103 protein-coding genes, 7 tRNA genes, 1 other RNA gene and 1 pseudogene (1 of these 112 cut by a window edge) are annotated in these 101,687 nt (G+C 56.8%); 43 read left to right on the forward strand and 69 right to left on the reverse strand.

Annotation, left to right across the window (positions count from 1 at the left end; genetic code table 11):
• A protein-coding gene (pta, locus tag KHQ26_RS18710; RefSeq protein WP_002913196.1) for a phosphate acetyltransferase crosses the window boundary here: on the forward strand, positions 1-188 show its 3' end. 1,960 nt of this gene lie to the left of the window's left edge; the window shows 188 of its 2,148 coding nt (coding positions 1,961-2,148); its start codon lies off the left edge, out of view; the stop codon is at positions 186-188.
• A 92-nt stretch (positions 189-280) separates the two neighbouring features.
• On the opposite strand, the gene yfcD is transcribed toward pta, so the two are convergent.
• The 3 genes from yfcD to yfcF form a co-directional block, all read right to left on the reverse strand.
• A complete protein-coding gene (gene yfcD, locus KHQ26_RS18715) occupies positions 281-832 on the reverse strand; it encodes an NUDIX hydrolase YfcD (RefSeq protein WP_002913197.1) in 552 nt (183 codons plus the stop codon).
• Positions 833-889: 57 nt separating this feature from the next.
• Positions 890-1,441 carry a phosphodiesterase gene (gene yfcE / locus KHQ26_RS18720; protein ID WP_004174991.1) on the reverse strand — a complete coding sequence of 184 codons (552 nt, stop codon included), beginning with the start codon at positions 1,439-1,441 and terminating at the stop codon, positions 890-892.
• A gap of 62 nt (positions 1,442-1,503) precedes the next feature.
• Positions 1,504-2,142 carry a glutathione transferase gene (yfcF, locus tag KHQ26_RS18725; protein ID WP_004174989.1) on the reverse strand — a complete coding sequence of 213 codons (639 nt, stop codon included), beginning with the start codon at positions 2,140-2,142 and terminating at the stop codon, positions 1,504-1,506.
• A 180-nt stretch (positions 2,143-2,322) separates the two neighbouring features.
• Between yfcF and yfcG the strand changes: the two genes are divergently transcribed.
• The 3 genes from yfcG to KHQ26_RS18740 all read left to right on the forward strand — a co-directional run bounded on the left by yfcG (position 2,323) and on the right by KHQ26_RS18740 (position 4,292).
• Positions 2,323-2,952, forward strand: a complete 630-nt coding sequence (gene yfcG, locus KHQ26_RS18730) for a GSH-dependent disulfide bond oxidoreductase (protein WP_004174988.1) — start codon at positions 2,323-2,325, stop codon at positions 2,950-2,952.
• A 65-nt stretch (positions 2,953-3,017) separates the two neighbouring features.
• Positions 3,018-3,380, forward strand: a complete 363-nt coding sequence (gene folX, locus KHQ26_RS18735) for a dihydroneopterin triphosphate 2'-epimerase (protein WP_002913200.1) — start codon at positions 3,018-3,020, stop codon at positions 3,378-3,380.
• 18 nt (positions 3,381-3,398) lie between these two features.
• Entirely contained in the window at positions 3,399-4,292 is an 894-nt protein-coding gene (locus tag KHQ26_RS18740) for a TIGR01777 family oxidoreductase (protein ID WP_002913203.1), read from the forward strand.
• On the opposite strand, the gene KHQ26_RS18745 is transcribed toward KHQ26_RS18740, so the two are convergent.
• Positions 4,272-4,388, reverse strand: a complete 117-nt coding sequence (locus KHQ26_RS18745) for a hypothetical protein (RefSeq protein ID WP_014343361.1) — start codon at positions 4,386-4,388, stop codon at positions 4,272-4,274. The two genes, KHQ26_RS18740 and KHQ26_RS18745, sit on opposite strands and share 21 nt — an antisense overlap.
• A 119-nt stretch (positions 4,389-4,507) precedes the next feature.
• Between KHQ26_RS18745 and KHQ26_RS18750 the strand changes: the two genes are divergently transcribed.
• On the forward strand, positions 4,508-5,035 hold the full coding sequence (locus KHQ26_RS18750; protein WP_004140943.1) for a GNAT family N-acetyltransferase: 528 nt from the start codon (positions 4,508-4,510) through the stop codon (positions 5,033-5,035).
• Between the two features lie 5 nt (positions 5,036-5,040).
• On the opposite strand, the gene hisP is transcribed toward KHQ26_RS18750, so the two are convergent.
• From hisP to argT, 5 genes are all read right to left on the reverse strand, one after another.
• The gene (gene hisP / locus KHQ26_RS18755; protein WP_002913206.1) at positions 5,041-5,814 is read right to left on the reverse strand and encodes a histidine ABC transporter ATP-binding protein HisP; all 774 of its coding nucleotides are present in this window, start codon (positions 5,812-5,814) and stop codon (positions 5,041-5,043) included.
• A 7-nt stretch (positions 5,815-5,821) separates the two neighbouring features.
• The gene (gene hisM / locus KHQ26_RS18760; RefSeq protein WP_002913207.1) at positions 5,822-6,538 is read right to left on the reverse strand and encodes a histidine ABC transporter permease HisM; all 717 of its coding nucleotides are present in this window, start codon (positions 6,536-6,538) and stop codon (positions 5,822-5,824) included.
• Positions 6,535-7,221 carry a histidine ABC transporter permease HisQ gene (locus KHQ26_RS18765; RefSeq protein WP_002913208.1) on the reverse strand — a complete coding sequence of 229 codons (687 nt, stop codon included), beginning with the start codon at positions 7,219-7,221 and terminating at the stop codon, positions 6,535-6,537. The genes hisM and KHQ26_RS18765 overlap by 4 nt, the downstream gene beginning before the upstream one ends.
• Before the next feature lie 64 nt (positions 7,222-7,285).
• A complete protein-coding gene (hisJ, locus tag KHQ26_RS18770; RefSeq protein WP_002913209.1) occupies positions 7,286-8,068 on the reverse strand; it encodes a histidine ABC transporter substrate-binding protein HisJ in 783 nt (260 codons plus the stop codon).
• Positions 8,069-8,335: 267 nt separating this feature from the next.
• Positions 8,336-9,118, reverse strand: coding sequence for a lysine/arginine/ornithine ABC transporter substrate-binding protein ArgT (argT, locus tag KHQ26_RS18775; RefSeq protein WP_002913210.1), 783 nt, complete (start codon positions 9,116-9,118; stop codon positions 8,336-8,338).
• A gap of 40 nt (positions 9,119-9,158) precedes the next feature.
• On the opposite strand from argT, the gene KHQ26_RS18780 reads away from it, so the two are divergent.
• Complete coding sequence (locus tag KHQ26_RS18780) at positions 9,159-9,320, forward strand: hypothetical protein (protein WP_004140952.1); 162 nt, start codon at positions 9,159-9,161, stop codon at positions 9,318-9,320.
• A gap of 80 nt (positions 9,321-9,400) precedes the next feature.
• Here the strand turns inward: KHQ26_RS18780 and KHQ26_RS18785 are convergent, their stop codons facing one another.
• The 5 genes from KHQ26_RS18785 to KHQ26_RS18805 all read right to left on the reverse strand — a co-directional run bounded on the left by KHQ26_RS18785 (position 9,401) and on the right by KHQ26_RS18805 (position 15,544).
• Positions 9,401-9,970 (reverse strand): UbiX family flavin prenyltransferase, encoded by a 570-nt coding sequence (locus KHQ26_RS18785; RefSeq protein WP_016831538.1) that lies wholly within the window; start codon positions 9,968-9,970, stop codon positions 9,401-9,403.
• A gap of 105 nt (positions 9,971-10,075) precedes the next feature.
• Positions 10,076-11,461 carry an amino acid permease gene (locus KHQ26_RS18790; RefSeq protein ID WP_016831539.1) on the reverse strand — a complete coding sequence of 462 codons (1,386 nt, stop codon included), beginning with the start codon at positions 11,459-11,461 and terminating at the stop codon, positions 10,076-10,078.
• 64 nt (positions 11,462-11,525) lie between these two features.
• A complete protein-coding gene (locus KHQ26_RS18795; RefSeq protein ID WP_004174980.1) occupies positions 11,526-12,629 on the reverse strand; it encodes an alanine/ornithine racemase family PLP-dependent enzyme in 1,104 nt (367 codons plus the stop codon).
• 1 nt (position 12,630) lies between these two features.
• Positions 12,631-14,052: an APC family permease gene (locus KHQ26_RS18800; RefSeq protein WP_004174978.1), complete on the reverse strand. Its 1,422-nt coding sequence runs from the start codon at positions 14,050-14,052 to the stop codon at positions 12,631-12,633.
• Positions 14,053-14,146: 94 nt separating this feature from the next.
• Positions 14,147-15,544 carry a diaminopimelate decarboxylase family protein gene (locus tag KHQ26_RS18805; RefSeq protein WP_004174976.1) on the reverse strand — a complete coding sequence of 466 codons (1,398 nt, stop codon included), beginning with the start codon at positions 15,542-15,544 and terminating at the stop codon, positions 14,147-14,149.
• A gap of 210 nt (positions 15,545-15,754) precedes the next feature.
• On the opposite strand from KHQ26_RS18805, the gene KHQ26_RS18810 reads away from it, so the two are divergent.
• Positions 15,755-17,182, forward strand: a complete 1,428-nt coding sequence (locus tag KHQ26_RS18810; protein WP_004174974.1) for a sigma-54 interaction domain-containing protein — start codon at positions 15,755-15,757, stop codon at positions 17,180-17,182.
• Between the two features lie 41 nt (positions 17,183-17,223).
• Here KHQ26_RS18810 and purF read toward each other — a convergent pair whose 3' ends face one another.
• The 9 genes from purF to pdxB all read right to left on the reverse strand — a co-directional run bounded on the left by purF (position 17,224) and on the right by pdxB (position 26,320).
• Complete coding sequence (gene purF, locus KHQ26_RS18815; protein ID WP_002913213.1) at positions 17,224-18,741, reverse strand: amidophosphoribosyltransferase; 1,518 nt, start codon at positions 18,739-18,741, stop codon at positions 17,224-17,226.
• Between the two features lie 33 nt (positions 18,742-18,774).
• The gene (gene cvpA, locus KHQ26_RS18820) at positions 18,775-19,263 is read right to left on the reverse strand and encodes a colicin V production protein (protein ID WP_002913214.1); all 489 of its coding nucleotides are present in this window, start codon (positions 19,261-19,263) and stop codon (positions 18,775-18,777) included.
• A 216-nt stretch (positions 19,264-19,479) separates the two neighbouring features.
• Positions 19,480-20,169, reverse strand: coding sequence for a cell division protein DedD (dedD, locus tag KHQ26_RS18825; RefSeq protein ID WP_004151102.1), 690 nt, complete (start codon positions 20,167-20,169; stop codon positions 19,480-19,482).
• Positions 20,159-21,427: a bifunctional tetrahydrofolate synthase/dihydrofolate synthase gene (gene folC, locus KHQ26_RS18830; protein ID WP_002913219.1), complete on the reverse strand. Its 1,269-nt coding sequence runs from the start codon at positions 21,425-21,427 to the stop codon at positions 20,159-20,161. Before folC ends, dedD begins: the two co-directional genes overlap by 11 nt.
• Before the next feature lie 75 nt (positions 21,428-21,502).
• Entirely contained in the window at positions 21,503-22,423 is a 921-nt protein-coding gene (gene accD / locus KHQ26_RS18835; protein ID WP_002913220.1) for an acetyl-CoA carboxylase, carboxyltransferase subunit beta, read from the reverse strand.
• A 185-nt stretch (positions 22,424-22,608) separates the two neighbouring features.
• Positions 22,609-23,268 carry a DedA family protein gene (locus tag KHQ26_RS18840; RefSeq protein ID WP_002913221.1) on the reverse strand — a complete coding sequence of 220 codons (660 nt, stop codon included), beginning with the start codon at positions 23,266-23,268 and terminating at the stop codon, positions 22,609-22,611.
• A 26-nt stretch (positions 23,269-23,294) separates the two neighbouring features.
• Positions 23,295-24,107 (reverse strand): tRNA pseudouridine(38-40) synthase TruA, encoded by an 813-nt coding sequence (gene truA, locus KHQ26_RS18845; protein WP_002913226.1) that lies wholly within the window; start codon positions 24,105-24,107, stop codon positions 23,295-23,297.
• The gene (locus tag KHQ26_RS18850; RefSeq protein ID WP_002913227.1) at positions 24,107-25,120 is read right to left on the reverse strand and encodes an aspartate-semialdehyde dehydrogenase; all 1,014 of its coding nucleotides are present in this window, start codon (positions 25,118-25,120) and stop codon (positions 24,107-24,109) included. The genes truA and KHQ26_RS18850 overlap by 1 nt, the downstream gene beginning before the upstream one ends.
• A 63-nt stretch (positions 25,121-25,183) precedes the next feature.
• The gene (gene pdxB / locus KHQ26_RS18855) at positions 25,184-26,320 is read right to left on the reverse strand and encodes a 4-phosphoerythronate dehydrogenase PdxB (protein WP_004174968.1); all 1,137 of its coding nucleotides are present in this window, start codon (positions 26,318-26,320) and stop codon (positions 25,184-25,186) included.
• Between the two features lie 110 nt (positions 26,321-26,430).
• Here pdxB and flk point away from each other — a divergent pair, with 110 nt between their 5' ends.
• Complete coding sequence (gene flk, locus KHQ26_RS18860) at positions 26,431-27,408, forward strand: flagella biosynthesis regulator Flk (RefSeq protein WP_004174966.1); 978 nt, start codon at positions 26,431-26,433, stop codon at positions 27,406-27,408.
• 86 nt (positions 27,409-27,494) lie between these two features.
• Here flk and KHQ26_RS18865 read toward each other — a convergent pair whose 3' ends face one another.
• Both KHQ26_RS18865 and fabB read right to left on the reverse strand, forming a co-directional pair.
• On the reverse strand, positions 27,495-28,670 hold the full coding sequence (locus KHQ26_RS18865; protein ID WP_004149211.1) for an MFS transporter: 1,176 nt from the start codon (positions 28,668-28,670) through the stop codon (positions 27,495-27,497).
• Positions 28,671-28,879: 209 nt separating this feature from the next.
• Positions 28,880-30,100 carry a beta-ketoacyl-ACP synthase I gene (fabB, locus tag KHQ26_RS18870; RefSeq protein WP_002913291.1) on the reverse strand — a complete coding sequence of 407 codons (1,221 nt, stop codon included), beginning with the start codon at positions 30,098-30,100 and terminating at the stop codon, positions 28,880-28,882.
• A gap of 158 nt (positions 30,101-30,258) precedes the next feature.
• Here fabB and mnmC point away from each other — a divergent pair, with 158 nt between their 5' ends.
• Entirely contained in the window at positions 30,259-32,247 is a 1,989-nt protein-coding gene (gene mnmC / locus KHQ26_RS18875; RefSeq protein ID WP_004174965.1) for a bifunctional tRNA (5-methylaminomethyl-2-thiouridine)(34)-methyltransferase MnmD/FAD-dependent 5-carboxymethylaminomethyl-2-thiouridine(34) oxidoreductase MnmC, read from the forward strand.
• A gap of 61 nt (positions 32,248-32,308) precedes the next feature.
• On the opposite strand, the gene KHQ26_RS18880 is transcribed toward mnmC, so the two are convergent.
• Genes KHQ26_RS18880 through prmB form a run of 6 tightly spaced genes read right to left on the reverse strand, consistent with a single transcriptional unit; the run spans position 32,309 to position 36,865 of the window.
• The gene (locus tag KHQ26_RS18880) at positions 32,309-32,590 is read right to left on the reverse strand and encodes a YfcL family protein (protein ID WP_002913338.1); all 282 of its coding nucleotides are present in this window, start codon (positions 32,588-32,590) and stop codon (positions 32,309-32,311) included.
• Positions 32,591-32,621: 31 nt separating this feature from the next.
• A complete protein-coding gene (locus KHQ26_RS18885; RefSeq protein WP_004174962.1) occupies positions 32,622-33,170 on the reverse strand; it encodes an elongation factor P hydroxylase in 549 nt (182 codons plus the stop codon).
• Positions 33,170-33,979 carry a sulfite exporter TauE/SafE family protein gene (locus tag KHQ26_RS18890; RefSeq protein ID WP_002913340.1) on the reverse strand — a complete coding sequence of 270 codons (810 nt, stop codon included), beginning with the start codon at positions 33,977-33,979 and terminating at the stop codon, positions 33,170-33,172. Before KHQ26_RS18890 ends, KHQ26_RS18885 begins: the two co-directional genes overlap by 1 nt.
• Positions 33,979-34,803, reverse strand: a complete 825-nt coding sequence (gene mepA, locus KHQ26_RS18895) for a penicillin-insensitive murein endopeptidase (protein WP_004174960.1) — start codon at positions 34,801-34,803, stop codon at positions 33,979-33,981. Before mepA ends, KHQ26_RS18890 begins: the two co-directional genes overlap by 1 nt.
• 2 nt (positions 34,804-34,805) lie before the next feature.
• Positions 34,806-35,891: a chorismate synthase gene (aroC, locus tag KHQ26_RS18900; protein ID WP_002913342.1), complete on the reverse strand. Its 1,086-nt coding sequence runs from the start codon at positions 35,889-35,891 to the stop codon at positions 34,806-34,808.
• A 41-nt stretch (positions 35,892-35,932) separates the two neighbouring features.
• Positions 35,933-36,865, reverse strand: coding sequence for a 50S ribosomal protein L3 N(5)-glutamine methyltransferase (gene prmB, locus KHQ26_RS18905; protein WP_002913346.1), 933 nt, complete (start codon positions 36,863-36,865; stop codon positions 35,933-35,935).
• 167 nt (positions 36,866-37,032) lie between these two features.
• Between prmB and smrB the strand changes: the two genes are divergently transcribed.
• Positions 37,033-37,584, forward strand: a complete 552-nt coding sequence (smrB, locus tag KHQ26_RS18910) for an endonuclease SmrB (RefSeq protein WP_002913348.1) — start codon at positions 37,033-37,035, stop codon at positions 37,582-37,584.
• Positions 37,585-37,604: 20 nt separating this feature from the next.
• Here the strand turns inward: smrB and sixA are convergent, their stop codons facing one another.
• The 4 genes from sixA to KHQ26_RS18930 form a co-directional block, all read right to left on the reverse strand.
• Positions 37,605-38,090, reverse strand: a complete 486-nt coding sequence (gene sixA / locus KHQ26_RS18915; protein ID WP_002913355.1) for a phosphohistidine phosphatase SixA — start codon at positions 38,088-38,090, stop codon at positions 37,605-37,607.
• A gap of 209 nt (positions 38,091-38,299) precedes the next feature.
• Entirely contained in the window at positions 38,300-40,444 is a 2,145-nt protein-coding gene (gene fadJ / locus KHQ26_RS18920; RefSeq protein WP_004174952.1) for a fatty acid oxidation complex subunit alpha FadJ, read from the reverse strand.
• Positions 40,444-41,754, reverse strand: a complete 1,311-nt coding sequence (gene fadI / locus KHQ26_RS18925; protein WP_004174951.1) for an acetyl-CoA C-acyltransferase FadI — start codon at positions 41,752-41,754, stop codon at positions 40,444-40,446. Before fadI ends, fadJ begins: the two co-directional genes overlap by 1 nt.
• A gap of 159 nt (positions 41,755-41,913) precedes the next feature.
• Positions 41,914-42,198: a YfcZ/YiiS family protein gene (locus tag KHQ26_RS18930; RefSeq protein ID WP_004174950.1), complete on the reverse strand. Its 285-nt coding sequence runs from the start codon at positions 42,196-42,198 to the stop codon at positions 41,914-41,916.
• Between the two features lie 373 nt (positions 42,199-42,571).
• Between KHQ26_RS18930 and fadL the strand changes: the two genes are divergently transcribed.
• Positions 42,572-43,894, forward strand: coding sequence for a long-chain fatty acid transporter FadL (fadL, locus tag KHQ26_RS18935; RefSeq protein ID WP_002913360.1), 1,323 nt, complete (start codon positions 42,572-42,574; stop codon positions 43,892-43,894).
• Between the two features lie 61 nt (positions 43,895-43,955).
• Here fadL and mlaA read toward each other — a convergent pair whose 3' ends face one another.
• Positions 43,956-44,717 carry a phospholipid-binding lipoprotein MlaA gene (gene mlaA / locus KHQ26_RS18940; RefSeq protein ID WP_004174948.1) on the reverse strand — a complete coding sequence of 254 codons (762 nt, stop codon included), beginning with the start codon at positions 44,715-44,717 and terminating at the stop codon, positions 43,956-43,958.
• A 289-nt stretch (positions 44,718-45,006) separates the two neighbouring features.
• On the opposite strand from mlaA, the gene KHQ26_RS18945 reads away from it, so the two are divergent.
• From KHQ26_RS18945 to KHQ26_RS18960, 4 genes are all read left to right on the forward strand, one after another.
• Entirely contained in the window at positions 45,007-45,936 is a 930-nt protein-coding gene (locus KHQ26_RS18945; protein WP_004149224.1) for a formate/nitrite transporter family protein, read from the forward strand.
• 89 nt (positions 45,937-46,025) lie between these two features.
• Positions 46,026-46,100: transfer RNA gene (locus KHQ26_RS18950), tRNA-Arg, on the forward strand.
• Positions 46,101-46,348: 248 nt separating this feature from the next.
• Positions 46,349-46,831: a WbuC family cupin fold metalloprotein gene (locus KHQ26_RS18955; RefSeq protein ID WP_004174945.1), complete on the forward strand. Its 483-nt coding sequence runs from the start codon at positions 46,349-46,351 to the stop codon at positions 46,829-46,831.
• A 367-nt stretch (positions 46,832-47,198) separates the two neighbouring features.
• Complete coding sequence (locus KHQ26_RS18960) at positions 47,199-48,080, forward strand: hypothetical protein (protein ID WP_009309554.1); 882 nt, start codon at positions 47,199-47,201, stop codon at positions 48,078-48,080.
• A gap of 9 nt (positions 48,081-48,089) precedes the next feature.
• Here the strand turns inward: KHQ26_RS18960 and cynR are convergent, their stop codons facing one another.
• On the reverse strand, positions 48,090-48,998 hold the full coding sequence (gene cynR / locus KHQ26_RS18965) for a transcriptional regulator CynR (RefSeq protein WP_002913369.1): 909 nt from the start codon (positions 48,996-48,998) through the stop codon (positions 48,090-48,092).
• Between the two features lie 132 nt (positions 48,999-49,130).
• Here cynR and KHQ26_RS18970 point away from each other — a divergent pair, with 132 nt between their 5' ends.
• The 3 genes from KHQ26_RS18970 to ypdK all read left to right on the forward strand — a co-directional run bounded on the left by KHQ26_RS18970 (position 49,131) and on the right by ypdK (position 51,192).
• The gene (locus KHQ26_RS18970) at positions 49,131-49,589 is read left to right on the forward strand and encodes a nucleoside deaminase (RefSeq protein ID WP_009486224.1); all 459 of its coding nucleotides are present in this window, start codon (positions 49,131-49,133) and stop codon (positions 49,587-49,589) included.
• Positions 49,586-50,782, forward strand: a complete 1,197-nt coding sequence (locus tag KHQ26_RS18975) for a cyanate transporter (RefSeq protein WP_004174937.1) — start codon at positions 49,586-49,588, stop codon at positions 50,780-50,782. The genes KHQ26_RS18970 and KHQ26_RS18975 overlap by 4 nt, the downstream gene beginning before the upstream one ends.
• A 338-nt stretch (positions 50,783-51,120) precedes the next feature.
• The gene (gene ypdK / locus KHQ26_RS18980; protein ID WP_099119320.1) at positions 51,121-51,192 is read left to right on the forward strand and encodes a membrane protein YpdK; all 72 of its coding nucleotides are present in this window, start codon (positions 51,121-51,123) and stop codon (positions 51,190-51,192) included.
• Between the two features lie 70 nt (positions 51,193-51,262).
• On the opposite strand, the gene alaC is transcribed toward ypdK, so the two are convergent.
• A complete protein-coding gene (gene alaC, locus KHQ26_RS18985; RefSeq protein ID WP_002913372.1) occupies positions 51,263-52,477 on the reverse strand; it encodes an alanine transaminase in 1,215 nt (404 codons plus the stop codon).
• A gap of 88 nt (positions 52,478-52,565) precedes the next feature.
• Here alaC and KHQ26_RS18990 point away from each other — a divergent pair, with 88 nt between their 5' ends.
• Positions 52,566-52,751, forward strand: coding sequence for a phytanoyl-CoA dioxygenase (locus KHQ26_RS18990; protein ID WP_004188912.1), 186 nt, complete (start codon positions 52,566-52,568; stop codon positions 52,749-52,751).
• Here the strand turns inward: KHQ26_RS18990 and KHQ26_RS18995 are convergent.
• Positions 52,748-52,861: a hypothetical protein gene (locus KHQ26_RS18995; RefSeq protein ID WP_004153200.1), complete on the reverse strand. Its 114-nt coding sequence runs from the start codon at positions 52,859-52,861 to the stop codon at positions 52,748-52,750. The two genes, KHQ26_RS18990 and KHQ26_RS18995, sit on opposite strands and share 4 nt — an antisense overlap.
• Between KHQ26_RS18995 and KHQ26_RS19000 the strand changes: the two genes are divergently transcribed.
• Both KHQ26_RS19000 and KHQ26_RS19005 read left to right on the forward strand, forming a co-directional pair.
• Positions 52,860-54,557, forward strand: a complete 1,698-nt coding sequence (locus KHQ26_RS19000) for a sensor histidine kinase (RefSeq protein WP_004149230.1) — start codon at positions 52,860-52,862, stop codon at positions 54,555-54,557. The genes KHQ26_RS18995 and KHQ26_RS19000 overlap by 2 nt on opposite strands.
• An 11-nt stretch (positions 54,558-54,568) precedes the next feature.
• Positions 54,569-55,306, forward strand: coding sequence for a LytR/AlgR family response regulator transcription factor (locus KHQ26_RS19005; RefSeq protein ID WP_002913374.1), 738 nt, complete (start codon positions 54,569-54,571; stop codon positions 55,304-55,306).
• 53 nt (positions 55,307-55,359) lie between these two features.
• Here KHQ26_RS19005 and glk read toward each other — a convergent pair whose 3' ends face one another.
• On the reverse strand, positions 55,360-56,325 hold the full coding sequence (glk, locus tag KHQ26_RS19010; RefSeq protein ID WP_002913377.1) for a glucokinase: 966 nt from the start codon (positions 56,323-56,325) through the stop codon (positions 55,360-55,362).
• 263 nt (positions 56,326-56,588) lie between these two features.
• Here glk and KHQ26_RS19015 point away from each other — a divergent pair, with 263 nt between their 5' ends.
• Positions 56,589-57,824, forward strand: a complete 1,236-nt coding sequence (locus KHQ26_RS19015; RefSeq protein WP_004154521.1) for an ion channel protein — start codon at positions 56,589-56,591, stop codon at positions 57,822-57,824.
• Here the strand turns inward: KHQ26_RS19015 and KHQ26_RS19020 are convergent.
• Positions 57,821-59,482, reverse strand: a complete 1,662-nt coding sequence (locus KHQ26_RS19020; RefSeq protein WP_004174935.1) for an alpha-keto acid decarboxylase family protein — start codon at positions 59,480-59,482, stop codon at positions 57,821-57,823. The two genes, KHQ26_RS19015 and KHQ26_RS19020, sit on opposite strands and share 4 nt — an antisense overlap.
• 180 nt (positions 59,483-59,662) lie before the next feature.
• Between KHQ26_RS19020 and KHQ26_RS19025 the strand changes: the two genes are divergently transcribed.
• Entirely contained in the window at positions 59,663-60,655 is a 993-nt protein-coding gene (locus KHQ26_RS19025; RefSeq protein ID WP_020804766.1) for an aldo/keto reductase, read from the forward strand.
• Between the two features lie 130 nt (positions 60,656-60,785).
• Positions 60,786-61,145 carry a DUF2502 domain-containing protein gene (locus tag KHQ26_RS19030; protein WP_002913419.1) on the forward strand — a complete coding sequence of 120 codons (360 nt, stop codon included), beginning with the start codon at positions 60,786-60,788 and terminating at the stop codon, positions 61,143-61,145.
• A 57-nt stretch (positions 61,146-61,202) separates the two neighbouring features.
• Here KHQ26_RS19030 and KHQ26_RS19035 read toward each other — a convergent pair whose 3' ends face one another.
• Complete coding sequence (locus KHQ26_RS19035) at positions 61,203-62,444, reverse strand: Nramp family divalent metal transporter (protein ID WP_002913421.1); 1,242 nt, start codon at positions 62,442-62,444, stop codon at positions 61,203-61,205.
• Between the two features lie 346 nt (positions 62,445-62,790).
• Between KHQ26_RS19035 and nupC the strand changes: the two genes are divergently transcribed.
• On the forward strand, positions 62,791-63,993 hold the full coding sequence (gene nupC, locus KHQ26_RS19040) for a nucleoside permease NupC (protein ID WP_002913423.1): 1,203 nt from the start codon (positions 62,791-62,793) through the stop codon (positions 63,991-63,993).
• A 48-nt stretch (positions 63,994-64,041) separates the two neighbouring features.
• Here nupC and KHQ26_RS19045 read toward each other — a convergent pair whose 3' ends face one another.
• From KHQ26_RS19045 to KHQ26_RS19055, 3 genes are all read right to left on the reverse strand, one after another.
• Positions 64,042-66,213, reverse strand: coding sequence for an EAL domain-containing protein (locus KHQ26_RS19045; RefSeq protein ID WP_004151096.1), 2,172 nt, complete (start codon positions 66,211-66,213; stop codon positions 64,042-64,044).
• 209 nt (positions 66,214-66,422) lie between these two features.
• Positions 66,423-66,498: transfer RNA gene (locus KHQ26_RS19050), tRNA-Ala, on the reverse strand.
• Positions 66,499-66,539: 41 nt separating this feature from the next.
• Positions 66,540-66,615: transfer RNA gene (locus tag KHQ26_RS19055), tRNA-Ala, on the reverse strand.
• A 219-nt stretch (positions 66,616-66,834) separates the two neighbouring features.
• Between KHQ26_RS19055 and KHQ26_RS19060 the strand changes: the two genes are divergently transcribed.
• Together KHQ26_RS19060 and KHQ26_RS19065 are read left to right on the forward strand one after the other, a co-directional pair.
• Positions 66,835-67,188, forward strand: coding sequence for a MerR family transcriptional regulator (locus KHQ26_RS19060; protein WP_002913434.1), 354 nt, complete (start codon positions 66,835-66,837; stop codon positions 67,186-67,188).
• A 3-nt stretch (positions 67,189-67,191) separates the two neighbouring features.
• Complete coding sequence (locus KHQ26_RS19065; RefSeq protein WP_002913435.1) at positions 67,192-67,584, forward strand: MerR family transcriptional regulator; 393 nt, start codon at positions 67,192-67,194, stop codon at positions 67,582-67,584.
• A gap of 51 nt (positions 67,585-67,635) precedes the next feature.
• Here KHQ26_RS19065 and gltX read toward each other — a convergent pair whose 3' ends face one another.
• On the reverse strand, positions 67,636-69,054 hold the full coding sequence (gene gltX / locus KHQ26_RS19070) for a glutamate--tRNA ligase (RefSeq protein WP_004145598.1): 1,419 nt from the start codon (positions 69,052-69,054) through the stop codon (positions 67,636-67,638).
• A gap of 259 nt (positions 69,055-69,313) precedes the next feature.
• Here gltX and KHQ26_RS19075 point away from each other — a divergent pair.
• From KHQ26_RS19075 to KHQ26_RS19095, 5 genes are all read left to right on the forward strand, one after another.
• Positions 69,314-69,389, forward strand: a tRNA-Val gene (locus tag KHQ26_RS19075).
• A gap of 45 nt (positions 69,390-69,434) precedes the next feature.
• Positions 69,435-69,510: transfer RNA gene (locus tag KHQ26_RS19080), tRNA-Val, on the forward strand.
• Positions 69,511-69,556: 46 nt separating this feature from the next.
• Positions 69,557-69,632: transfer RNA gene (locus KHQ26_RS19085), tRNA-Val, on the forward strand.
• 4 nt (positions 69,633-69,636) lie between these two features.
• A tRNA-Lys gene (locus KHQ26_RS19090) sits at positions 69,637-69,712 on the forward strand.
• Between the two features lie 95 nt (positions 69,713-69,807).
• Positions 69,808-69,945, forward strand: a non-coding RNA gene (locus KHQ26_RS19095) — RtT sRNA.
• An 84-nt stretch (positions 69,946-70,029) separates the two neighbouring features.
• On the opposite strand, the gene KHQ26_RS19100 is transcribed toward KHQ26_RS19095, so the two are convergent.
• On the reverse strand, positions 70,030-70,956 hold the full coding sequence (locus tag KHQ26_RS19100) for a LysR family transcriptional regulator (protein ID WP_002913438.1): 927 nt from the start codon (positions 70,954-70,956) through the stop codon (positions 70,030-70,032).
• A gap of 88 nt (positions 70,957-71,044) precedes the next feature.
• Here KHQ26_RS19100 and KHQ26_RS19105 point away from each other — a divergent pair, with 88 nt between their 5' ends.
• Positions 71,045-72,043, forward strand: a complete 999-nt coding sequence (locus tag KHQ26_RS19105) for a bile acid:sodium symporter family protein (protein WP_002913439.1) — start codon at positions 71,045-71,047, stop codon at positions 72,041-72,043.
• On the opposite strand, the gene KHQ26_RS19110 is transcribed toward KHQ26_RS19105, so the two are convergent.
• The 3 genes from KHQ26_RS19110 to zipA all read right to left on the reverse strand — a co-directional run bounded on the left by KHQ26_RS19110 (position 72,040) and on the right by zipA (position 75,406).
• Entirely contained in the window at positions 72,040-72,258 is a 219-nt protein-coding gene (locus KHQ26_RS19110; protein WP_002913440.1) for a DUF3820 family protein, read from the reverse strand. The genes KHQ26_RS19105 and KHQ26_RS19110 overlap by 4 nt on opposite strands.
• A gap of 1 nt (position 72,259) precedes the next feature.
• Complete coding sequence (gene ligA, locus KHQ26_RS19115) at positions 72,260-74,275, reverse strand: NAD-dependent DNA ligase LigA (RefSeq protein WP_004180820.1); 2,016 nt, start codon at positions 74,273-74,275, stop codon at positions 72,260-72,262.
• Between the two features lie 69 nt (positions 74,276-74,344).
• Positions 74,345-75,406, reverse strand: a complete 1,062-nt coding sequence (gene zipA / locus KHQ26_RS19120) for a cell division protein ZipA (RefSeq protein ID WP_004151995.1) — start codon at positions 75,404-75,406, stop codon at positions 74,345-74,347.
• A gap of 230 nt (positions 75,407-75,636) precedes the next feature.
• On the opposite strand from zipA, the gene cysZ reads away from it, so the two are divergent.
• From cysZ to crr, 5 genes are all read left to right on the forward strand, one after another.
• Complete coding sequence (gene cysZ, locus KHQ26_RS19125) at positions 75,637-76,398, forward strand: sulfate transporter CysZ (protein ID WP_004174922.1); 762 nt, start codon at positions 75,637-75,639, stop codon at positions 76,396-76,398.
• A gap of 176 nt (positions 76,399-76,574) precedes the next feature.
• Positions 76,575-77,546, forward strand: coding sequence for a cysteine synthase A (gene cysK / locus KHQ26_RS19130; protein ID WP_002913498.1), 972 nt, complete (start codon positions 76,575-76,577; stop codon positions 77,544-77,546).
• A gap of 380 nt (positions 77,547-77,926) precedes the next feature.
• Positions 77,927-78,184, forward strand: coding sequence for a phosphocarrier protein Hpr (gene ptsH / locus KHQ26_RS19135; protein ID WP_002913505.1), 258 nt, complete (start codon positions 77,927-77,929; stop codon positions 78,182-78,184).
• 44 nt (positions 78,185-78,228) lie between these two features.
• Complete coding sequence (gene ptsI / locus KHQ26_RS19140) at positions 78,229-79,956, forward strand: phosphoenolpyruvate-protein phosphotransferase PtsI (protein WP_002913506.1); 1,728 nt, start codon at positions 78,229-78,231, stop codon at positions 79,954-79,956.
• A gap of 42 nt (positions 79,957-79,998) precedes the next feature.
• Entirely contained in the window at positions 79,999-80,508 is a 510-nt protein-coding gene (gene crr / locus KHQ26_RS19145; protein WP_000522253.1) for a PTS glucose transporter subunit IIA, read from the forward strand.
• A gap of 40 nt (positions 80,509-80,548) precedes the next feature.
• Here crr and KHQ26_RS19150 read toward each other — a convergent pair whose 3' ends face one another.
• Both KHQ26_RS19150 and pdxK read right to left on the reverse strand, forming a co-directional pair.
• Positions 80,549-80,788: a hypothetical protein gene (locus tag KHQ26_RS19150; protein WP_002913605.1), complete on the reverse strand. Its 240-nt coding sequence runs from the start codon at positions 80,786-80,788 to the stop codon at positions 80,549-80,551.
• Positions 80,785-81,651, reverse strand: coding sequence for a pyridoxine/pyridoxal/pyridoxamine kinase (gene pdxK / locus KHQ26_RS19155; RefSeq protein WP_004174917.1), 867 nt, complete (start codon positions 81,649-81,651; stop codon positions 80,785-80,787). The genes KHQ26_RS19150 and pdxK overlap by 4 nt, the downstream gene beginning before the upstream one ends.
• 82 nt (positions 81,652-81,733) lie before the next feature.
• Here pdxK and ptsJ point away from each other — a divergent pair, with 82 nt between their 5' ends.
• Both ptsJ and KHQ26_RS19165 read left to right on the forward strand, forming a co-directional pair.
• The gene (gene ptsJ, locus KHQ26_RS19160; protein WP_020803928.1) at positions 81,734-83,032 is read left to right on the forward strand and encodes a transcriptional regulator PtsJ; all 1,299 of its coding nucleotides are present in this window, start codon (positions 81,734-81,736) and stop codon (positions 83,030-83,032) included.
• Positions 83,033-83,172: 140 nt separating this feature from the next.
• Positions 83,173-83,568: a YybH family protein gene (locus KHQ26_RS19165; RefSeq protein WP_004174913.1), complete on the forward strand. Its 396-nt coding sequence runs from the start codon at positions 83,173-83,175 to the stop codon at positions 83,566-83,568.
• Here KHQ26_RS19165 and cysM read toward each other — a convergent pair.
• From cysM to cysP, 5 genes are all read right to left on the reverse strand, one after another.
• Entirely contained in the window at positions 83,565-84,476 is a 912-nt protein-coding gene (gene cysM, locus KHQ26_RS19170) for a cysteine synthase CysM (protein ID WP_004145610.1), read from the reverse strand. The genes KHQ26_RS19165 and cysM overlap by 4 nt on opposite strands.
• Positions 84,477-84,594: 118 nt before the next feature.
• Positions 84,595-85,689, reverse strand: coding sequence for a sulfate/thiosulfate ABC transporter ATP-binding protein CysA (gene cysA / locus KHQ26_RS19175; RefSeq protein ID WP_002913623.1), 1,095 nt, complete (start codon positions 85,687-85,689; stop codon positions 84,595-84,597).
• The gene (gene cysW / locus KHQ26_RS19180) at positions 85,679-86,554 is read right to left on the reverse strand and encodes a sulfate/thiosulfate ABC transporter permease CysW (protein ID WP_002913625.1); all 876 of its coding nucleotides are present in this window, start codon (positions 86,552-86,554) and stop codon (positions 85,679-85,681) included. The genes cysA and cysW overlap by 11 nt, the downstream gene beginning before the upstream one ends.
• Positions 86,554-87,387, reverse strand: coding sequence for a sulfate/thiosulfate ABC transporter permease CysT (gene cysT, locus KHQ26_RS19185; RefSeq protein ID WP_020803944.1), 834 nt, complete (start codon positions 87,385-87,387; stop codon positions 86,554-86,556). Before cysT ends, cysW begins: the two co-directional genes overlap by 1 nt.
• The gene (cysP, locus tag KHQ26_RS19190; protein ID WP_004185040.1) at positions 87,387-88,403 is read right to left on the reverse strand and encodes a thiosulfate/sulfate ABC transporter substrate-binding protein CysP; all 1,017 of its coding nucleotides are present in this window, start codon (positions 88,401-88,403) and stop codon (positions 87,387-87,389) included. Before cysP ends, cysT begins: the two co-directional genes overlap by 1 nt.
• 200 nt (positions 88,404-88,603) lie before the next feature.
• Here cysP and KHQ26_RS19195 point away from each other — a divergent pair.
• A pseudogene (locus KHQ26_RS19195) lies at positions 88,604-88,947 on the forward strand (endonuclease domain-containing protein).
• A 95-nt stretch (positions 88,948-89,042) separates the two neighbouring features.
• On the opposite strand, the gene KHQ26_RS19200 reads toward KHQ26_RS19195, so the two are convergent.
• The 4 genes from KHQ26_RS19200 to KHQ26_RS19215 form a co-directional block, all read right to left on the reverse strand.
• Positions 89,043-89,942, reverse strand: a complete 900-nt coding sequence (locus KHQ26_RS19200) for a Dyp-type peroxidase (protein WP_020803947.1) — start codon at positions 89,940-89,942, stop codon at positions 89,043-89,045.
• 94 nt (positions 89,943-90,036) lie between these two features.
• A complete protein-coding gene (locus tag KHQ26_RS19205) occupies positions 90,037-90,624 on the reverse strand; it encodes an RpoE-regulated lipoprotein (RefSeq protein WP_004174910.1) in 588 nt (195 codons plus the stop codon).
• A gap of 61 nt (positions 90,625-90,685) precedes the next feature.
• Entirely contained in the window at positions 90,686-91,135 is a 450-nt protein-coding gene (locus tag KHQ26_RS19210; RefSeq protein WP_002913635.1) for a DUF2919 domain-containing protein, read from the reverse strand.
• The gene (locus tag KHQ26_RS19215; protein ID WP_002913637.1) at positions 91,122-91,547 is read right to left on the reverse strand and encodes a GNAT family acetyltransferase; all 426 of its coding nucleotides are present in this window, start codon (positions 91,545-91,547) and stop codon (positions 91,122-91,124) included. The genes KHQ26_RS19210 and KHQ26_RS19215 overlap by 14 nt, the downstream gene beginning before the upstream one ends.
• 211 nt (positions 91,548-91,758) lie before the next feature.
• Here KHQ26_RS19215 and amiA point away from each other — a divergent pair, with 211 nt between their 5' ends.
• Positions 91,759-92,631, forward strand: coding sequence for an N-acetylmuramoyl-L-alanine amidase AmiA (gene amiA / locus KHQ26_RS19220; RefSeq protein WP_002913639.1), 873 nt, complete (start codon positions 91,759-91,761; stop codon positions 92,629-92,631).
• Positions 92,631-93,530 (forward strand): oxygen-dependent coproporphyrinogen oxidase, encoded by a 900-nt coding sequence (hemF, locus tag KHQ26_RS19225; RefSeq protein ID WP_002913641.1) that lies wholly within the window; start codon positions 92,631-92,633, stop codon positions 93,528-93,530. Before amiA ends, hemF begins: the two co-directional genes overlap by 1 nt.
• A gap of 43 nt (positions 93,531-93,573) precedes the next feature.
• On the opposite strand, the gene eutR is transcribed toward hemF, so the two are convergent.
• From eutR to KHQ26_RS19265, 8 genes are all read right to left on the reverse strand, one after another.
• Complete coding sequence (gene eutR / locus KHQ26_RS19230; RefSeq protein WP_002913642.1) at positions 93,574-94,626, reverse strand: HTH-type transcriptional regulator EutR; 1,053 nt, start codon at positions 94,624-94,626, stop codon at positions 93,574-93,576.
• A gap of 45 nt (positions 94,627-94,671) precedes the next feature.
• Positions 94,672-95,157, reverse strand: a complete 486-nt coding sequence (gene eutK / locus KHQ26_RS19235; protein WP_004174907.1) for an ethanolamine utilization microcompartment protein EutK — start codon at positions 95,155-95,157, stop codon at positions 94,672-94,674.
• Positions 95,158-95,168: 11 nt separating this feature from the next.
• The gene (gene eutL, locus KHQ26_RS19240; RefSeq protein WP_004174905.1) at positions 95,169-95,828 is read right to left on the reverse strand and encodes an ethanolamine utilization microcompartment protein EutL; all 660 of its coding nucleotides are present in this window, start codon (positions 95,826-95,828) and stop codon (positions 95,169-95,171) included.
• Positions 95,829-95,837: 9 nt separating this feature from the next.
• On the reverse strand, positions 95,838-96,737 hold the full coding sequence (gene eutC, locus KHQ26_RS19245) for an ethanolamine ammonia-lyase subunit EutC (protein ID WP_004174901.1): 900 nt from the start codon (positions 96,735-96,737) through the stop codon (positions 95,838-95,840).
• A gap of 20 nt (positions 96,738-96,757) precedes the next feature.
• Positions 96,758-98,119, reverse strand: coding sequence for an ethanolamine ammonia-lyase subunit alpha (eutB, locus tag KHQ26_RS19250; RefSeq protein ID WP_004174900.1), 1,362 nt, complete (start codon positions 98,117-98,119; stop codon positions 96,758-96,760).
• 11 nt (positions 98,120-98,130) lie between these two features.
• Complete coding sequence (eutA, locus tag KHQ26_RS19255; protein WP_004174899.1) at positions 98,131-99,534, reverse strand: ethanolamine ammonia-lyase reactivating factor EutA; 1,404 nt, start codon at positions 99,532-99,534, stop codon at positions 98,131-98,133.
• A complete protein-coding gene (gene eutH / locus KHQ26_RS19260; RefSeq protein WP_004149260.1) occupies positions 99,531-100,763 on the reverse strand; it encodes an ethanolamine utilization protein EutH in 1,233 nt (410 codons plus the stop codon). Before eutH ends, eutA begins: the two co-directional genes overlap by 4 nt.
• Positions 100,764-100,962: 199 nt before the next feature.
• A partial coding sequence (locus tag KHQ26_RS19265) for an iron-containing alcohol dehydrogenase (RefSeq protein WP_211777935.1) occupies positions 100,963-101,687 on the reverse strand: 725 nt, incomplete at its 5' end.

A 101,687-nucleotide genomic window follows, 5' to 3' on the forward strand; every position in this document is an offset into this window, starting at 1 on the left:
TCCCGGATCTGAACACCGGTAACACCACGTACAAAGCGGTACAGCGCTCTGCCGACCTGATCTCCATCGGGCCGATGCTGCAGGGTATGCGCAAGCCGGTCAACGACCTGTCCCGTGGCGCGCTGGTAGACGATATCGTCTATACCATCGCACTGACCGCGATCCAATCGGCTCAGCAGCAGAAGTAATCTGCCGCTGTGGTCAAAGCAAAAGGCAGCCGAATGGCTGCCTTTTTGTCGTCAGGAGGCGAGCGACGATTGCTGTCGCGCGTTTGCGATCTTTATTCGCGCTCGCTCTCTTCCGCATCATCATACTCATTACCGGCGTTGCGGGTCATCCACAGCGCCAGCGCTTTCAGGGAGTCCGGCGTGAACTCATCGCAGCGGGCGGTGATCTCTTCCGGCGTTAACCAGCACACCTCGCTGACCTCTTCTTCCTGCAGGGCGAACGGCCCGTGGGAGACGCAGCTAAACAGACTTCCCCAGACGCGGCAGAATTTGTCTTCGTAATAAAACTGGCCGTGATCGGCAAACGGCACCCCGGCGATGCCTAACTCCTCTTCCGCCTCGCGACGGGCCGATTCCAGCAGCTGCTCATCAGCCTGCACGACGCCGCCAGCGGTGGCATCCAGCATGCCCGGATGAAAGTCTTTTGTCTCGGTGCGTCGCTGCACCAGAATTTTCCCCATTCCGTCATGAACGACGATATAGGTCGCCCGGTGGCGCAGGCACTGCGCGCGCATTTGCTCGCGGCTGGACTGTGCTATCACCTCATTGTTTTCATTAACAATATCGACCCATTCTGTGCTTGCCAAATGATTCTGTTCCGCCATCAGGAAACCTTACTTTAAATGCGCTCTCGCGGCGCGTCTTTATGATTGAGGGCTAAATTACGGGTAAATTGCAACCTCTGCAATAACCTGATTATCATTGAGTGCTAAAACCTGCAGCCGCCCCTGATCCAGCAGCCCATAGCTGGCGGAATATCCCCCTTTCGGGATACTCACTGAGCCGGGATTAAAGAGGTAAATTGCGCCGCGTTTTTCCGCGACCGGTATATGAGTATGGCCATATGCCAGGACATCGCCAGCGGCCAGCGGCGGCAGATTATCCGGACTATAGAGATGCCCGTGGGTCAGAAACAGGCGATAGCGTTCGCTAAGCACCTGCTGCCAGGGCGCGGTCATTGGAAAACGAAGCAGCATCTGATCCACTTCGCTGTCGCAGTTGCCGCGAACGGCAACAATGCGTTCCGCCACGCTGTTCAACCGCTCCGCCACCTCACCCGGCGCATACCCCTCAGGCAGCGCGTTACGCGGACCGTGATTGAGCACATCGCCGAGTATGATCAGCCACCTGGCGCCGCTTTGCGCGAACCGTTCAAGCACGCGTTCCGTGGCGGGCAGCGAACCATGAATATCGGAGGCAAACATCAGCTTCATAGGTTCCATCTCCACTGGTTACGATGCCTCTATGATAGCGGAAGCGCGGCGGGTTATCAGCCTCAGCGTTTGGCGGAAAGCGCCACGTAACGCTGGATTGAGGCCCGCTGCCACTGGAAAGACGCATAATCAGCCAGCGCCTCCGGTACCTTATCGCCATTGAGAACCAGGCGATTGAGCATCAGCGCCAGGTCTGCGTCGGCAATAGACCATTCGCCAAATAAATTTTTCCCGCCGTGGGCCAGTAGCGTGGTGGCGGTGGCAAACAGCTTTTCCGCAGATTGCCTGCCGGCCTCGCTGAGGTCCGGCATTTTCGCCCCGTCAAACACCACGGCGGTGGATCGCTCTTCACGAATTGGCATCAGATCGCTGCGCAGCCAGGCCTGGATCTGCCGGGCGCGGGCTCGTTTTTGCAGATCATGCGGGTAGATGCGCTCCCACTCCGGCGGCGCGAAACGCTCATCCAGATACTCAGTAATCGCCGAAGACTCACTTAGCGCGAAATCATCAACCTCCAGCAGCGGTACGCGACGGGTGGCGGCATAGCCTGTCCAGCCCGCCTGCAGATGTTCGCCGCGGTTCAGGTCGACGGTTTTAAGGGTAAAAGGCAGGCTTTTTTCCTGCAGAGCGACATAGACAGACATCACGTACGGTGAGAAAAAATCGGCATCGGACCACAGGGTAATGACAGGCTGGCTCATAGCTTCCTCAAGGGTGGTAGACAGGACAATAAGCCAACATAGCCTGTCTTACAGGCGATGTCACTGCTCGAGCGCGGACGACTCGTCGCCTGGCTGCCGGGTCGCTTGCGGAATTTCTCCCGGGTGGCGCAGCTTCACCTATACTCGAACAGTTTGCGACCCACGACGGCGGGAAATATTATGATCGATCTTTACTATGCACCCACCCCAAACGGCCACAAAATCACCCTGTTCCTCGAAGAGGCGGAGCTAGCCTATCGGCTAATTCGGGTCGATATCGGCAAAGGGGAACAATTTCATCCGCAGTTTCTGGCGATTTCGCCGAATAATAAAGTTCCGGCTATCGTCGACCACATGCCTGCTGACGGCGGGGCGCCATTGAGCGTTTTCGAGTCCGGCGCCATCCTGCTCTATCTGGCGGAAAAAAGCGGTAAGCTGCTGAGCGGCGAGCTGCGGGAACGCTACGTCACGCTGCAGTGGCTGTTCTGGCAGGTCGGCGGGCTGGGGCCGATGCTGGGGCAAAATCAACATTTTTCCCACTCCGCGCCGCAAACCGTGCCCTACGCTATTGAACGTTTTCAGGTGGAAACCCAACGACTGTATGGGGTGCTAAATCAGCGTCTGGGATGCAGCCCGTGGCTTGGCGGCGACCACTACAGTATAGCCGACATCGCCGCCTGGCCCTGGGTGAACTGCCATGTCCGACAGCGTATCGATCTGGCGAACTATCCGGCGGTGCACAACTGGTATGAGCGCATTAAGCAGCGGCCGGCAACGGCGGAAGCGATGTTAAAAATTCAGCTTTATTAACCCCCTGCTCGCCCGTCGCGCTTTGTTGTATGATTGCAGGACTTACACCACGGAGGAAGCCTGCAATGTCTCAACCAGACGCCATTATTCGTATTAAGAACCTGCGCCTGCGGACTTTTATTGGTATTAAAGAGGAAGAGATCGCCAACCGCCAGGACGTGGTAGTGAATGTAGCCATTCACTACCCTGCCGATAAAGCGCGCGACAGCGAGGACATCAATGATGCGCTGAACTATCGCACCATTACCAAGCGCATAATCAGCCATCTTGAGAATGGCCGTTTTTCGCTGCTGGAAAAATTAACTCAGGATGTGCTGAATATCGCATGCGAACATCACTGGGTCACATATGCTGAAGTGGAGATTGATAAACTTCATGCGCTGCGCTATGCCGACTCGGTGTCCATGACCATGAGCTGGCGTCGCTAACCATGTCAGGGAGGTGGTATGAAGATCCTGCTTACTGGTGGTACCGGCCTGATTGGCCGACATCTGATACCCAGATTGCTGGAGCTCGGGCATAGCGTCACGGTCTCCACGCGACATCCGGATACCGCCCGCGCCCGTCTCGATCCGCGCGTCACCCTGTGGCGCGATTTCGAGGGCCATCACCACCTCAATGACATTGATGCCGTCATCAATCTGGCGGGTGAACCCATCGCTGATAAACGCTGGACGGCCGAGCAGAAACAACGCTTGTGCCATAGCCGCTGGGATCTCACGCAGCGGCTGGTGGGCCTGATCCACGCCAGCGACACCCCTCCCTCCGTGCTGATCAGCGGGTCTGCCATCGGCTACTATGGCGACCTCGGCGAGGTGGTGGTGACCGAAGAAGAGCCACCGCACAATGAGTTTACCCATAAGCTGTGCGCCCGCTGGGAGCAAATTGCCTGCGAAGCGCAAAGCGAGCGCACCCGCGTCTGCCTGCTGCGCACCGGCGTGGTACTGGCTCCGCGGGGCGGTATTCTCGGCAAAATGACACCCGCCTTTAAGCTCGGCCTCGGCGGGCCTATCGGCAATGGCAGACAGTACCTGGCCTGGATCCATATCGACGATATGGTTAACGGCATTCTGTGGCTGCTGGATAACGATCTGCGCGGTCCGTTCAATATGGTTTCTCCCTACCCGGTGCATAACGAGCAGTTCGCCCATGCGCTGGGTCATGCGCTCCATCGACCGGCGATTTTCCGCGTTCCCGCCGCCGCTATCCGCCTGTTGATGGGGGAATCCGCCGTCCTGGTGCTCGGCGGCCAGCGCGCGCTGCCAAAGCGTCTGGAGGCCGCCGGCTTTGCCTTCCGCTGGTACGATCTGGACGAAGCGCTAAAGGATGTGCTGAGTTAATGGCTGACACAGGGGAGCATTGGCTCCCCTGATTCCATTCTGCTGGCTCATGCTCCACGCCTTGATGGCCTCACCCTGGCGCTGCAGCATCGCCATATTCAGGACAACCAGCGCCCTTAATCGCCTGAATTCACCGCCAGCCGGCCGGTTCGCCGGTGTTACCTGGCAAAGCAAAGTGCTAAGGTAGGCTTTTCTTTCTGCGTATTGACTGCTTTATGACGACCATCACCACACCACGCCTTTCGCTTACCCGCTTTGTTACCGATGACTGGCCCTTTTTTCTGCGCCTGCGCCAGGATCCGCAGGTGATGCGTTTTATGGGGGAGGTGTTAAGCGAGGAGGCGCTGCGCAGCGTCTTCGTCAGTCGCTGTGCCGATCCCGGGGTGTTTGTATTGCGCGATAAATTCGGCGAGGCGCTGGGCGATATTGGGCTCCGCATCAGTCCGAAAAATCCGCACGAAGCTGACGTCGGCTACGCGCTGCTGCCTCAGGCTCAGGGAAAAGGCTATGCCAGCGAAGCGCTGCGGGCGGTCTGCGAGTATGGTTTCACCACCCTGGGGGTGCAGGCCATCAATGCCTGGGTGCTGGGTGAAAACCGTGGCTCATCGCGCCTGCTGGAGAAGCAAGGCTTTGTGCGCACCCAGGTGCTGGAGAAAGCCTATCATCTGAACGGCGTCGATTACGATGACTGGATCTATCGGCTGGAGCGGGAAGCTCATCCGGCGTCCGCAGACGCCGGATGAGCCGATTATTTCAGCGAACCTTTCAGAAACTGCTGCAGGCGCGGGCTTTTCGGCGCGCCAAACAGCGCATCCGGATGCCCTTCTTCTTCAATTTTACCCTGATGCAGAAAAATGACATGTGAAGAGACGTGGCGGGCAAAGCCCATTTCATGGGTCACCACCACCATGGTTTTTCCCTCTTCTGCCAGCTGCTGCATAATGCGTAACACTTCGCCCACCAGTTCCGGATCCAGCGCGGAGGTCGGCTCATCAAACAGCAGCACTTCCGGTTCCATCGCCAGCGCGCGGGCAATAGAGACACGCTGCTGCTGGCCACCGGAAAGATGCACCGGATACTTCGCCTGCTGACGTTCGTCTATCCCGACCTTGGCCAGATATTTTACCGCCCGTTCGCGCGCTTCCTGTTTGCTTAAGCCCAGCACCTGAATCGGCGCCTCCATGACGTTCTCCAGCACCGTCATATGGCTCCACAGATTGAAATGCTGAAACACCATGGTCAACCGGGTGCGCAGCAGGCGCAACTGGTTCTTGTCGGCCACCTTCAGCTGGCCGTCTTTATCCCGTACCAGACCAATATTTTGGCCGCTGACGACGATCGTGCCTTCGCTCGGTTTTTCAAGGAAGTTAATACAGCGCAAAAAGGTACTTTTTCCGGAACCCGATGAACCGATGATGCTGATAACGTCCCCGGCTTTCGCCTGCAGCGAGACGCCCTTCAGCACCTCGTGTTCCCCATAGCGTTTATGCAGATCGATAACGTTTAATTTATTGTCGGACATGGCGTTCTCAATGCGTCGAAGAAGGTTTGATATGCTGCAACCAGCGCTTTTCCGCTTTACGGAACAAGCTAATCAGCACATACGAGATAATTAAATAGAGCACCGCGGCGATGCCAAACGCGGTGAACGGCTGATAGGTGGCCGAGTTGATATCGCGGGCGATTTTCAGCAGATCCGGTACCGTAGCGGTAAACGCCAGCGCGGTAGAGTGCAGCATGAGGATCACTTCGTTACTGTAGGCCGGTAGCGCAATCCGCAGCGCGGAAGGCAGAATAATGCAGCGATACAGTTTGACTGACGAGAAGCCGTAGGCCCGCGCCGCTTCAATTTCTCCGGCGGGTACTGAGCGGATCGCGCCGGCGAAAATTTCAGTGGTATAGGCGCAGGTATTCAGGGTTAACGCCAGTACCGTGCAGTTTAGCCCGCTGCGGAAAAAAGCGTTCAACAGCTCCGTGCCTTTGACGATTTCCAGGGTATACATGCCGGAGTAAAAAACCAGCAGTTGCACATACAGCGGCGTGCCGCGAAATATGTAAGTGAACAGCCAGATGGGGAACTGGATAAACTTATTGCTCGAGACGCGGCCGATGGCCAGAAACACCGCCAGGATGCCCCCCATTACCACTGAAGAGATCAGCAACCATAAGGTAATCGCCACGCCGGTAAAGCGATAGCCGTCGGTCCACAGTAGTGATTTCCAGTACTCCTGAATAATTTCAATCACAGGTCAGCCCTCTTCACGCCAACGGTATAGCGGCGTTCGAGCAGCAGCAGTACGCCATTAGAAACGGTGGTAAACACCAGATAAATCAGGCCGCAGACGATGGCGAAGTAGAACGGCTGCCAGGTGCTTTTCCCGGCCAGCTGCGTGGCTTTGACCACATCCTCCAGCCCCAGCAACGAGACCAGCGCCGTCGCCTTGAGGATAACCTGCCAGTTGTTGCCTATCCCCGGCAGCGCGTAGCGCATCATCGCCGGGAAGAGAATACGCCGGAACGTCTGCCCGCCGCTAAAGCCAAAGGCGGTAGCCGCTTCGATATGCCCCTTCGGCACCGCCAGGTAGGCGCCGCGGAAGGTTTCCGTAAAATAGGCGCCATAGATAAAGCCAAGGGTAATAATCCCGGCGATCATCGGATCGATATCAAACTGGGCCATGCCCAGCGCGTCGGTAACGCTGTTTAGCGCAATCTGCAGGCCGTAGAAAATCAGCAGCATCAGCACCAGATCGGGCACGCCGCGGATCAGAGTGGTATAGCCTTCAAACACCAGCGCCAGTGGACGATTGCTCGATAACTTTGCGCCAGCGCCCGCCAGCCCTATCAGGACGGCGAGAACGACCGAGCTGAGCGCAAGCTCCAGGGTGACGAGCGCACCCTGCAAAATAACCTGTGAAAACCCATACAGCATGCTGCCTACCCTGTCTGTCATTCACCATTGCGCGCGAAACGCGCGCAATGGCGAGGCGTGAGAATTATTCGCCGTATACGTTAAAATCGAAATATTTTTTCGCCAGCTTGTCGTAGGTGCCGTCCTTACGCATCTCTGCAAACGCCTTATTCAGCGCTTCACGCAGTTCGTTGTCTTCCTTACGCAGCCCCATACCGGTGCCAACACCAAACAGTTTCTCGTCTTTGATTGACGGGCCACCAAACTGGTAATCTTTACCGATAGGCTGTTTCAGGAACCCTTCGCTGGCCGCGACCTCATCCTGGAACGCGGCGTCGATCCGGCCGGCGGTCAGGTCGGAATAGATATTGTCCTGCCCCTGATAGGAGACAATTTCGATACCTTTCGGCGCCCAGTGCTCATTGCCATAGGTTTCCTGAGTCGTCCCCTGCAGCACGCCCACGCGCTTACCCTTGAGGGTGGCGAGATCCGGCGTTACCGGGCTGCCCTTTTTCACCACCAGACGCGAATCTGCCGCATACAGCTTGTCAGTGAAGGCAATTTCCTGCTGGCGCTTTTCAGTAATCGACAGCGAAGACATAATCGCGTCGATTTTCTTCGCTTTTAAGGAGGGGATCAGCGCATCCAGCGGGTTTTCAACAAAGGTACATTGCGTATTAATACGCTTACACAGCTCTTTTGCCAGATCGATATCAAAACCGACCAATTCTCCCTGCGCATTCTTCGATTCGAAGGGAGCATAAGTCGGATCGGTACCGATACGAATTTTTTGCGGGATGGCGGCAAAGACCGTGGAAACGCTGGAAAGGGCCAGCGCTAAAGAGAGAGACAACGCCAGTTTTTTCATAACTATCCTCGACAGACTGTCATTCTAACGGGTTTATTAGAACTATTTACGCCAGTTATCGTGCCATTATTCGCCCCTTAAGGGCAAAGATTTATGCACCAGAAAGGCCGATTTTTTGCATCAGAAACGCTTAACTATGCATTTTTTAGCCAAAAAACTGGCTGCTTTTGCACTGAAATGATCCACAGCGCGTTTAGATGCACCCTTTTGGGACATGGATACGAACCTGGCGGCAGGCCCACCCCATTGTGCGGGCCTGCAGCAGTCTTAGTCGCCGTACACGTTAAAATCGAAGTATTTCTTCGCCATTTTGTCGTAGGTGCCGTCTTTACGCATCTCGCCCAGCGCTTTATCAAACGCGGCTTTCAGCTCGGCGTCGTCCTTACGCAGGCCGATACCGGTGCCGTCGCCAAAGTACTTTTTGTCTTTAACGGACGGGCCGGCGAAGGCGAAATCTTTCCCGGCAGGCTGTTTCAGGAAGCCTTCGCTGGCGGCGACTTCATCCTGCAGCGCCGCATCCAGACGGCCAGCTGCGAGGTCTGAATAGATCAGATCCTGGTTCTGGTAAGCCACCACGTCAACGCCCTGGCTGCGCCAGCGGTCGTTAGCATAGGCTTCCTGAGTAGAACCCTGCAGCACGCCGACGTGCTTGCCTTTCAGCGCCTCCAGCGTCGGCTGGATCGGCGACCCTTTGGCGGCGATCAGACGCGAGTCAGCGGCATATAGCTTGTCAGAGAAGGCGATCTCTTGCTGGCGCTTCTCGGTAATAGAGAGGGAAGAGATGATGGCGTCGATTTTCTTCGCTTTGAGGGAGGGGATCAGGGAGTCAAAATCACTGCCGACCCAGGTACATTTCACCTTAATTCGGGAGCACAGCTCATTGCCTAAATCGATATCAAAACCAACAAAGTCCCCTTTCGCGTCTTTCGACGAAAATGGCGCATAGGTCGCGTCAGTGCCAATGCGAATGCTCTGCGGCAGAGCAGCAAACACGCTGGCCGTGCTGCTCATTCCCACGAGTAAAGAGAGAGCCAGAATCGTCTTCTTCATACAGTACCCTTAAGTGTCGTGATGTGGTGCGTTGCTTGTTATGGTGATTGCCGATCAATCCTGCAGTTTTTGTGCCATCTTCCCGGTGCGTGCCGGGAACAGGGTTAAATTTGTTAAAATAAAGTTGCAGGATTGTCTTAAAAGGGAAGATACCAGCATTACTGGCGAAACCGCAGCGCCTGAGCGCAAAAAGACGAAATAAATGTCGAGGATTTGATCGCGGCAACAAATTTGCACCACCGGAGCGCAAGCGTACATTTCATGCACCACTATAGTGCGACACTAGGCCCCCTGCCAGCGGGTAAACAAGTCGCGCTCCAGACTAATATCAAATTGATCGAGTACCCGATTGACGGTCTGGTTGATGACATCGTCCAGGCTTTGTGGCCGGTGGTAAAAAGCCGGTACCGGCGGCATTATCACCGCCCCCAGCTCTGCAGCCTGAACCAGCAGACGCAGATGGCCCAAATGGAACGGCGTTTCCCGCACGCAGAGCACCAGCGGACGACGCTCTTTCAGCACGACATCCGCCGCCCGGGTCAGCAGGCCATCCGTATAGCTATGGACAATGCCCGAGAGCGTCTTCATTGAGCAGGGTAAAATCACCATCCCGGCGGTTTTAAACGAACCGGAAGAGATACAGGCGGCGATATCGCGGGCGTCATGCACCACATCGGCTAGCGCCTGCACCTCACGTACGGAGTAGTCGGTCTCCATGGCCAACGTCTGGCGCGCCGCCTGGCTGAGGATGAGATGAGTTTCAATATCCGGCACATCTCTTAGCACCTGCAGCATCCGCACGCCGTAAATGGCGCCGCTGGCGCCGGAAATGCCAATAATCAGTCGTTTCACGGGGACCACCCTGTTGCTATAATTGGGGCCACTTTGCCGGATTACGCTGTCAGACGCAACCATGATGCGTTAGGACCTACAAGTACAAAGACCAGATACTTTTTCCTATTTCAGGATGGGCCTGAATATAAACCATGACGCGATAATGCAGGTCATAAATAACAATTCTATCAGCATAATCAACATTCCGGATTGACTGAACCAAGTGCCGATGATGATGGCGATATTGGTGACTATCACAATTGCCGCCACCCACGGAAAAAAAGGGGAGCGATAGCGCAGCAGGCTACTTGGATATTCGCCCCGGTCCACCGCACGCCGGAAACGATACTGACACCAGCCAATCACAATCCAGGCCAGACACCCTACCTGCCCGGTGCTGGCGATCAAATAGAGATATAACTGCTGTGCGGAAATATAACGGGTAAGCATCGATACCAGTGCCAAAACGGCAGTCAGCAAAATCGCATTCACCGGGACGCCATTGCGGCTTACCCGGCTAAAACGTGCCGGTGCGAAATGGTCGCCCGCCATCGACCATAACATTCGCGAACTGGCATAAATTGCCGAATTCGCAGCCGACACCGCCGCAGAAAAGATCACCAACGTCATCAAGGTATCCGCCCCCGGAATGCCCACATGGGAAAAGACCCAAACAAAAGGACTTTGCCCGTCAGGCAGTCGATCACGTGGATAAACCAGCGCGAGAATAGCAATCGCCAGGCCATAAAATAAAATGATCCGAACACCAATTCCCAGGATAACTTTCGGTAAAATTGTATGGGGCGATTCGGTTTCCCCAGCCGCATTTCCGACCAGTTCAACTCCCTGAAAAGAATAGATAACGATGGTCATGCAAACCAGAATTTGCCACCAGCCATGAGGAAACCAGCCCCCCGACGTTTTTAATGTCGGGTGCCAGCCGGCATGTCCTGATAACGAATAGATCATGACACCTCCTGCCGCAATAAATAACACGATAGCAAAAACTTTAATGGCCGATAGCCAGTATTCACACTCACCAAAACTATTCGCTGAAAAAAGATTAACGAGCGTTAATGCAATGAGAATATAAAGACAGAATTCATAGACAGGTATGGTGGTGAAATAATGGTGGGCGATAAAACCTGCAGCGGTTAAATCAGCAGCCAGGGAAAATACCCAACTAAACCAGTATAGCCACCCGATGGTATAGCTCCAGATCGGGTTTGGAATAAACATCAATGCATAATGCTGAAATGAGCCAGAGTGGGGAAACGCGCACGATAATTCGCCAAGACACATCATCGTCGCCAGCATTATCCCACCGGCTAATAAATAAGCCAGAAGAGTGCCAGCAGGCCCAACGCTGTACAGGGGTTCGGCAATCCCGATAAATAAGCCCGTTCCTATCGTTCCGCCTAACGACATCATCAGTAAATGGCGCTTTTTTAAGTTACGGCGTAATCCACCCGTTTGCTCTGTCAGAGGGGGCTCTTGCAGGGTACTCATCATACCTCTCTGTTTTTTATAGGGGGTTAGAATGACGCTGCGGGTCAAACCCGCAGCGTTTTTCTTATCGAATAAATCGGATAGCAACGCCTTTGGTCTGGCAAGCCATCAATAGCCCGGTGTAATCAAGTTCAAAGCTAATCACATCACCCACCTGCAGTGGTAATGGGCAATCCTCAATATCCACCAGGGTATGATCGCTGGTCTGCCCCAGAATGGTGATACTGTCATGACATGGCACACAGTTATCAGACGGGACATCCTGGCGACCAAATGCCAGTAATGCACGCTTGCGGATGCCGTTATCGGTAAAGGTTTTACTCTGCAAGAATGCATCCACCCCCAACTCACCAACCGGGACTGTCGGTTTGCTGTTTAACTCGATAATCTCGGCCTCCAGCACATACATATCCGAGCACGCTTTCTCTACAGGCTTTGCGGAGTGGTGAAATTCATTGAGATATTTCATCTCTACATATTCGATACCAAATTCATGTAACCCACCAATGCGCAGATGGTTCAGCCCTTTCGGCCAAATGCCCTTATCCAGCAGGTGATAGCTGGTACAATTACCGGCAGATAAGCGACGAATCGTCAATCCGCTGTCTCGTTCCAGTCGAGAAGCCAGAGCCAGGAAATCCTCGCCGTTTTTTACCGTTGGCAGAACGGTGCCATAGCAGTTGAAATTAGTGCCAAGACCATACAGATCGAGACAAGGCAATGTTTTGATAAGGTTAATAGTATCGAGAATTTTTTGATATTCGCTAAACCAAATGCCTTCCCGTAAATCGCCCATGTCTATCATCAGTAGAACCTGGTGAGTTTTCCGCTGGCGACGAGCCTCTTCTGATAATGCGCGCAATACCACTGGCTCGCTATTTAGGCTAATGTCTGCATAGCGAACGACATCTTCAATTTCACTCAGGCAAGGGCTACGAAGTAAACAAGTCGTGCAACCGATCTCACGGATTTTTTTCAAGTTATAAGTTCTTGATTCGGCAATAATATGAATTCCGCCATCAAAAACTGCCTGTGCAGTTTCCACACAGCCATCAAAGACTTTATTAACCGCCATAACGTCAATACCGCTACTGGCTAACAAAGCTTTCTCAGTTCGCGCATTTTCTTCCAGTTTGCGTAAATTGATTTTGAGCGTTGGCATATACATATTATTTCCCCTTCACCATACCCAGACGTGTATTGCGTTTTAAAGCGCGATGGTAAATCCATTCAGCGACAACAATCGCCAGTAATGCCCCACCAATAATCTTGCCGGCATACTGGAAATACCCGCCCATATCGATTTGTGATGGCGGAATAAACAGCAACACAACGGCAAAGGCGATAGAAATAAAACCTAATGCAGGTAGTACGGCAGGTAGCACTTTCCCCGGAATTTTGAAACTTCGTGGTGTGTCAGGCTGCGTTTTGCGCAGGCGCCAGAACGCGGGGAACATCACCAGGTAGGGGATAAAATAGGTTATCGTGGTGAGCGCAGTCAGCATCCAGTAGGCCGCCGCAACGCTTGGCGAGATAAAGGTTGAGAAGCACAATACCGTAACAATAATCGCCTGAACCATTAGCGCAAAAGCAGGCGTTTTCCAGACAGGATGCAATTGCGCAATTTTATCGCCTAACAGGTTATCCTCACGAGAAGCTTCCTGAAGCATGTAGATAGGGCCAACCAGCCATGAGTTAATCTGGCCCAACGCGCCGAAAAACATGCAGATAGCCATCACCGGAATCAGCCATGGCATATGGAGAGTATCGGCTGCAGCGTGCATAGCCTGCATGACACCAGCAACAATATCGGTTTTTCCTGCTGGTAATAGCGTATTCAGTGCCCAGGTACCAACCATATATATCCCGACAATGACGGCGGCAGAAACAGCCATCGCCCGCGGGAAATCACGCTGCGGGTTACGGGTGCGCCCGGCGATCATCGGTGCGACCTCCAGACCGGCAAAAGCGAACATCATACTGGACAGAAATACAATGGTATCCCAGTGTCCAAGATCGGGCACCCAGTTTGATGCGCTCGTATAGTTCGTCTGCATCGGATGACCGGTGAGCAGCCAGACAATCGCCAGAATAATTAAAATCGCCGAAGGAATAAACACACCACACCAGGCGCTGACGCTGTTGATGATTTTCGTCCATTCCATACCGCGAATATTCATTAGCGTCAGTAGCCAGAAGATGACTGCCGAACCAATGCCGATGAATGCCTTATTTTCTGCCAGACCATTACCAATCATATATCCCAGAGCGGTAAAACCGAATTGCAGCATCAGCGGGAAAAACAGCACACATGAAAACAGGAAACAAACCACCACAATCCAGGCGATACGTTTCCCAAACGCCTCCTTAATCCAGACAAAAATACCACCGTCTTTCGGCCAACCGGTGGACAGCTCGCCACATACCATTGCCAGAGGAAAGAACAAACAAAATGCGGCAATTACCCATAACAGCATCGCAGAAGCCCCATAAGGCGCAACGTTGGGTATTTGTCGCAAACTAAGAATGGCAATGACATTCATAAAAACAATGTCTTTAATACCAAGTAAGCCAGAACTATTGTTACTCATGGCTATCTCCTGTTATCCCTCAGGGGCGTGACCGCCCCTGCAGAATCGCGTTATCCAGAGGCTTCAGTCATTATCTGAAGCCCAAACCACAGATTTAATAAAGGTCGTACTTGACCATATCTTCGTAACTATCTTCCCGACGAATTAAACGGTCATGTCCGTTTTTATCAATCATCACCACGGCAGAACGCGGGCGGTTGTTATAGACAGTTTGGCTTTCAATGGTATACGCCCCGGCATCAAGAAACGCGACAATATCGCCGGGCGCGGTGGATTTCGGCATCAGGAATTCTTCTCCTTTAACGCCCATATGGAAATAGTCACCACCATCACACAGAGGGCCGGCAAGCTTGATCCATGCATCATGAGCCTCGGTCATTCGGGAGGCATTGTAAACATAGAAGAACCAGTCGAAATGCTGGCTATCGGACAGAATGCTGTACCCCGCATCAACAAACTTCCATTCAACGTGGCACTCCACATTGCCATCAAGGTCATAGTTTGTTTTACGCTTTTCACAGGCGACTTCTGTTAGCAATACCGCAGCGGAGCCAGTGACTTTGCGCCCTGGCTCAATACAGATTTCAACGTCAGTACGCCATTTATGCACCTCGCGGATCACTGCATCCGCGAAATCCTGCGCGGTGATCCCGGCGTACATATTGTCTTTGAGCGGGTCGCCGTTTTCTTCATCGTATTTATAAGGAACCGGAATGCCGCCACCCACGTTGATCAAATCAAACTTAATGCCTAACACTTCTTCCAGACGACGAGATTCGTCCACCAGAACTTTCGTGGCTTTGGCAAAGGGTTCTGATTCAGGTACCTGATCACCTACGTGCATATGCAATCCGCGCAGATGGACATAAGGCATCTCCAGGATCCGACGACAGGTCTCTTCTGCCTGTTCCAGGTCGAGACCGGATTTAGCGTGGAAAGCAGTGACCAGTTCAGCATGTGTGGCTGAAGGAACATTAGGTTCTACGCGCACACAAACGTTAGCCACTTTCTTAAGCTTACGAGAGATCGCGTCGATATGGTCCAGTTCATACAGGCTATCGACGTTGATCAAATACAGATCGTTGGCAATTGCAAACTCCAGGTCGGCGGGCTTCTTCACCACACCGTTGAACACGATCTGATCCCCGCGAAAACCAATCTCAAGGCATTTACGGACTTCATACTGCGAATTCGCTTCGGCGCAGATTCCAGCATCCCGAATGGCTTTCAGTACCCCCATGACGGAACAGGTTTTTGATGCAAAAAAAGTTTTTGTATTTTTATGTGCGGCAAATGCCTGTTCGATCTCTTTGATATTACGAATAATTTCTGGTTCAGAGAAAACATAAAACGGCGTCGGGTACTTACGCGCTAAAGCATCGAGATCCACACCTTCAAAACACAGGTGGCCGTCCTTCTGCTGGAAGCGTCGATCGTCCTCGACAACTTTCTGCCGTAATTGATTGTAATTTTCGATAATGGAGTCAGTCATAACACCCTCTGCTTGTTGTTCTGTCAAAAAACCACATGTTTCATAATGGATATAGCAACAAGCGTGCCAAATATTTATCGTTAATATTCAATAAGTTATAAAGTCGATATTTTTATATTTTTCGTCAAATGGTTTGTTATTCATCATAGCGACGAAAAATTGTCACATTTAAAATAGGGATATAACTGGTAGAAAGGATTTGATTTCGTTATGGCATCCACCAATGAAGAGCTCGCTTCAGCACTTAAAATGTTCTCTCGTTTTTTCGATCTGATACATCAACCGCTGGCCGTGATTAATGAACGAGGTGAATACGTGTATTACAACCAGGAAAGCGCGGATCTGGACGGGTACAGTATTGAACAAGCGATGGGTAAACATATGCTGGATGTCTACCCCAGTATGAAAGAAAACCAAAGTACGATGCTTTCTTCACTAAAAGACGGGGTTGAGTATATTGGCCATTACCAGATTTACTACAATGCCCGGGGCCAGGCGGTGGATTATCAGCATACCACCGCCCCGCTCTACTCCAGCAAGGGCAATATGGTCGGTGTCATCGAGATCGGCAGGAATATGTCCGGCGTCCGGCGATTACAGGAACAGGTTGTTGAGCTCAACCATCTGCTTTACGCTCAGGGCCATGAAAAGCACCATGCAATCATTACTGAAAACGCGGAAATGCTTGCCAATATTGCAAAAGCTAAACGTCTGGCGGTGAGTAATATTCCCGTGACAATTGTTGGCGAAACGGGTACTGGCAAGGAGCTTTTTTCCCGTCTTATCCACCAATGCAGTAAGCGCGCTAACAAACCTTTCATTGCCCTGAATTGTGGAGCACTGCCGCCAACCCTGGTGGAAAGTACGCTTTTTGGCACCATGCGCGGCGCTTACACTGGCGCAGAGAACAGTCAGGGCTATCTGGAGTTGGCGAACGGGGGAACACTTTTCCTTGATGAACTGAACGCAATGCCAATCGAGATGCAAAGTAAGTTGCTTCGCTTCTTGCAAGATAAAACATTCTGGAGGCTAGGCGGTCAGCAACCCATCCATTCCGATGTGCGGATTATTGCCGCGATGAATGAAGCCCCGGCGCGATTAATCCAGCAAGAGCGACTGCGCCCGGACCTATTTTACCGGCTTAACGTCGGAATGCTCATGCTGCCACCACTGCGCACTCGCCCGGAAGATATTCCTCTGTTGGCTAATTATTTCATTGATAAATATCGCAGTGAAGTTCCGCAAGATATCCATGGTCTCAGCGAGGCGGCACGCATTGCGCTACTGAGCCATACCTGGCCGGGCAATGTCAGGATGCTTGAAAACGCGATTGTCCGCAGCATGATCATGCAGGAGACAGATGGCATGCTGAAAAAGATCGTTTTTGAAAATGAAGAACTGAGTTTAGGCGGCCCGGAAAACCCAACACAGCCCCCCTCTCTCCCGGTAGCAGAACCGGATAACGAAAGTTCTCTCGAGGCGCGGGTAGCAAGCTATGAAAGGGGGCTAATAGAAACCGCGCTGGATACTTACCAGGGAAATATTGCGGCGGCGGCGCGCAGTCTCAACGTCTCCCGAACGACGCTGAACTATAAGGTACAGAAATACGGCATTCGTTTTGGTGTCGTACACCGTTAAGCAACGCCAGCGACGGAACGCCGCTGGCTGCTATAGATGATTTACCCCTCGTTGTGCATCTCGAGGTTTTCGACTTCGTTCTGCAGCTGGACCGCTTTGGCATCATCGTTACGCAGGGAGTCAAGATAGTCGAGGTACTGCTGGTCGACATCCCGGGTCACATATACGCCGTTGAACACCGAGCATTCAAACTGCTGAATATCCGGGTTCTCCGCGCGCACCGCGTCGATCAGATCGTTGAGATCCTGGAAAATCAGGCCGTCGGCGCCAATGATCTGGCGGATCTCATCCACTTCGCGGCCATGGGCGATCAGTTCGTTGGCGGTCGGCATATCGATACCGTACACGTTCGGGAAACGAATTTCCGGCGCAGCGGAGGCGAGATACACTTTTTTCGCCCCTGCTTCACGCGCCATCTCAATGATCTGCTCCGAGGTGGTGCCGCGTACAATGGAATCATCGACCAGCAGCACGTTCTTATCGCGGAATTCCGCACGGTTGGCGTTGAGCTTACGGCGAACAGATTTACGACGCAGCTGCTGACCGGGCATGATAAACGTCCGGCCGACGTAGCGGTTCTTCACGAAGCCCTGACGATAAGGTTTGTCGAGAATGCGGGCGATTTCCAGCGCGATGTCGCAGGAGGTCTCCGGGATCGGAATAACGACGTCAATATCCAGATCTTCCCACTCGCGGGCAATCTTTTCGCCCAGCTTAGTCCCCATGTTGACGCGGGCGCTGTAGACGGAAATTTTGTCAATAAACGAGTCCGGACGGGCAAAATAGACGTACTCGAACAGGCACGGGTTGCTGACCGGATTATCGGCACATTGACGGGTATAGAGCTGGCCCTTCTCGGTAATATAGACCGCTTCGCCCGGCGCGACATCGCGCAGGAATTCAAAACCAAGCGTATCAAGGGCCACGCTCTCCGAGGCCACCATATACTCGGTGCGACCGTCGCCAACGTCACGTTTACCCAGCACCAGCGGACGAATGCCGTTAGGGTCGCGGAAGGCCACCATGCCATGCCCGATGATCATCGCCACGCACGCGTACGCGCCGCGAATCAGGCGGTTGGTCGCCGCAATCGCCGCGAAGATGTTGTCCGCTTCCAGCGGGTAGTGACGGAAGTTATCCAGCTCACTGGCGAAAATATTGAGGAGGATTTCGGAATCAGAGGTGGTATTGATATGGCGGCGTTTTTCTTCAAACAGCTTTTTACGCAGCTCGTGCGCATTGGTCAGGTTGCCGTTATGCGCCAATGTGATGCCATACGGCGAGTTAACGTAAAACGGCTGCGCCTCGGAGGCGCTGGAGCTGCCCGCCGTAGGATAACGCACGTGGCCAATACCCATATTGCCCTGCATACGCTGCATGTGGCGGGCCTCGAATACGTCGCTTACCAGCCCGTTAGCCTTACGCAACCGGAAGCAGTTGTTGGCATCAATGGTGATGATGCCAGCGGCATCCTGTCCACGGTGCTGGAGCACCGTTAGCGCATCATAAATCGACTGGTTAACCGGCATAACACCGGCGATACCGACAATACCGCACATACGTCTTTTCCTCGTTCAGCAACGACCCAAAGTCTATACTTTAGGCAAGAAACTTGACGAGCTTTGCAGGTATTCAAAAAACCATCTGATGACGGGGGTAAAATAGGGAATAAACTGCGACTGATGCCAGTCATCGCTCTTCGCCATCCCGGTAAAGGTGTCCAGGAAGAACAGGATAGCGGCGATGATCAGCACCCCACGTAGCGCGCCGAAGCAGATCCCCAATACCCTGTCGGTTCCTGACAAACCGGTCTTCTCCACCAGCTGGCCTATCACATAGTTCACGATAGCGCCAACGATGAGCGTCACGATAAACAGCGCCGCAATAGCAATCCCATTTCGAACTCGTTCATCCTCAAAGCCCGTAAACCAGACAGACAGGTCAGCGTAGTAATGGCTGGCGACATAAAACGCGCAACCCCACGTGACTAACGATAAAGCTTCGCGAACAAAGCCGCGGATCAGGCTGACCAGGCAAGAAAGACCCAGCACCGCCATAATGGCGTAATCAATCCAGACCATATACGTCCCACGATTTACGCCCTGTCGTCCAGTTCGGGGCGCATTCTAACAGAAAAAGAAAACGTTTGCGTAGGGATTTCCATGCCCTACAGAAATAAAAATGGCGCTGAAAAAACATTCAACGCCAGACTGCCTTTCGCCTCTTCAGGGCGGCTGAGACAGGGTTTGCGGGGCGTTTCTCCCCGCCACGTTCTCTCCGCATGGCGGAAAAAACAATCAGTTCGGGGTGAAGCCCATCACCACCCCGCTAAGCCCGGAGATCTGCTGCAGATCGCCCAGCTGGCCTTTCAGCTTGTCTTTTGACGCATCCGGGCCGACGAGGATGCGGGTAATTTTACCCTGTACCGGCGTCGAAGGCGACGTATAGACTTTGAAACCCGAGGCCCGCAGTTTACCGACAATCTCATTCACCTTATCGGCGTTCTTCAACGCGCCCAGCTGAACCACATAGGCTTTGCCGGTCGGCGCTGGCAGGGCCGCCTGCTGCTGCGATGGCTGTTGCTGCTGTGGCTTAGCCGGCGGCGGCGTTGGCGTCGCGGCCTGCTGTTGCGGCTGCGGTTTCGGCTGCGGCTTGGGCTGCGGTTTCGCGGCCACCACCGGCTCCTGAACGTCATCGAAGCTGTTGCTGTTCACCGGAATACGCGATGGATCTAACGATGGCGCGGCGGCATCGCCCGCCCGCACCTCTTCCGCCGCCCCTTCCGGCGGTTGCGAAGGCAACGCCTGGGTTGCCGCCGGCAACATATCCGGTTCATCGCGATCGCCTGGTTTCGGTACCAGCGGGATCGCGGCAAACTCATCCTGGTAATGCTTTTTCTGCCCGTCCAGCAGCCCTGGCAGGATAATCACCCCCAGCGCCACCAGCACGATTGTCCCGACTAAACGGTTCTGAAACTTACTCGCCACCGATTCTCCCCGCGTCTATCTCTTCCATAACCTGCGCTACGGTGTGAAACGAACCACACACCAGCACGGTATCTTCCACTTTAGCGTCAGCCATGGCCGCACGCCACGCCTGCGCCACGCTGCTATAGACTGTACCGCAGCGCAAATGTTCCACCAGCTGCTCTGCCGTCGCGCCGCGCGGGCCTTCCAGCGGCGCGCAGTACCAGGCATCGACTTCCGGAGCCAGATTGGCCAACGTGCCGGCGATGTCCTTATCATGCAGCATACCAATAACCGCCAGCACGCGTCCCGTTTTCGCTAACGTTTTGAGACGCCCGGCGAGATAGGCCGCCGCGTGCGGGTTGTGCGCCACATCGAGGATCACTCGCGGGGCATCGCTGATTATCTGAAAGCGTCCCGGGAGCATCGCATCGCGGATCCCTGCGCGCAGGATAGCGTCATCCACGGCAAGTCCGCTGGCGCGCAGCGCCGCCACGGCCGTCGCCGCATTCGGCAACGGCACCTGAGGCAGAGGCAGGTGGCTTAACGCCCCTGCCGTATCGCGGAAGGACCACGTTTCGCCCTCCACCTCATAGCGCCAGTCGACGCCGCGGCGCTGGAGCAGCGCGCCCTTCTCGCTAGCCACTTCCGCGATGGTGAGCGGCATATCCGGCTCCCCCACCACCGCCGGTTTACCGGCGCGAAAGATGCCCGCTTTTTCCCGGCCGATACTTTCGCGATCCGGGCCCAGCCAGTCGGTATGATCGAGGGCGATGCTGGTGACCACCGCGACGTCGGCATCAACGATGTTGGTGGCGTCGAGACGCCCGCCGAGCCCGACCTCAAGGATCACCACATCCAGCTGCGCCTGCTTAAACAGCCACAGCGCCGAGAGCGTGCCGTATTCAAAATAGGTCAGCGAGATGTCACCCCGCGCCGCTTCGATTTCAGCAAACGAAGCCGTATGCGCCGCCTCCGGCAGTTCAGCCCCCTGAATGCGCACGCGTTCGGTGTAGCGCACCAGATGCGGAGAGCTGTAGACCCCCACTTTATAACCGGCCGCCATCAGGATGGTTTCCAGCGTGCGGCAGGTGGTGCCTTTGCCATTGGTGCCCGCGACGGTAAAAACGAACGGCGCCGGTTTAACGATATCCATCTGCCCGGCGACCTCGCTGACGCGCGCCAGCCCAAGGTCGATGGTTTTACTGTGCAGATGTTCCAGATAAGAAAGCCACGTAGCCAGGGGCGACGTGGCCTGAGGAATAGGATCTTTTTCCATGATGCCCGTAAGAATTGACGGTTAACGCGTATGAATAAAAAAGGGCAGCGCCGCCAGGCCCTGCCCTCTGCTTTATCAGGCCTCAGGTTCCTGATCCGGTGCCGGCGGCACCACCACGCCTTCATGAGGCGCTTCCGAAACGGCAACCGGCGCCGGCAGGTTCATCAGCTTCGCCAGAATGCTGGCCAGCTTGAGACGCATTTCCGGACGGCGAACGATCATATCGATCGCCCCTTTTTCAATCAGAAACTCACTGCGCTGGAATCCCGGCGGCAGCTTCTCGCGTACGGTCTGCTCGATAACGCGAGGACCGGCAAAGCCGATCAGCGCTTTCGGCTCGGCAATGTTCAGATCGCCCAGCATCGCAAAGCTCGCCGATACGCCGCCCATGGTCGGGTCGGTCAGCACGGAGATGTACGGCAGTCCGCGCTCCTGCATTTTCGCCAGCGCCGCGGAGGTTTTCGCCATCTGCATCAGCGACATCAGCGCTTCCTGCATACGGGCGCCACCGGAGGCGGAGAAGCAGATCAGCGGGCAGTTATCTTCCAGCGCCTGCTCCACCGCGCGTACAAAGCGTGCGCCGACGACGGAACCCATCGATCCCCCCATAAAGGAGAATTCAAAGGCGGCGGCAACCACCGGCATCGCGTAGAGCGTACCTTTCATCACCACCAGCGCGTCTTTCTCGCCCGTCTCTTTCTGAGCGGACGCCAGGCGGTCTTTGTATTTTTTTGAATCGCGGAACTTCAGCACATCTTTTGGCTCAAGTTCGCTACCCAGTTCTACCAGAGAACCTTCATCCAACAGGCTATGCAGGCGATTACGCGCCGACATGCGCATATGGTGATCGCACTTAGGACAAACCTCCAGGTTGCGCTCCAGCTCGGCGCGGTAGAGTACCTGACCGCAGCTGTCGCACTTGGTCCATACACCCTCAGGAATGCTCGCCTTGCGGGTGGGAGTGATGTTGCTTTTAATTCGTTCAATCCAGCTCATTGATAACCTTTCTGCCTGAACCTGGTCGATGCCAGTTTTGTCGTAAGGGGCGCATAATGCCATTTTTGCCTCTTACAGACCATGAATGTTGCACATTAAATCATATCATCCCGGAACATGGGATAAAAAAGTGGTCAAACCGCTGCGCGTGACGCTCTGCACCGCCACGCGCAACACAGGCTAAACTACTTCGCCTGCTTCGCCGCCGCCCGCTTGTGGCGAATAATCTCAATCACGCCCGGCAGGACGGAAAGCACGATGATCGCCACGATCAGCAGCTTCAGGTTCTCCTGCACCACCGGCAAATCGCCAAACAGATAGCCGGCATAGGTGAACAGCAGCACCCACAGCAGCGCCCCAACCACGTTATAGGCTGCAAAATGACGATAGGACATATGCCCCATTCCCGCCACAAACGGCGCGAAGGTTCGGACTATCGGCACAAAGCGCGCCAGGATAATGGTTTTCCCGCCGTGACGTTCGTAAAAGCTGTGGGTTTTATCCAGATAGCTGCGACGGAATATCTTTGAGTTCGGATTGCTGAACAGCTTTTCGCCGAACAGCCGGCCAATGGTGTAGTTGACCGCATCGCCGACGATGGCCGCGATGACCATCAGCAGTACCATCAGGTGGACATTGAGATCGTTGGTTGGCAAGGCCGAGAGCGCGCCCGCGACGAACAGCAGGGAATCGCCCGGCAGGAATGGCGTCACCACCAGCCCGGTTTCGCAGAACAGAATCAAAAACAGAATGGCATAAACCCAGACGCCATACTGGGCAACCAGTTCGGCAAGGTGCACATCAATATGCAGGATGAAATCAATTAAAAAGTGAATCAAGTCCATGTTTGTCTTTACCCTTAATGACCCTATTAGTCCGCCAGAAACAGCGGGCCCATTGGCAGCACCGGTAAATCATAGTGGGCCGGGTAATCCACCGACACCAGATACAACCCTTCCGCTTTTGCCGTTGCCGCAGCGAGCGTCCTGTCTTTTGCTGCCAGCAGTTCTGCCATCCAGCTCTCCGGCTGGTTTCCGGCCCCGACCTCCATCAGGCTGCCTACAATATTCCTGACCATATGATGTACAAAGGCATTCGCTTTGATATCCACCACCACATACGCGCCGTAGCGGGTAACGTTAATATGCATCACGTTGCGCCACGGGGTACGCGACTGGCACTGTACCGCGCGAAACGAGGTAAAGTCATTCTCTCCCAGCAGACACTGCGCGGCGCGCTGCATACGCTCGGCGTCGAGCGGCTGGTGAAAATGCGTCACGCCATGACTTAATACCGCCGGACGCAGGCGATGATTATAGATGACGTAGCGATAGCGGCGCGCCGTGGCGCTGAACCGGGCGTGAAAATCCGCCGGTACATGTTTGACCCAACGCACCGCGATGTCACCAGGTAAATTCGCATTTACCCCCAGCGTCCAGGCGGCATCTTTCCGCTGCGCCCGGGTTTCGAAATGCACCACCTGGCCGGTGCCATGGACGCCGGCGTCGGTGCGGCCGGCGCAAAAGACGGTAATCGGTTCGTTCGCCACCTGCGAGAGCGCCTTTTCCAGCTTCTCCTGCACGCTGCGCACTTCGTTTTGCCGCTGCCAGCCGTAATATTTGCTGCCGTCGTACTCGATGCCCAGCGCGATTTTACAGATCGGCTGTTGCTCCATCTCAGACATCAGTACAGGTACTCCTCAATCAGCTTCTCGGCGATCTTCACCGCCATCAGCGCGCCGCCGAAGCGCACGTTATCCGCTACCGACCAGAACTGGATCTGCTCCGGCATACCGTAATCGTTATGCACGCAGCCGATGGAGAGGCGGGCATTGCCGGAGGCATCGCCAACCTGGGTCGGGAATTCGCCCTCCTCAGAAAGTTCGATATCCTCGCCGCGGGTAAAAGCGTCGCGCGCCTCCTCCGCCGCCAGCGGGCGCATCGCTTCGAAGCTCACCATCTGCGCATGGCCGTAGAAGACCGGCGACTGAACGACGCTGGCGGAGATCATCAGCCCGTCATCCTGAAGAATTTTGCGCGCTTCATCGACGATCCGGCGCTCTTCGCGCACGCTACCTTCACGATCCGGCAGCAGCGGCAGCATGTTGAACGCCAGCTGGCGACCAAAGAAATCGTCTTCATCGATAGGGATGCCGTTCAGCAGCTTAGCGCTCTGACCCGCCAGCGCATCCACCGCTTTTTTCCCCTGCCCCGAGGCGGAGAGCAGGTTAGTGACGCTAATGCGCGACAACCCGCCCTGATCGATCAGCGGTTTGAGCGCCGTCAACAGCTGACTGGTCAGGCTATTAGGCACCGCAATCAGGTTGCGGTTGCGGTAATCGCCTAATACGAACGGGTTCACGTCCGGCACCACCAGCGGTACGTCCGGCTCCAGCGCAAACAGGCCGCTGAGATCGATAACCAGACACCCGGCGTTGGTCGCTTCTTCGACATACGCTGCACTGGCTTCGACGCCGGCGGCGAAGAAAGCCAGCTGGGCCTGGGTCCAGTCAAATTCGGCGGCGTCTTTGACGATCACCGACTTGCCACCAAAACGCAGATGTTCGCCCGCGCTGTCGTTGCGCGCCAGAGCAAAAATCTCTCCTACCGGGAACTGGCGTTCAGCAAGAGTTTCGAGCAGGGCTTCGCCTACGGCGCCCGTTGCGCCCAGTACGGCAATATTCCAGCCTTCAGACATGGTGGTTAACTCCAGAAATAAAGCGGCCCCGCCGGAGTATCCGGCAGGGGCATTAAGAAGACATTAACGAACAGGATGATGCACGGCGTTAAAACCGAGCTGGCGCAACAGCGTCGCCGCCTGCTCATCGCTGCACTGCACATACAGCGAAGACCATTCGCGACGTTCCTGATAATTTTTACGCAGCTTGTCGAATTCACCGGCGACGCCGGCCACCTTCCGCAGCGGCGCATCATCGCGGCGCACATCATACACCAAGTGGACCAGTCTTTTCAGCGTCGGCTGATCGAGCGGTCCATGCAGGGTAATGCGGCCAAATTCCGGCGCCGGCAGCAGAGTGTCCAGCGCTACCTGCTGCGGATGGCCGATAAAGGCGCTGTAGGCTTCAAAAACCTGCGTCGTCCCGCGCGCTTTCCCTTCGAGGGTGTAGCCGGCGATATGCGCGGTACCGATATCCACTCGCTTGAGAAGCTCAACGTTTAGATCCGGCTCCGGCTCCCAGACGTCCAATACCACACTCAGCGGCTGACCAGCTTCCAGCCGCTTTAGCAGTGCGGCGTTATCGACCACCGGCCCGCGGCAGGCGTTGATCAAAATCGTTCCGGGCTTCAGGCGGCTTATCAGCGACTCATCCGCCAGATGCAGGGTTTTATATTGCCCTTCTTTATACAGCGGCGTATGGAAGGTGACGACATCGGCTTCCTGGACCAGCGCCTCGAGGGAGCGGAAGTCACCTTCGTCGCCGCGATCGGCGCGCGGTGGGTCGCAGAGCAGAGTTTTGATCCCTAACGCTTCCAGGCGCTTTTGCAGTCGCCCGCCAACGTTACCGACGCCGACGATCCCGACGGTGCGATCGCGCAGCGCAAAGCCGTCGCGTTCAGCCAGCATCAGCAGCGATGAAAAGACGTACTCTACCACCGCAATGGCGTTACAGCCGGGCGCCGCAGAGAAACCAATCCCCGCCTGCTGCAGCCACGCCTGATCGACGTGATCGGTGCCGGCGGTAGCGGTACCGACGAACTTAATGGCCTTGCCGGCGAGCAATGCTTCATTGACCCGGGTGACCGAGCGCACCATTAGGGCATCCGCATCGGTCAGGGCATCGGCCGGGACCGGACGGCCTGGGATCGCCTGCACGTCGCCTAAACGGCTAAAAAGCTCACGGGCATAGGGCATATTTTCATCAACGAGGATTTTCACAGTTCAGTACCTGTCTGAGAACGAGAGTTAACTGGGGAAGTGTGCCATAATCTGGCCGCCAGGCATACTCATCACCTGGTTCCAGCACCGCGATATCGAAAGGATGAATCATGACGCACCCCCTTGCTGATATGCCAGACCGTCCTCCAGGGCGAGGCCCATCAGGCACTGCCGCCACCGGCGAACCTTCGCTTTCCATGCAGCAACGCACCGTTCTGGAGCGACTGATCACGCGCCTGGTGGCGCTGACCTCGCAGCAGAACGCGGAAGTGTGGGCCTGCGTCAAACATGACCTCGGACTGAAAGGCGACTCGCCCCTGCTGGCCTGCCATTTCAGCGCCGCGGAGGCCAGTCTCAACCAGCGCTTAGCCGCCGCTCAGGATAATCATCATCATCGCCAGACCTTAGCGCAGCTCAGCGATCTGCTCGGTCAGGGCAATAACCGCCAGGCGGTGAGCGATTATATTCGTCAGCATTATGGGCAAACGGCGCTGCATGCCCTTAGCCAGACGCAGCTGGAGACCATTCTGCATCTGCTGCAGCATGGCCAGCTGTCGATCCCGCAGCCGCAGCAGCGCCCGCCGACCCTGCGCCCGCTGTTGCCAGCCGAGCATAATACGCTCAATCAGCTGGTGACTAAGCTGGCGGCCGCCACCGGCGAACCAAGCAAGCTGATTTGGCAATCCATGCTGGAGCTTTGCGGCGTCAAGTCCGGGGAGCTGATCCCGGCGACGCACTTCCTGCCGCTTTCGTACTGGCTGCAGGCGCGGCAAACGCTGAGTGCGCAAAGCGCGCCGACGCTCACCTCGCTGCAGGGAGCGCTCAAGCAGCCGCTGGAGGCCGCGGAGTGGCAGAAAATTGTCGACTTTGCCAGTCGCAGCTGGCAGGTCACGCCGCAGACCACGCTGAGCCCGGCGCAAATCCTGGCGCTGCTGAACAAGGTGTTTGTGCTGCGGGTGGCCCGCGCCCAGGAGACGCTGGCCATCCCGCAGGAGGAGCCAGTCGCCAGGCGGACGTGGAGCGCTAAGCCGTGGCAGCTGGCGCTGGGCGCGGTTGTCCTGCTCCTTGTGCTGTGGCTCCTGCTGTAGCCCAGCAGCCACCAGCGGCGTTTACGGCTCCCTTTCATGCCAAACGCCGCGGTGTTTCCTACAGCGTTTTCAGGCCGGACAATAACCTAGCGGCGAAATGAGATAAGGGTGACGAGGATCCCCAGCGCCGCGCAGAGGGCGCCGGCAAGGAACACCGACGAGTAGCCCAGCGAGGTCGCCAGCAGGCCGGTCAGCGGCCCGGTCAGGCCATAGGAGATGTCCTGAAAGGCCGCATAGCCGCCGAGCGCGGTGCCGCGCACCTGCGCCGGGACGCGCTTCACTACTTCCACGCCAAGTGAGGGGAAAATAAGCGAACAGCCGCACCCGGTCAGCGCCGCACCGGCCAGCGCCAGCCAGGCATTCGGCGCCAGTCCCAGCAGCGTCAGACCAACCGCCTCTATCAGCAGCGAGACCATCGCCACCTTAACGCCGCCAAACCGATCCGGCATCCAGCCGAACAGCACTCGCATCAGCACAAAGGCGCCACCAAACGCCGTCAGGGTAAAGCCGGCCATTGGCCAGCTATGGCTGGCGAAATAGAGGGAGACGAAGGTGCCGATCACCGCAAAGCCGACACCCTGCAGGCCCAGGCCAATGCCCGGGCGCCAGATCATGCCGATGACGCTCCAGAGTGAAGGCCGCTCGCCTCCGTGGGCCGCCACTTTGCGCACGGTACCGTTAATAAGCCAGGCGACGAGCGGTAGTCCCATGGTGACACAGGCCAGCACCGCCACGCCAAAATGGCTATAGATCAATAATCCCAGCGGGGCGCCCACCGCCAGCGAGCCGTACATCGCCATGCCGTTCCATGACATCACTTTGCCGGAACGGGCCGGACCCACCAGGCCCATCCCCCAGCTCAGGTTTCCGGTCAGCAGCTGGCTTTCGCCAAACCCGAGGATCAAGCGGCCCAGCAGCAGCAGGCCGAGCCTGGCGAGCACCGGCAGCGGCAGCAGCGCAGCGGCCAGCCATGCCGCGCCCGCCAGGGCGCAGGCCAGCATCCCCTGCAGGACGGAACGTTTGGCGCCGTACTGGTCTGCCAGGCGCCCGGCGTACCCCCGGGTCAGAACGGTGGCGAGGAACTGGATCCCTACCGCCACGCCAACCACGGTGTTGCCAAACCCCAGCTCCTGATGGACAAAGAGCGGGATCACCGGCAGCGGCAAACCAACGGTCATATAGGTCAAAAAGACGGCAAACGTAATACGGAAAAGCGAAAAATTCGCCGAAGAATTGGATGTTGTTTCAGTAACTGCGGACATGCATTACTCCAGATTCGCAGAGTAAGGCGAGCAAAACGACACGCCCCCTCCACCTGATTATCAGGGTTAAGGCGCGTTGGTTGACGTTAAACGCTTACGCATTAGTGGAGAGACTAATGGATCCGCGAGCAGTGTGCCTGCGGGCTCTTACCCTGTCAAGATGACAAAAAAGGGGAGCCGGTGGCTCCCCTTTGCGCATCACATGCTGATTAGGCGTTGTATTTACGCATCACCAGCGTGGCGTTGGTGCCGCCGAAGCCGAAGCTGTTGGACATTACGGTGGTCAGCTTAGCGTCCGTCGGTTTGGTGACGATGTTCAGGCCGGCAGCCTGCTCGTCGAGCTCTTCAACGTTGATGCTCGGCGCGATAAAGCCGTGCTCCAGCATCAGCAGGGAGTAAATGGCTTCCTGTACGCCCGCCGCGCCCAGCGAGTGGCCGGTCATCGCTTTAGTTGCCGAAATAGCCGGGCTGTTGTCGCCGAATACTTCGCGGATGGCGCCCAGCTCTTTCACGTCGCCGACCGGAGTGGAGGTACCGTGGGAGTTCAGATAGTCGATCGGCGTATCAACGCCATGCATCGCCATCTGCATGCAGCGCACTGCGCCTTCACCAGACGGGGCGACCATGTCCGCGCCATCGGAGGTCGCGCCATAGCCGACGATTTCGGCATAGATGTGCGCGCCACGCGCCAGGGCGTGTTCCAGCTCTTCCACCACGACCATACCGCCGCCGCCGGCGATAACGAAGCCGTCACGGTTAGCATCATAGGTACGGGACGCTTTTTCCGGGGTGTCGTTGTATTTAGTGGACAGCGCGCCCATGGCGTCGAATTCGCAGGCCATTTCCCAGCACAGCTCTTCGCCGCCGCCGGCAAAGACGATGTCCTGTTTGCCCAGCTGGATCTGCTCTACCGCGTTACCAATACAGTGGGCGGAAGTGGCGCAGGCCGAGCTGATGGAGTAGTTAACGCCGTGAATTTTGAACGGCGTAGCGAGGCAGGCGGAAACGCCGGAAGCCATCGCTTTGGTGACCACATACGGGCCCACGGCTTTCAGACCACGCGGGCTACGCATGGCATCGGCGCCGAAGACCTGGAATTTCGGGGAACCGCCGCCGGAGCCTGCGATCAGGCCGACACGCGGGTTATTCTGATATGCTTCAGGCGCCAGACCTGCGTCGGCAACAGCCTGTTCCATGGACAGGTAAGCATAGATGGAGGCGTCGCTCATAAAGCGCACTACTTTGCGGTCAATGAGGCCAGTGGTATCCAGTTTGACGTTGCCCCATACGTGGCTGCGCATCCCTGAATCTTTAAGCTCCTGAGAGAAAGTGATCCCTGAACGTCCTTCACGCAGAGATGCCAGGACTTCCTGCTGGTTATTACCGATGCTGGAAACGATGCCCAAGCCAGTAATCACTGCACGTTTCATTAAATACCTCTGTAAGTCGCACTATTTTAAGTTTCGTGTCGCACAATAGCGTACACTTGTACGCCGAACAAGTCCGATCAGACATTTTGTGTATAAATTTGCGCCCTCAGGCACACATCGTTAAGATCGTGCTACGCCTTGTGATTCGAGTAACTTACGTGAAACAAAACGCCATACAACCCGCCAACCTGGAATTCAACGCTGAGGGTACACCTGTTTCCCGAGATTTCGACGATGTTTACTTTTCCAATGACAACGGTCTGGAAGAGACTCGCTACGTTTTTCTCGGCGGAAATCGCCTGCCGGAGCGCTTCCCCAGCCACCCTCGCCCGCTGATGATCGTCGCGGAGAGCGGCTTCGGCACCGGGCTCAATTTCCTCACCCTCTGGCAGGCGTTTGACGTTTTTGTTCGTGATAACCCGGACGTTACCTTGCAAAGGTTACATTTCATCAGTTTTGAAAAATATCCGCTGAAGGCTGAGGATCTCCGCCTGGCGCACCAGCGCTGGCCAGAGCTGGCTCCGTGGGCGCAGCAGCTGCAGGCGCAATGGCCGTCGGCCTTCGGCGGGTGCCATCGTCTGCTGCTCGACGGCGGGCGGGTGACGCTCGATCTGTGGTTTGGCGATATCAATGAGCTGACCAGGGAGCTGGATGATTCGCTGAACCAGCAGGTGGACGCCTGGTTTCTTGACGGCTTTGCCCCGGCGAAAAATCCCGACATGTGGACTCAGGATCTGTTCAGCGCCATGGCGCGCCTGGCGCGACCCGGCGGGACGCTGGCCACCTTTACCTCCGCCGGTTTTGTCCGCCGTGGCCTGCAGGAGGCCGGCTTTACCATGCGTAAAAGCAAAGGCTTCGGCCGCAAGCGGGAGATGCTGACCGGCGAGATGGCGCAAACGCTGAGCTTTCCTGCGCGCGCCCCCTGGTTCGCTCGCAGTAGCAGCGATGCCCGCGAGGCGGCCATCATCGGCGGCGGGATCGCCAGCGCCCTGCTCTCTCTGGCGCTGCTGCGCCGCGGCTGGCAGGTGACCCTTTACTGCGCCGATGAGGCTCCAGCGCAGGGCGCCTCCGGCAATCGCCAGGGCGCGCTGTATCCGCTGTTAAGTCAGCACGATCCGGCGCTGGCACGCTTTTTTCCGGCCGCGTTTACCTTCGCCCGCCGAATGTATGACGCGCTGCCGGTGATGTTCGATCACCAATGGTGCGGTGTTACCCAGCTCGGCTGGGATGAGAAAAGCGCGCATAAAATCGCCCAGATGCTGGCGCTGAATTTACCCCCGGACATCGCCTGCGCGGTGACGGCGGAACAGGTTGCCGGGCTGACCGGCGTCGATACCGGCTGCGGCGGCATCACCTATCCGGCCGGCGGCTGGCTGTGCCCGCAGCAGCTCACCGCCGAGCTGCTGGCGCTGGCGGCCACGCGCGGACTGCACGTGCACTATGGTTATCCCGTCGAAACGCTCAGCGCGGAGGGCGATGGCTGGCTGCTCAATCAGCAGCGCTATCATCAGGCGGTGGTTCTGGCGAACGGCCACCGCATCACTGGTTTTGCGCAAACAGCCCAACTGCCGGTCTACCCGGTTGGCGGCCAGGTCAGCCATATTCCCACCACCTCGCGGCTTGCCGCCCTGCGCCAGGTGCTGTGCTACGACGGCTACCTGACGCCACAGAATCCGCAAAATCAGCAGCACTGCATTGGCGCCAGCTACCACCGCGGGAAAACCGACACCACCTTCAGCGAAGAAGATCAGCAGCACAACCGGCAACGGCTGATCGACTGCTTCCCGGGCGCGGAGTGGCCACAGGACGTGGATATCAGCGCCAACGACGCTCGCTGCGGCGTGCGCTGCGCCACCCGCGATCATCTACCGATGGTCGGCAACGTGCCGGACTACGCGGCAACATTGACGCAATACGCCAGCCTCCACGAACAACCGGATATCGCCGATAGCGCGCCGGTCTGTCGCAACCTGTTTATGCTTGGCGCGCTCGGGTCGCGCGGGCTTTGCACCGCGCCGTTAAGCGCTGAGCTGCTGGCGGCGCAAATGAGCGCGGAACCGCTGCCGCTGGATAGCGACACCCTGGCGGCGCTGAATCCGAATCGGCTGTGGGTGAGAAAACTGCTGAAGGGAAAAGCGGTGAAATAAAACCATGAGGGCAGGCAATTTCCCGGGTACGGCTGACGCCTGACCCGGGCTACAACATGGCTCAGGCCTGATTTTTCGCCTGTTGATACAGGTTATGCCACATCCCCTGCACCAGAATTTGGTCCGGCGGCGACAGTTCGCCAGCGCTGATGGCTTTCTCCAGGCTCTGGCTAACTCTGCTGTGTACCGCGTCAGCAGAATGCTCGCCCTCACCTTCCAGCTCAGCCACCGCCAGCGTCAGGTGGCCGCGCAGATAACCGCCGGCAAACAGTTCATCATCACTGGCGTGGTCTACCATGTTGTCAATCAGCGCCAGAATGCGTGATTCAAACTCCGCGATCATCATCTTACCTCTTGTCATGTAATGTGTGGCCTTAGTGCAGGTCTTCCGGCCACGGAAAGTGTTCCGCCGTCAATGGCGGCGTTTGATAATAGTGTTGTAATGCGCGAATAAAGCGCGCCGGACGTTCGGGGATCCCTTGTTCAAGTAAAGCCATCACCCGAGCATGCACCCGGCGCTGGAAGGCGATGCGATCGGGCTCAACATCCCCTTCCAGATTGTCACAGCTGACGTTAAACGGAAATCCCGCCGCCACGCAGAACAGCCACTCAAAGGCCTGCGGTTTCACCTCGACATCCTCAAACTGGCTTTGGGTCATCGCATCGCGGCCGTCCGGGCAGTACCAGTAGCCAAAATCTACTTGTTCGCGACGCGCCTTGCCGGCGACACACCAGTGAGAGATCTCGTGCAGGGCGCTGGCAAAAAATCCGTGCGCAAACACGATACGGTGATAGGGCGTTTCATCGTCAGCCGGAAGGTAGATCGGCTCATCGTCGCCTTTAATCAGGCGGGTATTAAATTCTTCGGCAAAGCAGCTGTCGAAAAGGTCTATCAGCTGCTGATAATGGTGTTGCTGTTGCATTAATGAATTCCCAACCACTGCAAAATCTCAGCCCCGTGGCTGTCATAAAGAAGTTTCGCGCTCATCACCGCCGAGACGATAACGATCATCGGCCGGATCAGCGACTGCCCTTTACTCAGCACCAGCCGGGACCCGGCGCGGGCGCCAATAAACTGGCCGGCCATCATCACAAAGCCGGTGGCCCAGATAACCTTTCCACCGATGATAAACAGCAGCAGGCCGCCGACGTTTGAGGTGGCGTTCAGCAGCTTGGCATGGGCCGTCGACTTGGCAAGGTTAAACCCGGCCAGAGTGACAAAAGCCAGGGCGTAAAACGAACCGGCGCCAGGGCCGAAAAAGCCATCGTAAAACCCTACGCTACCGCCGGCGACCAGCGCAAACGGCAGACCGTAAAGCCGACGCTGCCGGTCGGCTTCGCCCAGTTTCGGCATCAGCAGGAAATAAAGGCCGATGCCAATCACCAGCAACGGCAGGATCTGCTTCAGAATATCGGATTGCACGTGCTGCACCAGCAGCGCTCCGGCGGTTGAGCCGATAAAGGTCATCAGAATATTCAGCTTCTGATCGGCCAGATTAACCACCTTGCGGCGGACAAAATAGAGGGTCGCCGATAGCGACCCGCCGCAGGCCTGCAGCTTATTGGTCGCCAGCGCCTGGGCTGGCGGCATGCCGGCCGCCATCAGCGCAGGGACAGTCAATAAGCCCCCGCCTCCCGCCAGTGAGTCAATAAAACCGGCCAGGATGGCGACAAAGAAGAGTACCACCAGCACCAGCGGCGATACGGCAAACAACTCGATAAAACTATCCATTACAGCACATGCTCATCCAGTAGCGCCTGGCAGGAAGGCGGCAGCGGCGGCGGCGTCTTCTTCACAGGGGGGGTAGACCCGGGTTTAGGTGGTTCGAACCAGCTCTGCAGCTCCGCTCCGCAGCCATCGCCGGGCGGCGGCGGCGCCTGATCCTCGCACTCCAGACTTCCCGCCGGGCAACGCAGTCGGACGTGCATATGAGCGCGATGCTGGAACCAGGGACGGACTTTACGCAACCACTGGCGGTCGCTGCCCGCGTCCAGGCACAGCTGCTGTTTAATCGCCGGGTTGACGAAGATGCGGGTAACTTCGCTATCTTCCGCCGCCAGCTTGATTAGCTGGCTGATTTGCGGGCTCCATAGCGACGGCACCACATGCTTGCCATCGCTGGCGACCAGGTCCAGCGCCTGCGGCTTCAACAGCTGGGACGATGTCCAGCGCGTTTGCGGCAGCTGAAGGAAGATATCGACATCGAGGCCCGTCTGGTGGCTGGCGTGCCCGCCGTTAAAGCGCCCGCCCGCCGGCATCCCCATGTCGCCAATCAGCACGGTTCCCATACCTTTATTGTGCACCTGATTACTCAGGCGCTGAATAAACTGAACCAGATCCGGATGACCGAAGTAGCGACGCTGATCGGTACGCATCACCTGATAGCCGGGGGCACTCAGGGGGAGCGCCTCGGCGCCAACGATACAGCCATTGGAAAACGCGCCGATTGACTGGGCGCTGCCGCCGATCGGTTGGGTTATTTTCTGCCATGGCGTGGCGGCCAGGCTACCGGCGCTGGCCAACAGCGCAAGCAGTGCGATAACGGTGTTTTTCATGGTTACCAGCGTGGAATTGTCGTCGTCACGTCGCCATTCTGCGCGCGCTGACGCATAAAGTGATCCATCAGAACGATCGCCAGCATCGCCTCAGCGATCGGTACGGCGCGGATGCCGACGCACGGATCGTGACGCCCTTTGGTGATCATCTCCACTTCTTCGCCAAAGCGGTTAATCGTATGACCGGGAACGGTAATACTGGAGGTAGGCTTCAGCGCGATGTTGGCAACGATCTGCTGGCCGCTGCTGATGCCGCCAAGAATGCCGCCGGCGTGGTTGCTCTGGAACCCGGCTTTGGTGATCTCATCGCGGTTTTCGCTGCCGCGCAGCTTCACCACCTCGAAGCCGTCGCCAATTTCCACCCCTTTCACGGCGTTGATGCTCATCAGCGCGTGGGCGATATCGGCATCCAGGCGGTCGAAGACCGGCTCGCCGAGGCCTGGCGGTACGCCGTCAGCCACTACCGTCACTTTCGCGCCAATGGAGTCGCCCTCTTTTTTCAGGCCGCGCATCAGTTCATCCAGGGCGTCGATTTTATCCGGGTCCGGGCAGAAGAAGGGGTTCTGCTCAACCTGATCCCAATCTTTGATGGCCAGCGGAATATCGCCCATCTGCGTCAGGCAGCCGCGAATGACGATGCCGAACTTCGCGGCAAGGTATTTTTTGGCAATCGCCCCGGCCGCTACGCGCATCGCGGTTTCGCGCGCAGAAGAACGACCGCCGCCGCGATAGTCGCGCAGACCATACTTTTGCTCGTAGGTGTAATCGGCGTGGCCCGGACGGAACAGATCTTTGATCGCGCCGTAATCCTGCGAACGCTGATCGGTGTTCTCAATCAGCAGACCGATACTGGTCCCGGTGGTAACGCCTTCGAAGACGCCGGAGAGGATTTTGACCTGATCCGGCTCGCGACGCTGCGTGGTGTAACGCGAGGTACCCGGGCGACGACGATCGAGGTCGTGCTGCAGGTCGGCTTCGGTCAGCGGGATGCCCGGCGGCACGCCGTCAACGATGCAGCCCAGCGCCAGACCGTGCGATTCGCCGAAGGTAGTGACGCGAAAGAGTTGTCCAATTGTATTTCCTGCCATCACGGCTCCAATCTTTTTCGTTATGTTGGCGTGTTGTTTTTTTAGTCTTTATAAATACCGAAGTGCGCACGGGCGTCAATCAGCTGCTGTTTGGTCAGCATAAAGACCCCGTCGCCGCCGTTATCAAACTCAAGCCAGGTAAACGGCACATCCGGATACTGCTCCATCAGATGTACCATGCTGTTACCGACTTCACAAATCAGAATCCCGTCGTCGCTGAGATAATCCGGCGCGTTGCCGAGGATACGGCGCGTTAACTTCAGGCCGTCGCTTCCGGAGGCCAGCCCCAGCACCGGCTCATGCTCATACTCTTCCGGCAGATCGGCCATGTCCTCTTCATCGACATACGGCGGATTGGTGACGATCAGATCGTACTGCAGCTTCGGCAGATCGCGGAACAGATCGGAACGGATCGGCGTAACGTGATGGATCAGGCCGTGGGACTCAACGTTGTGCTCGGCGACGGCCAGCGCGTCCGGGGAGATATCTACCGCATCGACTTCCGCTTCCGGGAAGGCATAGGCGCAGGCGATGGCAATGCAGCCGCTACCGGTGCACATATCAAGGATGTGCTGCGGCTTATGGTTAATCAGTCCGGCAAACTGGTTATTGATCAGTTCGCCAATCGGGGAGCGCGGCACCAGCACCCGCTCATCAACGTAAAACTCATGCCCGCAGAACCATGCTTTGTTGGTCAGATAGGCGACGGGAATACGCTCGTTCACGCGGCGAATCACCCGCTCTACAATGCGGTGTTTCTCGCTGGAGGTCAGGCGCGCAGTGCGCATGTCTTCCGGGATATCCAGCGGCAGATACAGTGAAGGCAGCACCAGCTGTACCGCCTCGTCCCACGGGTTATCAGTCCCGTGACCGTACCAGATATTAGCAGCGCTGAAACGGCTTACCGCCCAGCGCAGCATGTCCTGAATGGTATGCAGCTCATTGACTGCCTCATCAACAAAAATTTTATCCACGACATCCTCCAGGGCACACTCTGCTATAAATTCGGCGGCTAGTGTGCCATGAAGACGGCGATAAATCAGCATTCTTGCGATAAGGGGCGGGGGAAAAAACAGGTTTTCCTTGCCCGAAGGGATATTGAGTCGGGTAAACTAGCGCAAAGTATGAATGAGAGCGGACAATGAAAAAGAAGACATCGCTTAGCGAGGAGGATCAGGCGCTGTTCCGTCAGCTGATGACCGGCACGCGGAAGATCAAACAGGACACTATTGTTCACCGCCCGCAGCGCAAGAAAATTACCGAGGTTGCTCCTAAGCGTTTGCTGCAGGAACAGGTCGATAACAGCCACTATTTTTCCGATGAGTTTCAACCGCTACTGAATACCGAAGGCTCGACGAAATATGTCCGCCCCGACGTCAGCCATTTCGAGCTGAAAAAGCTGCGCCGTGGAGATTATTCGCCTGAGCTGTTCCTCGATCTGCATGGGCTTACCCAGCAGCAGGCCAAACAGGAACTGGGCGCGCTAATTGCCGCCTGCCGCCGCGAGCATGTGTTTTGCGCCTGCGTGATGCACGGGCACGGGAAACACATCCTCAAACAGCAAACCCCGCTGTGGCTGGCGCAACATCCGCATATTATGGCGTTTCACCAGGCACCAAAAGAGTACGGCGGTGACGCCGCACTGCTGATATTGATTGAGGTCGAGGAGTGGCAACCGCCGGAGCTGCCGTAACGGCGGGCTCCGGGGGGCCGTCAGATGGCGTTGGCCATCTTGAGGTTGCAGGGGCTTTTTTGCCAGAGGAACTCACCTTTGCCGTCGGCATCCAGCGTCACGCAGGCGATAGCCGAGGTGGTGAACATCGGGGGCGTTTCCCCCGGACACAGCTCTGAGACCAGATACCCCACCAGCGGCAGGTGGGAGACAACCAGCGCCGTCGCCACGCCTTCATTCGCCAGCGCCTGCAGATAGGCGCTCACCATTCCCACATCACCGCACGGCGTGAGCTCCGGCATCACGTCGACATGTTTCGGCAGGTTCATGCACTCCCCAACAATATCCAGCGTCTGTTCCGCACGCAGATAGGGACTGACAAGAACGCGCTCAATATCCACTTTTTGACCTTTCAGCCAGGTTGCCATCTGACGAGACTCATCACAACCGCATACGGTTAATGGACGAACCGAGTCACTGGCTGCATCGAGGGCAGCGTCGCCGTGACGCATAATAAAAACTTGCATATTGCACCGCTTTTGTTAACCAGAAGCACCGTAGTTTGGCCTGCGAAGACAATACGCAGGTGACCCGGTGGCCGGGCATTGTGCCTGATCCATTCCACGAATGAAACGCTGTTTTTTACCTCAATGGCGTAAGTATAGTCAATCATTGTTTACAAAACAGCCAATCAACAGCGTCGTCCGCAGCCGGATTTACCTTCTTTGACCACAACTTAGGTCAGCCGTTCATCCGCTGGCCAAAAGGTGGTCCCCTGTTCAGCCATGCGTAATAAAGTGTCACAGGGTGTAAAACGTGGGCCGAACTGGGCGGCCAGGCGCTGCAGGATCGCGGCAACTTCACCCGCGCCGATAGTATCCATATACCGGAACGGGCCGCCAAGAAATGGCGGAAACCCTATACCAAAGACGGCGCCGATATCGCCATCGCGCGCGCTCCGGATAATCTGCTCATCAAAGCAGCGCGCCGCTTCGTTAAGCATCATCATCACACAGCGCTCCGCCACCTGCTGCGCGGAGAGCCGCGACTGCGGGCGGCCGATGCCGAGCAGCGGATAGACTGCCGGGTCGGGCCGTTTTTTGCTTTTACGCCCTTTTGTCTCATAAAGATAGAAACCACGATTATTTTTTCTGCCTTTGCGATCGTCCTTCAAAATCGCGTCAATGATGTTTGCAGGCGGGCTAAAACGTTCTCCAAACGCGCCCTCCAGCACGGGGATAATTTTGGTGCCGGTATCGATACCCACCTCATCCAGCAGTTGAATCGGCCCCACCGGGAAACCGAATTTAACCAACGCGTTATCAATGACTTCAATCGGTTCGCCTTCCACCAGCAGGCGCATCGCTTCATTGATATACGGCGCGAGGATACGGTTCACATAGAACCCCGCTTTATCTGCGACAACAATCGGCGTTTTCCCCTGCCGTTTAGCCAGCTGCACCACGGTGGCGATAGTCTGCGGGTCGGTTCCCTTGTGCGGGATCACCTCAACCAGCGGCATTTTTTCCACCGGACTGAAAAAATGCAGGCCGATTACCTGCCCCGGGCGGCTGGCGTGAGCGGCAATATCGCCGATTGGCAACGATGAGGTATTCGACGCAAAGATGGTCTGCGGCCCGCCGTATTGTTCCACTTCGCTGACCATCCGCTGTTTGAGAGCCAGGTCTTCAAATACCGCCTCGATCACCACATCGCGATGAGCAAAGCCCTGATAGTCGGTAGTGCCGGAGATCAGCGCCATCTGACGATCGCGCTCCACTGGGCGCAGTCGACGCTGACGAACCTGTTTATTCAGCAGATCCCAGCTGTACTTTAAGGCGTGGTTGATGCCACGCGGCTGGATATCTTTAATCCGCACCGGCAGCCCACCCTTACAGGCGGTCACATAGGCGATCCCCCCGCCCATCAAGCCACCGCCCAGTACTGCAACGCTTCTCAGCGGGCCGGGGCCCGCCTCGGCGCCAGGGTCTTTTTTCAGATCGGTACTGGCAAAGAAGATCGATCGCAGCGCCTGCGACTGCGGGCTCATCGCCAGTTCGCCAAATGCGCGCGCCTCTTCAGCGTATCCGCTGCTGCAGCCATGGGCCAGACCATTCTCGACGACCTGCAAGATTCGCTTCACCGCCGGGTAATTTCCCTGCGTTTTGCGCTGCGTTTGTTTACCGACAAACTGGAATAACAGATGGCGCCCCAGGGGCCCTGCCAGTACGCGTTCACGAACAGGCACCTCCCGGCTGGTCGGTCGTCCCTTCAGCGCCAACTCCACCGCCGCCTGCAGTAAAATCGCCTGCGGCACCACCTCGTCCACCAGACCGGCCTTCAGCGCCTGCCGCGGCCGCAGCTGCTTGCCGGTGAGCATCATATCCAGCGCGGTGCTGACCCCGATCAGCCGCGGTAAACGCTGCGTCCCGCCGGAACCCGGCAGCAGGCCAAGCTGTACCTCCGGCAAGCCGAGTCGGGTTTTTTCGTCATCGCTACAGATACGGCCATGACAGGCCAGCGCCAGCTCCAGACCGCCGCCAAGGCAGGCGCCGTGGATAGCGGCAATCACCGGGATCGACAGGCCATGGATCTCAGCCATAATCTGCTGTCCCTGGCGCGCCAGCGCTTCCGCCTCCTGCGCGCTGCGGCAGCGGGCAATCATGTTGATATCAGCGCCGGCGATAAAGTTATCCGCTTTGGCGGAGATAAATACTACGCCGCGCACTGACTTATCGTCACGTAACTGGCGTATCAATCCCCGTACCTGACTGCCAAATTCGGCTTTCAGGGTATTCATTTTTTCACCCGGGGCATCAATGGTGATCACCGCGATTTTGTCCGCACGGACCTCAAGCTTAAAAGCGGAAACAGTATCCATTATTCAGCCTCCACGATCATCGCCGCACCCAGACCACCTGCCGCGCAGGCCGTCACCAAACCAAATCCCCCGCCCCGTCGCCGCAGCTCATGCAGCGTCTGGGTGATCATCCGCGCGCCGGTGGCGGCGAAGGGGTGACCGTAGGCGATAGAGCCGCCGAGGACGTTAAACTTGCTTTCATCTACCTCACCGGTGGCCTGCGAGCGGCCCAGCACCTCGCGGGCAAAGCGGTCGCTTGCCAGACACTGGAGATTGGCCAGCGTCTGCGCAGCGAAAGCTTCGTGCATATCGATAAGCGTGAGATCCGCCAGCGTCAGGCCAGCGCGCTCCAGCGCCAGCGGCGTGGACCACGCGGGCCCCAGCAGCATATCCTGCCAGACGTCGATGGCGGTAAAGGCGTAGCTGCGCAGATAGCCCAGCGGCCTCAGCCCCAGCTCTTTAGCCCGCGACTCGGTCATCAGGATCACCGCTGCCGCGCCGTCCGTCAGCGGCGTACTGTTGGCGGCGGTGACGGTGCCATGTTTGCGGTCAAAGGCCGGGCGTAACTTCTGATAATCTGCGAGCGTTGAATTTTTACGAATATTGTTGTCCTGCTCGAGCGGTTCGCGGAAAGGGGGAGCATAGGCGGTCATCACCTCTGCGGACAGTTTACCCTCTACCCAGGCTTTCGCTGCCAGCTGGTGCGAACGATGCGCCAGGGCATCCTGTTGCTCGCGGGAGATCCCCCAGCTTTTCGCCATCTGCTCGGCGGTATCGCCCATCCGCAATCCGGTTGAATATTCAGCCACCGCCGGGGGGACCGGCAGCAGGTCGCGTGGCCGCAGACGGGAAAACAGCTTCAGCTTTTGGCTCAGCGTGCGTGCCTTATTGGCATCCACTAGCGTGCGGGCCAGCGTTTTACTGACCCCAATGGGCAGGACAGAGGAGGAGTCGGCGCCGCCGGCAATACCGGCGCGGATGGTGCCGGCCATCAGGCTTTCAGCGACGTTCGCCACGGCCTGGAAACTGGTGGCGCAGGCGCGGCTGACGCTATAGGCGTCGGTATGTACGCTCATGCCGGTACCCAGCACAATTTCCCGGGCGATGTTCGGCGCTTCCGGCATCTGCACCACCTGGCCAAAGACCAGTTGCTCGATGACTTCGGCAGGAATGTCGCTGCGCGCCAACATCTCGCCAACCACCATTTTTCCTAAATCAATGGCCGGAACGCCATGAAAAGCCGTAGCCTGACGAGCAAATGGCGTGCGTAGCCCCGTGACAATGGCAATGCGATCGCCCTGACGGGTGATAAGCGGTAATGCCTGACTCATAACACTCCCCTGTTAACCAAGACAACCAAGTGGTCTGACCTGATAACATTCTTAACTAATTTTTTACATTAAGCCAATCGGAGAAGCGCAAAATTGCGAGCCAAAACACAGTGAAAAGAAAAGGAAACGCCCCTTATCAGGGGCGTCGAGGGGGAAGGATTAACGTAAGCCCAGCTGGAAGATCAGGGATTCTGCTTCGCAGCTGAAAACAAAATCGATATCCAGCTGCACACCGCCGTCAACGTCAGTGAAGGTTGGGTTAATTTGGCACGGCTCAGATTCGACATTGCGGGCTTTTTCGCTTAACGCGGCGAGCGTTTGCTCGGCTTCAGCGCGGTTGGCGAATACGTGGCTGTAGGAGGCGATGCAGTCGGTGTTGTCAACAATCGTGCCAACATCCATACAGCAGCAAACCGGGGTTTCATCAGCGCTACATTTACTCATCGTAGATTTCCTCTGGAGATGCACCTTCGGTGCCAGAAAAATGATGTGCCTATTTTACGCCCTGTCCCCAGTGAGCCTCCAGCCGAGAATCGCTCTGCCGGCGTTAAGTGACAGAAATCACACTTAAAAATGATCTAAAACAAAAATCCCCTTCTGTCCCCCTTGCTCTCTCCGAGATTTTTGCCAGCTGGATCGCGTTTCTGTTATCACAATTGAAAAACTTCATAAACATACTTGCAACAAATCATCTGGTCAGACCTATACTCAGCGCACTGGTCTGATTTCTTGGTTGTACCGCAGACCCTACACTCCCGCGCTTCTGTTACGGCATGTAACATAGTTTAAAAAAAAATAACTCAATGAGGTTATGGGCATGAGCCAGAAAACCCGCTTTACCCAATCTGCCCTTGCAGTGGCTGTCGCACTTGTTTCCACCCAGGCCTGGTCAGCAGGCTTCCAGCTCAACGAATTCTCTGCATCGGGGCTGGGTCGTGCCTATTCCGGTGAAGGGGCGATCGCTGACGATGCTGGTAATGCCAGTCGTAACCCGGCATTAATTATGATGTTTGACCGCCCGACCATGTCGGCGGGCGCCGTGTTTGTCGACCCGGGCGTTAATGTTTCGGGCACCTCTCCCACCGGCAAGAGCCTGAAAGCAGACAATATCGCCCCGACGGCGTGGGTGCCCAACTTCCACTTTGTCGCGCCGATTAACGACCAATTTGGTTGGGGGGCGTCTATCACCTCTAACTATGGTCTGGCAACAGAGTATAACGATGATTATGCGGCCGGCAGCATGGGCGGTAAAACCGACCTGACCACCGCGAACTTCAACCTGAGCGGCGCCTACCGCCTCGACAGCAACTGGAGCTTCGGCTTAGGCTTTGACGCGGTCTACGCCAAGGCGAAGATCGAGCGCTATGCAGGCGATCTGGGGCAGATTGTCGCAGGCTCTGGCGCGCTGCCGCCGGCGCTGGCGGGCCAGGTAGCGAAGATCCCGGCCGACACGCAGATCGCCCATCTTAATGGCAACGCGTGGGGCTTCGGCTGGAACGCCGGGATCCTCTATGAGCTGGATAAGAATAACCGCTACGGTTTAACCTACCGTTCTGAGGTCAAGATCGACTTCGACGGTAACTACCGCAGCAGCCTGCCGGCGGCCTATAACCAGATCCTCGGCAACTTCGGCCTGCCGGCGGGCACCAGCGGCCAGACGACCAATGGTTCGCTAACCCTTAACCTGCCGGAAATGTGGGAGCTGTCCGGCTATAACCGCGTGGCGCCGCAGTGGGCGGTCCACTATAGCCTGACCTACACCAGCTGGAGTCAGTTCCAGGAGCTGAAAGCCACCGGCAGCAACGGCCAGACGCTGTTCTATAAAGAGGAAGGCTTCAAGGACGCCTATCGTCTTGCGCTGGGGACCACCTATTATTATGACGATAACTGGACCTTCCGTACCGGTATCGCCTTCGATGACAGCCCGGTGCCGGCTAATAACCGCTCTATCTCTATTCCGGACCAGGATCGCCTGTGGCTGAGCGCGGGTACCACCTACGCGTTCAATAAAGATGCCTCGGTTGACGTCGGCGTTTCATACATGCACGGGCAGCATGTTGAAATTAAGGAAGGCCCGTATACCTTCCGTTCCGAAGGAACCGCCTGGCTGTACGGCGCTAACTTCAACTACCGCTTCTGATAAGCAGCGCGCCACAAAAAAGGGTGAACATTATGTTCACCCTTTTTTTATCATTCGCCGATCACTGTGAATCGATATCCTTCAGCTCATCCTGAATAGCCTGAGCATTCGGGTTGTCCGCCGGGGTCAGCTTACCGCCGTTGGCGATAAAGTCATGACGCTGGAAGTAGGCTTCACGCATCAGAATGTAAGGGTCGGAAGACTGGCGCAGCAGGCCGTCGGAATCCAGCAGCTGAGCACGTGTCTCAATCCCTTCCACCGCCCATTTACCGATCGACATCGGCCAGGTCAGCCAGGAGAGCACCGGATACAAGCCATCGGCCATATCGCCGCCTTCGTCGCGCAGGGTAAAGCTTCCATAGAACGGCAACTGAACATACGGGCCATAGCCAACGCCATAATGCCCAAGCGTACTGCCGAAACGATGTGGCTCAACCCGCTGTAGCTGCGGATTCGCCATCCCGGCCACATCGATAAGCCCACCCATACCGAGAATGGTGTTCAGGAAGAAGCGGGTAAAATGCACCATACCTTTATAGGGGTCGCCCTGCAGGAAGTAGTTCACCATCACTGCCGGCTCTTCCAGGTTACTGGTAAAATTGCTTAACCCGTTGCGCGCCGGCTGTGGGACGTAGTCGCGCCATGCCACCGCGACGGGGCGAAGCACGTAAGGATCAACCACGTTAAAGTTGAAGTTAAACATCGTGCGGTTAAACCCTTCTAACGGGTCTGAGCGCCCCTGCGGCCGATCGCCAGAGCTGGAACTGGCACATCCCACCAGCAATGTGACGCCAAGCGCAAGCGCCGACAGGCGATAATTCATAGATGTCTCCCTGGTTTTTATGGCTATCGCGAGTTGCCATCCATGACGGAAAGACAACGCTTCCGCCCGTAAAGATGTGAGCGATTGTAACAGCACGTTGAACGATGTCTATATCACCCAAGTTGTTGATTTGATCTTAGCCTGGGAATAACGAAATCGCGGGGCTCCTATTCTACCGGAGCGACAAAAATCTGACGTTACCATTTTTGCGATTTCAGAGTATGCCCAGCCAGACGGCAGGGAAAGCCGCTACGCTATAACTATACAGATTGATAGCGAGGGCCACGAAATGGATGAACTAGACAATAACAAATTAAAGGCAGAGGATGACGAAAGAGAAGTGGAAAGTGAGGAAAATCAGCGTGGTGAAGAGATCGAAGTAAATGAAGATCGCCTTCCCTCGCGGGCGATGGCGATCCATGAACATATTCGCCAGGAAGGGGAAAAAGAGATGGAGCGCGATGCGCTGGCCCTGCTATGGTCAGCGATTGCGGCCGGCCTGTCGATGGGGGCCTCCCTGCTGGCGAAGGGAATTTTTCACGTCAAACTGGAGGGGATCCCGGGCGGTTTTTTGCTGGAAAACCTCGGCTACACCTTCGGCTTTATTATCGTAATTATGGCCCGCCAGCAGCTGTTCACTGAAAATACGGTCACCGCCGTTCTGCCGGTGATGCATAATCCCACCCTCGGTAACGTCGGTTTGCTGATGCGGCTATGGTCGGTGGTGCTGGCGGGCAATCTCATCGGTACCGCGGTGGCCGCATGGGCCTTCAATTATATGCCTATTTTTGATGAGCCAACCCGTCAGGCCTTTGTCAGCATCGCCGAAGACGTAATGAAAAACAGTCCGACAGAGATGTTCGCCAATGCGATTATTTCCGGCTGGCTGGTCGCCACCATGGTCTGGATGTTTCCTGTCGCCGGCGCCGCCAAAATCGTGGTGATTATTCTCATGACCTGGCTTATCGCCCTGGCGGATACCACCCATATTGTGGTGGGCTCGGTCGAGATCCTTTATCTGGTGTTTAATGGAAATCTGCCCTGGAGCGACTTTATCTGGCCGTTCGCCCTGCCGACCCTGGCGGGAAATATCTGTGGCGGGACCTTCATCTTCGCACTGCTGAGCCATGCGCAGATCCGTAACGATATGAGCAGCAAGCGAAAAGCGGAAGCTCGCGCCCAGGCGGCGGAGAAAGGGAAAAAGGCCGACCGGGCATAAAAAAAGCGCCCTGAGTGGCGAGGGTTTAAGCAGTCAGACGGTATGGCTCTTACTCAGGCGGGCAAAAAACGCTATACTCGTGCCGCCTTGTCCCCTTAGTTAAATGGATATAACGAGCCCCTCCTAAGGGCTAGTTGCAGGTTCGATTCCTGCAGGGGACACCATATAAAAGTTGCCCGCCATTGACCACGATGACCTAAACGCCAGCCAGAACGTATTCTTCTCGTAATCATAATTAGCCAACGATTTCAGTATGGTTAGTCCTGCCAGAAAGGAACGTGTCTTTGTCAATCACGCACACAATAAACCGACAGCAACGCGCATTTCTGCGTACAATACCTTCTGACTTTTTCAGTCACTAGCCGCGACCTTTTACAACCTTCTCTGGACGATACAGGAGCCAGGCGTTGATATGAAACAGATCACCCTCAGCGATATGCAGCAGCAGAGCGAAGCGGCAGCCAGTGCTCCGCGCCTGCGTGCCCATCGCAATTTTCATCCCGAACTAAGCGACCCGATACAGCGTCTGGCCATCGCCATGGAACCCGGCACCTATATCCGCCCCCACCGGCACAGACATACCTTCGAACTTTTACTGCCGCTGAAAGGCCGATTTGTGGTACTGAATTTTGATGACCACGGCGTGGTCACCAACCGGGTGGTGCTGGGTGAAACCTGTACGGCGCTGGAAATGGAGGCTGGCACCTGGCATACGGTGCTCTCGCTCGACGCAGGCGGCATGGTATTTGAAGTCAAACAAGGCGCTTATCAACCGCTTGCCGAAATGGACACTATGGCCTGGGCGCCTGCTGAAGGCCAGCCAGGCACTGCCGAAATGATGGCCTGGTATGCCATCGCGCAACCGGGTGACCGCTTCCTGTCTATGCCGCAATAACTACAGGTAGGTTCGACAGGCGCCGCAGGCGTCTGTTTGATACTTCCTGCCGACCACAATGTTTGCCAAATTGACCGTCCCTTTTTTCGTGCTCCGCTCATACTCACCTTAAATATTGCTGCTAAACAGGAAGAAACGCTTATATTCAGCAAACTATTTTTCTCTACGAATAAGAGATGATAAGATAACGGGAAAGAGTAAATACGCGGCAGCAAAACAATAAAAACAGCCAATTTATCGATATATCATTCTCAATGTGAATGGATTTTGTTAATCAGGTAAAGGAAGTCAGCAGAAAAAATAAATCATTGTCATTGATGCTTTTGCTCACCATGGCGATATATTTTTTCATCGACATACAATTCTTATGAATATTACAGAACGGAATATCTGGAAGCTAAATAATTTACCGCCAATGGAGTATTGCTCTCTGGCGCGGGCGCAAAAATTATTAAACTGCGAACTGGAAGACATTCTTCACTGGCATGATATTGGCGCAATCAATCTATGTCTTAAGCTTAACCCAACGCCGGGAATATTAAAAATCGCCGTCCTCTCCCATCAGGAAAAAGAGGTAACCAGCGCGTTTAATCCATTTACCTCAGTCGAGGCAGGAGAAACAGTCTGGTCGCATCACTCCCATATCCGCAGCATTCTGCGGCTTGAAGGCGATATTCCGACGATGGAAACCCTGCGCGGAAATACGGTAACCCAGTTCAACGTAAAGGTATTTGCTTCAGGGCTCTGGCATCCACACTGTCGGAACCTAATGGCGCTGCTGGAGGCGCCAGATGATATTCTTTACGAAAACCGCCTCAGCATGATGCTGCCGGATAAACCATTTGTTTATTGTCATTTCATTCCAGAGGAAGACGAACGCCCCTCGATATCATTGAACCGCATCTATATCACCAGCCAGGCCATTGAGAAAATATACGCCCACAGTATTAGCGCCCGGCCTATGGACGTGACGAAAAATCCGCTACTGGATCAAACCCGTTACATCCAGCAGGAATTAACCGTCCTGCCGCAAAGTGAGGTATTGCTGGAATTTATCCATTATCTTATTCAGTCCCATACTGTATTTAATGAGAAGTTGCAGAGTATGGCTGAGCCAGACAAGACTCAGCTCTTTCATCACGTGCTGGAAAGGCTTAAGGAAGAAGGCATGCTTATAGAGAATGCCCAGCCCGATGAAGGCGATATCGGCAGCGAAGCCAGCCGTGAGTCGCAGTTCGCCGGCGAGTAACGTAGTCCTTCAGGCAAGGGACTGGCGGTTTTCCTGCTCAATCGTTATCGCGTTCTCTCGGGCCAGGGTGATGAATTCGCGCGCTGCGGCGCTCTGCCAGGCGCCCTGCCGCTGCAATAAACAGGCCGTGCGCTGCAGCAGCGCAGGTCTTAGCTCAATCGCCACCACATCATCAAACTGCCCGGCGATCGCCGCCGGCAGCAGCGTTGCTAACGTTGTGCTTCGAATAACCGACAGAACGGCCCCGATGGAGTTGGCCTCCATCCGCACGTCTGGTTCGAGCCGATGAAGGCGGCAATAACGATCAATCTGCTCGCGGGTAGCAAACTCGCTGCTCAGTAAAATTAGCGGCTGGGCGTCGAGAGCCTGCAGTTGCAAGTCGCGCTCTCCTGCCAGCGGATGCGCACGGCTCACCACCAGCGCAAGCGTTTCCGTCAGCAGCGGCTGAACCACAATTTCCTGTGACCGGCAATCGTCAAAGGCAATCCCCACATCCAGTTCATCCTCCAGCAGCATCGCCTCCATCCGCTCCTGGTTCATCTCCTGGATAAGCACTTTTACTCCAGGGTAGCGTCGGTAGTACGCCTCCATCAGCGGGCCCAGCATATAGGTAGTGAAAGTTGGCGTCATAGCAATGCGGAGTTTACCGTGCTGGAGATCTTCTGCGTCATGCAAGGCGCGCCGACCTTCCTCAAGCTCGCGTAACGCGCGACGGGCATACTCCAGCCAGATCTCACCGGCATCGGTCAGGCGAATACGTCGGCCAGAGCGGTCGAAAAGCTGAACCTCCAGCATCGCTTCCAGCTGGCGTATCTGCTGTGACAGCGCAGGCTGGGAGACATGCAGCGCCGCGGCGGCGCGGGAAAAGCCACAATGTTCAGCCACAGCGATAAAGTAGGAAAGTTGGCGCAGAAGCATCGGCCCACCTATAAGAAATTCCAATAGGCATTATCATAAATAAGTCTTTTAACTTATGAAACAAGAGACGTACCCTCTTCGCACGACCCTCAACATATTTCACCTTTAACATCGTTTTATGCAGGAGTGACTATGTCCGCTCACGATCGTTATCTTCAGCGCGCATTAGTGCTGGCAAAACAAAACATTGCTGACGGTGGGCGCCCCTTCGGCGCCGTGCTGGTGCGGAATGATGAGATTGTCGCTGAAAGCGTCAATACCTTTCATCTGAGCGGTGACCCAACGGCGCATGCCGAACTGAACGCCGTTCGCGATCTTGCCGCCAGACTGGGAAGCGCGGTGTTGCGTGAATGCGTCATCTATGCCAGCGGACAACCTTGCCCTATGTGCCTGAGCGCGCTCTATTTAACCGGCGTGCGGGAAGTGTTTTTCGCCAATAGCAATCAGGACGGGGAGCCTTTTCAGCTCTCGACCGCCGCGATTTATCAGCAGCTGCAGCAGCCGCTGGCCCAGCAAACGCTGCCGATCCATCATCGCCCGCAGCCGGAGGGAACTGAACTTTATCAGCGCTGGGCGGAACGGCAGTCATGACACCAGCGCTGCGACAGAACCTGACGCTGGCAGTCCTGGTACTGACTGGGATCAATATGCGGCCGCTGCTTACCTCCATTGGTCCTTTGCTGCCGGACATCCGCGCAGCCAGCGGCATGAGCTATACCCTGGCCGCACTCCTGACCGCGCTGCCGGTGATCGCGATGGGGGTGCTGGCGCTGGCCGCTGGCTGGGTCGATCGCTATATCGGTCAAAAGCGCAGTATTGCGCTGAGCCTGCTGATTATCGCGGCAGGCGCCCTGCTGCGGGAAATCGCTCCGAATAGTGGCTTACTACTCACCAGCGCTCTGGCCGGAGGAATTGGCATCGGCATTATTCAGGCCGCCATCCCGGCGGTAATTAAGCACCTCTTTCCCCGACGGACGCCGCTGGTGATGGGACTATGGTCAGCGGCGCTGATGGGCGGCGGCGGGTTAGGCGCCGCGTTCACCCCATGGCTGGCGTCACATAGCGCGGCCTGGCATGATGCGCTAGCCTGGTGGGCGCTCCCTGCGCTCCTGGCTCTGCTCAGCTGGCTGGCGATTTGTCGGCATTTGCCTCGCGCACCGCATCAGACCAGCGCTTCCCCCCGGGTCGCGATTATTGGCCAGCGCCGCGCCTGGACGCTGGGACTCTATTTCGGACTGATCAATGCCGGTTACGCCAGCCTGATCGCCTGGCTGCCTCCTTACTACATCCAGCTAGGCGACAGCGCCCAGTACAGCGGTTCGCTGCTGGCGCTGCTGACCGTCGGGCAAACCGCCGGCGCGCTGCTGCTCCCGGCGCTGGCTCGCCAGGAGGATCGGCGCCAGCTTCTTCTGCTAGCGCTGGCGCTACAGCTGATTGGCTTCTGCGGCTTTATCTGGCTGCCAGAGCATTTCTCTGCGCTCTGGGCCATTGCCTGCGGCGTGGGGTTGGGCGGCGCGTTTCCTCTGTGCCTGGTGCTGGCGCTGGATCACGCCGGACAACCGGCGGTGGCCGGCAGGCTGGTAGCCTTTATGCAGGGGATCGGATTTATCATCGCCGGTCTGTCGCCCTGGCTTTCCGGCCTGCTGCGTAGCCTGAGCGGGAACTACACGCTTGACTGGTCCTGGCATGCGATCTGCGTCCTGCTACTCATGGCGCTGACGCTGCGCTTTATCCCGGCACACTACCCGGCCGAGTGGCGACAGCGCGCCTCAGACCTGCCCTGAACCGACGGCGGCGCGTGGCAAAGATAATGCCGCGCGCTCTCGTTGGCCTTCTCCGCCCGCCCCATCGCTAAAACCCGTTTCCTTCGCGTCGCTGGCGCTAAATTTATTACCCTGTGAAATTAATGTGTCGCCGAATCACGACACTCGTAAGTAACTAAAAATTAATAAAAAAATGCCTCTTGTTTCCCTGATTTTTTAGGCGTACATTAGCGCCATCTGGAGCACTAAACGCACAGAATTACGGGCTGCTGCAGGGTGAAGTTACACTGGCGACAGCCCTTGAAAAACAGAACAATTAATTCATTTGAACGTCGCACAAGCGCGTGGAGTGATGAGTCGTGAAATACTTCTTTATGGGCCTCTCTTTTATGGTCATCGTTTGGGCCGGTACTTTTGCCCTGATGATCTAGACTGCAGCGGTGTCAAAAAAAACGGGAGCCTTCATGCTCCCGTTTTTATTTTGCCGTGCTGCCCGCAGCGCTAGCTCGCGGAGGCCAGCAGACCATCCGCGCGGAACATCGCCTTGATACCGCGGATCGCCTGGCGCGTACGGTCCCGGTTCTCGATCAGCGCGAAGCGGACGTGGGTATCACCATAGTCGCCAAAGCCAATCCCCGGCGAGACGCAAACCTTCGCTTCATTAAGCAGCTTTTTCGCAAACTCCAGCGACCCCATGGCGGCGTAAGGTTCCGGTATTTTCGCCCACACGTACATAGACGCTTTCGGACACTCCACCATCCAGCCGGCCTCATGAAGCCCTTTGACCAGCACATCGCGACGGCGCTTATACTGTTCGGCAATATCGCGCACGCACTGCTGATCGCCCTCCAGCGCAGCTATCGCCGCCACCTGCAGCGGAGTAAAAGTCCCGTAGTCATGATAGCTTTTGATACGAGCGAGGGCATTCACCAAAGTCTTATTACCCACCATAAAGCCAATGCGCCAGCCGGCCATGTTATAGCTTTTCGACAGGGTAAAGAACTCGACGGCGACATCCCGCGCGCCGGGCACCTGCATGATGGAGGGCGCTTTCCAGCCGTCATACACGATATCGGCATAGGCCAGATCGTGGACGACCAGAATGTCATACTGCTTCGCCAGAGCGACAACCTTTTCAAAGAAATCCAGTTCGACGCACTGCGCGGTCGGATTTGAGGGAAAGCCAAGGATCATCATCTTCGGCTTCGGATAGCTCTCGCGGATGGCGCGTTCCAGCTCGTTAAAGAAATCCACCCCTTCCACCAGCGGCACTGAGCGCACCTGCGCCCCGGCGATTACCGCGCCATAGATATGAATCGGATAGCTGGGGTTCGGCACCAGTACGGTGTCGCCATGATCCAGCGTCGCCAGCATCAGGTGCGCCAGCCCCTCTTTCGAACCAATGGTGACGATCGCTTCCGATTCCGGATCGATATCGACGTTATAGCGTTCTTCATACCAGCGTGAAATGGCGCGACGCAGGCGCGGGATCCCCCGCGAGGTAGAGTAACCATGGGTGTCAGGCCGTTGAGCAACGGTGCAGAGTTTTTCCACGATATGCGGCGGCGTCGCGCCATCGGGATTACCCATACTGAAATCGATAATATCTTCGCCGCGCCGACGCGCAGCCATTTTCAGTTCAGCAGTAATGTTAAAAACGTACGGAGGGAGACGATCGATACGCGTAAAACGGCGTTCAGGACTGGATTCAGCCATAGGTTCCTCTAATTAACGTTAGCGCCCGGACCGTCCGAGCGACGCTGCCGCTGTTGCGGCTCGTTTAGAAAATAACCTGAAAAAATTCATGTTGTCGAGAGGCCCGTTAAAAAATATTCCCTGGCATATAAAACGGGTATCGACTGCGCTAAATGCGGCAGTTCATTGGCGGAATAATCCCGGGTTGTATAAAAGTGGTAACACACTGATATCTTTCTTAACACAGAATATTATCGTTAATGGCGAAGACCGCCGCTATCGCGATGCTTTTTAATTAATCCCCTTTAAAAAGTGCGACTTTTCCGCTTTATGGTTCCACGGCTGGTCTTCTGCCGTCAGGTTTTTTATCATGTCCCTTTCTGGCCACTGACGCGGCGCACCCATGCACGAAATCTTTACTATGATGCTGGCGGTCTATGATCGTGCGGCCCTGATGCTTATTTGCCTCTTTTTCCTTATTCGCCTGCGCCTGTTCCGCGAACTGTTGCATAAGTCGGCCCATACTCCGAAAGAGCTGCTGGCGGTGACAGCCATTTTCTCGCTGTTCGCGCTATTTAGTACCTGGTCCGGCGTCCCGGTTGAGGGGTCCCTGGTGAACGTGCGCATTATCGCCGTGATGTCCGGTGGGATCCTGTTTGGTCCCTGGGTGGGCGCGATTGTCGGGGCGATTGCCGGCGTGCACCGCTATTTGATTGATATCGACGGCGTGACCGCGGTGCCCTGCTTTATCACCAGCATTGTCGCCGGCCTGCTGTCGGGGTTGATTAATCGTAAAGTGGCCCGCGAACAACGGTGGAAAATCGGCATTCTGGCGGGGATGATGTGTGAAACTCTGACCATGATCCTGGTGGTGGTCTGGGCGCCTTCCCTGAGTCTCGGCGTAGATATTGTTTCGAAAATTGGTATCCCGATGATCCTCGGCAGCGTCTGCATCGGCTTTATCGTGCTGCTGGTGCAGAGCGTTGAAGGGGAAAAGGAGGCCAGCGCGGCGCGGCAGGCGAAACTGGCGCTCGATATCGCCAACAAAACCCTGCCGCTGTTTCGACACGTTAACAGCGATTCTCTGCGCCAGGTTTGCGAGATTATCCGCCGCGACATTACCGCCGACGCGGTGGCGATCACCAATACCGAGCACGTGCTGGCCTACGTGGGCGTCGGTGAAGCCAACTATCAACGCCACGACGATATGATTAGCCCCACCACCCGGCAGGCGATTCGTTATGGGAAAATCATCATAAAAAACAATGACGAAGCCCACCGTACCCCGGAGATCCACTCCTTGATGGTGATCCCGCTGTGGGAAAAAGGGGTGGTGACCGGCACGCTAAAAATCTATTACTGCCACGCCCATCGCATCACTTCGACGCTGCAGGAGATGGCGATTGGCCTGTCGCAAATAATCTCCACCCAGCTGGAAGTCTCCCGCGCCGAACAGCTGCGGGAGATGGCCAACAAAGCGGAGCTGCGCGCCCTGCAAAGCAAAATTAACCCGCATTTTTTATTTAATGCGCTGAACGCGATCTCCTCCTCGATTCGCCTTAATCCGGACACCGCGCGCCAGCTCATTTTTAATTTGTCGCGCTACCTGCGCTATAACATCGAATTAAAAGACGATGAGCAGATTGATATCAAACGAGAGCTGTATCAGATCAAAGATTATATCGCTATTGAACAGGCGCGATTCGGCGACAAGCTGACGGTCATCTACGATATTGACGACGACGTCAGCTGCGTGATCCCGAGCCTGCTTATCCAGCCGCTGGTGGAAAATGCCATTGTTCACGGTATTCAACCCTGTAAAGGCAAAGGCGTGGTGACGATCGGCATTAACGAGTGCGGCAATCGGGTACGCATCAGCGTTCGCGATACGGGCAACGGTATCGATCCCGCCGTGGTCGCCCGCGTGGAAGCCGATGAGATGCCGGGTAACAAAATCGGCCTGCTCAATGTGCATCATCGGGTGAAACTTCTCTACGGCGAGGGTTTGCATATCCGCAATCTGACGCCGGGAACCGAAATCGCCTTTTATGTCCCCAATAACTCTACGCCGCAGGCGCTGACGGAGTCGCTGTTGTCATGAGCGGAGAAAAGATGAAAGTTATCATTGTGGAGGATGAGTTTCTGGCCCAGCAGGAGCTCTCCTGGCTTATTAACACCCATAGCCAGATGGAGATCGTCGGCAGCTTTGACGACGGCCTGGACGTGCTGAAATTTCTCCAGCACAACAAGGTCGACGCCATCTTTCTCGATATCAATATTCCGTCGCTCGACGGGGTTCTGCTGGCGCAAAACATCAGCCAGTTTGCCCATAAACCTTTTATCGTCTTTATCACCGCGTGGAAAGAACATGCGGTGGAAGCCTTTGAGCTGGAAGCCTTTGACTACATCCTGAAACCTTACCAGGAGTCGCGCATCATCAATATGCTGCAAAAGCTGACCACCGCCTGGCAGCAGCAAAATAACGCTGCTTCAGGATTAGCCAGCGCAGCGCCACGGGAAAACGACACCATCAATCTGATCAAAGATGAGCGGATCATCGTCACCAGTATTCATGATATTTATTATGCCGAGGCGCATGAAAAGATGACATTCGTCTATACCCGCCGGGAGTCATTCGTCATGCCGATGAACATTACTGAATTCTGCAGCAAACTGCCCACCGCGCATTTCTTCCGCTGCCACCGCTCGTATTGCGTAAATCTCAGCAAAATTCGGGAAATTGAGCCGTGGTTCAACAACACCTATGTGCTGCGCCTGCGTGACCTGGAGTTTCAGGTTCCGGTCAGTCGCAGTAAAGTGAAAGAGTTTCGCCAGCTGATGAATCTGTAGAGAGCGGAAAGCACCGCCATCCGGGCTACGACGGTAGCCCGGGAAAAGAATGCTTAAAGCACCTGGCCCAGCGTCTGACGCAGATGCGCGCCGGAGCCCAGCAGGCCTGGGTTATCATGCACGATCAGGTAAACCGGGATATCCTGAACATAAGCTTTAAAACGGCCTTTGTCTTCAAAACCGCCGCGGAAACCAGAGGCTTTAAAGAACTCCAGGAAGCGCGGCACGATGCCGCCGGCGATATACACCCCGCCAAACGTCCCGAGGGTCAGCGCCAGGTTACCGCCGAAGCGTCCCATAATGACGCAGAACAGCGACAGCGCCCGACGACAGTCGGTGCAGCTGTCCGCCAGCGCTCGCTCGGTCACCTCACGCGGCTGCAGGTTCTCCGGCAGTCGGCCGTCCGATTTGACAATCGCGCGATACAGGTTGACCAGCCCGGGACCTGAGAGCACGCGTTCTGCGGAAACATGCCCCAGCTCGGCGCGTAGCTCTTCCAGAATGATCCCTTCTTCTTCGCTGTTCGGGGCAAAATCAACATGACCGCCTTCGCCCGGCAGGCTGACCCAACGCTTATCAACGTGGACCAGATGCGCCACGCCGAGCCCGGTCCCGGCGCCATAAACAGCGATCGGTTTGCCCGCTACCGGCGCACTGCCGCCAAACTGAATAAGGTGCTCAGCTTTCAGCATCGGAATGGCCATTGAAACAGCGGTAAAATCGTTAATTATCTCCAGATGGGCAAAGCCGAGGTTGCGCTTCATTTCGGCGATAGAGAAAGCCCAGGTATGGTTGGTCATCGCCACCCAGTCGCCGGTAATCGGGCATGCGATGGCGATACAACCTTCGTTGACCGTTACCTGATGCTCCTCGAGATAGACGCGCACCACTGCCTCCAGACTGGGGTAATCGAGCCCGGAATAGGTCTTTGCGCGAGAGATCTCTCCACTCGCCAGATCACATAGCGCCAGGCGGGCGTTGGTCCCCCCGACATCTCCTACTAAAGCAAATTTTGTCATTCCGTTACGGCTCCGCTAAAGTCAAAATAAATCTTTTGGCACACTGTAAATTCATGGCGGCTTAACAACAACGTCCAACGCGCAGACGCCCCTTGTTTAGCGACACAGGTCACATTTAGTTTGTAATCTATGCAAGGTAGCCTGTAAAGGACGCGCCGGATATCAGATGTCACCTTAACTTTATCGTTTCAGCACCATTTGCATCGACGGTCTCCGCTGACGAAGGCAAAGTAGTGCTCCAGCACTTTTACAAGGACATTTCCATGCTCCATCCTCGCGCCAGAACAATGCTGATCCTGTCGGTGCCGGCCATCCTGATAGGTATCGCCTGCAGCCTGATCCTGATCGTGGCGATGAAGGTTGCCGCGCTGCTGCAGCGCGTGCTGTGGAGCAATCTGCCCGCGCAGTTGGGGGTGAGCGCCGACAGCCCGCTGTGGATCATCGCCATGCTGACGGCGACAGGGATCGCGGTGGGTCTGGTCATTCGTTACAGCCCCGGGCACGCCGGGCCGGATCCAGCGACCGAGTCGTTAATCGGCGCTCCCATTGCCACCGGCGCGCTGCCCGGACTCCTGGCCGCGCTGATCCTCGGCCTCGCCGGCGGCGTCAGCCTCGGCCCGGAGCATCCGATTATGGTGGTGAATATCGCGCTGGCTGTCGCCGTCGGCTCCCGACTGTTTCCGCGCGTCAGCTCGCTGGACTGGACCATCCTCGCGGCCTCAGGCACCATCGGCGCCCTCTTCGGTACCCCGGTTGCCGCCGCGCTGATTTTTTCGCAAACCCTCAATAGCAGCAACGATACGCCACTGTGGGATCGCCTCTTTGCTCCCCTCCTCGCCGCCGCCGCCGGCGCGTTGACGACGGGTCTGTTTTTCCATCCCCATTTTTCGCTGCCGATCCCGCACTATGGTCAGATGCGCTTCGTTGATATTCTCAGCGGCATTATCGTCGCCCTGATCGCTATCGCCGTCGGCATGGTGGCCGTCTGGTGTCTGCCGCGACTGCATGCCCTGATGCATCGGTTGAAAAATCCAATCCTGACCCTCGGCATCGGCGGGCTGCTGCTGGGGATCGTGGGGACGATAGGCGGGCCCTTAACGCTATTTAAAGGGCTGGATGAGATGCAGCAGCTGGCCTTCAGCCAGACGCTAACCGCCGCGGATTTTCTGCTTATCGCGCTGGTCAAACTGGCGGCCCTGGTTCTTGCCTCAGCCAGCGGCTTTCGCGGCGGGCGAATTTTCCCGGCGGTGTTCGTCGGGGTAGCGCTGGGGCTGATGCTGCATGCTCATGTTGACGCGGTGCCGGCGGCAATCACCGTTTCCTGCGCGATCCTCGGCATGGTGCTGGTCGTCACTCGCGACGGCTGGTTGAGCCTGTTTATGGCCGCCGTGGTGGTCCCGGATACGACTCTGCTGCCGCTATTGTGTATGGTGATGCTCCCGGCCTGGCTGCTGCTGGCCGGGAGACCGTTGATGATTGCCAAACGGCATACCGATTAAACGCGGCTGTTTCGCTCCTCAAGGGCCTGCGTCACCGCGCGCAGGAAATCGGGGATATCCATTTTCGGCAGCATCACTTCTACCAGGGTGAGGGTATCGGAGGTGATGCTCTCCGTCATCACCTCCCGCAGTTCAGACGTCTGAGTGACCCGCCGGCAGCGCGAAGCAACGTCAGGGGCGAAGGCTTCCGGCAGCCGCTGCCAGTCCCACAGAGCGATGTCATTGTAGCGCTGCTCTGGACCATGAATCGCCCGTTCCACGGTATACCCTTCGTTATTCAGCAGCAGAATAAGCGGCTTTTGCTTATCACGCAGCATGGAGCCCATCTCCTGAATGGTCAGTTGGGCCGCGCCATCGCCGACAATTAGCACCACCCGCCGCTCCGCCGCCGCGGTTTGTGCGCCATAGGCGGCCGGGAGAGTAAAACCAATCGAGCCCCACAGCGGCTGGACGATCAGCGATGCTTCAGAGGGCAGCTTCAGCGCCGCAATGCCAAAGGCGGCCGTCCCCTGATCGGCGAGAATAATATCCCCCGGACGCAGGGCGCCCTGCACCGTCGCCCAGAAATTTTTCTGGGTCAACTCGCCTTCAGCGCCCTCCTCAGCCTCCGGCGCCACGACCTGAGGCGTAGCCCACTCCGCCGCCAGCGGGGCGGAAAGCGTCATCAGCGCGGCCAAAGCCTTATCCATCGGCACCCCGCTGAACCAGTGATCGCCCACCCTGACGGCGAAGGGCTGGATCTCAATAGTCTTTTCCCGCGCCAGATGTTGGGTAAATCCTGCGGTGATGGTGTCGGTGAAGCGCGTGCCAATGCAGATGATGGTGTCGGCGTTTTCAATCGCCTCCCGGGTCTGCGGCGCGCTGGCAATCCCGCTGTAGGTGCCGACAAACCCGCTCTGCTGCTCATCGAACAATCCCTTGCCCATGAGCATCGTCGCATGGGCGACAGGCGTTTTCGCCACCCACTCCCGGAGCGTCTTCTGCAGGCCATAACGTTGCGCCAGGAAGTCCGCCAGCAGGGAAATGCGTCGGCTGCCCCGCAGCAGGCGGCTGGCATGTTCGCAGAACCCGGCAAGCTGGTTTTCATCCGCCGGAGCGGGCTCCACCAGCAAGCGCTGGGCTGGGGCAATCGCTGCCGCTCTGGCGACATCGGCTGGCAGCATCAAATAGCCGGGGCGATGATGCGTCAACATATCGCGCAGCACACGGTCGATTTCATGGCAGGCGTTGCCGGCGGTCAGCAGCGCCTGGCTACAGGTGATCTGCTCGCTCATGCGGGCGAAATGGCGAAAATCGCCATCGCCGAGGGTATGGTGCAGCAGTTCGCCGCGCTGCTGGGCGCCGGTAGAGGGCGCACCGACAATATGCAATACCGGAATATGTTCCGCATAGCTACCCGCAATGCCGTTCAGCGCGCTCAATTCGCCGACGCCGTAAGTGGTCAGCAGCGCACCGGCCCCTTTGATGCGCGCATAGCCGTCAGCGGCATATGCCGCATTCAGCTCGTTGGCGCAGCCGACCCACCCCAAGGCGCTGTGCGCGATGACGCGATCGAGAAACTGTAAGTTGTAATCTCCCGGCACGCCGAACAAGCGGTCAATACCGCAGTCGACAAGGCGATCCAGCAGATAATCCCCAATAGTGTAGGTCGGTTGCATATCCATTATCCTCATTTTGGTGCAGGTGTAATTTGAGTATTGAATAAGCGATCCGCCTGTCCAGATGGGAGGTGATAATGGCAGTGTAAAGCAATAATTACGCAGAAAAAGCAGTGTACTCCACGCAGAACATTGTTTAGTGTAAACGTATACACACCCTGTTTTGTCGGCGGAGGAAGAATGGTTTACCAGGCAAGCACCACGCGATATCAAACGATGGAGTACCGTCGCTGCGGCCGCAGCGGTCTGCAACTACCGGCCATTTCCCTTGGCCTGTGGCATAACTTTGGCGATGAAACGCGAGTGGAAACCAGCCGGCAGATGCTCCTGCACGCTTTTGACCTCGGTATAACCCATTTCGATTTGGCCAACAACTATGGGCCGCCGCCGGGCTCGGCGGAAAGCAACTTTGGCCGCATCCTGAAAGAGTCGCTCCTGCCTTATCGCGATGAGTTAATCATCTCCACTAAAGCAGGTTACACGATGTGGGACGGCCCTTACGGCGACTGGGGATCGCGAAAATATCTGGTAGCCAGTCTTAACCAGAGCCTTAAACGCATGGGGCTGGAATACGTCGATATTTTTTACCATCACCGGCCTGATCCACAGACGCCGCTGATGGAAACGATGCGTGCGCTCGATCATCTGGTTCGTCAGGGTAAAGCGCTATATGTCGGGATCTCCAACTATCCTCTGGCCCAGGCGCGGGAGGCGGTGAAGATCCTTAACGACCTCGGCACCCCCTGCATCATCCACCAGCCTCGCTACTCGATGTTCGAACGCGGCGTGGAAGAAGGACTGCTGGATTTTCTGCAGACGGAAGGGATTGGAAGCATAGCGTTTTCACCGCTGGCCGGCGGGCAACTTACCGACCGCTATCTCAACGGCATTCCGGCCGACTCGCGCGCCGCCAGCAGCAGTCGTTTTCTGCAGCCGGAGCAACTGACTCCTGCCCGATTAGAAAAAATTCGTCAGCTTAACAGGCAGGCGGAAGCGCGTGGGCAGAAGCTGTCGCAGATGGCGCTGGCCTGGGTGTTGCGCGAAGAGAAAGTCACCTCGGTGCTGATCGGCGCCAGCAAAACCGCGCAACTGGATGATGCCGTCGGCATGCTGCAGAATCGCCATTTCACCACCGAGGAGTGCACGGCCATCGACGCCATCCTTGCGCTGTAAAGCAAATGTTACTTTAGCAAAAAGTGCTCTTTCCTGCGCTTTCGGAGTTCGTCCGATGCGGTGGGTCTTTACCGGCCCGTAATATCAGGTTAACAGGCCGCTTACGGCCCCGATCGTGAAGGAGAAGAGTATGTTCAGGTCACTGATTCTGGCAGCAGTACTGCTGGCCGCAGGGCCACTGGTCGCTAACGCTGGTGAAATCACCCTGCTGCCATCGGTAAAATTACAAATAGGCGATCGTGACAATTACGGTAACTACTGGGACGGTGGCAGCTGGCGCGACCGTGATTACTGGCGTCGTCACTATGAATGGCGTGATAACCGTTGGCATCGTCATGACAACGGCTGGCACAAAGGCTGGTACAAAGGCAGAGATAAAGCCTGGGAGCGCGGCTATCGTGCTGGCTGGAACGACCGCGATGACCACCGCGGCGGCTGGGGTCGCGGCCCGGGCGGGCGCGGTCACGGTCATGGACATGGCCATCACTAACAAACGAAAAGGGGAGCCCATCGGCTCCCCTTTACTTTATTCAGCATCAGGAATCAATTAATCCACCCCGAGCAGCGACCCCACTATTAACCAGCCGTTCAGGCTCACCACAATAGCGACTATCGCCCAGCCGATGCCTCTCACCCAACGGGTATTCACCAGGTCCCCCATCAGCTTCGCATTGCTGGTAAATATCAGCAGCGGCACCAGGGCAAGCGCAATGCCAAAGCTGAGCAACACCTGACTCATTACCAGGATGCGCGTAGGATCCAGCCCCAGCAGAATGACGACAAACGACGGCAGCATGGTGATCGCCCGGCGAAACCACAGCGGAATATGAAAGCGGATAAACCCCTGCATAACGACCTGACCTGCCAGAGTGCCCACCACGGTCGACGATAAACCGGCGGCAATCAGGCTGAGGCCAAAGATGGTCGCCGCCGCGTGGCTCAGCAGCGGCTCCAGCGTCATGTAGGCCTGATCAAGATCGGCGACGCCGGTATGGCCATTAAAGTGGAATGCCGCCGCAGCGGTCGCCATCATCGCCAGATTGACGAACCCGGCAATGGTCATAGCGATCGCCACATCCCAGCGGGTCGCGTTATAGCGTTCTTTTCGCGTTCCGCCATGCAGATGCTGAGTCAGCGATGAGTGTAAGTAAATGACGTGCGGCATGATTGTCGCACCCAGTACCCCGGCGGCCAGGAATACCGCCTCCCCGTTGGGCAGCGTGGGGATCACCAGCCCTTTCGTCAGAGGAGCCAGCGCGGGCTGGGAAAAGATCAACTCCACGACATAGGCCACGGCGACAAACAGCAACAATCCACCGATCACCTTCTCCAGTGGTTTTTGTCCGCGCCGCTGCAGCATCAGGATCAGAAAAGTCGCCACCCCGGTCAGCACCGCCCCCTGCAGAAGCGACACGCCGAGCACCAGCTTAAAGCCAATCGCGGCGCCGATAAATTCAGCCAGATCGGTGGCCATAGCGATAATTTCCGCCTGTACCCAGTAAAACCAGACAACAGGACGCGGGTAATGGTCGCGGATCTGCTCGGCCAGGTTTTTGCCGGTGGCAATGCCCAGTTTGGCAGAAAGCACCTGGATCAGCATCGCCATCAGGTTAGCCCACACCACGACCCACAGCAGCTGGTAGCCAAAGCTGGCGCCGGCCTGAATGTTAGTGGCGAAATTACCCGGATCGATATAGCCAATGGCAGCGACGAAAGCCGGGCCCATTAAGGCGAGCTTCACCTTGCGCGCGGCGCGACTACTGCTATTCTCAACGCGACTGCTAGTCATCTTCTGCCTCTGGAAATATAGCCTTTGCTATGTTTCATGCTATCAAAATGCGAATGATTATCAAGTTCATTTAGAATGGAGATAATGATTGCTGTGATAGAAGGGAACAATAGCTGGCCGGAAATGAAATACGGGCGTCAGAAAACGAGATCCAGCCCGCTATTAAGAGTAGTACAAGAATGCAACTTTTAAAACCTTTACGTAACATAACAAAAGTGGATGTTGGATCACTATTTTTGCCATTGGTCACAGTTCCTTGCAATAGTGTGCAATTGATCTCGTTTTCTTTAAAGCCGTTGCATAGAATGTGCACGGAAATTTAACCTGCCTCATATTTGGAGCAACTATGGACCGCGTCTTGCATTTTGTCCTCGCGATCGTTGTGGTGGCTATACTGGCCCTGTTGGTCAGCCATGACCGCCAAAAGATCCGTATTCGTTATGTTGTTCAACTGCTTGTCATTGAAGTCCTGCTGGCCTGGTTCTTCCTCAACTCCGATATTGGTCTGGGTTTTGTGAAAGGATTTTCCGAGATGTTTGAAAAACTCCTCGGGTTTGCCAACGAAGGGACAAACTTCGTGTTCGGCGGCATGAACGATAAAGGCCTGGCCTTCTTCTTCCTCAAAGTTTTGTGCCCTATCGTCTTCATTTCGGCTTTGATCGGCATTTTGCAGCATATTCGTATCCTGCCGATTGTCATTCGCGCGATCGGTACCGTCCTGTCGAAAGTTAACGGCATGGGCAAGCTGGAGTCCTTCAACGCCGTGAGCTCGTTGATCCTCGGCCAGTCGGAAAACTTTATCGCGTATAAAGATATTCTCGGCAAAATGTCGCGCAACCGCATGTACACCATGGCGGCGACGGCGATGTCCACCGTGTCCATGTCCATCGTAGGCGCTTACATGACCATGCTGCAGCCAAAGTATGTCGTTGCGGCGCTGGTGCTCAACATGTTCAGCACCTTTATCGTTCTGTCATTAATTAACCCTTACCGCGTGGAAGAGAGCGAAGAAAATCTGCAGATGTCGAATCTGCACGAAGGTCAGAGCTTCTTCGAGATGCTGGGCGAGTATATTCTGGCAGGTTTTAAAGTCGCGATTATCGTGGCGGCGATGTTGATCGGCTTCATCGCGCTGATCTCGGCGCTGAATGCCCTGTTCGCCACCGTGACCGGTTGGTTCGGCTATAGCATTTCCTTCCAGGGTATCCTCGGCTATATCTTCTACCCGGTCGCCTGGGTGATGGGTGTGCCGGCAAGCGAAGCGCTGCAGGTGGGCAGTATTATGGCTACCAAACTGGTCTCCAATGAATTCGTCGCCATGATGGATCTGCAGAAAATTGCCTCGACGCTCTCCCCGCGCGCGGAAGGCATTATCTCTATCTTCCTGGTCTCCTTCGCCAACTTCTCATCTATCGGTATTATTGCCGGGGCGATCAAAGGTCTGAACGAAGAACAGGGCAACGTAGTTTCTCGCTTCGGTCTGAAGCTGGTGTACGGCTCCACGCTGGTTAGCGTGTTGTCCGCCTCGATTGCGGCGCTGGTTCTGTAACAGACGTCAGTCATCTGAGCCGGGCAATGCCCGGCTTTTTTTTGCCCGTCATTCACCCAGCGGCTGTGGTTTACCGATCAGATAACCCTGCAGATAATTCACGCCCAGCTCCAGCAAGCGCGCTTTTTGCGGTTCGCTTTCGACATATTCCGCCACCACGCTCATCTGTTTCGCCCGCGCCATCTCGACAATCGATTTTACCATGATGGCGTCCAGCGGGTCCGTGAGGATGTCGCGGACGAAGCAGCCGTCAATCTTAATGATATCGGCCTGTAGATGTTTCAGACGTTCATAGTTCGCATAGCCGGTGCCAAAGTCATCAATAGCGATGGCGCAGCCAAACGCGCGCAACGCTTCAAGATTTTGCCGACTGGTGTCCGCATTAGAGAAGGCCTGCTCTTCGGTCACCTCAATAGTTATAAGTTCTGGCGAGACGCTATAGCGTTGAAACAGCGCGATAATCTGCCCTGCGCTGTTCTTTTGCATCAGAGTTGCAGGCAGCAGGTTGACCGAGAATCGCTGGCCGGGATGCTTATGGAGCATACTGAACAAGGTCTCCAGCACCAGCATGTCAAAACGTTGGCTGAGGTTAAACTGCACAATCAGCGGAATGAATCGGTCGGGCATAATGACGCTATCGCCACAGCGCATGCGCGTGAGGATCTCATGATAACCCTCCCCCTCCGGATTCTGAATCGGTTGCGCATAGAGCATCAGCGCGCGATCTTTGAGCACTTGCTTGACGCGCATAAGGAGGCGCACCTGCTCGGTAGTTTGATCCACCACCAGATCCTGCTCCTCGTCCAGCGCCAGCACCCGACGTTCACTGCCCGCCTGTTCGGAAAGCCAGCTTAGCTGGCCCAGCATCTGGTAAAGTCCCTCACCCTGACCGTCATCGCGGCCCCAGGCCGCGCCAAACTCCAAATCCAGCGGCTGATTGTGCCAGCTGAACTTTTTGTGGTTGAGGACCGCGACCATATGGTTCAAGCGGGACGACGGCTCCGGTCCATCAAGCACGAGGATCAGTTCGCTGCCCGGTACCTGGAAGACTTTATCCGCCGCTCCCAGCAGCGGTTGCAGCGCCCGAATAATCTGCCGTTTACAGTCCACCCCCATCATCAGACCATAATGCCGACTGAGAAAGTCGAGATTATCAATACGCAGGCTGCAGATAGCCTGCTGAGGACAGCTCTGTAAATGGCTCTCCAGCGCGCGCAGGTTAGGCAAGCCGGTCAGCGGATCCTCTTCCGCCTGGCTACGCCAGCGGCGTTTGTTGCGGTCGCTGCGGGCATAGATGTCGGCCATATAAAACAAACAGATAGTAAAGGAGATCAGAACCGACAGCACAAAGGAGAGTGAATACTCGCTTTGCACCCCCTGGAGAAAGTTTTTGTTATATACCACCAGCAAAAAGGCCGAGACAGACCATGAAATACGCAATAGCGCATGGCCTATTCGACTGATACCGATAAAGTAGACAATAAAAATAACCGGAACTAAATAACCGGCAATAAATTCAGACTGATACGGCGCACACAATAGCGTTAATATCACCGCCAACGCGATAAACCAATATAGGGTAAAGGAGCGATATTGCGGTGCCAGCCACGGTAAACATTCCTGCTGCCAGAAACGTCGGGCGTAGCGCGGACTGATAATCATCCGCATTGGATAATAAAGAAACGTCGTAAAAATTAATGCCGCACTGATTAAACTTTGGATATCTATTACAGTATAAATCAACGGCATACTACCAAAGTAACTGGTAATAGCTAATGGAAACGCAAAATATTGTCCGGCGAGATACATGGTGATTTTCAGGAGCACCGGCGCGAAGAAGCCGCCCCAGAAGATCCGCGCCCCCATATGTTTTGCCGTTGGACCGCAGCGCCAGCGCTTCCCCACCAACAGTCGCAGAATAGCGCAGGAGACAAACACGGCGAACAGTTGACAAAAAAGTAAGATAAACGCCTGCGGCAGCGTTAATTTAATGAGAAAACTATTGGTGATGGCAAACGCGAGAATTAATGGCGCAATTGCATAGCGGCCAAAGATAAAAATAACAGAAAACATCACGCTGATTGGCAGCCAGGCAATATAAATAAGGTTGCCGTCAATTATCGTTTGCGGTGAAATAAAACGAGCCAGCGGAATAGCGACTAAACAAATGATAAAGGCCAATAGAGTTTTTTTGATATTAATGTTAATTTTATCAAGCATTATTGTTAATTAAAACTCCAGAAACCTCATCACGTTTAATGGGGGAAATGTTATGTTGCTTATTTAGGGCAGGCAAGGCGAATTATCAGGAAAAAGTCTGAAATTACTTTCGATTTTAATTGCTGGAGATTAACTGACGTAACCAGAAAGTGCTTTACATGAAACCCGCTAAAAACAAAAACCCCCGCCGAAGCGAGGGTTCTGAATTTTGGTGGAGCTAAGCGGGATCGAACCGCTGACCTCTTGCATGCCATGCAAGCGCTCTCCCAGCTGAGCTATAGCCCCACAGGACTTCTTTACGAACCAAATCCGCTGGGTGCAGAATTTGGTGGAGCTAAGCGGGATCGAACCGCTGACCTCTTGCATGCCATGCAAGCGCTCTCCCAGCTGAGCTATAGCCCCGTAACGTAAAGCGTGTCGTGTTGACGGGCGGCATAATATGAATTCCTCGCTCAGGTGTCAACGGCAAAATTATCCTTCCCGATTCAATCGCTGAAAAAGCAGGCAACTTGCTGACATTGCGAGCCTTATCGCAGTCAGAAGTTAAACAGGTCACCTTTTCACGTAAAAGGATGCTATAACATGGGCAGCTAATTCCCATACATTTACTCAGGAAATAGTATGCTCAAGGAACGAATGACACCTGAAGAAATTGCCCATCTAACCGGCTACAGTCGGCAAACTATCAATAAGTGGGTGCGGAAAGAAGGCTGGCAAACCTCTCCGCGACCTGGCGTCCAGGGCGGCAAAGCGCGCCTGGTCCATGTCAATGAGCAAGTCAGGGAGTTTATCCGCAGCGCCCAGCGCGTGGCGGAGACGCCCGGCATCTATTCTCCCCATGATAGCGATCTGGAATCGCTGCTGCTGACCCTCAGTAAAGAACTCACCCCCAGCGAGCAGAAGCAGCTTATGTCTTTGTTGCTGCGCGAGGGGATCACCGGGTTACTGCTTCGGTTAGGGATCCGCGATCGGTAAACCATGATGAAACTGAAAGATAAAATGACGCCCGCAGAGCTTGCCGACTGCCTGGGGCTGGCCAGACAAACGATCAATCGCTGGGTTCGCGAGAAACAATGGCGCACCGAAGCAATACCCGGCGTTAAAGGGGGGCGAGCGCGACTGGTGGTTATCGACCAACCGGTACGCGAGTTTCTGACCAACATCCCTGCCAGACGCCATCTGCTTACCGACAATCATCTCGCGGAATCGCCAGGTGCATACCTGGTCAATGAGGCAGACGCGATCTGGCGGCAAATCACGGAAACCCTACAGCTGATGACTCCGGCAGAACAGCTGCAGCTCCGCGATCTGCTGGCCCGGGAAGGGATTAGCGGTTTTCTTGCCCGCCTCGGCATCGCCAGTCCGGAATAACAGGCAAAAAAAACGGCAGGGTAACCTGCCGTTGTTTCAGCTGCGTCGCCGTCAGGACGCCTGGCCTTCGCGTTCAGCGATAAAAGCCAGCGCTTTATTGATACGATCTACGCTACGGGATTTACCGATAGCATGGACAGTAACGTCTAGCGCAGGAGATTGCCCTGCCCCGGTAACCGCCACGCGCAGCGGCATACCGACTTTACCCATCCCCACCTCCAGCTCATCAGCAGTTGCCTGAATCGCGTGATGGACGTTTTCCGCCGTCCAGTCGCTAATCGCCGCCAGCTTATCGCGAACCACTTCCAGCGGCTGACGCGCCACTGGACGCAGATGTTTTTTCGCGGCGTCGGCATCGAATTCAGCGAACTCTTCATAGAAGTAGCGGCAGCTCTGGGCCATCTCTTTCAGCGTCTTGCAACGCTCGCCCAGCAGTTTCACCAGCTCAGCCAGCTGCGGGCCGTTGCGAGTGTCGATATTTTCCTGCTCGATATGCCACTGCAGATGCGTTGCCACATACTCCGCCGGCAGGGTATTGATATAGTGATGGTTTAACCACAGCAGTTTATCGGTGTTAAAGGCACTGGCGGATTTGCTCACCGCGCCCAGCGAGAAGAACTCAATCATCTCTTCGCGAGTGAAAATCTCCTGATCGCCATGAGACCAGCCCAGGCGCACCAGATAGTTGAGTAGCGCTTCCGGCAGGTAGCCGTCGTCGCGGTACTGCATCACGCTCACTGCGCCGTGGCGCTTGGAAAGTTTTTTACCGTCATCGCCGTTGATCATCGACACGTGCGCATAAACCGGCACCGGCGCATTCAGCGCTTTGAGGATGTTGATCTGGCGCGGCGTGTTGTTGATATGATCTTCGCCGCGGATCACGTGAGTGATCGCCATATCCCAGTCATCTACCACCACGCAGAAGTTATAGGTCGGGGAACCATCGGTACGGCGAATGATCAGATCGTCCAGTTCCTGGTTGCTGAACTCGATAGGTCCGCGGATCTGATCGTCAAAAATAACCGAACCTTCCTGCGGGTTGGCGAAACGCACGACGCACGGCTCATCATCAGCATGGTGCTCGTGGCTATGGCGGCAGCGGCCATCGTAACGCGGCTTCTCACCCTTCGCCATCTGCTCTTCGCGCAGCGCTTCCAGACGTTCTTTCGAGCAATAGCATTTGTAAGCGGTACCGGCTTCCAGCATCTCATCGATTACGTTGTTATAACGATCGAAACGTTTGGTCTGGAAATAGGGGCCTTCGTCCCATTGCAGATTCAGCCAGTTCATGCCATCCATGATGGCTTCAATTGCTTCCGGGGTGGAGCGTTCGAGATCGGTGTCTTCAATACGCAGCACAAACTCACCGCCGTGGTTACGGGCAAAAAGCCAGGAATAGAGAGCAGTACGCGCACCGCCAACGTGCAGATAGCCGGTTGGGCTTGGCGCGAAGCGAGTTTTGATTTTCATGAATTGGCCTTACGTTTAATAAAGATGCCGATAGCCGGCAATGTCCGGTGGAAATTATGGGTCAATATTCTAACACCGTGGGCTGATTCCTCAATGTTGTTCCCATCGGAACGTCACGGTTTGCCATTTTTGTTTATAAATCATGCTATGGCGCCGGTTTCGCGATCGCTTTGTTTAATTTTACGACGAACGAACGAATTCTTTAGAAAAGGCGTTGACTCATTTTCAACTCTCCCTATAATGCGACTCCACACAGCGGGGGTGATTAGCTCAGCTGGGAGAGCACCTCCCTTACAAGGAGGGGGTCGGCGGTTCGATCCCGTCATCACCCACCACTACTTAACGTAGTCTCCGCCGTGTAGAACAGAAAATTGAGAAGTGGGTGATTAGCTCAGCTGGGAGAGCACCTCCCTTACAAGGAGGGGGTCGGCGGTTCGATCCCGTCATCACCCACCACTTTCTCGCCAGCTGGATTTTCTGTCAAAATGTGAAGTACCGAAGTGGGTGATTAGCTCAGCTGGGAGAGCACCTCCCTTACAAGGAGGGGGTCGGCGGTTCGATCCCGTCATCACCCACCACTTCGGGTCGTTAGCTCAGTTGGTAGAGCAGTTGACTTTTAATCAATTGGTCGCAGGTTCGAATCCTGCACGACCCACCAATGTAAAAAGGCGCCCTAAAGGCGCCTTTTTGCTTTGCGCCGAACTCAACGATTCGACAAAATTGTCGGGAACAATTTTGAACAACGCGGCAGCGTTGGCCCGCAGGGCGAGTCTCAGGATGAGACGAGTTTCTCTGCAGCAGGTTCGGGTCGAACGCAGTGAGACAACGGAGCCGCTTGCGGCGACGGCCCGAAGGGCGAGGCGAAGCCGAGTCATCCTGCACGACCCACCAATGTAAAAAGGCGCCCTAAAGGCGCCTTTTTGCTATGCGCGGAACATGGCCCTGCCACGAGTCCCTCCGCAGCAATCCCCTCTGTCAGCGCTGATATAGCGGATCTTCAACCCTGGCGGCGGTTAAATTCTCCCCTTCTTCACGCACAATTTCCCATAACGCCTGAGCGGCGGTCGACAGCGAGCGATTTTTCCTGCATGCCAGCATCAGCTGCCGCTCCATCACCGGAGTCAGCCGTTTCACCGTCAGATGGCTCCCCTGCGGTAACGGTAGCGCCAGCGCCGGCAGAACGCTGATGCCAATTCCCGATTCTACCATCGGAAACAGCGTTGCCGGGTGGCCAATCTCCTGGACGATGTTCGCCCGGATAGCCAGCCTGCTGAGGGCCGCATCGATCAGCGGGCGGCTGCCGGACGCATAATCCTGCAGGATTAGCCTTTCATCCTGCAGCGCCTGCCACGGCACTTCTGTCAGGCTGGCAAAAGGATGATCCTCCCGGCAGAGCAGCAAAAATGGTTCCGCCAGAACCACTTCACACTGAAGGTCTGCCGCCGGGCCCGGATCAATCACGATGCCAAAATCCACTTCCCCCTGGCGGATACTCTCCAGCACCCACTGCTGGGGCCGATCGTGCAGCACAAAATCGATATCGGGATAACGACGATTGCTGTGAGCAATACACTGCGGAATAAGGTGGGCGGAAATCGTCTGACTGGCGGCGACCTTGACGGTGCCGCTCAGTTGCTGGCCTACCCGCCCGGCGTCACGCAGGGTAATCGTCAACTCATCGAGCAAACGTTCCAGCCTGCCCGCCAGCTGCTGGCCCGCCTCGGTGAGCACCACTTCGCGAGTAGTACGGTCGAGCAGACGGACGCCGGTCTGATGCTCCAGCTCCTTGACGCTATGGCTGACGGCCGACTGACTTAAGCCAATCATCTCCCCTGCCCGGCTGAAGCTTCTGGCCCGGGCGACGGTGACAAATACTTTTAACTGACGCAGAGAGTAATTCATCTTTTTTATTCATGAATAGATGCAATAAATCAATTTTATTTCTCAAATGAAAAAAAGCACAATAGCGCATCTCTTTTCAGGAGCGTTTATGAAACTTTTCCGTATTCTCGATCCGTTTACGGCAACGCTAATCACCGTTGTCCTGCTGGCCTCATTCTTCCCGGCCCGTGGCGCTTTCGTCCCCTTCTTTGAACATCTGACCACCGCCGCCATCGCGCTGCTGTTCTTTATGCATGGCGCTAAACTCTCCCGGGAGGCGATTATCGCCGGCGGCAGCCACTGGCGTTTGCATCTCTGGGTGATGTGCAGCACCTTTATTCTCTTCCCGCTACTCGGGGTTCTGTTTGCCTGGTGGGCGCCGGTGAATGTCGATCCGATGCTCTACAGCGGCTTTATCTATCTGTGCATTCTGCCGGCCACCGTGCAATCCGCTATCGCCTTTACTTCGCTGGCCGGGGGCAACGTCGCGGCTGCGGTTTGCTCAGCCTCGGCCTCCAGCCTGCTGGGGATCTTTGTTTCCCCGCTACTGGTGGGGGTCCTGATGAACCTTCACGGCGCAGGCGGCAGTCTGGAGCAGGTCGGTAAAATTATGCTGCAGCTGCTGCTGCCTTTCGTGCTCGGTCACTTATCGCGGCCGTGGATTGGCGACTGGGTGGCGAAGCATAAGAAGTGGATTGGTAAGACCGACCAGACCTCGATTCTGCTGGTGGTTTACTCCGCCTTTAGCGAGGCGGTGGTGAATGGCATCTGGCATAAAGTCGGTCTGGGATCGCTGCTGTTTATCGTGGTGGTCAGCCTGGTGCTGCTGGCCATCGTCATCGCGGTCAACGTCTTTGTCGCCCGCCGCTGCGGCTTTAACAAAGCCGATGAGATTACCATCGTCTTCTGCGGTTCGAAAAAGAGCCTGGCCAACGGCATTCCGATGGCCAATATTCTCTTCCCGACCTCCATCCTCGGCATCATGGTGCTGCCGTTGATGATCTTCCACCAAATCCAGCTGATGGTCTGCGCGGTGCTGGCGCGGCGCTACAAGCAGCAAACCGATGCGCGTCTCGCTGAGGAAAAGGCCAACGCGGCCAAAGCCTAACGCGCTTTCTTCAGGGGCTGGACCAGATCGCTCAGCCCCTCAGTTTTAATCAGCAGGGTCAACGCCATCAGCTCGCCAAGATGCCCGGCAGGGAATTGATCCTTACGCGCGAACCACAATAAATACTCTTCCGGGACATCGATTAAGCGACGTCCCTTGTATTTACCGAACGGCATTTCGGTATTGGCTATCTCGACCAGCTGCGCTTTATCCACGTTATTCTCCCAGCAGACGCATCATTTCGGCTTCGTCAATCACCTCGATGCCCAGCTCCTGCGCTTTCGCCAGCTTAGACCCCGCCGCTTCGCCGGCAATCACCAGGTCGGTTTTCTTCGACACGCTGCCTGCCACCTTCGCCCCCAGCGCCACCAGACGCGCTTTGGCGTCATCGCGCGACAGCTGGCTGAGGCTGCCGGTAAGGACCACGGTTTTGCCTGCAAACGGGCTATCAATCTCTTCCGCCTTCACCACCACCGGCGCAGGCCAGCGAACCCCCTCCGCCAGCAGTTGCGCAATGACATCGCGGTTGCTCTCTTCGGCAAAGAAGTTGAAGGTATGGGTAGCGACGACGATGCCGACATCAGGAACTTTCTGTAGCTCCTCAATGGAAGCCTGCTCCAGGGCTTCGAGAGTGCCGAAATGCGCCGCCAGGCCCGCCGCCGTCGCTTCTCCTACCTCGCGAATACCTAAGGCGTAGAGGAAGCGTGCGAAGGTCGTCTCTTTGGCTTTCTCGAGGGCGTTGACTACGTTTTGCGCGGACTTCGGCCCCATCCGATCCAGCCCGGTCAGTTTCCCCGCCGTCAGCCGGAACAGATCCGCCGGGGTATGGACGTACTCTTTCTCCACCAGCTGGTCGATGATCTTGTCGCCCATGCCGTCAACGTCGAGCGCGCGACGGGAGACGAAGTGCTTGAGCGACTCTTTGCGCTGCGCGCCGCAGATCAGGCCGCCCGTACAGCGGGCTACCGCCTCGCCTTCCACCCGTTCAACGTCTGACTGACATACAGGACAGTGGGTCGGGAAGACGACATCCCGGGCATCCGCCGGACGCTCGGAAAGCACCACGTTAACCACCTGCGGGATCACATCGCCTGCCCGGCGAATCACCACCTTGTCGCCGATTTTCAAGCCTAAGCGTTCAATTTCATCGGCATTATGCAGGGTGGCATTGCTCACCAACACGCCGGCAACATGGACCGGCTCCAGACGCGCCACCGGCGTAATCGCCCCGGTGCGGCCCACCTGGAACTCCACGTCCCGGACGAAGGTCATCTGCTCCTGTGCCGGGAACTTAAAGGCCACGGCCCAGCGCGGCGCGCGGGCGACGAAACCCAGCTGTTCCTGCAGCGCCAGCGAATCGACTTTGATCACCACGCCATCAATGTCAAAGCCCAGGTGGGGACGCTCTTCCTCGACTTTACGATAGTAAGTAAGCACTTCCTCGGGGGTATGGCACAGGGTGACGCGATCGCTCACCGGCAGCCCCCATGCTTTGAACTGCAGCAACCGAGCCGAGTGGCTGGCCGGCAGCTCGCCGCCCTCCAGCACGCCCACGCCGTAGCAGAAGAAAGTAAGCGGTCGCTTCGCAGTGATGCGCGGATCGAGCTGGCGCAGCGAACCCGCTGCCGCATTACGCGGGTTAGCAAACACTTTCCCGCCGGTGCGGCGAGCTTCCTCATTGATTTTTTCAAACCCGGCCTGCGGGAGGAACACTTCCCCACGTACCTCAAGGCGTGCAGGAATATTCTCGCCATGCAGCTTGAGGGGGATGGCGCGAATAGTTCGCACGTTAGAGGTAATATCTTCGCCGGTGGTGCCGTCGCCGCGGGTTGCCGCCTGCACCAACACGCCGTTTTCGTAGAGAATGCTCACCGCGAGGCCGTCGAGCTTAAGCTCGCAGCAGTAGGTAAGATGATCTGTGCTTTTCAGGCGATCCTGTACCCGCTTGTTGAAGGCGAGAAAGCTCTCTTCGTCAAACACGTTATCCAGCGACAGCATCGGCACTTCATGGCGGATCTGGCTAAAGGCGGTGAGTGGCGCCGCCCCCACCCTCTGTGTTGGCGAATCCGGGGTAATCAGCTCCGGGTGCTGGCTCTCCAGCTCGCGCAGCTTGCGCATCAGGCGGTCATATTCCGCATCCGGCACTTCCGGCGCGTCCATAACGTGGTACAGATATTCATGATGGCGAAGCGTGGTTCGCAGTTCAGTCAGTTGTTGTTCGATTGGTTCCATATCACACCATCAATGATAAAAAACCCCCGACAGGCGGGGGTTGAGAAGGAATTGAGTTAACGCGGAACGTCAGGCGTTCGCGTCTTTCACTTCGCGAATACGATCCTGGTATTCACGCAGTTTTTGCGGCGTCATCATGCGACGCTGATCGTCAAGCACCACGCCGCCCACTTCGTCAGCGATATACTGCGCAGACTGCAGCATCAGCTTGAAGTTCTGCAATTCATCGCCGTAGGAAGGGACCTGCATAAAGATAGTCACCCCAGGGGTCATCATATCCGCCATGCTGTCCGGATTGAAGGTTCCCGGTTTCACCATGTTGGCCAGACTGAACAACACCGGACCGCTGCCGTCCGGACTTAGGTGGCGGTGGAAAATATTCATTTCACCAAACTTAAAGCCGGCCTGCTGGATACTGTTGATCAGCACTTCACCGTTAAGCTGGGCGCCATGATGCGCGGCGACGTTCATCACAATGACCGTCTCTTTGCGCTCTTTCGGCTGCGGCGCGGCGGGCTGCTGCGGCTCTACCGGCTGCGGTTCCGCGACGGCGGGCTGCGACGCGGCAACAGGCTGTGGCGCAGGCTGCTGCGGGGCGGCTGGCTGCGGCTGAGCGACGGTCGGCGTCACCGGTTGCGGCGCGACAGGCTGCTGCACAACAGGCTGCGGCTGGTGTTGCGGTTGTACGGGCGGCTGCGCAGGTTGCGGCTGTTGCCAGCCAGGCTGCGGAGCCGCATGCGGCGCAGGCTGTTGCTGCGGTGGAACCGGGGCCTGGCGCGGCGGCTGCGGCGGCTGGCGAACCGGTTCTTCAGGACGCGCAGGTTGCTGCATCTGGCGCTCGTAAGGCGGCTGGTACTGGTGCTGCGGCGACTGACGAGGGGCTTCATGCTCCCCATGCGCGCCGTGCGGGGCGTGAGTCACCGGATGAACGCGGACTTCTCCTACGCCTTCAACATTATCATCAAAGTCGTCGTTTTCCGACTCATCGTCGCGCGACTTCATACGTTTCAGTGGGCGATCGCGAAACATCGAAGAACGTTCTTTACGGCTGGTCCAGAAACCATGTACCAGTAAAGCGATTATGGCGATCGCGCCAACAATGATTAATATCAGACGCAAATCCTGCATCATTATATTCTCTGTTGTTCTAACACCTTGCCACCACGGCAAACATTTACTCACTAAGAGTATTTGCCGATTACCTCAAGTGCAAGTGCGTCGGTCGCTTTCACCACATAAAGATGAACTAAATCGTGCTTTTTGCTGTTTTTTCGAACATTTCCTAACTGGTTATTGTCTGACGACCCGATAAAATAAGCGAGCATTCACACCGGATGTTAAAAAAGGAGCAATGCCTGGCTATGGTTTCATCATCCGCACCGACCCCGCGCAGCGGCGTTTATTATTTTTCGCAGGGCTGGAAACTCATCGGGCTGCCGGGCATACGGCGTTATGTCTTCCTGCCTTTACTGGTTAACGTGCTGCTGATGGGCGCTGCCTTCTGGTGGCTGTTTACCCGTCTCGGCAGCTGGATCCCCTCGCTGATGAGCCATGTGCCGGACTGGCTGCAGTGGCTAAACTACCTGCTGTGGCCGGTGGTAGTGCTCTCAATCCTGCTGGTGTTTGGCTACTTCTTTTCGACGATCGCCAACTGGATAGCCGCGCCGTTCAGCGGCCTGCTGGCGGAACAGCTGGAAGCGCGCCTGACCGGCGCTACCCCGCCGGACGTCGGCGTCTTTGGCATCATGAAAGATATTCCGCGGATTATGAAGCGTGAGTGGCAGAAGCTGGCCTGGTATCTGCCGCGCGCCATCGTGCTGTTGCTGCTCTACTTTATTCCCGGCGTTGGCCAGACGGTAGCCCCGGTACTCTGGTTCCTGTTCAGCGCATGGATGCTGGCGATTCAATACTGTGATTATCCCTTTGATAATCACAAGGTTCCCTTCAAAACCATGCGCGAAGCGCTGCGCAGTCGCAAAGTGATGAATATGCAGTTTGGGGCGCTCACCAGCCTGTTCACAATGATCCCGGTGTTAAACCTGGTGATCCTCCCGGTGGCTATCTGCGGCGCCACCGCCATGTGGGTCGATTGCTATCGCGATAGACACGCCAGCTGGAAATAGCGGTAACACCTTCACTTGGGGGCGGCAAAGGCCGCTCCCTTATATCGCGCTTATTCCTTCTTGCTTATCATTATTTCCCTTCCGCATATAGATATGCTAAATCCTTACTTCCGCATATTCTTTAAGCGGGTATGCTGATGCCGTACCCCCAAATTTCATACAGTTAAGGACGGGCCATGAGTAAGATTTTTGAAGACAACTCCCTGACTATCGGTCATACGCCGCTGGTACGACTGAACCGCATCGGTAATGGCCGTATCCTGGCAAAGGTAGAATCTCGTAACCCGAGCTTTAGCGTAAAATGCCGTATCGGCGCCAATATGATCTGGGATGCTGAAAAGCGCGGCGTTCTGAAACCTGGCGTGGAACTGGTCGAGCCGACCAGCGGCAACACCGGTATCGCCCTCGCCTACGTGGCGGCGGCCCGCGGCTACAAACTGACGCTAACCATGCCGGAAACCATGAGCATCGAGCGTCGTAAGCTGCTGAAAGCCCTGGGCGCCAACCTGGTGCTGACCGAAGGCGCCAAAGGCATGAAAGGCGCTATCCAGAAAGCGGAAGAGATTGTCGCCAGCAACCCGGAACAATTCCTGCTACTGCAGCAGTTCAGCAACCCGGCTAACCCGGAAATCCACGAGAAGACTACCGGCCCGGAAATCTGGGAAGATACCGATGGTCAGGTGGATGTGTTTATCTCCGGCGTAGGTACCGGCGGAACGCTGACCGGCGTCAGCCGCTATATCAAAAACACCAAAGGTAAAAAAGATCTTATCACCGTCGCCGTTGAACCGACCGATTCCCCGGTGATCGCCCAGGCGCTGGCGGGGGAAGAGCTCAAGCCGGGTCCGCACAAAATTCAGGGTATCGGCGCCGGCTTCATTCCTGGCAACCTGGATCTGAAGCTGGTCGACAAAGTGATCGGCATTACCAACGAGGAAGCTATCTCCACGGCGCGCCGCCTGATGGAAGAAGAAGGCATCCTGGCGGGTATCTCTTCCGGGGCCGCCGTTGCCGCCGCGCTGAAGCTGCAGGAAGATGAGGCCTTTACCAATAAGAATATTGTGGTTATCCTGCCTTCCTCTGGTGAGCGTTATTTAAGCACCGCGCTGTTCGCCGATCTCTTCACTGAGAAAGAGCTGCAACAGTAGTGCCAGCTTGTAAATAATGTGTAAAAAAGCACCTTTTCGGGTGCTTTTTTGTGGCACACGTCAAAGTTTTACCCCTCCTGGCATTGATTCACCTCGTAGGGTCTGGTATTTAACCAGCACATTTATTTTGATGCGCGAAATTATTCAGAAGAGGATTTCCGCCAGCTGAATCGATTTTATGATTTGGTTCAAATCTTCCTTTCGCGGCATAATGTTTAATGACGTGCTAGACGTCAATGGCCCGCAGGTCTTCGCAGCGCCAGGCGCTGCCGACGCCAAGGCCGGAAACGTAACGCCGGCGCTAACAATACAGGCTAAAGTCGAGTCGTTAGACTAGACTTTAGGTCCACAACACTAAACCTATAAGTTGGGGAAATATAATGTTCCAGCAAGAAGTTACCATTACCGCTCCGAACGGTCTGCACACCCGCCCTGCTGCTCAGTTTGTTAAAGAAGCTAAAGGCTTCACTTCTGAGATCACTGTAACCTCCAACGGCAAAAGCGCCAGCGCCAAAAGCCTGTTCAAACTGCAGACTCTGGGCCTGACCCAGGGCACCGTAGTGACCCTCTCCGCTGAAGGCGAAGATGAGCAGAAAGCTGTTGAGCATCTGGTTAAACTGATGGCTGAACTCGAGTAAGTTCACGGGTTCTTTTTCATATCAGTCACAAGTAAGGTAGGGTTATGATTTCAGGCATTTTAGCATCCCCGGGTATCGCCTTCGGCAAAGCATTGCTGCTGAAGGAAGATGAAATTGTCATCGACCGGAAGAAAATTTCTGCCGATAAGGTTGATCAGGAAGTCGAACGTTTCCTGAGCGGCCGCGCCAAGGCCTCCGCCCAGCTGGAGGTCATCAAAACCAAAGCTGGTGAAACTTTCGGTGAAGAAAAAGAAGCCATCTTCGAAGGGCATATTATGCTGCTGGAAGATGAGGAGCTTGAGCAGGAAATCATAGCCCTGATTAAAGATAAGCACATGACTGCCGACGCGGCAGCCAATGAAGTTATCGACGGTCAGGCCACTGCCCTGGAAGAGCTGGATGATGAATACCTGAAAGAACGTGCGGCTGACGTACGTGATATCGGTAAGCGCCTGCTGCGCAACATCCTTGGTCTGGCAATCATCGATCTGAGTGCGATTCAGGATGAAGTCATCCTCGTCGCCGCCGATCTGACCCCGTCTGAAACCGCACAGCTGAACCTGAAAAAAGTGCTGGGTTTCATCACCGATGCGGGCGGTCGTACCTCCCACACCTCTATCATGGCGCGTTCCCTGGAATTGCCGGCCATCGTGGGCACCGGCAGCATCACGGCGCAGGTGAAAAACGGCGACTATCTGATTCTCGACGCGGTGAACAACCAGGTTCTGATCAACCCGTCTAACGAGCAAATTGAAGCGCTGCGTAGTCTGCAGGCTCAGGTTGCGGAAGAAAAAGCCGAACTGGCGAAACTGAAAGATCTGCCGGCGATTACCCTCGACGGCCATCAGGTTGAAGTCTGCGCCAACATTGGTACCGTTCGCGATGTCGAAGGTGCTGAGCGCAACGGCGCCGAAGGCGTAGGTCTGTATCGTACCGAATTCCTGTTCATGGACCGTGACGCGCTGCCAACTGAAGAAGAACAGTTTGCGGCTTATAAAGCGGTGGCTGAGGCCTGTGGCTCTCAGGCCGTTATCGTCCGTACCATGGATATCGGCGGCGACAAAGAGCTGCCGTACATGAACTTCCCGAAAGAAGAGAACCCGTTCCTCGGCTGGCGTGCCGTGCGTATTGCGATGGATCGTAAAGAGATCCTGCGCGACCAGGTTCGCGCCATCCTGCGTGCCTCCGCTTTCGGTAAGCTGCGCATTATGTTCCCGATGATCATCTCTGTTGAAGAAGTGCGTGCGCTGAAGAAAGAGATCGAAATCTACAAACAGGAACTGCGTGACGAAGGTAAAGCATTTGACGAATCCATTGAGATCGGCGTGATGGTGGAAACACCGGCTGCGGCGACTATTGCTCGTCATCTGGCCAAAGAAGTTGATTTCTTTAGTATCGGCACCAATGATTTAACGCAATATACTCTGGCAGTTGACCGTGGTAATGATATGATTTCACATCTTTACCAGCCGATGTCACCGTCTGTACTGAATCTGATTAAGCAAGTTATTGATGCTTCTCACGCTGAAGGTAAATGGACTGGCATGTGCGGTGAGCTTGCGGGCGATGAACGTGCTACACTTCTGTTGCTGGGTATGGGGCTGGACGAATTCTCTATGAGCGCCATTTCCATCCCGCGCATCAAGAAGATTATTCGTAATACGAACTTCGAAGATGCGAAAGTATTAGCAGAGCAGGCTCTTGCTCAACCGACAACGGACGAGTTAATGACGCTGGTTAACAAGTTCATTGAAGAAAAAACAATCTGCTAATCCACGAGATGCGCGGCCCAAATTACTGCTTAGGAGAAGATCATGGGTTTGTTTGATAAATTGAAATCTCTGGTTTCTGATGACAAGAAAGACACCGGAACTATTGAGATTGTTGCTCCCCTCTCCGGTGAGATCGTCAACATTGAAGACGTGCCGGATGTGGTTTTTGCGGAAAAAATTGTGGGCGATGGGATTGCCATCAAACCGACTGGCAACAAAATGGTCGCGCCGGTAGACGGTACCATTGGTAAAATTTTCGAAACCAACCACGCGTTCTCTATTGAATCTGATAGCGGCATCGAGCTGTTCGTTCACTTCGGTATTGATACCGTTGAACTGAAAGGCGAAGGCTTCAAGCGTATCGCGGAAGAAGGTCAGCGCGTGAAAGTCGGCGATCCGGTTATCGAATTTGATCTGCCGCTGCTGGAAGAGAAAGCCAAGTCGACTCTGACGCCGGTGGTTATCTCCAACATGGACGAGATCAAAGAGCTGATCAAACTGTCCGGTAGCGTGACCGTGGGTGAAACCCCGGTAATCCGCATCAAGAAGTAATGCTTGCTGCATAAAAATGGCGCCGAAAGGCGCCATTTTTTTATACCGCGCAAGTTACCGGTCGATAGCACTTCTCGCGGGACAAGACGCGCAATCCCTCCGGGGTGCTCTCCAGAATTCGCCGCTCGCTGTCAGCGACCAGCAGTTCGCACTGATATCCACCGGCCAGGCCGAACAGCGACCGCGCCACGCAGGCATCCTCCAGCGCCGCCTCACCTGTCGTATCAAAATGACCAACAATGCGTCCCTGCTGGCGGATCACTAACCGATAGCTTTTCATCTGCTTTGCTCCAGCGGCGGTAGGATCAATTCGTCACACCCCTGGGCGGCAGTCCAGTTCATCACCTCCAGCACGCGCTGGGCAGCAGCCTGCGTCGCTGCCCCCAGCGCCAGTCCGGAAAGCAACCCGCTCACCAGCTCCGCGCAGAACAGATCGCCGGTTCCTTTTAAGTCTGTCTCCACCCGCGGGTGAACCACCACTTCCACTGCATCGGCCGTCACCACCAGCACATTGATCGTCGAATCGGCCTCTCCCGGCGCGCTGGTGATCACCACCCATTTGAGGGTGTCCGACAGCAGGCTTCGCGCCGCGGCGACCGCCTCCTGCCGATCGCGACAGCGCTGGCCGCTCAGCGTCTCCAGTTCGAACAGATTGGGGGTGATCCCTTGCGCCAGCGGCAGCAGGTGCTGACGATAGGCGTCCGGGATCTCAGCCTTGACATAGATGCCGCTGTCGACATCGCCGATGACCGGATCCACGAGAATGCACAACCCGGGATGGCGGGCCCGTACGCGCGTCAGCCACTGCGCCAGGCGTTCGATTTGCACTGCGCTGCCCATATAGCCGGTGGTGACCGCACGCAGTTCGCGCAGCGCGTCGCGCTCCTCCAGCGCCTGCAGATACCCGACAAACCACTCTTCCGGAATAATGCCGCCATAGAACGTCTCATAATGGGGCGTATTACTGAACAGCACCGTCGGCACCGCCAGCACGCGCAGACCATGCTGTTTAATCGCCGGAACCGCGATGCTGTTGCCGACGCTGCCATAGACTACCTGCGACTGCACGGCGACGATATCCACTTCCGACGCCCGGCTTTTGTCGTGAAAGAGCACTGATTGTATATCATCCTGCTGGCCCATCTTTTCTCCCCCCGCTGGACAGCGGGTCACGCACTGATTATGATTCGTCCTATGCTAAATTCCATTTTGTCATAGGTCAATAATGTTAGCCGGAAAAACCGCCAGCGAAATCTTCGATAACATCCGCCATCTGGTGCAGAGCGGCGGGTTGCAGCCCGGAGAGGTTCTGCCGCCGGTACGTGAACTCGCCAGCCAGCTTGCAGTGAATCGCAACACTGTCGCCGCCGCCTATAAACGGCTGGTGACCTCCGGGCTGGCCGTCAGTCAGGGACGCAACGGTACAGCCATTAAAGCGCGGGACACACTGCCGGCGCTGGAGGGAGGTGACCCAACGACCCCGCTGAACGATATCTCCAGCGGCAATCCGGATCCGGCCAGACTGCCTGATTTACCCCGCTATCTGGGCCAGATTGCCCGCACGCCCCGCCTGTATGGCGATGCGCCCATCGAGCCGCGGCTTGGCCAATGGGCCGAGGCGTGGTTTGCCAGAGAGATAGCCGTTCCCTTTGCGGTGAATCTCGCCAGCGGGGCGATAGACGCCCTGGAGCGCCTGCTGTGCGCTCTGCTGCTCCCCGGCGACGGCGTTGTGGTGGAAGATCCCTGTTTTCTCAGCAGCATCAATATGGTGCGTTACGCCGGTTTTACCCCCTGCCCGGTGGCGGTGGATGCCGAAGGGATGGATCCTGACGGCCTGGAGGAGGCGTTACGCAACGGCGCACGGGCGGTGATCTTAACCCCGCGCGCGCATAATCCTACCGGCTGTAGCCTGACGGAAACCCGGGCGCATGCCCTGCGGGAGGTGCTATCCCGCTATCCGCAGGTACTGGCGATTGTTGATGACCATTTTGCCCTGCTGTCGGCCACGCCATGGCACTCCCCTCTTCCTGCAAGCACCCAACGCTGGGCGCTGGTGCGCTCGATGTCAAAAACCCTCGGACCAGATCTACGGCTGGCCTTTATCGCCAGCGATGCCGCTACTTCAGCGGCGCTGCGCCTGCGGCTTAACGCCGGCAGCCAGTGGGTCAGCCATCTGCTGCAGGACCTGACGCTGGCCTGCCTGACCGACGAGGCGTTTATCGCCTCGATGACGGAGACCCGTCGTCACTATCGCCAGCAGAATGAGAAACTGGCGGCGGCGCTGGCCCGGTACGGCTACAGCCATGCTACGCCAGGGGATGGCCTCAATTTCTGGCTGCCGCTGCCAGCGGCGAGCCAGCCCTACGCCTTACGCCTGGCCCGCGCCGGCTGGCTGGTCCGGGAGGGAGAGGTGTTTGGCATCCGTACGCCCTCCCACGGGCTACGCCTGTCGCTGGGCCGTCTGAGTGACGCTGAGATTTCCCGCCTGGCGGCCGATATTGCGCAGGCCTTAGACGCCCCCTGACGCAGGCAGTCCACCGAACGTATCGGGGAGTGATGGCAGCTGCCGACAAATTAATGAAAAATAAACGACAGCAGGCTAGTCTTACCTGCATGCCCTGATCGCCGAGGCGGACAAATCGCTCACAACAAGGAGCACCAGAGATGCATCACGCTGACCCGGCACTGAAAGCGGTCATTGAAGCCTGCGATCGCGCTATCTCGCAGGAAGATTACGATACCCTGATGAGTTATTACGCAGAAGACGCCGCGCTGGTTGTCAAACCGGGCATGGTGGTCAGAGGGAAAGAGAATATCCGCAAAGCCTTTATCGCCATTGCCGACTATTTCCAGCACCGACTGGTGGTGACTCAAGGGAAAATGGAGGTTATTGAAGGCGGCGGCAATGCGCTGGTGATTATGGAGACCCGGCTGGATATCCCGACTGCGGACGGGATATCCCAGGTCACGCGACGCGCCACCTATGTCTTTCAGAAGCAGGGCGAACGCTGGCTGTGCACCGTCGATAACTCCTACGGCACCGACCTGCTTGATGATTAAATGCCCGCCCCCTGGCTAAAGTGTTCTTCGCCGAAGACGCCGGTGGAAAGGTAACGATCGCCGCGATCGCAGACGATCGCCACCACCACCGCGCCAGGATTTTCGCGGGCTATGCGTAACGCGCCCGCTACCGCGCCGCCCGAACTGACGCCGCAGAAAATGCCTTCCCGCACCGCCAGCTGACGCATGGTGTTCTCGGCATCCTGCTGATGAATATCCAGCACCGTATCCACCAGCGAAGCGTTAAAGATCCCCGGCATATACTCTGCCGGCCAGCGGCGGATCCCGGGAATACTGCTCCCCTCCTCCGGCTGCAGGCCAACAATGGTCACCGGTTTACTCTGTTCACGCAGAAAACGTGACACGCCGGTAATGGTGCCGGTGGTCCCCATACTGGAGACAAAGTGGGTGATACGCCCCGCGGTCTGCTGCCAGATTTCCGGCCCGGTGGTGGTGTAGTGGGCGTAGGGGTTATCCGGGTTGTTAAACTGATCGAGCAGTTTGCCTTCTCCGCGCTGGGCCATCTCCAGAGCCAGGTCGCGGGCACCCTCCATCCCTTGCTCTTTGCTGACCAGGATAAGCTCGGCGCCGTAAGCGCGCATCGCGGCCCGACGCTCCTGGCTCATGTTGTCGGGCATCAGCAGCTTCATCCGGTAGCCTTTCAGCGCGGCGATCATCGCCAGCGCAATACCGGTGTTGCCGCTGGTCGCTTCGATCAGCACGTCGCCGGGCTGAATTTCGCCGCGCTTTTCCGCTTCGACGATCATCGACAGCGCGGCGCGATCTTTCACCGAGCCGGCCGGATTATTGCCTTCGAGTTTGACCCACACTTCGCTGCCGTTGTCCGGTCCCAGACGCTGAAGTTTGACCAGTGGGGTATTGCCGATGGTTTGTTCGAGTGTATTCACGATTTTTACTCAATAAAAAAGCCGGGCGGCGCTTCGCTTACCCGGCCTGGCAGACGCGTGATAATTCCAGACCGGGTAAGCAGAGCCTCACCCGGCAAAAGCACATTGATTTAAGCTATCAGGCCGACTCCGCCAGAGCAAGCTCGCCGCGCGGCTCGATACGCTCGGTACCGTTGTACAACCGCGCGTTTTGCAGCCCGACGAACAGCCGTTCGCCGCGGGACGGCGCCTCATCGCCCGTTAACACCACGCTCAGCGGTTCGTCATACCACCCCAGAGGCTGAACGACTAATTGGGTGTAGTGCCCTTTCGGACTGGCCTCCAGGACCTGCACCGGCAGCGGCGAATCCAGGCTGGTCCGCCGGCTGATGTCCACTTCCCATGGGCGCAGGAACAGGTCCACTGGCCCCTGGTATGCCGGGGTATAGCCTAACGGCCAGCGGTGGGCGCCGACGTGGAACTGTCCACCGCGGATGACACCCTGCAGGCGGTTCACTTCCCCCATAAACTCCAGCACGAAACGGGTAGACGGCTCACGCCATACGCGCTCCGGGGCATCGGCCTGTTCGATGTTGCCCTGGCTCATGACCACCACTCGGTCGGCAACTTCCATCGCCTCTTCCTGATCGTGGGTGACGAACACGCTGGTGAATTTCAGCTCTTCATGCAGCTGACGCAGCCAGCGGCGCAGCTCTTTACGCACCTGCGCATCCAGCGCACCGAAAGGTTCATCCAGCAGCAAAATTTGCGGCTCCACCGCCAGGGCGCGCGCCAGCGCCACGCGCTGCTTCTGGCCTCCGGACAGCTGCGCCGGATAGCGATCCGCCAGATGGGCCAGCTGCACCATCTCCAGCAGTTTGGTCACCTTGGCTTTAATCGCCGCCGCATTGGGGCGTTCGCGGCGCGGCAGCACGGTCAGGCCAAAGGCGATGTTATCGAACACCGTCATATGGCGGAACAGCGCATAGTGCTGGAAAACGAAGCCCACTTTACGGTCGCGTGCGTGCATCCGGCTGACGTCGGTACCGTGGAAGCGGATATGACCGCTGGTCTGATGCTCCAGACCGGCGATAATTCGCAGCAGGGTGGTTTTTCCGGAGCCCGAGGGCCCCAGCAGCGCAACCATTTGTCCGGAAGGGATATCCAACGAGATATCATTCAGCACCTGGGTGCGACCAAACGATTTCTTAATATTGGCAATCTCAATGCTCATGATTTCCCTCCTGTTGCGCGCGTTCTTTCTGATTGGCCAGACGCCATTGCAACATACTCTTTAAAAACAGGGTCAGAATAGCCATTAACGTCAGCAGGGCGGCGGCGGTAAACGAGCCGACGGTGTTGTAATCCTGCTCCAGTAGTTCAATTTGCAGCGGCAGCGACAGCGTTTCGCCGCGGATCGAGCCGGAAACCACCGACACCGCGCCAAATTCGCCGATGGCGCGGGCGTTGGTCAGCACCACGCCGTACAGCAGCGCCCAGCGAATATTGGGCAACGTCACCCGGCGGAACATCTGCCAGCCGGACGCGCCCAGCAGCACCGCGGCCTCATCTTCATGACTGCCCTGACTCATCATCACCGGCACCAGCTCACGCACCACAAACGGACAGGTAACAAAGATGGTCGCCAGCACCATGCCCGGCCAGGCGAACATGATTTGCAGATTATGCGCGTCAAGCCAGCCGCCCAGCGGACCGTTAGAGCCGTAAAACAGCAGATACACCAGACCGGCCACCACCGGCGAGACGGCGAACGGGATATCCAGCAACGTCAGCAGCAGCTGGCGCCCCGGAAAGGTAAAACGTGTCACCAGCCAGGCTAGCAAGGTACCGAACACCAGGTTCACCGGTACGGTAATCAACGCAATCATCACCGTCAGCCAGATGGCATGCAGCATGTCCGGGTTCGCCAGGTTTTCCAGCACCGGCATCAATCCTTTGCTGAAGGCCTGGATAAAGATGTAGAGCATCGGCACCACAAGGATGAAGGCGGAGACCAGCATCCCGACGCCAATCAGAAACCATTTTCCCCAGTTGATACGGGGCGCGTCGTAGCGTTTCAATTGAGTAACTTCCGCCATTAGTGACCTACCACGCGTCGACCAAAGCGACTCTGCAGGGTATTGATGGAAAACAGCAGCACCAGTGAGGCGGCCAGGATCACCGAGGCGATGGCGCTCGCCGCCGGATAGTCAAACTCCTGCAGACGAATAAAGATCATCAGCGACGTCACTTCCGTCTTCCACGCGATGTTGCCGGCGATAAAAATCACCGCGCCGAATTCGCCGAGGCTGCGGGTAAACGACAGAGCAATGCCCGCCAGCAGCGCCGGCGACAGCTCCGGCAGCACCACCTTGCGGAAACTCTGCCAGCGCGTGGCGCCCAGCGTTTCCGCCGCTTCCTCATACTCGGGCCCCAACTCTTCCAGCACCGGCTGCACGGTGCGTACCACAAACGGGATGCTGGTGAAGGCCATCGCCACGGCGATGCCGAGCCAGGTATAGGTGACTTTAATATCGAACTTCGCCAGCCATTCCCCGTAAATACCGTTCACCGAAAACAGCGAGGCCAGGGTCAGACCGGCTACCGCCGTCGGCAGCGCAAACGGCAGGTCCATTAAGGCATCCAGCAGCGTGCGGCCCGGAAAACGATAGCGGGTCAGGATCCAGGCCATCAGCAGACCAAAGACGCCGTTAAAAATCGAGGCCACAAACGCCGACAGCAGCGTCACCTTATAGGCGGCCACCACCTGCGGGTTGGTGATCACATCCCAGTACTGCGCCCAACTCATCTGCGCCAGCTGCATCACCAGCGCGCTGAGCGGTAATAACAAAATCAGACAGACAAACAGCAGGCTGGTGCCAAGGCTCAGGGTAAAGCCCGGCAGCACGCGCTTGGACGACACAGCAAACATTACTTACGCCCCGCCGCCAGCAGTTTGTCCAGTTCGCCGCCGCTGGCGAAGTGGGTTTTCATTACCTCAGGCCAGGAGCCAAACTTATCTTCCACGCGGAACAGCTCGGTCTGCGGGAATTTATCCTTCAGAGCATCCATCACTTTCGGGTTGTTTACCCGATAGTAGTAGTCGGTAATGATAGTTTGCGCCTGTGGCGTATAGAGCCAGTTCAGGTAGGCTTTCGCCGCCTTTTCCGTGCCATTGGCTTTGACGTTTTTATCGACCCAGGCTACCGGGAACTCCGCCAGAATGTTGGTTTTCGGGATAACCACTTCAAATCCCTGCGCCTCATACTGCTTGCGAATATTATTCACTTCCGATTCGAAGCTAATCAGCACATCGCCGAGGCCGCGCTCGGCGAAGGTGGTGGTCGCTCCGCGCCCGCCGGTGTCAAAGACTTCGACGTTCTTGAGAAACTGAGTCATAAACTGTTCGGTTTTAGCTTTATCGCCGCCATCAGCTTTATCTGCCGCGCCCCATGCCGCCAGGTAGGTGTATCGGGCGTTACCCGAGGTTTTCGGATTCGGGAAGATCAGCTTAACGTCAGAGCGAACCAGGTCGTTCCAGTCATGAATGTTTTTCGGATTGCCTTTACGCACCAGGAAACCCATCGTCGAATAGAACGGTGAGCTGTTGTTCGGCAGACGGCTTTGCCAGTCGGCCGGGATCAGGTTGCCTTTGTCATGCAGGATCTGCACGTCCGTCACCTGGTTGTAGGTGACCACGTCCGCCTTCAGGCCCTGCAAAATAGCCAGCGCCTGCTTGGATGAACCGGCATGCGACTGCTTGATGGTCAGCTTGTCCCCGCCATTGTCTTTCGCCCACTGCTGCTCAAAAGGCGGGTTAAGGGCGGCAAACAGCTCGCGGGAGACATCATAGGAGCTGTTCAGCAGCTCCGTCGCCTGCGTCTGCGCCACCAGCAGCATGGAAGCCGCCAGCGCCAGATATCCTTTTTTCAGTGATTTAACGGCCATTGCGCACCCTTATCAACGTTGAACATTTTCTGATGATCATCATATTTATAACGGGTACGAAAGGAGTAACGGTTTTATATACCGTTTGGCGATTTGGAAGTCGAAAAGGGAATAAGCAACTGGCAAAGCTTAGCTGAAAGCGGCTCGCAGATTAGACGGGTCATTGTGACAAACGGCAGCCAGGCGCGCACTGTGTTTATATGAAAAACACACAGATATTTGCTCGTCAGCTCAGACGTAGCTTAACGCCCGCAGAACGTCGACCAGGGTACTGACTGCGCAACCGCCGTTTTGCTAGCGATACATTTCGCCGTCAGCACCCCGTTGCCCCCTATATTCTCGATTTCGCCTGCTGCGCAATACGGCTGGCGATTGAACTGGACGGCGGCCAACACGATGACGCCGCACCCGCTGGCAACAGAGCGAGGGATGGCGAGTTTTACGCTTCTGGAATAATGAGTTTGAAGAGCATGGTGATGCGGTGATGGAGGGGATACTTGAAGCGCCTGAGTCGCCGATGCCCTCACCCCTCCCCTCTGACTGAGGGAGAGGGAGTAAAAGAATCCGCACGCAGATTCCATAGCCGCACCTTACCGTCCCCTCTCCCCTTTGGGGAGAGGGTTAGGGTGAGGGGAAAAATTACAGCGCCTGGATACGCTCCAGCGACGGCGCGAAGTAATACCCGCCGGTCACCGGTTTGGTGAAGCGCAGCATCGCGTCGCGTTTACCGTCGGTATCGCCAAACATGCTCAGCAGCTGCTGCTCGATGTTATACAGGCGTGCGCAGTAAGCGCAGAAATAGAGGCCATGGGTGCCGCTGGCGGTGCCGTACGGCAGGCTCTGACGGACGATTTTCAGCCCTTTGCCATCTTCTTTTAAGTCCACGCGGCTCAGGTGCGACGTGACCGGACGTTCATCGCCATCGATCTCTTCGTTAGCGTCTTTAGTACGGCCGATCATCATCTCCTGATCCGGCACGCTCATGCGGTTCAGCTGTTTGAGATTATGCTCCCAGCGCTGGACGAACACGTAGCTGCCGCCCGCATCCACGCCGTCTTTAATGACCGCCACTTCGCGGCGGGTTTCTTCCCCCGCCGGGTTTTCGGTGCCATCGACGAAGCCGCTGAGGTCACGCTCTTCCACCCAGCGGAAGCCGTGGATCTCTTCTTTCACGTCGATAGCGTCGCCAAAGGCGGCCAGCGCGGCCTGCGCCACCGAGAAGTTAACTTCATGACGGGCGGATAAAATATGAATCAGCAGGTCATACTGGGTGGACGGCGCCAGCCCTTTGCCATAGACCGGGAAATCTTTTAACTCATCCGCCCCTTCGCCGCCGCTCAGCTGACGCCAGACGTTATTGCCGAACGCCACCACCGCACCGAGTTTGGCGTCGGGGAATTTAGCCTGGAAGGTGGCCACGTTATCGACAAAAATTTTGCTCGCTTCGCGCAGGGCGTTAACGTCCCCTTTGACATTGGCTTCAATCCAAATCGCCGCGCGGCAATGTTCCGGCAAAATGCCGCTCTGAACCTGAGACATCGCTCCTCCTGAAATGATGCAACCACAACGCTGTCGCGTTGCTAACGCGCCATTGTAACCGTTTTTCAGAGCTGTCGTGTCTCTTCAGATCAATTTAGCGACGCCAGATAATCTTGCTGACCTTCCAGTTTTTCAGCGTATCGTCGGAGGGCATCAGCTCGTCCGGACCGCTCCAGTGGCCAGTGAAGGCATAGCTGATATGCTGGCTCCCCTCGGCCTGACACTCGACGACCGCCCCGTTGTCATGGCTGCCTTTCTGGCAGTTGCCGAAGGCTTTGCTGTACAGGTCGCTAAACGGTGTGCCGATTTTCACGCCGCTGGCGGTTTTGATATCCGCATCACGCACGTCAATCCGGCTGATAGCACCGTTGTCGCCATTGATGGTCAGCGCCACGCTGTTGTTTTTCAGGGCTTCAAAGTAGTGGACGATATTGCCCTTATCGGTCTTCATTCCGCTGCGTAAACGGTAGTCGCTGCCCAGCGCATCGCTAATCGCCTGTTCATTGAGCGGCGTGGAAGCCGTCAGTTTACCCACTCCCTGCTCGGTCACCTCGGTGGAAGCGCCAAACCAGTTCCACGGATAGGCCGCCGACCAGTTGACTGCGCTCATCGTGGAGCAGCCGGTCAGCGCCAGCGGAAGCGCCAGCGGAAGCGCACAGAGCATTACACGTAGCGATTTCATATCTCAATCCTTTCTGAGTCATTCAACGCATGTTGGAGTTCACGATCGGCAAAAAGTGCCATTAAAAGGTGGTCTGGTGAAAACAGGCGCCCAAGCGACGGCTGGTTAACAGCCACCACAGGGCATAGCCATCCGCGACCAGCAGCGCAATGGTCAACGAGGAGGGAGATTCGCCGCTCAGCCATAGCATCGGCTGCCACAGCAACAGCAGCACTTGCGATAGCACCAGCAGCCAGCGCATCGCCCGCCACAGGCGCGGCAGGCGCTGACGATAGCCGCTAAGCAGAAAGGCCAGCACCGCCGGCACGCCTGGCAGTAAACCAAGCCAGAAGCGCTCGTGATCGGGATAGAACAAATTAAGAATCGCGTCGCCCTGCTGGCGCGATGCGCCGGCCATCAAAAACAGCACCCACGTGCGGGCCTGCAACAACAGCACGCACCAGAAAAGCAAAGGCAGGCGCAGACGGCCATGGGCATCAAAATCGGCGGGGATAAACTCAGTATTCTTCATCTTCGATCAGGCGCTTGCCCAGGGTCAGGACATCGGCGTACTCATAGCCCAACCGCTCGTACATTCCCTGCACCACGTCGTTGTCTTCACGGACCATAATGTTGATTTTCGGGCAGCCGCGGGCAATCAGCTTTTTCTCCAGACGGTTGAGCAGCGCGTTCGCGATACCCCGGCCGCGATATTCCGGATGGACGCCGAGATAATAGGCCGATCCGCGATGACCGTCATATCCGCCCATCACTGTGCCGACCACTTCGCCATTCACTTCCGCCACCAGAAACAGGCTGACGTCGTGATTCAGCTTGCGCTCAATATCCATCTCCGGATCGTTCCACGGGCGCAACAGATCGCAGCGCTCCCACAGCGTCACAACCTCTTCGAAATCCTGCTGGCGAAAAACGCGAATCTCCATGGTATTCCCCACCATTGACGGTTAAAAACAGTGATTATGGCGCGAATATAACTGATAGCCAATATCAGGCGAAATCAGCGACAAAAAATGGCATAATATGACTTTGTCATGTATTGAAATGAAAAGTAAAACAATTCTTATTTTGAATGGTCGTAACGGCAAACGCGATACGATATAACATTGGACATCACTTGTTTACAATTCAGGCCGAATGAGCACTTTTAAACCCTTAAAAATACTTGCTTCGCGCCGTCAGGTGCTGAAAGCCGGGCTGGCTGCGATGACGCTGAGCGGCGTCGCCTCACAGGTCAGCGCAAAAGAACAGCCACTGAAAACGTCAAATGGACATAGCAAACCCGCCGCCAAAAAGGCCGGGGGTCGCCGGATTGTAATGTTAGATCCGGGCCACGGCGGCATCGATACCGGCGCTATCGGCCATAACGGCTCGAAAGAGAAGCATGTGGTGTTGGCGATCGCTAAGAACGTGCGCAGCATTTTGCGCAGCAACGGCATCGACGCCCGCCTGACCCGCACCGGCGATACCTTTATCCCGCTGTACGACCGCGTGGAGATCGCCCATCAGCACGGCGCCGATCTGTTTATGTCAATCCACGCCGATGGTTTTACCAACCCGAGCGCCGCCGGCGCCTCGGTGTTCGCCCTGTCAAACCGCGGCGCCAGTAGCGCCATGGCGAAATACCTCTCCGATCGCGAAAACCGCGCCGATGAGGTCGCCGGTAAGAAAGCGACGGATAAAGACCATCTGCTGCAGCAGGTACTGTTCGATCTGGTGCAGACCGACACCATCAAAAACAGCCTGACGCTGGGCTCGCATATCCTGAAAAAGATCAAGCCGGTACATAAGCTGCACAGCCGCAATACCGAGCAGGCGGCGTTCGTGGTGCTGAAGTCACCATCCATACCGTCTGTGCTGGTGGAAACCTCGTTTATCACCAACCCGAACGAGGAGAAACTGCTCGGCACCACCGCCTTCCGGCAGAAAATCGCCACCGCGATTGCCAACGGCATTATCAGCTATTTCCACTGGTTCGATAACCAGAAAGCCCATTCGAAGAGACGTTAATGAAACCCGATGCCGCGCAGGTAAAAACTTTTCTGCTCCAGCTCCAGGACAACCTCTGTCAGCAGCTGAGCGCCGTGGATGGCGCGCCGTTTATTGAAGATGCCTGGCAGCGGGAAGGCGGTGGCGGCGGACGCAGCCGGGTGCTGCGCGAAGGCCGGGTGTTCGAGCAGGCGGGGGTCAACTTTTCCCACGTCCATGGCGACGCCATGCCTGCCTCCGCCACCGCGCACCGCCCGGAGCTGGCCGGACGCAGTTTTGAAGCCATGGGCGTCTCGCTGGTGGTTCATCCGCTGAACCCCTACGTGCCCACCAGCCATGCCAACGTGCGGTTTTTTATTGCCGAAAAGCCTGGCGCCGACCCGGTGTGGTGGTTCGGCGGCGGCTTTGATTTAACCCCTTACTACGGCTTTGAAGAGGATGCCGTCCACTGGCATCGTACCGCCCGCGATCTGTGTCTGCCGTTCGGCGAGGAAGTCTATCCGCGCTATAAAAAATGGTGCGATGATTACTTCTATCTCAAGCACCGCCAGGAGCAGCGCGGCATCGGCGGTCTGTTCTTTGACGACCTGAACACCCCGGATTTTGACCACTGCTTCGCCTTTATGCAGGCGGTCGGGAACGGCTATGCTGACGCCTATTTACCTATCGTCGAACGCCGGAAAGCCACGCCGTACGGCGAACGCGAGCGCCACTTTCAACTCTACCGTCGCGGCCGCTATGTCGAGTTCAATCTGGTCTGGGACCGCGGCACCCTGTTCGGCCTGCAGACCGGCGGGCGTACGGAGTCGATTCTGATGTCGATGCCGCCGCTGGTGCGCTGGGAATATGATTATCAGCCCGAGCCCGGCAGCCCCGAGGCGGCGCTGAGCGAGTTTATTCAGGTGCGCGACTGGCTGTAACGGCCGGATGGCGGCTGGCCACCCGGTAGCGGAGTCTCTTCCCTCACACCCACTGGCGCAGGCGATGGTGCAGCGTCATCGACGGTTTCTCAGCAAACAGCTGCTGATAGTCGGTGGCGAACTGCCCCAAATGCCAGAATCCCCACTGCATGGCCGCCTCCTTGACCGTCTCGCGCTCTGACCAGGGGCTTATCAGCTCCCGACGCACGGCGTTCAGGCGGATCCTTTTGAGCCAGGCGTTAGGACCAATCCCCAGAATCGCATGGAAGGCGTTTTGCAAGGTGCGACGGCTGACGTACAGCTGCTGGCACAGATCGAGAACGGTTAACGGCTCCGCGCTGTTTTCCAGCACATATTCGCGCGCCTGCGCCAGCAGGCGGCGGTAGCTCTGGTGGCTGACGCTCTCTGCACTTACCATCGGCTGCGCTTCTTCCAGCATCGTGCCCATCGCCAGCAACAGATTATCCCGCAGGACTTTACGCACGGCCGGCTGATGAAGGGTATCCGGATGCTCGCTAAAGGTGGCCAGCGCCTGCTGGACAAACCCCCACAGCGCGGCCTTATGCGGCTCGCGGACCGCCAGCGCTGACTGGTTGCGTAGCATATGCAGCACTCGCTCCGGGTGGTGCAGGAAACTGGCGTGACGCGCAATCACCTCCTGCGAAATCACTACCCCGAGAATGGTGTAATCATCCGGCGTGCTGAGCTCGAACTCCGTACCGCCGGGACGGGTGGCGATTTCTGCCCGGCCCAGACACTGCGAGCCGATAAAACCTTGTTCACCCCGGGTCGCCGGAATGCCAAACCAGAAGGAGTTCGGCCAGACCAGGCAGGACTGGCGCAGCGCCAGCCCGGTATATTCGCGGAAGACCTGGATCTCATCAAGCAGGATTTCGGTAAACTCGCCGCGAAACTGCCCCGGATGCAGCTGATCGTAGATCTGTTGCCAGGCGGTAATGGTCAGGGCGTGCTCATACACATCGGTTGTGTGTCGTTGATGAATATTGTCAATTTCAACCTGAGGCGTCAGCCTGGTGTCTTCCGGCAACGCCTCGCAACAGAGATGGTGCAAATTTGCAGAACGACGCTTTTTCATAATCGTTAAAGCCGGGGGCAAGCCGCTCCCGGCACCTCCGACAGGTTATGGATTTTTGAGACGATAGCGGCTACTGCGTTTTCGTAGCGTCCCTGCGGAAAAGAGCTGCTCCAGCGCCTGGCGGGCCTTATCCAGCGGCCAGGCAAAATGCGCGGCGACCTCGCCGGCCGTCATGCCCTGACGAACTGAAGCCAGCAGCGTCAGTAAGGCTTCCGATGAAGCCGGGTCAGCAGGCGGCATGGGCGCTGGCGGCGGTGGCTGAAAACCGCCGATCAGCCGCTGGGTATCCTCTTCCGGGCGGCCAATTTCCCGACGGCTGATCACGCAGCCGGTCCGCCGGGCAGCGGCGGCCCCGGCATCCAGCGCGGCGCGGCAGGCCGCCAGGTCGCCCTCCACCACCAGCGTTAACCTGCCCGGGTCGAGCACTTCATGACTAAGCAGGCGCACATTGGCCGCCTTAAGCATGGCATCCGCAGCGTCTATAGCCGCGACCATGCCCTCCACTTCGAGCAATCCCAGCGCATTGATCATCGCTCCCTCCATTACGCACGCTGTACAGGATGACGGGCAATATCGAGAACGGCATCGGTAAAGGCATTGCAGGCGGCTTTACAGGCGGCCTGGCTTCCCGTCAAAAAGGCGGCCGAATAGTTGGTTTCCGATGGCGGCGGGACGTAGGTCACCAGCTGAACGTCGGCCGACTTCATCGCCGCATCGATACCAAACGTCGCCTCCAGCGGCGGCGCCACCAGATAAGCGATCGGATCGCCCAACGCGATGCCAGCGGCCGATGAAAGATAAGAGCCGGTACGCGACACCACGTGCGCCAGAAAGGCGGTATCTTGCGCGTCGTTAGCCCACTGGAATGCCGCCCCACCTTCAATATGCGCCATCATGGCATCCAGCCCGGCGCGAACTTCCGCCGGGTTCGGGCCGCCAAGCATGATCAGTACTTCGCCGGCGGTAGGCGACGGACCATGGGCCGCGCCGGCGTAGAGGGAGCGGCCATAGACCACCTCCACCATCGCCTGCTTTGTCGCTTCGTCGGCGGCAATATACGTCACATCGTCAGAATCTGCCGTGATGAGTCCGAGGCTACGTATATGCGACGGTAATTTAAGCTCGCGCGCGAAACCGTCATTCACCGAGGCAATCACGCGCATCGCGGTGACCGAGGGTCGAATCAAATCTAATGCTGGCATGATGCCTCCTTAACGGCTCATGTTGATGCCGGAGGCTTTCTGCTCCAGCATGCGTTTGGCTAAATCCACGATCACCGCGGCGGCTTCTACCGGCGGGGTGCCGCCCTGGTGGATATTGGAGATACAGGTCCGGTCGGCCTCGACGGTGGTCGCCACCCGCGGGGAGTACACCGCGTAGCAGGAGAGGCTCTCCGACTGGCCGAGCCCCGGGCGCTCGCCAACCAGCAGGATCACCACCTTCGCGCCGAGAATCTCGCCGATCTGATCTTCAATCTTGACGCGGCCATAGCGCACGAAGAACGGCGTCCCGACCTTCAGACCCGCCTGTTTCAGGCCGGCAAGCAGCGGCGGCAGGATCTCTTCGTAGTTGGCGGTGATGGCATCCGTCGACAGACCATCGGAGACCACCACCTGCACATCCGGATCCATCACGCACTGCGCCTTCAGCGCATCAATCGCTTCCGGACTGAGGCGACGGCCCATATCCGGACGCGTCAGGTAGAGGTTCTTATCGCTAATCTCGGAACGCACTTCCAGCAGCCCCTGCGCTTTCACCCACGCTTCCGGCACCTCTTTGAGCACCGTGTCTTTCGAGCGCGAGTGATCGGCCAGGAAGCGCAACAGCGCCTGAGTGCGCGGACGCGGGCCGGCGCGGCCGGTGCAAACGCGCGCCGCGGTACTGCGTTTCAGTTCAGTCAGTACTTCGGCGCGGTGCGGATGTTGTACGCCAATCCAGGCTTTCGCTTCCGCTGAGCCCAGGTCCAGCGCGCAGCTTTCCACCACCGCTTCGCTGGCGCAGGCGGCATGGCAGGCCGGCGTCGACGCTGCGGGGGCCTGCGGCTGCGACTGTGGTTGTCCCATCGACGCCATTACGCTGCGTACAATGTCTTCAATCTGTTTTTGATCCATGATGTGTCATCCCCGCGTCATCAGAAGAACAGTGACGGATCGCCCGCCCGTTTGGTCAGGCGACCATTTGCCATAATGCCCATCGTTTCCAGCCAGCGTTCAAACTCCGGCGACGGCCGCAGGCCCAGCAGCTGGCGCACGGTCGCGGTATCGTGGAAGGCGGTGGTCTGGTAGTTGAGCATGATGTCGTCGCCGAGCGGCATGCCCATGATGTAGTTGCAGCCTGCGGTCGCCAGCAGGATCATCAGGTTTTCGTTGAGGTTCTGGTCGGCATCGGCATGGTTGGTATAGCAGCAGTCGCAGCCCATTGAGATGCCGCTCAGCTTGCCCATAAAGTGGTCTTCCAGTCCGGCGCGAATGATTTGCCGGTCGTTATAGAGATACTCCGGCCCGATAAAGCCCACCACGGTGTTGACGAGGAACGGATCGTAGTGCCGCGCCAGGCCATAGTTACGCGCTTCCATGGTCACCTGGTCGGCGCCGAAGTTAGCGCCAGTGGAAAGCGCCGAGCCCTGCCCGGTTTCAAAGTAAAGACAGTTCTCCCCGGCGATGCGGTTAAACTCCGCCCCCACCGCCCGCGCTTCATCGAGCATCGCCAGCTCGACGCCGAACTCTTTAAGCCCTTTTTCACTGCCGCAGATGCTCTGGAAGATAAGCCCCCCCGGCGCGCCGCGGCGGATGGCTTCAATCTGGGTGGTGACGTGCGCCAGCACGCAGCCCTGGGTCGGGATGTTAAACTTGTCGATCACCCCGTACACCGTATCCAGCACCCGGCTCAGGTTCTCCACGTCGTCAGTGACCGGGTTGACGCCAATCACCGCGTCGCCCGCGCCGAAGGAGAGCCCTTCATAGATTTGCGCGGCAATACTCTGCACGTCGTCGCGGGTATCGTTCGGCTGCAGGCGGCAGCTAAAGGTCCCCGGCAGACCGATGGTGGTATTGGCTTTTTTGATCACCGGCATTTTTTTACCGCCGTAGATCAGATCGGCGTTGGAGCAGATCTTGGCCACCGCAGCCACCACCTCGGAGGTCAGCCCTTTGCGGACAAAGGCGATATCGTCGCTGGTGACCTCGTCGTTGAGCACGTATTCCCGCAGGTCGCTGATGGTCCAGTGTTTAATCCGCTGATAGGCGGTTTCGTTCACGTCATCCTGGATCAGGCGCGTAACGCAGTCCTCCTCATACGGGATCACCGGGTTATTACGGATATCGGCCACCGTCATATCGGAGAGCACCTGCTTGGCGGCCACGCGCTGCTGCGAACTCTCCGCCGCTACCCCCGCCAGCACATCCCCCGAACGCAGTTCGTTGGCTTTCGCCAGCACCTCTTTTACATCCTTAAACTGATAAACATTGCCGAACAATGTGGTCTTTAGTTTCATAAGTCGTTCCCTCAGGAAGGAAATGCGAGTGATTTCACCGTCACCGGCACAACCGATCCGCCAAAAAGAGGCGTACCAATGTCGATATAGTCTCCCGCCCGGATGCTCACCTCATCGATGACCGCCAGCGGAAGGTGTGGAAGCTGTGGCCGCAGCAGCATGCCCAGCGCTTTGCCAAAATCCTGCTCGGCCACCAGCAGCAGCGGACGGGGATTGGGAAAGCGGGCGACAAACGCCAGCAGGGCGTCAATTACGGTCAGTAAGGTGGCGTAGCGCACCGGAAGTGAAGCGGGAAGCGCCAGCACGTAAGCGTCCTCCTCGGGAGCCAGATCGAGCTGCGTCAGCGCCTGGAGCCAGGCGTTCGGCAGATCGGCGGCATCCTGCGGGATAGCCACCGGCAGATTGCGCAGCGGCAATGGAACCCCCTCCAGCCAGATGGTGCTCCCGGACAGGGACAGCGTATGCGCCCCGGCGCCAATCACCGTGGCGCGCACGGTTTGCGTCGGAAACTGCACGTTCATCTCACGCAGGCGCGGATGCTCATGCAGGGCCGTGGCCAGCAGCGGCCCGATATCGGAAAAACAGAAAGGATCGGCGGGCTGATGGCGGTAGCACTCCCCCACTCCGCCGGAAAGGGTAATCACCTCCGGCTGAATACCCGCAGGCAGTACTTCGGTTTGCATCAGCCCCTGCGCCAGCGGTGAGAGGGTGCCGTCGATCACCTCGACGATCAGCGCCGCCATCCGGCTCGCCACCTGCGCCAGCTGCCCGGCGGTCAGCGCCAGGGCGTTAGTGCCGGAGCCAAAGAGCGCATCGACAATCCGCTGCCCCGGCGGGTGCGCGTGGACCACGCGCCCCTGAGCGTCGGTTTCCAGCAGGCGGCCGCCGACGTTGAGGCAGGCGGTGGCGCTGACGTTTCCGGCGTCAAACAGGGCATAGTTCGAGGTACCGCCGCCAATATCGATATTGAGCACCCGGCACATCCGCTGCCGGGACAGGGTCTGCGCCCCGGCGCCGTGTCCGGCAATGACCGACTCCAGATGCGGCCCGGCGCTGGCGACGACAAAATCGCCCAGCGACTGCGAGAGCGCCATCACCGCCGGGCGGGCATTGCGGGTTTTCGCGCTTTCGCCAGTGATGATGATCGCCCCGGAATCCACCGCTTGTGGAGCGATCCCTGCTGCCCGGTACTGAGCCAGAATCAGCGCCTCAAGCTCGGCCTCTTTCAGTTCTCCCTGTTTATCAACCGGCGTAAAGAAGACCGGGCTTTGCCAGCTAATGTCGCGTTTGATGAATTCATAACGCGGCACCTGGGAAACCGCCGCGCGGTTCACCAGCTCGAGGCGCGAGAAGATCACCTGCGTGGTGGTGGTGCCGATATCAATACCGACGCTCAACAGCTGGCGCGTGTTCACGAGTGCGCCTCCGCTTCGTTGTTGGCAGGCGCCGGTACGTTTTCATCTTTTGGCACCAGCAGCATCGCCACGCCAATCGCGGTAACGCCGCCGACCAGCTTGCCGACAATCATCGGAAAGATCATGGCGTTCATATTGGCCGCCGCAAAACCGAGATGGTCGCCGAGGGCGAACGCCGCTGACACCGAGAAGGCGCAGTTGATCACTTTCCCGCGGGTATCCATCTGCTTCATCATGCCGAACATCGGGATATTGTTCGCCAGGGTAGCGACCATGCCGCCGGCAGCCATATTGTTGATTTTTAGCAGATTACCAACGCGCATCAGCGGTTTTTCAAACCAGCGGGTCAGCAGGAGCACCATCGGGTAAGCGCCGAGCAGCACGCAGGAGATAGAGCCAATGACTTCGATGGCGCGCATCACCTCGCCGGGCTGGTCGCCAGGCGCCATAAAGATCGGATCGAGCCCCGGGATCAGCTCCCAGCCGAGCAGGAACTTGATCACCGCCGCCGCCAGGCCGATGGTGATCAGCGCCACGAGGAATTTGGCGAAGATCTGGAAGCCGTTGATCATTTTTTCCGGAATAAACTTCAGCCCCAGCGCCACCAGCACGGCGACGATGATCACCGGGATCATATTCATCAGGATCAGCGCGAAGGTAAACTCTACCGGCTGGCCGTTGATCTCCACCCCGGAATACATCGCCACCAGACCGCCGGCGATACAGCCGATGGGAATGGTGACAATGCCCGCCAGCACGCCGAGCGCCAGCCAGCGGCGATCGGTTGGTTCGATAATGCCGAGCGCCACCGGAATGGAGAACACAATGGTCGGACCCATCATAGAGCCGAGGATCAGGCCTGAGTACATCCAGGCCGCCACGTCGCCGCCCGCGAGTTCTTTAGCGAGGAAGAAACCGCCCATGTCGCACGCCAGCAGCGTGCCGGCGAACATCGACGGGTTGGCGCCGAGCATCTCATACAGCGGAATAATCACCGGACCAAGCAGATGAGCCAGCACTGGCGCCAGGGCGGTCATCCCGACCATCGCCAGGCCCAGCGCGCCCATCGCCATAAACCCTTCTTCAAACTGACCGCCGGATCCCTCAATGCTTTTCCCCAGTTTGCCGAGAAAGCGCGCCGAGCCGCCGAACTGCGACAGGATCCTGTCCACGGCGGCAATCAGCATAAAGAACATCATGATGTACATGATGATTTCGTTAATTCCCATAGCCCTTACTCCCTGTCATTTATGATTTGTAGATACTGTGAATACCGGGACATTAGCCGCACTCAGGCGACTTTCCCGGGCCGCGGCGTGAACGCCTTACCCGGGCTACGGCATAGCAGACGGCTGTGATCCTGTAGCCCGGCTAAGCGCAGCGCGAGCCGGGAAAGCCACAGCCACACGCCTCCGGGAAAATCGGCATTTATTGCGCCGCCGCGTACAGCTCGATAATCTGCACCCGGCTGGCGGTGCGTGGATTGGTGCGCAAACAGATGTCCTCCTGCGCCGCTTGCGCCCAGGCGGCGTAGTGCGCGGACGTCGCGCCAGCCTCCGTCAGCCGCATCGTCAGACCGACCTCGGCGATCAGCTCGCGCACGGCGGCGATAGCCTCGCGGTCATCGGTTTTCTTGCCGGTTAACGCCCGGCCGATCTGGCTGAAGCGCGCCCGGCGCACCATGCGGTTAAACTCCATCACCGTTGGCAGCAGCATGGCGTTGGCCAGACCGTGCGGAATATGCAGCGCCGCCCCCGGCTGATGCGCCATGGCATGGCATAGCCCCAGCCCGGCGCTGGAAAACGCCATCCCCGCCATGCAGGAAGCCAGCAGCATGTTCTCCCGCGCCGCCAGATCCTGACCGCAGCCCACCGCTTTCGGCAGCGCCTCGCCGATCATGGCTATCGCCCCCATCGCCAGACTGTCGGTAAACGGCGTGGCGTGGCGGGCGCTGTAGGCCTCGACGGCGTGGGTCAGCGCATCAATCCCGGTCATTGCCGTGATATGCGGCGGGACGCCCTCGGTCAGCGCGGCGTCGAGGATCGCCACATCCGGCATCAGCGAGGCATGCGCCAGCACCTGTTTGCGTCCACTCACCGCATCGATAATCACCGTCACATTGGTGGTTTCAGACCCGGTGCCAGCGGTGGTCG

It is taken from the genome of Klebsiella sp. 10 (assembly GCF_018223925.1).
Lineage (GTDB): Bacteria > Pseudomonadota > Gammaproteobacteria > Enterobacterales > Enterobacteriaceae > Klebsiella > Klebsiella pneumoniae.

Excerpts from the sequence above, each read along its gene's own strand:
- yfcD (WP_002913197.1), bottom strand. The coding sequence starts at position 832 with ATGGCGGAACAGAATCATTTGGCAAGCACAGAATGGGTCGATATTGTT.
- yfcE (WP_004174991.1), bottom strand. The coding sequence starts at position 1,441 with ATGAAGCTGATGTTTGCCTCCGATATTCATGGTTCGCTGCCCGCCACG.
- yfcF (WP_004174989.1), bottom strand. The coding sequence starts at position 2,142 with ATGAGCCAGCCTGTCATTACCCTGTGGTCCGATGCCGATTTTTTCTCA.
- yfcG (WP_004174988.1), top strand. The coding sequence starts at position 2,323 with ATGATCGATCTTTACTATGCACCCACCCCAAACGGCCACAAAATCACC.
- folX (WP_002913200.1), top strand. The coding sequence starts at position 3,018 with ATGTCTCAACCAGACGCCATTATTCGTATTAAGAACCTGCGCCTGCGG.
- KHQ26_RS18740 (WP_002913203.1), top strand. The coding sequence starts at position 3,399 with ATGAAGATCCTGCTTACTGGTGGTACCGGCCTGATTGGCCGACATCTG.
- KHQ26_RS18745 (WP_014343361.1), bottom strand. The coding sequence starts at position 4,388 with ATGGCGATGCTGCAGCGCCAGGGTGAGGCCATCAAGGCGTGGAGCATG.
- KHQ26_RS18750 (WP_004140943.1), top strand. The coding sequence starts at position 4,508 with ATGACGACCATCACCACACCACGCCTTTCGCTTACCCGCTTTGTTACC.
- hisP (WP_002913206.1), bottom strand. The coding sequence starts at position 5,814 with ATGTCCGACAATAAATTAAACGTTATCGATCTGCATAAACGCTATGGG.
- KHQ26_RS18765 (WP_002913208.1), bottom strand. The coding sequence starts at position 7,221 with ATGCTGTATGGGTTTTCACAGGTTATTTTGCAGGGTGCGCTCGTCACC.
- hisJ (WP_002913209.1), bottom strand. The coding sequence starts at position 8,068 with ATGAAAAAACTGGCGTTGTCTCTCTCTTTAGCGCTGGCCCTTTCCAGC.
- argT (WP_002913210.1), bottom strand. The coding sequence starts at position 9,118 with ATGAAGAAGACGATTCTGGCTCTCTCTTTACTCGTGGGAATGAGCAGC.
- KHQ26_RS18780 (WP_004140952.1), top strand. The coding sequence starts at position 9,159 with ATGGTGATTGCCGATCAATCCTGCAGTTTTTGTGCCATCTTCCCGGTG.
- KHQ26_RS18790 (WP_016831539.1), bottom strand. The coding sequence starts at position 11,461 with ATGAGTACCCTGCAAGAGCCCCCTCTGACAGAGCAAACGGGTGGATTA.
- KHQ26_RS18795 (WP_004174980.1), bottom strand. The coding sequence starts at position 12,629 with ATGTATATGCCAACGCTCAAAATCAATTTACGCAAACTGGAAGAAAAT.
- KHQ26_RS18800 (WP_004174978.1), bottom strand. The coding sequence starts at position 14,052 with ATGAGTAACAATAGTTCTGGCTTACTTGGTATTAAAGACATTGTTTTT.
- KHQ26_RS18805 (WP_004174976.1), bottom strand. The coding sequence starts at position 15,544 with ATGACTGACTCCATTATCGAAAATTACAATCAATTACGGCAGAAAGTT.
- KHQ26_RS18810 (WP_004174974.1), top strand. The coding sequence starts at position 15,755 with ATGGCATCCACCAATGAAGAGCTCGCTTCAGCACTTAAAATGTTCTCT.
- purF (WP_002913213.1), bottom strand. The coding sequence starts at position 18,741 with ATGTGCGGTATTGTCGGTATCGCCGGTGTTATGCCGGTTAACCAGTCG.
- cvpA (WP_002913214.1), bottom strand. The coding sequence starts at position 19,263 with ATGGTCTGGATTGATTACGCCATTATGGCGGTGCTGGGTCTTTCTTGC.
- folC (WP_002913219.1), bottom strand. The coding sequence starts at position 21,427 with ATGGAAAAAGATCCTATTCCTCAGGCCACGTCGCCCCTGGCTACGTGG.
- accD (WP_002913220.1), bottom strand. The coding sequence starts at position 22,423 with ATGAGCTGGATTGAACGAATTAAAAGCAACATCACTCCCACCCGCAAG.
- KHQ26_RS18840 (WP_002913221.1), bottom strand. The coding sequence starts at position 23,268 with ATGGACTTGATTCACTTTTTAATTGATTTCATCCTGCATATTGATGTG.
- truA (WP_002913226.1), bottom strand. The coding sequence starts at position 24,107 with ATGTCTGAGATGGAGCAACAGCCGATCTGTAAAATCGCGCTGGGCATC.
- KHQ26_RS18850 (WP_002913227.1), bottom strand. The coding sequence starts at position 25,120 with ATGTCTGAAGGCTGGAATATTGCCGTACTGGGCGCAACGGGCGCCGTA.
- flk (WP_004174966.1), top strand. The coding sequence starts at position 26,431 with ATGACGCACCCCCTTGCTGATATGCCAGACCGTCCTCCAGGGCGAGGC.
- KHQ26_RS18865 (WP_004149211.1), bottom strand. The coding sequence starts at position 28,670 with ATGTCCGCAGTTACTGAAACAACATCCAATTCTTCGGCGAATTTTTCG.
- fabB (WP_002913291.1), bottom strand. The coding sequence starts at position 30,100 with ATGAAACGTGCAGTGATTACTGGCTTGGGCATCGTTTCCAGCATCGGT.
- KHQ26_RS18880 (WP_002913338.1), bottom strand. The coding sequence starts at position 32,590 with ATGATCGCGGAGTTTGAATCACGCATTCTGGCGCTGATTGACAACATG.
- KHQ26_RS18885 (WP_004174962.1), bottom strand. The coding sequence starts at position 33,170 with ATGCAACAGCAACACCATTATCAGCAGCTGATAGACCTTTTCGACAGC.
- KHQ26_RS18890 (WP_002913340.1), bottom strand. The coding sequence starts at position 33,979 with ATGGATAGTTTTATCGAGTTGTTTGCCGTATCGCCGCTGGTGCTGGTG.
- mepA (WP_004174960.1), bottom strand. The coding sequence starts at position 34,803 with ATGAAAAACACCGTTATCGCACTGCTTGCGCTGTTGGCCAGCGCCGGT.
- aroC (WP_002913342.1), bottom strand. The coding sequence starts at position 35,891 with ATGGCAGGAAATACAATTGGACAACTCTTTCGCGTCACTACCTTCGGC.
- smrB (WP_002913348.1), top strand. The coding sequence starts at position 37,033 with ATGAAAAAGAAGACATCGCTTAGCGAGGAGGATCAGGCGCTGTTCCGT.
- sixA (WP_002913355.1), bottom strand. The coding sequence starts at position 38,090 with ATGCAAGTTTTTATTATGCGTCACGGCGACGCTGCCCTCGATGCAGCC.
- fadJ (WP_004174952.1), bottom strand. The coding sequence starts at position 40,444 with ATGGATACTGTTTCCGCTTTTAAGCTTGAGGTCCGTGCGGACAAAATC.
- fadI (WP_004174951.1), bottom strand. The coding sequence starts at position 41,754 with ATGAGTCAGGCATTACCGCTTATCACCCGTCAGGGCGATCGCATTGCC.
- KHQ26_RS18930 (WP_004174950.1), bottom strand. The coding sequence starts at position 42,198 with ATGAGTAAATGTAGCGCTGATGAAACCCCGGTTTGCTGCTGTATGGAT.
- fadL (WP_002913360.1), top strand. The coding sequence starts at position 42,572 with ATGAGCCAGAAAACCCGCTTTACCCAATCTGCCCTTGCAGTGGCTGTC.
- mlaA (WP_004174948.1), bottom strand. The coding sequence starts at position 44,717 with ATGAATTATCGCCTGTCGGCGCTTGCGCTTGGCGTCACATTGCTGGTG.
- KHQ26_RS18945 (WP_004149224.1), top strand. The coding sequence starts at position 45,007 with ATGGATGAACTAGACAATAACAAATTAAAGGCAGAGGATGACGAAAGA.
- KHQ26_RS18955 (WP_004174945.1), top strand. The coding sequence starts at position 46,349 with ATGAAACAGATCACCCTCAGCGATATGCAGCAGCAGAGCGAAGCGGCA.
- KHQ26_RS18960 (WP_009309554.1), top strand. The coding sequence starts at position 47,199 with ATGAATATTACAGAACGGAATATCTGGAAGCTAAATAATTTACCGCCA.
- cynR (WP_002913369.1), bottom strand. The coding sequence starts at position 48,998 with ATGCTTCTGCGCCAACTTTCCTACTTTATCGCTGTGGCTGAACATTGT.
- KHQ26_RS18970 (WP_009486224.1), top strand. The coding sequence starts at position 49,131 with ATGTCCGCTCACGATCGTTATCTTCAGCGCGCATTAGTGCTGGCAAAA.
- KHQ26_RS18975 (WP_004174937.1), top strand. The coding sequence starts at position 49,586 with ATGACACCAGCGCTGCGACAGAACCTGACGCTGGCAGTCCTGGTACTG.
- alaC (WP_002913372.1), bottom strand. The coding sequence starts at position 52,477 with ATGGCTGAATCCAGTCCTGAACGCCGTTTTACGCGTATCGATCGTCTC.
- KHQ26_RS18990 (WP_004188912.1), top strand. The coding sequence starts at position 52,566 with ATGTTGTCGAGAGGCCCGTTAAAAAATATTCCCTGGCATATAAAACGG.
- KHQ26_RS19000 (WP_004149230.1), top strand. The coding sequence starts at position 52,860 with ATGCACGAAATCTTTACTATGATGCTGGCGGTCTATGATCGTGCGGCC.
- KHQ26_RS18995 (WP_004153200.1), bottom strand. The coding sequence starts at position 52,861 with ATGGGTGCGCCGCGTCAGTGGCCAGAAAGGGACATGATAAAAAACCTG.
- KHQ26_RS19005 (WP_002913374.1), top strand. The coding sequence starts at position 54,569 with ATGAAAGTTATCATTGTGGAGGATGAGTTTCTGGCCCAGCAGGAGCTC.
- glk (WP_002913377.1), bottom strand. The coding sequence starts at position 56,325 with ATGACAAAATTTGCTTTAGTAGGAGATGTCGGGGGGACCAACGCCCGC.
- KHQ26_RS19015 (WP_004154521.1), top strand. The coding sequence starts at position 56,589 with ATGCTCCATCCTCGCGCCAGAACAATGCTGATCCTGTCGGTGCCGGCC.
- KHQ26_RS19020 (WP_004174935.1), bottom strand. The coding sequence starts at position 59,482 with ATGCAACCGACCTACACTATTGGGGATTATCTGCTGGATCGCCTTGTC.
- KHQ26_RS19025 (WP_020804766.1), top strand. The coding sequence starts at position 59,663 with ATGGTTTACCAGGCAAGCACCACGCGATATCAAACGATGGAGTACCGT.
- KHQ26_RS19030 (WP_002913419.1), top strand. The coding sequence starts at position 60,786 with ATGTTCAGGTCACTGATTCTGGCAGCAGTACTGCTGGCCGCAGGGCCA.
- KHQ26_RS19035 (WP_002913421.1), bottom strand. The coding sequence starts at position 62,444 with ATGACTAGCAGTCGCGTTGAGAATAGCAGTAGTCGCGCCGCGCGCAAG.
- nupC (WP_002913423.1), top strand. The coding sequence starts at position 62,791 with ATGGACCGCGTCTTGCATTTTGTCCTCGCGATCGTTGTGGTGGCTATA.
- KHQ26_RS19045 (WP_004151096.1), bottom strand. The coding sequence starts at position 66,213 with ATGCTTGATAAAATTAACATTAATATCAAAAAAACTCTATTGGCCTTT.
- KHQ26_RS19060 (WP_002913434.1), top strand. The coding sequence starts at position 66,835 with ATGCTCAAGGAACGAATGACACCTGAAGAAATTGCCCATCTAACCGGC.
- KHQ26_RS19065 (WP_002913435.1), top strand. The coding sequence starts at position 67,192 with ATGATGAAACTGAAAGATAAAATGACGCCCGCAGAGCTTGCCGACTGC.
- gltX (WP_004145598.1), bottom strand. The coding sequence starts at position 69,054 with ATGAAAATCAAAACTCGCTTCGCGCCAAGCCCAACCGGCTATCTGCAC.
- KHQ26_RS19100 (WP_002913438.1), bottom strand. The coding sequence starts at position 70,956 with ATGAATTACTCTCTGCGTCAGTTAAAAGTATTTGTCACCGTCGCCCGG.
- KHQ26_RS19105 (WP_002913439.1), top strand. The coding sequence starts at position 71,045 with ATGAAACTTTTCCGTATTCTCGATCCGTTTACGGCAACGCTAATCACC.
- ligA (WP_004180820.1), bottom strand. The coding sequence starts at position 74,275 with ATGGAACCAATCGAACAACAACTGACTGAACTGCGAACCACGCTTCGC.
- zipA (WP_004151995.1), bottom strand. The coding sequence starts at position 75,406 with ATGATGCAGGATTTGCGTCTGATATTAATCATTGTTGGCGCGATCGCC.
- cysZ (WP_004174922.1), top strand. The coding sequence starts at position 75,637 with ATGGTTTCATCATCCGCACCGACCCCGCGCAGCGGCGTTTATTATTTT.
- cysK (WP_002913498.1), top strand. The coding sequence starts at position 76,575 with ATGAGTAAGATTTTTGAAGACAACTCCCTGACTATCGGTCATACGCCG.
- ptsH (WP_002913505.1), top strand. The coding sequence starts at position 77,927 with ATGTTCCAGCAAGAAGTTACCATTACCGCTCCGAACGGTCTGCACACC.
- ptsI (WP_002913506.1), top strand. The coding sequence starts at position 78,229 with ATGATTTCAGGCATTTTAGCATCCCCGGGTATCGCCTTCGGCAAAGCA.
- crr (WP_000522253.1), top strand. The coding sequence starts at position 79,999 with ATGGGTTTGTTTGATAAATTGAAATCTCTGGTTTCTGATGACAAGAAA.
- KHQ26_RS19150 (WP_002913605.1), bottom strand. The coding sequence starts at position 80,788 with ATGAAAAGCTATCGGTTAGTGATCCGCCAGCAGGGACGCATTGTTGGT.
- pdxK (WP_004174917.1), bottom strand. The coding sequence starts at position 81,651 with ATGGGCCAGCAGGATGATATACAATCAGTGCTCTTTCACGACAAAAGC.
- ptsJ (WP_020803928.1), top strand. The coding sequence starts at position 81,734 with ATGTTAGCCGGAAAAACCGCCAGCGAAATCTTCGATAACATCCGCCAT.
- KHQ26_RS19165 (WP_004174913.1), top strand. The coding sequence starts at position 83,173 with ATGCATCACGCTGACCCGGCACTGAAAGCGGTCATTGAAGCCTGCGAT.
- cysA (WP_002913623.1), bottom strand. The coding sequence starts at position 85,689 with ATGAGCATTGAGATTGCCAATATTAAGAAATCGTTTGGTCGCACCCAG.
- cysW (WP_002913625.1), bottom strand. The coding sequence starts at position 86,554 with ATGGCGGAAGTTACTCAATTGAAACGCTACGACGCGCCCCGTATCAAC.
- cysT (WP_020803944.1), bottom strand. The coding sequence starts at position 87,387 with ATGTTTGCTGTGTCGTCCAAGCGCGTGCTGCCGGGCTTTACCCTGAGC.
- cysP (WP_004185040.1), bottom strand. The coding sequence starts at position 88,403 with ATGGCCGTTAAATCACTGAAAAAAGGATATCTGGCGCTGGCGGCTTCC.
- KHQ26_RS19200 (WP_020803947.1), bottom strand. The coding sequence starts at position 89,942 with ATGTCTCAGGTTCAGAGCGGCATTTTGCCGGAACATTGCCGCGCGGCG.
- KHQ26_RS19205 (WP_004174910.1), bottom strand. The coding sequence starts at position 90,624 with ATGAAATCGCTACGTGTAATGCTCTGTGCGCTTCCGCTGGCGCTTCCG.
- KHQ26_RS19210 (WP_002913635.1), bottom strand. The coding sequence starts at position 91,135 with ATGAAGAATACTGAGTTTATCCCCGCCGATTTTGATGCCCATGGCCGT.
- KHQ26_RS19215 (WP_002913637.1), bottom strand. The coding sequence starts at position 91,547 with ATGGAGATTCGCGTTTTTCGCCAGCAGGATTTCGAAGAGGTTGTGACG.
- amiA (WP_002913639.1), top strand. The coding sequence starts at position 91,759 with ATGAGCACTTTTAAACCCTTAAAAATACTTGCTTCGCGCCGTCAGGTG.
- hemF (WP_002913641.1), top strand. The coding sequence starts at position 92,631 with ATGAAACCCGATGCCGCGCAGGTAAAAACTTTTCTGCTCCAGCTCCAG.
- eutR (WP_002913642.1), bottom strand. The coding sequence starts at position 94,626 with ATGAAAAAGCGTCGTTCTGCAAATTTGCACCATCTCTGTTGCGAGGCG.
- eutK (WP_004174907.1), bottom strand. The coding sequence starts at position 95,157 with ATGATCAATGCGCTGGGATTGCTCGAAGTGGAGGGCATGGTCGCGGCT.
- eutL (WP_004174905.1), bottom strand. The coding sequence starts at position 95,828 with ATGCCAGCATTAGATTTGATTCGACCCTCGGTCACCGCGATGCGCGTG.
- eutC (WP_004174901.1), bottom strand. The coding sequence starts at position 96,737 with ATGGATCAAAAACAGATTGAAGACATTGTACGCAGCGTAATGGCGTCG.
- eutB (WP_004174900.1), bottom strand. The coding sequence starts at position 98,119 with ATGAAACTAAAGACCACATTGTTCGGCAATGTTTATCAGTTTAAGGAT.
- eutH (WP_004149260.1), bottom strand. The coding sequence starts at position 100,763 with ATGGGAATTAACGAAATCATCATGTACATCATGATGTTCTTTATGCTG.